Here is a 115,343-nt window from a genome sequence, read left to right on the forward strand (position 1 = left end):
TTAATTAGAAAAAGAATAACAAATAAACTAACCTAATTAAGCAAATTACCGTACAGCATGTTATAAAAACATTTTTACTTGTATGGAGATTGATTACATTATTTTAGACAGTAATTCTGCGGGTGAATTGGAACTGTTATTAGATGAGAAAGCCCTGGATGGTTACAAAGCAGTATCAATGAGTTCGTGTTACGACCCTAATAAAGGAATTGTTTATACGGCTTTAATGGTTAATTACGGATTAAATAGCCAGTTAGAAGATATAATTGCCCAGATTTCGGAAAAGTTAGATTCCATCAGCACATCTTTATTATTAATTGAAACAAATACCGCTGATAACCTTGATTAGTTTTCAATTAAAAAAACCTCTGAATTAATAGCCTGTTTAAATTTATATCCGCAGAATTTATAATGCTTCTTTTATGCCTGTAAATTTTGTTTTTATTGAAGTTGTTTAAACTTTTTTTCTGGCCGATGCTTCTTTTATCAGCTAAAAATTGGTGTTTACATTTAATCTATCAAAAAAACAATGGTTAACATTTTTTAGGTGATAAAAGAAGCATGACCCCAAAAAAAGCGGGCCAGAAAAAAAGTTTAAACAACTTCAACTTCAAAAAGGGTAATTGAAGCGTTTTCTTTTGAAAACAGGTTTAATTTCCAACCGGCATTTCCCGCAGTTGCTGCGGTGTTAATGGAACAAATCCTGTAGGTGTTGCAAATATGGAAGCAGGAACAGGCTCAAACCTGACTTCTTTAACGGTCGTTTTTGTTTTTACGCCGTTTTGATTGATGGTAAATTCTAACGGAACGCCTAAAGCAGGATCCAGCATCAGGGTTAAAGAATTTGGAATGATGGAAATATCTTTCGTAAACCACATTTCTGTTGTTTCGCCGGAAAGTTTATCCTTTACCAAATATTTAACGGCTTTAAAACCTGCAATTGTTTTGGTGTCTTTTTGCTGAGCGATGGTATGCGGCTGCAAATGTCCGGTTTCCAGGGACTGCTCTGCTTTGCTGTAATCTACCACATATTGTTTAGCCGGAGATTTAAGCAATGCACGCATAAAGCCTGTTTTTTTATCTGTAATAATTGTTGTAGATTCTTCATTTGATTTTTGGATGCTTACGGTAGAATCTCCTTTAAAATATACGGTTGCTTCTTTTGGCAGATACATTGCAAATTGTTTCAAGCTATCCGGCAACTGGTATTCTACCTGATAAATAATTGATCCTTCATCTGTACTTTTACGTTTGCATCCACACAGTAAAACCAATAAAGTCAAGGCAGTAAGTATTTTTTTCATTTTCTTCCTTCAATACTAATTATTGGCACAAGTATATTGATAATAGTTGTTGGAAAAAGCAGCATATTCTTGTAATACCTGATAGGTAGGTTTACCTGGCTTAAAAATTTATATCAGCATTATTGATAATGCTTCTTTTATGCCTATATTTTTTTGCTTTTGTTTTAACAGCTTATAGGCAGAAATGACACTGTTTTTTTGTTGCTAAAAGAAGCATCCAAACCAAACGAAACAATTAAAAATAAGACAGGCTGAACGATTGTAAAAGCTTTTTTGAAGTGGCTGCTGTAAGGTTATTGTACAATAAGGTACTATCAGCCAATGTAATAACTTTTATTTTCACTTTTTTTTTGCAAAGATAAATTGCACTTCTATATTTGCAGTCCCAAACGCAAGGGGAGATTAGCTCAGCTGGTTCAGAGCATCTGCCTTACAAGCAGAGGGTCACTGGTTCGAACCCAGTATCTCCCACAATAATTAAAGCCCTTTAGATTCATTTCTAAGGGGTTTTTGTTTTTAAATTACCTTAAAAAAAGAATACTCCTTTTATCAGATAAAAATTGCAAGAGTATATCAACTTCAAACATTTATAGTAACTGTTTTCTCTGGATTGTTTTTGGCAAACTGATAAACCAGATTCTTTATATAATCATTTCCTGAAATAGGGGATAAGCTATCTTTTAATGCTTTTAAATCTACCTGGTTTAAATTTTCTTTCGTATAACCCATACCATAAAACTGGCCTTCTTCCATTAAAATCAGGCTTTGTTCTTCTGCTTCTCTTCCCTCATCATAAATAATAAAAGTAGGCATATTTGCATGCAAATGTTCAACAGCCTTAACAACTCTTAGATTATAATCTGTTGCTGGTTCTTTTCCTTCACAAGCTCCTAAACAATTATAGTGTTCAATGCCTAAACATTCCTGGCCGTTCTGCTGCAAAAAACATAGCTTCGGGCAAAGGTTAAAATCAATCATTAACTTTCGGAGTAAACCATACCCTTCGGGCATCAAACCAAAAGTATAAATTGGTTTATTGTACTTTTTTTTCTTCCCGATTGCTAAACGTAAATATCCGTTCTGATCTTCAAACTGGTATAAAGCAAAAGCATGATCAAAACGTTTTAAAGCACGGTTATGTGCAGGCCATAATCTTTTAATTTCTGCGGCTTCTAAAATTAAAGCCATTAATTCTGTTCCGCAAACTTGCCAGGTAATGTTATAAATACCCTTTAAAAAATTCTGCCTTTGCTTGTTTGGGTTATTGCCGGTAAAATGACTGTTTACTCGTTTTTTAATGTTTTTAGCTTTCCCAACATAAATTACTTTACCTTTCTGATCGTGGAAATAATAAACGCCTGGATTTTTTGGCAGCATATCCATCACATTTTTAAGCAGGTTTGGAGGAAGAAGCTGTTCCTTCGATTTTTGTAATAATGATGCCTGAATGTGGCCGTTCTGATCGTTTTTTAAAAGCATTGAAAACAAAGCGGAAGTTGCAAAAGCATCGCCCATTGCCCGGTGCCTGCTTTCATTCTCGATCCCTAACTGATGGCAAAGTTTTCCTAAACTGTAAGAAGGGTAGCCAGGCAATATTTTTCGGCTTAACCTAACTGTACAAAGCTTTTTACATTGCAAATTAAATCCTGCGGCTTCTAAATGATAGCGCACAAACGAATAATCGAAGTTAACGTTGTGGGCTATAAAAATTTTATCCTGTAATAAATCATAAATTTGGCCGGCAACTTCTGCAAAAGTTGGCGCTTCTTTTACCATATCATTATTAATGCCGGTTAAAGCCTGGATATAAACAGGAATTGGTTGTTGAGGATTAATTAAAGATTGAAACCGATGATAAACCTTTACACCATCGTGCAAAACAATTGCAATATCTGTAATCCCATTCGCGCTGGCATGTCCGCCCGTTGTTTCAATATCAACAATTGCATACATATACTAAAATTTATAAACTGTCCTATTAAAACCAACAGCCAAACAAAGATAAGTAAAACTAAATTTGTTAGTAACATCAGGAAAATTAAATAGTTATGAAACACTAATTTTTAGGTGGTAAAAGAAGCATCGATAACTGGAGGATAAAACTGATTGAACTGAAGTAGAATCAAAACGAAAAGTCTTTTCGGCTTTATCTCAAAATTTCTAACTTCACCCCAAATCATTTTTAAATTACATGAAATTATTAGAAGGAAAAGTAGCACTTGTTACCGGCGCTTCCAAAGGGATTGGACGTAAAATAGCGGAAAAATTTGCGGAACATGGCGCTAACGTTGCTTTTACTTACTTGTCTTCAGTAGAAAAAGGACAGGCTTTAGAGCAGGAACTACAACAATTTGGAACACAAATAAAAGGTTATCAGTCTGATGCTTCCAAATTTGATGAAGCAGAAAAATTAATCAATGATATTGTTGCTGATTTTGGAACGATTAATATTGTAGTAAATAACGCGGGAATTACCAAAGATGGTTTGCTAATGCGGATGACGGAACAACAGTGGGACGAGGTTTTGAACGTTAACTTGAAATCTATTTTTAATGTTACAAAAGCAGCATCAAAAATTATGATGAAAAACCGGAGCGGCGTTTTTATCAACATGAGTTCCGTTGTTGGTGTACAGGGAAATGCTGGTCAGTCTAATTATGCGGCATCAAAAGCCGGAATTATTGGTTTTTCAAAATCGGTAGCAAAAGAATTAGGATCGAGAAATATCCGTACAAATGTTGTTGCTCCAGGATTTATCCGCACGGAAATGACAGAAGTTTTAGATCCGAAAGTGGTACAAGGCTGGGCAGATGCTATTCCATTAAAACGTGCAGGCGAAACAGAAGATGTTGCCAATACTTGTGTTTTTTTAGCTTCCGATATGAGCAGTTATATTACCGGTCAGGTTTTTCCGGTTGATGGCGGTATGCTTTAAATTGATGCTTCTTTTATCGACAAAAAATCTTGAATCACGAAGCAATTGAAAAAGTAATTTTAGCGATGGCAACTGTACGTGGCGCTGATAAAACGATCTGCCCATCAGAAGTAGCCAGGGCAATGTTTGGTGAAAATTGGCGTTCAGAAATGCAAACTGTCCGTGATGCAGCGTTTGATTTATCGGCAAAAAAACAGGTAATTATATTGCAAAAAGGAAAAAAAGTTGGTCTGGCAAATTTAAAAGGTCCAATCCGCATCCAAATCAATACATCAACTGAAAATAATTAAGATAATAAATTTAAACCGTAAATAGTTTTACAACCAAATATGCTGTATTTATTTTCGGTTTCTTGGGGAGCTGTTTCTGGTTGGTGGAGTTTTGGCTGTCTCGTTTTAGCCTTGTTGTACGCTTTTTTGTTGTACCAAAATCCAGCAAATATCAGCAAAAATTGGCGGAATGCTTTGTTTGCAATCCGAACATGTGCTGTTTTTATCCTGTCTTTTTTGTTGCTGGCGCCGTTGGTTAAATCAGTCAGCAAACATCTGCAAAAACCATTGATCCTGGTTTTGCAGGATAATTCTTCTTCGATCAAACAATTTCCCTCCAAAAATTTTAAGGTAACTTCTTTTATCCAGCAATTACATCAGCTTAAAAATAATTTAGGCGATGATTATGATGTGCAGGAATTCAACTTCAGCAAAAACTTAAATAATGGTCTTTCTGATTCTTTAAACGGCAAACAAACTGATATTTCTGCTGCATTTCAAGCTTTAAATAATCGTTTTGGCAATCAAAATATTGGTGCCGTTATCCTGGCTTCCGATGGTTTGTATAATCATGGAAGTTCTCCGCTTAACATCGCTTCTACCTTAAAAACCAATATTTATACGGTTGCTTTGGGTGATACCATTCCGCGTAAAGATATTTTAATCGATCATGTTGATTACAATAAAACAGTTTTTTTAGGGAATGATTTTATAGCTGATGTTTTTGTTGAAGCGCGACAAACGAAAGGCAAAAACCTGCAATTAAAAGTTGCAGAAGATGGAAAGCAAATTCTTTCCAAACAAATAAATGTTCCGGGAAACGATTTTAAAAAAGCCATTCCGTTAAAATTAAATGCTTCTAAAAAAGGTATCCGCAAATATCAAATAAGCTTAGTTCCTGTTGCTGATGAAATTTCTACCGCCAATAATTCGGAAACGATTTATGTAGAAGTGGTGGATAACCGAAAGAAAATCCTGATCCTGTATGAAGCGCCTCATCCGGATGTTGCCGCAATTAGGCAGTCTTTAGAAAGCAATCAGAATTACGAGGTTAAAACAAGTTTATGGAGCGATTTTGACGTTAGTAAACTCAATGATATTAGCCTGCTGATTTTAGAACAGTTGCCTAACAACCACATCAATTTACAACCTTTAATGCAACAGGCCGAACGGTTAAAACTTTCGGTTTGGTTTTTATTAGGCGCGCAAAGCAACCTTGTACAGTTAGCTTCTTTCCAAAAAGTAATCAGCATCAGTAGCAGCAATCAAAATATGCAGGAAGTTTTTGCTGCGCCCGATGCTTCTTTTACCAGCTTTATTTTGTCGGATTCTGCCCGTACAAAAATCAGTAATTTTCCGCCGCTGCTTGCGCCTTTTGGTAATTATAGTTTCGGTGCAGCAACTTCTGTGTTGTTTAAACAAAAAATCGGCAGCGTTTCTACCTCTTACCCTTTGCTTGCTTTTGCAGAAGAAAATGGCCGGCGGACAGCAGTTTTAACCGGAGAAGGTTTATGGCGATGGCGTTTAAATGAATTTCAGCAGTTTGGAAACCATCGTGCGGTAGATGAGCTGCTGTCGCAATCTGTTCAATATTTATCCATCAAAAATAATCAGAAGCGGTTTAATGTTTCTACTTCAAAATCAGTTTTTGATGAAGATGAAAACGTAATGCTCCGGGCAGAACTTTATAACAAAGCATTTGAATTGGTTAACCAGCCTGAGGTTGCTATCACCATCAAAAATAAAGAAGGGAAAACTTATAGTTACCAATTCTCCAGAAACAATCAATCGTATCAATTAGATGCTGGAAGTTTGCCTGCCGGAGAATATGCTTATAACGCACAAACTAAATTAGGAAACGAAAATTTTAAAGCAGCCGGTAACTTCACCATTAAAGCTTTAGTAGCCGAAGCTGCCCAAAGTGCTGCTGACCATCAGTTGTTGTATATGCTGGCAAAGCAAAACGGAGGCGAAATGGTTTTTCCGGAACAGTTAAACCAATTACCGGGGTTAATCCGAAAAAATGAAAACATTAAAACGGTTGCTTATGAAGACAACACTTATCGTGAACTAATTGATGAAAAGTGGATTTTTATATTGCTGCTTTTGCTGTTAAGTATGGAATGGTTTTTTAGAAGAAGAAATGGTGAAATTTAAAATTAACCAATGCTTCTTTTATCGGCTAAAAATTGATTTCTTCTCCTGCTTTTTCTCCGTCACAATCACAAAAACATCTTCGTTCGGTTTCTTCATCAAATACTTTTCGCGGGCAAATTTTTCTAATTTTTCTTTGTTTGAAGTCAGCTCGCTTAATTCCTGCTGTACTTTTGCCGTTTCTTTGGTGTAAAACTCGTGTTCTTCTTTTAATTTGTTTAATTGCTGACGATATTCGTACTGCGAAAGCAAATCGTTACGATCAAAAAAAACCAGCCACACTATAAAAATAGTACTGATCAGGAAATATTTATTTTTAAACAGATCGAGCAGGCGTTGCATCAGAACAAACAATTGAATTTTCATTTTAAAGATAAGCAAGTAGTTTGGTTAATTGCAAGCATTTTAATACGATAAAAATCGGGCTTTGTTGCTTGCAAGTTGGAAACAATAAAACCCGATTTTTATGCCATAAAAGAAGCATTTAAGCAAAAAGCTTTAGTTGGAAGCCCGGGATCGGCTTGAACTGCTGCTGTGTTTACGGCCTCTTAAATTTTCGCCAGAACGGTTTCCTTTTCCACGGTTCTGGCTACTGTTAGTTTTGGGCTGAAGTTTTTGTGCCATTGTTCCTTGTTTTGGCGGATAAGGATGATCTGCAACCGGGATGGTTTTGTTAATCAGTTTATGAATGTCCTGCAAAAATTCGTGTTCTTCGATATCACAAAAAGAAAATGCAATGCCGCTTGCACCGGCGCGGCCGGTACGGCCAATACGGTGTACATAAGTTTCGGGAATGTTAGGCAATTCGTAATTAATTACGTGCGTTAATTCATCTACATCAATTCCACGTGCGGCAATATCGGTAGCCACTAAAATGCGCGTTGTTCTTGCCTTAAAGTTGGTTAAAGCACGTTGCCTTGCATTTTGCGATTTATTTCCGTGGATCGCTTCTGCTGTAATATTCGCTTTTTGCAAATCTTTTACCACTTTATCTGCACCATGTTTGGTTCTGGTAAAAACCAACGCTGTCTCAATTGATTTATCTTTCAGCACATGCAGCAGCAAATCCTTTTTATTGCTTTTTTCTACCATAAAAACAGCTTGCTGAATGGTTTCTGCCGTGGATGAAACCGGCGTAACTTCAACTTTTTCCGGCTGATGTAAAATGGTATCTGCCAGGCTTTGGATTTCTTTTGGCATGGTTGCCGAGAAGAAAAGCGTTTGGCGATTTTGAGGCAGTTTTGCAATTACTTTTTTTACATCGTTTACAAAACCCATGTCCAGCATACGGTCTGCTTCGTCTAAAACTAAAATCTGAACGTGTTGCAGGTTTACAAAACGCTGGTTCATTAAATCCAGTAAACGGCCAGGAGTAGCAACCAAAATATCCACGCCCCTCCTTAATGCTTCTGTTTGTGGATTTTGTGATACACCGCCAAAGATTACCAGATGTTTTAATCCCGTATTTTTTCCGTAAGCTTTAAAGCTTTCTTCGATCTGGATGGCCAGTTCGCGTGTTGGCGTTAAAATTAACGATTTAATCGTTTTTTGTTCTTTGTGCTGCTGTTTTTGCTGATATAAAAGCTGCAAAATAGGAATAGCAAAAGCGGCAGTTTTTCCGGTTCCGGTTTGGGCGCAGCCTAATAAATCTTTTCCTTTTAAAATTAGCGGGATAGATTGTTCCTGAATAGGAGTTGGCTGTGTATAACCCTCGTGTTTTAAAGCCTTGAGGATAGGCTCAATTAAATTTAATTCGTCAAATAACATGAAATGCTGTACTAAAATGTGCTAACACAACTGTATTAGCGGTCAGGTGATGTGCTTAAGATCAAAGCCGGTAATAGAGCGGGTAATAATAGTGCAAAGATACGTTTAATTTCTGTTTAGAAAATGAATGTTCTATTTTCTAATATCGTAGCCATTTTATTTTGATTTTCTATAATTTGAAGTCAAGTCTTTCCCTTAGCTTACAACCAATCAAAGTTGTAGGTATTAAGGCAAATTGTCGCCTTCCAAATACACTCATAACCGTCCCCGCTTTCAATTTCTTTCATTTGCCCATGCTTTGTATTTCTTTGATGCGTTTCAGATTAAATTTAGCTATTATTTTATACCTGTTAAAAGACTTTCAATGTATTTTTCTGTTGCAGGATAAGATGGTAAAGGCCCTGACATCTTTATAATTTTAAAATCTTTATCAATGATAATTGTCCTTGGTAAAGACAGAATTTTATAAGGCAGCATCTGGGATTGTTCAGCAAAAAGTTGTAACCCTTGGGAATTTCTTTTTTTAAGGTTTTCTTTCCATTCAATCCTATTGTCATTTACACACAAAGCAACAAAAGATATGTTAGGATTGTCAGCATATTTTTTCTTTATGTTTTCAAAAAATGGCATTTCTTCCAAACAAGGGCCACACCATGTTGCCCATAAGTCAATAAAAATTATTTTCCCTTTTAAGCTACTTAATTTTACTTCATTGCTATTGATGTCATATGCGATAAAATCTTTAGCAGCGTCACCATTCCAGAATTGAGATTTTAGGTTAAACGTTTCTTTAATAGCATTACGATAATTGCTATCTTTTATGGTGTCTATTTTCCCTTTTAACTTCAATAGCTTTTGTTTGTCTTCTATAGAATTAATCTGTCGAAATAATTCATGCGCATATTGCCAGTCCTTAATTTTGGAAACATCACTATTATTATCTTTAACTGAATCTAAAATTCTATAAGAGTTTTTACGAAAAGATTCTATTTTTAAAAAACTTGCATTTATAAGGCTCCTACAATATTTATTTAGATACTGCCCAGTTAAGCTATCAACCTCACCAAAGATTTTTAATTGATTCTCTTGGGGAATCTTATTTTTATAAATAAAAATACCGGGTAAGAATTTAAAACTGTTAATTATATCAGCATCAATCCGTGCTTTTTCAAAAACAATAAAATCTTTAGACAGTAGCTTCGTTGAACTGAGTGTATCCCTCCTTTCCTGAGCTAATAATAGTATATTATCAATATTTTCTTTTATTGTTTTTTTTAAATTGAAACCTCCATCTAAATAAGACCCGGCCTTTGGTAAAGGAGTTGACCGAAGATAATTATTGGCAACTCTTGCAGAACCGTGAAATTCTGATTTTAGAGGTTCTTTGTAATCTATCGTGACACTAAGTTTATCACCGGGAGAAAGATACATGACATTTCGGCCAAGCAGAAAATAGTTTGGTTGTTTTAAAGCAAACCTTATAGAAAAATATCCATTTTTATCGGGTACTAGTTCTCTTTCGTTATCTGGCAATCTTAAGTCTGCTAATTCTGAAAAATCTACTATAGTTGTTCTGGTGTTAAAATTTATAAGATGTCCAGTAATATAAACCTGCTGGTTATTCTGTGCATTAACTTTAGAAAATATAAATACAAATAAAATTATCGTTGCTTTTAATCTCATAATTACAAAGTTATTTTTAGTCTGATTAAAAAACATGATCGTTACCGAAAACAGTCATCTTCTTTCAAGAAGAAGCTTAGGGCGTAAAATAACTATAATGGTAAAACAAACATATATTAATGATAAATTTACAAACAAAAAGCCGGCTTTCGGCCGGCTTAATACTTCTTTTAGCACTAAAAAATTTACTTCTTCAAAAACTTAAAATCTTTGCCAATGAATTTTGCATTGCTGCCTAATTCTTCTTCGATTCTTAACAATTGATTGTATTTTGCAATCCGGTCTGAACGGGAAATAGAACCGGTTTTAATCTGACCGCAATTTAAAGCAACTGCCAAATCAGCAATGGTAGCATCTTCAGTTTCGCCGGAACGATGGCTCATTACAGAAGTATAGCCGTTAGTTTGGGCTAAAGTAACCGCATTGATAGTTTCGGTTAAAGAACCAATCTGGTTTACTTTAACCAAAATAGAGTTACCGATGTGTTTGTCGATACCTTGTTGTAAACGGGTTACGTTGGTTACAAACAAATCATCTCCTACTAATTGCACTTTAGCGCCTAATTTGTCTGTTAATAATTTCCAGCCATCCCAGTCATCTTCAGACATACCATCTTCAATAGAAATAATAGGATATTTTTCTGCTAACTGCGCTAAATATTCTACTTGTTCTGCGCTGTTACGTACCGCGCCCTTTTCGCCTTCAAATTTGGTGTAATCGTATTTTCCATCTACATAAAACTCAGATGCTGCACAATCTAAAGCTAAAAATACTTCTTCACCAGGTTTGTAGCCTGCTTTTTCAATTGCTTTTAAAATGGTTTCTGCCGCATCTTCAGTACCTTCAAAAGTTGGTGCAAAACCACCTTCGTCACCTACAGCAGTTGAAAGTCCTCTGTCATGCAGAATTTTTTTCAGGTTATGGAAAATTTCAGATCCCCATCTTAATGCTTCCGAAAAAGAAGGAGCACCGGCAGGCATAATCATAAATTCCTGGAACGCAATAGGTGCATCAGAGTGGGAACCGCCGTTAATGATGTTCATCATCGGAATTGGAAGGGTATTGGCATTTACACCGCCAACATACCGGTATAAAGGCTGGCGGCTTTCCTGTGCAGCAGCTTTGGCCACAGCAAGAGAAACGCCCAGAATAGCATTAGCGCCCAAATTGCCTTTGTTTTCGGTGCCATCCATCTCCATCATAAACTTATCAATTGCGTTTTGCTCGAAAACGTCCATGCCTTTTAGTTCAGGCGCCAGTTTATCATTTACATTGGCAACGGCTTTTAAAACACCTTTACCCATGTATTTCGATTTGTCGTTATCACGCAATTCAACTGCTTCGTGGGCACCGGTAGAAGCGCCGGAAGGAACAGCAGCACGCCCCATTGCACCGTTTTCAGTTAAAACATCTACTTCAATAGTAGGATTTCCCCGTGAATCCAGGATCTGGCGGGCATGTACATCAATTATTAAACTCATAATGAAAAAATTTCTGGTTGATCAATCAAACTTAGTGTAAATAATACACCAATGCTTTTAACAAGCCAAATATACTAATTGCAAATATTTATATGGTAAAAGAAGTAGGTTTAAAAGCGTATTGTTAATGGGTAATAGTTAATAGCCATTGTTCCCGCTCATCGCCCTTACCTCATCGCTCATTCCTCTTCACCTCATTCCCATTTAAAAGTTTTTACAGCAATGGCATAAACAATAATTCCCCAGATGGCAAGAATTAAAAGCTGGTGGCCAACATCTGTTAAACCTGCGCCTTCAAAAGCAATTTTACGCATGGCATCATTTAAATAAGTTAAAGGAAGTGCTTTACTGATAGGTTGCAGCCAGGAAGGAAATGCACTGATGGAAAAAAAAGTGCCGGAAAGCAGGAATTGCGGCAACGTAACAATATTAGCAATAGGAGGGACGGAGCTTTCGTTCTTGGCAACTCCGGAAATAATAAACCCAAACCCCATAAAAACAATAACGCCGATTGCTGCCATAACCAGCATGTTAATTACAGTTGTAAAACCATGTATCAGCGTAAAACCAAAAGCGAAATGACCGATGAGGATGATAATTAAAGCACCGATCAAAGCAAAAGTAATTCGCGCCAAAGCTTCACCTAAAACAATACTATAACGTTGCACAGGCGTAGCAAAAAAACGTTTGATAACCAAAGTAAGCCGCAAACTTAAAAACACGAAAGCTGTACCAAAAACGCCAGAACTAAGCAAAGAAAAACCTAATTGTCCGGGTAAAATAAAATCGATGGTTTTGTATTCCCGGCCTTCAACCGTTACTTCCTTTAATTCTGCAACCGGAGGAGGTGAACCTGGGGCATGTAAATTAATCTGGTAAAAAACGTTGTTTAGAAGCGATTTTAAAATATTTCCTTTTTCCAGCGATGCTTTGGTATATTCTACATCAACAACATAAGCAGGAAGTTTGCCAGGATTGGTATGTATATCAATAATTCCATCTAAACGGCCTTTTTCCAATTCAGATCTCATTTCGGCAGCAGTTTCTGTTTCAACTAAATGGATTGCTTTAATTTTTGTTAAAGCCTGATAAATTGGGTTTTGCTGATTGTTATCTTTTGCTACGCCAACATCAACCGTAATCCCTCCGCCTCCGATAAAACCAAAAACCAGAATAAAAATCAGCGGAAAAGCTAAAGTAAATACAACGGAAGACGGACTGCGAAGGATGGAACGAAAGCTGGCTTTTGCCATTGCCAGCGTAGCTTTAAAATTACTGTAAGGTAGAGGTTGGTTCATAGAATTTAAGTTTGAGGTATCAGGTGTGAGCTTCTTTTATGTTACATATTTTATTTGAGAATGCTGTTTTTGCTACAGGCTGATGGCCCATACCTGTTAGCTCTTACCTGCATCCTACACTTCCCGCCAATCTTTCCCTGTCAACTGGATAAACACATCTTCCAGGTTAGCGCTTTTTACTTGTTTTTCACGTTCAAAACCTGATGCTACCAATTCATCAATAAAATGATCGGGTGAATTTATACCAATAATTTTTCCGGTATCAACAAAAGCTACACGGTCGCACAAAACTTCCGCTTCATCCATATAATGTGTGGTGATGACAACGGTAGTCCCGGTATCGCGAATACTGCGGATCAAATCCCATAAATTACGACGGGCCTGCGGATCTAAACCTGTGGTTGGTTCATCCAAAAAAACAATTCTGGGATTATTAATAAGTGTTGTTGCGATAGAAAAACGCTGTTTTTGTCCGCCCGAAAGTTCTTTGTAACGTGCTTTTGCCTTATCAGTTAAAGCCACTTTTGACAGCATTTCTATCGGATCAACAGCTATTCCGTACAAGCCAGAAAACAATTCAATCAGTTCGGTTAAGTTTAAATTTGGATAATACCCTGCTGCCTGTAACTGTACACCGATTCTTTTTTTGATGCTTCCCGAGTCTTTATCTACCGAAAAACCATCTACAAAAACTTCTCCCGAAGTTTTATTGCGCAGGGTTTCTAAAATTTCTAAAGTAGTTGTTTTACCTGCCCCGTTTGGGCCAAGCAAACCAAATATTTCTCCTTCAAAAACTTCAAAACTAATCTGGTCCACCGCAGTAAAATTATCATATTTTTTTACCAGGTTTTTTACGGTGATGATAGGCTTTTTACTCATATTGTAAAGTTGAGCGAAGTAATCGAAAAAATAATCAAATTATAGTAAAATGAATATATTTATTGGGTGTTTTTTAAGGATGAAAATGTTTAGGTCCCTTTAATGCTCCTGATGCTTTTTTATAAAAGGTATATGTAATTTGCTTACCTATTCCTTTTTCTTTTATATTTGTTTTTATGAATGCAAGTCCGTTATTAAAAGGCACGCTGCAAACTATCATTTTGAAGTTATTGGAAGATAATGACCGGATGTATGGTTATGAAATCAGCCAGAAAGTAAAAGAAGTTACTAAAGGCGAAATTGTGCTTACTCAGGGAGCTTTGTATCCGGCTTTACACAAATTGGAAGCGGATGGTTTACTGAAAACTTATACTGAAGTGGTAGATAACCGTGTACGTAAATATTACCACCTGACAGAAGAAGGTGAAAAAGATGTAGTTAACAAAATGAAAGAAGCGCAGGATTTTATTGAGCAATTGCAATCGATCTTAAATTTAAAACCTGATTTATTATGAAACCAAGCTTGCAACAGGAAGAAAATTTAAGAACATACTTGCGAAAAGAATTGCTTTATCGGGAAACATACTAAGAAGTTTACGATCATATTTTGACTGCACTGGAACAAAAGCCTTCTGAAATTTCTTTTCAAGATGCTGTTAATACAATTATAAATAATGACTTCGGCGGAGGAAAAGGTTTGGTAGAGATGGAAAAGAAATGTTATGAATCTGTTGTAGATGAAATGCTTGGCCAACAATGGAATTACCTTAAATCCAACTTCAAATTTCCAAACTTGTTTTATACTTTGATACTGCTTTTAACATTTTATTTTGTTGTTTCCAACATTCCATTTGCTCCTTTTATCATAGCTTTTTTACTTACAACCATAGTGGTGGTTTCTATTCTTACACTTGCAAGGTATTTTTATATCGGGTATTTTACACTTGATACTAAAAATTCTATAAAGGATAAAATCATAGCAAGAATAGCGTCAATACCAGGAATGCTAATTCATCCGGGAATTATTTTTGTTTGGAGTTTTTTTTTAAATAGAAATACGAATAAGCTTAATTTACTGGTAACTAATCATGCTGTTATTGTCGCAATTTTCATATCCATGTTTATCTTGTACATTATTTCTTTTATCAGACTAAACAGACAAGAGTTTAAGGTTTATATGATAAAGTAATTTGTTTTTTTATTCATTTTAATGATTTCTTTTCATCTCTCGCATCATTTCTCCATAACTTAAACCGTTAACGCTGGCATTTAAAGTTGCAGTTAACCGTTTGGTGCGTGTTGCTTCCGTTTTTGCTTCGTTTATCCACTTAAAATAATAATGCTGGTGCGATTTGGGCAAGCGGTTAAAGTTTTGCAAAGCTGCTGGTTCATCAGCAAAACATTCGGCCAAATCGTCCGGCATTTCCATTTTAAAGTCTTTGTCTTCTTCTAATTGCAGCTTTACCATGGCGCCTTTTCGTTTGCCTAAAGCTTTGCGCAATGCTGCTTTTACCGGCAAAATAAAATCGCCTTCACCCATCGGTATCAAAGCCATTCCATTAATCGCTACGCTGTCTAAAAAACCTTTTACCCGAAAGCTTAACTTGTTATCTGCTTTAATTTCGCAAGCAATAGCCGAAGGAATATGAAGATAAGTCCAGCCGGTTTTCTCGCCTTTTTCTGCAAATTGCAGTAGGGTTGCTGCTAATTCAACCATATCTTTTTTAAAAATGCTTTTCTTTTGGTGAATGCTTCTTTTATCAGGTAATTTTTAAGGAAGCTTCCGGGTAGCTAAAATTTATCAGTATTTACTTCAATCCAGTTATTGTCCGGGTCTTGAAAGTAAATTTGTTTTACGCCATCGGGCCTCAATTCCGGCGATTTACTGTTACCGGCCCAGTTGCCATATTTAACCTTCAGTTGATCCAGGTGCGCCGTAAACTCCTCTAAAACCGGAACATTAAAAGCCAGGTGAATATTTATATCGCGTTTTATAATTTCTTTTGCACCTTTTACAATATGCAATTGGGTATGCGGGCCTATGCGCAGCCAAACGTGGCGGCCATCATGAAAAGGTTCCGGTATTTCCTTTAATAACATTACATTTTTATAAAAATCGGTACTCTTTTGTAGGTCAACAACATAAACAGTGATGTGATCGACCGTAGGGCTAATTTGCGCAGTGGCTGTATTTTTTAAGAAAGGCAACAAAGCAAACAGTAAGAAAATGCAAGTAAAAAAAGCTTTTTTCATCAGGTATAAATTGGTTTGATAAAGATAGTTGGAAAATTATCAGCAATCAAAATCCATCTTGGCCAAATCAAAACCATTGCCCCAACGTTCTTCAATTCCTAATCCAAACAACGCAAAATCATATTTCACCGGATCTTGCGGATCAAACTCCCGCAACTTTTCCGTCAGCTCCAAAGCTGTTTGCCAGTCGGTTTGTTTTCTGTTGATGAGTTTCAGTTTCCGGGCTACGCGGTCGACATGCAGATCACAGGGACAAATTAAATTGGCCGGACTTATTTTGTTCCAGATACCGAAATCAACACCTTGATTATCTTTCCGGACCATCCAACGCAAAAACATGTTCAAGCGTTTGCAGGTAGATTTTTGTTGGGGAGAAGAAACATGTTTGATGGTGCGGCGAGGGAAATCGGGCAGTGAAAAAAAGTAAGCACGAAAATGGTCCAGCATCGTTTCAGCATTGATGTCAGGCCGGGCCAAATGCTGTGTATAACAAACCGGAGAAGAATTTTCTATGGTAAAAGAAGCATCCGCCGTTTCATCCATAAAACCTTCCCTGAAAACTGCTGTTTTTTTGATGCTGGTTACAAAAGGTAAAAAAGCATCTTCCAACGTTTCATACTGCTGATAATGCTGTTTAAAAAAAGCAACAAAATACAGCAGGTCAGTATCGTTAAATGTGCGGTGTTTAAACCCCAATAATGCTTTTAAATCCGTTTCCTGATGGTTTAAAATATAGTCAAAAGGGGAACCATCCATTCGTTCTATCAATTCATTACACTTATTAATGATTGTTTTCCTTTGTCCCCAAGCTAATATGGCTGCAAAAAAAGCCATAATCTCCATATCCTGCTTTTTGCGGAACTGATGCGGAATAATGATAGGATCGTTCTCAATAAATTCAGGCCGGTTGTATTGAATTACTTTTTCATCAAGGAAAAGTTTAAGGTTTTGAATCATGAGGATGATTAAGTTTGTACTTTCAATGGATAGTAAATTACTGGCTTATTTAAAATTAAACAGCAAACTTGTTTAAACTTTTTTTTCTGGCCTTCTTTTTTTTGGGTTGATACTTCTTTTATCGCTTAAAAATATTAACCGCTGGTTTTTAATTTCTGTAGTGGATGTTTCTTTTATCACCTCAAAAATGTTAGGGCCTGTTTAAATTTTGTCCTTTTGTTTGATGCCCCTTTTATGCCATGATTTTTTTAAATGTTTGGTGGTTTTGGCTAAAGCCTGTTGCCGGTTATCCTTTGTCCACGGCCTGAAGGCCGTGGAAACGGCCAATTAGAACATGGCCCGGGCGTCCTGTCTGCACAAGGCAATCCAGCATTGGTAAACAAAGGTTGTCGTAAAAGCTACGCTTTAAAATTGCCACGGCCTTCAGGCCGTGGTGGTAGAAACACAGGCGGCGGCTTTAGCCAAAAAAAGGGCATACAAAAAATTACGGAATAAATTTTAAACAGGCCTTAATGCTCAGGTTTTGATTTTTGGGTCGATGCTTCTTTTATCGCCTAAAAATGCTGGCCCTTGGATTTTTGATTTTTTGGCTGATGCTTCTTTTATCACCTAAAAATGTTGACCATTGTTTTTTTGATTATTTAAATGCAGGCAAACACCAATTTTTATCCGGTAAAAGAAGCATGGGCACGGTCCTGAACCTATCGAAGGGCCTTGTAACTATTTAAACGAAGCCTAAAAGTTTAAACAACTTCCTAAGTATAATATTTCTGTATTTTTGTTCATGGCCTATGTTTTTTAAAACATAACCTACAATTTATAGGGCATAAAAAAAGCATGACAAATTAAATACTTGCCATGCTTCTTTTACCAGGTAAATTATTTGCCGTTTGCAGTGCGGGCAACGGTAACTTGTTTTACCGTTATGGCACTGGCCTTATTGCCAAAATTACTGCGTACATAAGTAAGTACATCGGCAATATCCTGATCTTTTAAATAAGCAAAAGATGGCATTACGTTAGAATAATAATCGCCGTTGATCTCTACATCTTCTTTAAAACCGTTTAAAACAATTTTAATCAACCTGGCTTGATCGCCCAAAACCCATGGCGTTTTAATTAGTGGCGGGTTCATTCTTGGTACGCCGCCGCCATCTGCCTGATGGCAGGAAATGCAGGTTTGCGTAAAAACTTTTAAACCGTTTGCTGCGGATGCTTTAGCTGCTGCAGATGGAACAGGCTTTGCTTTAGTTGAAGCAGCTTTTGCTTTTGGCTTTTGTTTTGTTTGTGCCATCAGCAAAAAGCAAAATGGCGAAAGCAGCAAAACAATGATTAGTTTCTTCATGGATTTTTATTTGTTATTGTAACTAATCTTGTAAATCGTGCCTTTAGAATCATCCGAAACATAAAGTGAACCATCTGGCCCTTGTGCCAACCCGCACGGGCGGTGGTCTGCCCGTCCTGATTTTACTTTATCCGGGCTTCCGGCAAAATTATCTGCAAAAACTTCCCATTTGCCTTCTGTATTTGGTCTGCCATTTTCAAACGGAACAAAAACTACAAAATAACCTGCCTGAGGTTCTGGTGCACGGTTCCAGGAGCCATGAAAAGCGATGAAAGCGCCGTTCTTGTACCTGGCAGGAAACTGGTTGCCGGTATAAAACAGCAAGCCGTTTGGCGCAAGGTGGCCAGGAAATGCAATAACGGGACTGATCGCTTTGGCTGATCCTTCTTTTTTGCCATCACCGCCATATTCTGGGGCCAATATTTTTTTCTTCTGGATCTGGTCGTAATATAAATATGGCCAGCCAGCGTCATCACCTTTTTTTATAGCATACATACATTCTGCAGGTAAAATTGCTGATTGTTGTACGGTGTACATATCCGGAAAAATATCGTGCAACTGGTCGCGGCCATGCTGCATTACAAAAAGCTGGTTGTCCTGCTGGTTCCAGTCTAAACCAACTACGTTTCGTAAACCCATCGCGTAATGCGTTCCGTCGCCGTAAGTCTGGTTTAATTTATCCGCTTTGAATTGCCATATCCCACCAGCCGAATCTAAGATCGGACAAGGGTTTCTGCCCATAGAACCTTTTTGACGATCTTCTTTTTGGCAGGAATTAGAATAAGCGCCAACGTTTACATAAATATTACCGGCATTATCTAAAGTAATAGACTTACTTTCGTGTTCATGGCGGGAAAGCAAACCATGAACAATTTCTTCCGGCTTTGTGCCATCAATTACATGCTGCTGGTTATCTAATTTATATCGATACACATTTTCATCCGAAGAAGCATATAAATAGCCATTTTTGATAGCCATTCCCGTACCACCATAAGTGCCGAAACCGGTAATATCATCGGCTTTGCCATCACCATTTTTATCATGCAGCATTAAAATGCCTTTTCCATTCCTTGCGCGGTTAATCTTAACATAAATATCTCCGGAACTGGTAACGGCGATATGCCTGGCCTGGCCTAAATTATCGGCAACAATTAAAGCAGAAAAACCGGAAGGTAGTTTTAAGCCGGATTCATCCGCTGCTTTTACGCTTTTTGCATTTTTCGGCGGTGCTGGTTTTGCTGCAAAAAATAGTGCAGAACCGGCTAAAGCGGCTAACACTACAGACGTTTTTATAGTTGTTTTTTTCATAAAAAAAAGATGCTTGGATATTTATTGCTGAACAGTTTAAAACAAGATTAAGTTTGATGTAAAAGCAACCAATAACTTATGTAATGCTTCTTTTACAAGGTAAAAATTTACAAAGCAAATTAAACTGATTAAATGCTTTTATGCACCATTTCCTTTAGCAAAATTTATTTCCTTCCATAAATTTTCTGCATCTTCGTTTAACAAAATAGAAGAACCAACCATGAAAAAATTATTACTGTGCCTGCTAACAGGCGCCTTGTTTACAACTTATTCTGCAAACGCGCAGGATAAAAACAAACCTCGCCCAAGTTTGCCTGATACCGTTAAAACAACTACCGCAAATGGTGTAAACATTGAAATTGATTACAGTCGCCCTTCTGTTAAAGGCCGTACGATTGGCAAAGATTTAGAGCCGATGGAAGGAAAAGTTTGGCGTGCCGGTGCCAACGAAGCCACTTCTTTTATTGTAAGTAAAGATGTGAAGGTTGAAGGAAAAGCCTTGCCTGCTGGTAAATATGCTTTTTTTACTATTAAAAATGGTAACGAGTGGACTTTGATCTTCAACAAAACCTGGAAAACCTGGGGTGCTTTTGACTATGAAAAAAACAAAGGTGAGGACGCTTTGCAAGTAAAAGTGAAGGAGAAAAAAGCACCGTCATTTGCAGAGAAAGTTACTTACACCATTGACAAAAGTGGTAAAGTATCTCTATCTTGGGGTGATTACTTAGTAAACTTTACTGTAAAATAAATAGTAGTTACGATATTTAATCTATACCTTAGCAGAATTATAAATACAAATTACAATGCAAAAAGAAGGTACAGTTAAATTTTTTAACGAAACAAAAGGCTTCGGATTTATTATTCCGGAAAACGCAGGTGAAGAAGATGTATTCGTTCACTCTTCCGGCCTGATTGATCAGATCCGCGAAAACGACAAAGTAAAATACGATGTTGAACGTGGCAAAAAAGGCCTGAACGCGGTAAATGTACAAGTTATCTAATCCAAGATATAATAATCATTAATCGTTGAGAAAAGCTGCTTCTGTTAAAGAAGCGGCTTTTTTTGTGGGATAAAAATTAAATTGTTTTCTTAAATCGATAAAACGTTTTAATTTAGTCTTAAATAAAATTAGATGAATAAATGAATTTTAACACGTCACTAATTAAGTATAAAAATAAACCAAGATTAAAAGCTATTATTCATGTTTTATTAATGATTGTTATAATCAAAATAACTGGCTCGATTTTAGACTTATGGCCTTTGGCAAAACATTTATTGACGGACTTTTACCAGAAATTTTAAAAGGAGTTATCTTGAGATTGATTTTGAGCAAAAGGATGTAAAAATATAAATCGCCCTAAAAATTGAGTTGGATAATTTGTATTACGAATTCTCAACTAAAACTACTTTTACAACAAAATATATTTGTCTTCGTAGTCCTTAACCAGTATTAACAGTTGCTCCAATTCTTCAAATTCAGGAGTTCCTGGTTCAGCATGAAAAATGCTGATTGTACGTTCAAGGGCTTTCTTATACGCTATTTCGCTTTTGATTACTTTCCAATCGTTCATACTTCTAATTTGTTATTGGTTTCATGGGGATATCAATCCACTTTATAGTAGAATAAATTTCTAACCTTTTGACAAGCGGTCTATTGTTAACTTCTACTATAATTTTTCAAAGTAAAACCCTTTGTAGTAAAAAGAATTCTTAAAATTACAATTGCCCCAAATATTTTGATAGCGATGCTTGTAATTGTACCCATTGTTAACCCTAAATTGTACGCCACAGAATGAACACCAGATAAACTGAAACTTATACCGAAAACCTTCTTTATCAAGTCTATCAAAAACAAAACAACTGCTATTTTCGCAATTGTTAAAGCCGCAGGATTTTTAAAAATTAAGTTTAGTTTTCTCATTGGAAATGATTGTTGAGAAAATAGTTTCTAAATGTATAATTTATTTTGTAACCTTTCAATCTTCCTCCACAACCTCAACCACGCGTCCAACCTGCCCGTCTTCCAAGCGTACTTTTATGCCGCGGGAATGAAAGGTAGAACTTGTCAATAAATCCTTTACAATCCCGCGTGTGCGTTTTCCGCTTCGCTGATCTTTTTTCAGGATAATGTCAACCTCCAGTCCTGCATAAATGTTACTTCTGTTTTGTCCGTTCATTAAATTTACTTTTATTGTTGTAAAATTATTCGGGTTGCCAATCTAAAAGAATGAATTGAAGTTTGATATAAGATAAATCCGGTTGGATAACGGAAAAACTAAAACTTTATTCAGTTAAATTAACAAGTATTGATTTGATCTTTATTTTTAAGGCTTCATCAATTTTGCCAATAATCAACTCAACTAATCCTTTTTCTAATGTTGCAATTTTATGTACACGAACAAATAGAGGGCAGTTTTAGGCCGCATTTCTCCCACTCATTTATTAAAACATCTTGAGGAGTATCATAAATCTTACTGGTTATCCTGCAAACAATAATATCTCCGTCATCGCAATTATTGATAAGGAGAGCAGGCCTTCTTTTGTACGTATGCCCATCGGTAAAAGGAAATTTTAATAACAGAATATCGCCGAAATTCAATTTATCCAATTATTAAATAGAGTTATCGTAAATTGAATCGGAATCAGCGTATCCTTTTAAGAATTGCTCTTGTACCGTTTGTTGTACAATTGGATCATGATGATGGAAAGTATGCGTGCCATTATCTTCTATTAAAACAATAACCCTTATCTCCTTGTCTTTGTTGCTTTCTAAGGCTGATTGTATGTTTGGGGGAACAAGGATTTGATTATCTTTTAATTTTGTTATAAATTCTAGTGCTTCCATCGCCGCTTGTTTTTATAAAGATAGATATATTTTAAACGTCACGAACCGCCTTGGCCTACAAGTGCTGTACAAAAATATACTCGTTGCCTTGTTCGCCCATTAACTTAATAATTGCTGCACCGCCGCATTTACCTTTTTAAACGGAAACTGCTGCAGCACATCCTGCATACATTCTGTTATTTCCTCATTGCATAAATTACCAATGCTTCCTTCGTGTGTATGGTTTACCGTTTTTTGCGGGTTAAAAGAAGCATTCTCAATTGCGGCGCCAATTTGTTTATAAGCTTCGCGGAAAGGGACGCCGCTTAAAACCAAACGGTTTGTTTCTTCTACGCTGAATAAATATTTATAACGCTCATCTTCCAGAATTGCTTCTTTTACCGTGATATTTTCCAGCATAAAAGTTGCCATGTGCAAACATTCTTTTAAATCTGTAAAAGCAGGAAATAAGGTTTCTTTTAACAGTTGCAGATCACGATGATAACCGGAAGGAAGATTTGTCGTCATCAAAGCGATATCATTTGGCAAAGCCTGGATGCGGTTACATTTGCCGCGCATAATTTCCCAAACATCCGGATTTTTTTTATGCGGCATAATGCTTGAACCAGTTGTTAACTGATCGGGATAGCTTACAAAAGAAAAGTTCTGGCTCAAATACAAGCATTGGTCCATTGCCATTTTAGCTAAGGTTGCCGCAATGGCAGACAAAGCCTGAGCGATAATCCGTTCTGTTTTTCCGCGACCCATCAAAGCATAAACTACATTGTAGTTCAGGCTTTCAAAACCTAATAATTTTGTGGTAAGTGTTCGGTTTAAAGGGAAAGAAGAACCATAACCTGCTGCCGCTCCCAAAGGATTTTTATTGCTGATTTTATAAGCTGCCAAAACCATTTCCAGGTCATCCACCAAACTTTCGGCATAAGCGCCAAACCATAAACCGAAAGACGATGGCATGGCAATTTGCAAATGTGTATAACCCGGAAGTAAAATGTCTTTATATTGATCGCTTAGTTTGATAAGTAAGTTAAAAAGCGTTTGGACCTGCTCCACAATTTCCTGTAATTCGTGGCGGAAGAATAATTTCAGATCAACCAGAACCTGGTCATTTCTTGATCGTCCGCTGTGGATTTTCTTTCCTGCTTCGCCGATACGTTGCGTTAGCATCCATTCTACTTGCGAATGTACATCTTCAACTTCTGGTTGAATGGTAAAGTTTCCGGCTTCAATTTCTTTATAAATAGCTTTCAATTCTTTTTGAACTGAAGCTAAATCTGCTGCACTCATCAAACCAATACTTTCCAGCATTTGCGTGTGCGCCAAAGAGCCAAGCACATCAAAAGCTGCTAACTGCAGGTCGAATTCCCGGTCGCGCCCAACAGTAAAGTTTTCTACCAGTTGGTTTACAGAAATATTTTTTTGCCAGATTTTCATTGTTTTCTTTTGAGCGAATGTTAAATTGCAGATACTGTTTTTATCATGTATTTTTTATCATCTATGATCCATGAACTATAAACCATAATCTTTTCATCTCACTAACTGGTCCAGCATTTTAATATACAGTTCAATTCCTTCTCTAATTTCATCTACATAAACAAATTCATCTGCCATGTGCGAGCGCCCGGAATCGCCGGGGCCTAATTTAATGGAAGGAATATCTAAAAGCGATTGATCTGAAGTGGTAGGCGAGCCGTAAGTTGTTCTTCCCAAAGCAATTCCGGCTTGTACAATTGGATGATCTTTTGGAATAGAAGAAGGTTTTAAGCGAATAGAACGCGGTTTTACTTCGCAATCCACCTGTTCTCTAATCATGTCCAAAACTTCTTCGTTCCGGTAAGCATCGGTAACGCGCACATCAACCGTAAACGTACAAGTTGCCGGAACGACATTGTGCTGCGAACCAGCATTAATAATGGTTACCGACATTTTGATCGGCCCGAAAACTTCCGATTCTTTCGGGAAACGATACGTGCGGAACCATTGTATATCTTTCATCGCTTTATAAATCGCATTGTCGCCTTCTTCCCGTGCAGCATGTCCGGCACGGCCGAAACTTGTACAATCTAAAACCATCAAACCTCGTTCGGCAATGGCTAACTGCATTAAAGTTGGTTCGCCTACAATCCCAAAATCTAATTTCCCAAGTTCTGGCACAATCAGTTCCAGTCCGTTATTTCCTGAAATTTCTTCTTCCGCAGTAGTTGCCAGGCAGAAATTATATTTTAAATCAGATTGATTATAATAGTACAAGAACGTGGCGATCAAAGAAACTAAACATCCTCCCGCATCATTACTGCCTAAACCAAACAGCTTTCCCTCTTCTATTTTAGCATCATAAGGATCGCGTGTATAACCGGAATTTGGCTTAACAGTATCATGATGGGAATTTAATAAAATAGTAGGTTTGGCCGGATCAAAATGCTTGTTCCAGGCCCAAATATTATTCAGTTTCCGGTGCGTTTTAACGCCGTAAGCAACCAGAAAACTGTTGATAATTTCTGCAGTAATATTTTCTTCCCGGCTAAAAGAAGGCGTTGCGATCAGCTGCTGTAATAATTGTGTAGCCTGCTGAAATAAAGTATCGGTACTAAGCATATTTAACAAGCCAGACCTAAAATCCGGCAGGCAAAAATAGTGTTTTGTTTAGGAAGATTGTCTAAGCAGCAGGCAGGATTGTTTCCACGATTTTTTAGCCGGTAAAAGAAGCATTCATTTGATCTGCCATTACAACAACTGTTTAAATTAATTTATGCTGATGCTCCTTTTATCAGATATTTTTCGTTGCCGCACTTTTTGTTTGATGTAGAAGTCTTTTCTGATGATTGAATTTCGCCAATTATTAAAAACCATTGATAAAAGAAGTATTGATTCTTAAAAATTGTAACATTTTAAGTAAGAAGTAATAAAATTATCATTATTTTTTATAATTTATTGTATTTTTCGAAAAACTACATGTTTTTATAAATTTAAAAAACGATTAGAAATGTATTTTATTGATTTTTATAACAAAATATTCTGAATGGAAATAGATAAAATTATTTTTTGGAGAATTAAGTATAAAAAAGTTTAAATATTAAATGATGAAATATTATTTACCCTTAACTACAGCCGCAATGCTTACGGTTAGTGCTATCACTTCGGCCCAAAACAGGCCAGTTTCAGCAGAAGGCCGCGGAACAGAAGCCCGGCCAGCCGCAACGCTAACATCTATCACACAAAACCTCAAAAAGTTTGACGGTTTTTATACCTTTTATTATGATGAACGTGCTGGAAAGGTTTATTTGGAGATCAACAGCTTTGATAAAGACTTTTTGTATTTCAGCTCCCTGATTGATGGCGTAGGAAATGGCGGACCGGAACGCGGACAAGCTTCGTCTGTAATTACCCGTTTTATTAAAGTTGGGCCGAAAGTTTTTTTAGTGCAGCCTGTTACCAATTACCGTTCGGTTAATGGTAATGCTGATGAAAAGAAAGCCGTGGAAAATGCTTTTGCCAAATCTGTTGTTTTTGGTTTTTCGCCAGTTGCTGTTGAAGGAAATAAAGTACTGATCGATTTAACGCCTTTTATTATTCGTGACAGTCAGAAAATTGGTGATGTGTTAGGCACTTCCGGTGGAAATCCCGGTGCTGCTATTTCCCGCAGTGCTAACCGCGGCATTACTGGCGGCGCTGCTGGCGGCGGTTACCGTTTGGATGAAACGCGTTCTGCTGTTTTTATGGATAATACCAAAAACTTCCCTAAAAACTCTGAGTTTGAAGCGTTGCTTACCTTTACCGGAAATGCTGGCAGAGGCGGAGGTTTTGGCCGCGGCGGCGGTATTGCTGCTGATCCTTCTGCAGTTACCGTACGGATGCACCAGGCTTTTGTAGAATTGCCTGATAACAACTTTAAACCACGGAAATTTGATCCGCGTTCTGGATTTAACCAGTTTTCTTATTACGATTTTTCTGCTCCAATGACTGAGCCACTTGTTAAACGGTTTACTGCCCGTCATCGCTTAGAAAAGAAAAATCCTAATGCTGCTGTGAGTGAACCGGTAGAACCGATTGTGTATTATATAGACAGAGGCGCGCCGCCGCTGATTAAAAAAGCTTTGATAGAAGGCGGCAGTTGGTGGGACCAGGCTTTTGAAGCAGCAGGCTATAAAAATGCTTTCCAGGTAAAAGAGCTGCCGGAAGGCGCCGACCCAATGGACATTCGTTACAACGTAGTAAACTGGGTAAACCGTTCAGGAAGTCCGGAACGCGCATTTTCTTATGGTTCTTCTTATATCGACCCGCGGACCGGCGAAATCATAAAAGGTGTGGTTACTTTAGGTTCCGATCGCCACCGTCAGGATTATTTAATCGCCGAAGGCTTGCTTCAACCTTATGAAGATGGTAAAAAAGTATCGCCAAAACTGGAGCAAATGGCTTTGGCACGTATCCGTCAGCTTTCTGCTCACGAGATCGGCCATACTTTGGGTTTGTATCACAATTTTACTTCCAGTACGCATGGTAGGGCTTCGGTGATGGATTATCCTTTCCCGCGTTTTACCATGAAAGCTGATGGTTCGATCGATGTTTCTGATGCTTACGCTACCGGGATTGGTTCTTGGGATAAACGTGCCATTATGTGGGGATATTCAGAATTCCCGAAAGGAACAAATGAGAATGTTGAGCTGGATAAGATCATGAAAGAAACCTTAGCGCAAGGACATATCTTTATTCCGGATATTGGCGGCGGAGTCCATCCTTTGGCACATCAGTGGGACGAAGGCGCAAATGCTGTAGATCAGTTAAACAAACTGATGCTTGTTCGTCGTCATGTTCTGGATAATTTTTCTGAAAAAGCTATCAGGCAAGATGCACCGATGGCAACTTTAGAAGAAGTTTTAGTGCCGATGTATTTGTTGCACCGTTACCAGATCGAAGCGGTTTCTAACTCGCTTGGTGGTTTGTATTTTACCCATGCTTTAAAAAATGATGGCGAAATTGTTACCAAAATGGTAGAACCGGCAGAACAATGGCGCGCTTTTGATGCTTTAATGAGTACCATTACGCCCGATGCTTTGGCACTTCCCGAAGCTTTGATTGCAAAAATTCCGCCTCGTCCGGTAGGTTATCCTTCCACCGTCGAAACTTTTGGCGGCCATACCGGCGTTACTTTTGATCCGATTGGCGCTGCTGAAACTGCTACCAATGCTACTTTATCTTATCTGATGAACTCGGAACGTGCCGCACGTTTGATTGAATACAACGCGCGCGACAGCAAACAACCTGGTTTATTAGCAGTGTTGGATAAATTACTAACCCAAACCTGGAAAGCGCCGGCAGTATCAGGGTACAAAGGCGAATTACAGATTTTGGTAGATAACATCACCCTAAAATATTTATTGGGAATGGCTGCCGATAACCGTGCCGGAGAAAATGTGAGGGGAGAAGCGTTGCTAAAAATTAATGAACTGCAGCAATGGATGAACAGTAGTTTAGCCACGGCAGCACCAAAACAAAAAGCTGCCTTGTATTTTGCTTTAGCTCAGATTGAAGATTTCCACAAAAATCCAGATAAATACCAACCAGGTCCATCGCTTGAAATGCCGCCAGGAGCACCTATTGGTATGCCGGATAATGAATTTGAATTTTAAACCTCAGTATATTTTTTGCTGGCAAAAGCAGTAATTTATAAGATTAGGTTTCGTGCTTTTACAATAAAATAAGTGAAATAGTTGTTGTTTAAAGGAAGAGGACAGAAAGGTTTTCTTCCTTTTTCTATAAAGTGTAAAGGATATGAATTATGAGGCCAGACAACAGGAACATTATAATTTAACAAACCGGTTATTAATGAAAGGCTGTTTTTACCGGCAAAAAATTAGCAACAATCAAAATAAGGTTATTTTGTAGTTAAACAAGCAGATTTTTATCCGGTAAAAGAAGCATTGTTATTGTGGCCTGATCATTAAAATAAAATCGAAATGTTGGGCCAGGCTTTACTTTAGATAAAAATGTTTTTAATAATTGCTGTTACGCTAAAACCTGCTAATCGATACATTTCTGTTGTTTAACGGCACATTGCTTTTTTTATAGGGCAAAAATTAGATTTTAGAAGCGTAAAACCTCATTCTTAATAATCTTAAAACTTAATTAACTTATTGCTGCTTAATTCCGTACATTGATTAGTTATCCCTTAAAAAGATGAAAAATAAATACGCTATTGCCCCGCAATTTTTTTATTTGTTGTTTGTAATACTTGTTGCATCATCCTGTAAAAAAGATAGCACAGCATCAAAGCCTGTTTCTGCCACTCCGGTTACGTTAGGCATGTATGAAGCCGGAAGCGGGAGCAACAAAAGAGTATTTATTCCGATTACAGGGATCGGCACACAAAGTGTAACTTATTATGGTATTTTTGATACAGGTTCTTCCGGGATGACGATAGACGCAACAGGTATTTTGCCAGCTTCTATGATTACCAGTTCCGGTATTCAGGTAACCGGTGATTCGGTTGTAAACGGTATTACCGTTACTTCCCAACAAGCTGTTGTTAGTTATGGCGATAAAACAAGTACAACCAAAGAATACGGCAATTTGGCTTATGCTGATGTTACTATTGGCGACCAAAACGGCAATCTCACATTAAAGCGCGTCCCGATTTTTTTATATTACAAAATTGTTGACGGCAGCGGCACGAAGTTAGCAGCTCATTCCAGTGATGTATTTGGCGTAGGGCCGGGTATTAGTTATGCCAACAGTGCTATTGCAAGCCCTTTAAGTTATTATTCGCCGGGTACTAATTTAACAAAGGGTTTTAAACTCGCTACGCTTAATACTTCAAGCTTTACCAGTAACGGAACTTTTGTAGCAGGGTTGCTTTCTATCGGGCTTACTTCGGCGGATTTATCTTCCAACGGGTTTATCATGCATCCGCTTACTTATAGTTCAACTGGCGGGTATTCGCCCAATATTCCTGCTACCATAACTTATAACGGCACAAGCACCGCTGCCCAGGTTTTGTTTGATACCGGTACACCATCTGTCACAATTATTGAAGATCAAAAAGCTACCAGCGGTGTAGGCAGCTTACCTGCAAATTCTGTTGTAACGGTTACTACCAATAAAGGCTTTACTTATCAATATACTACCACAACCACATCAAACCTTACCGCGATACAAAACCCAAACAATACCGCCGATTACCGTACTATTTTTAGCATAGATTTTTTTATTAACAATGAAATTTTGACTGATTATGCCGGCCATCAAATTGGTTTAAAAAACTTTTAGCAGTTGTAAGCTTAAAAATACTTACCTGATCCTTTGCCTGTTAAATCATTTTTAGGATTCATTAAACATAAGTTTTAGGTGATAAAAGAAGCATCCTTGATTAATAAGCCAGCAAATACAAAAAGTTAAGGCTTAGCTTTTTGTACAACTAATAAGTAAAATCCTGTTTAAACCAAATCACAGGATTTTTACAGAATTCAACTTTACTTTAGCCCTAACAATAAGTTTAAATTGCTGCAAAATTAAGTTCTATGTCCGATTCTAAACACGTTCAATAATTACATGCCCTTTTGAAACCTGTAAAAATTTGGTGGCTATGCCACTTCCTGATGCTGTATCCAATAACTTTACTTGCAAAGGAAAAAACCTACTGTTTGGAGAATAGAAGTACTTCCCCTTTAAAAGACACGGTAGTAGCCCAAAAAGATATTATCGATATCATCCGTTCTTTTCGTAAAAAACCTCCGGCCAGAACAGATTCTGTTTCCAAACAGTTTAATTTTTCGCTTGTCCCTTCTGCCGGCTATACCTTGTCAACAGGTTTTGCTGCAGACTTGTCTGGAAACGTTGTTTTTTATACGGATAAAAACAGTACCGAAAAACTTTCTACCGCATTTTCTAACGTCACTTACGATCAGCATAAGCAATTTTTATTTCATACCAACACTAATATCTGGTCTAAAAATCTTAATTATAATTACATTGGCGACTGGCGTTTCCTTAAATATCCTGAAAGCACATTTGGGTTAGGAAGTTTAACTACAGAGGGCGAAACCAACCTGATCAATTATTCCTACTTTCGGTTTTATCAAACTGTTCTTAGAAAAATTTATTCCAGTCTTTATACCGGGTTTGGATATAATTTTGATTATCATTATCACATAACCCAAACCGGAAATGCCGATAAAACTATTTCTGATTTTAAAATCTATGGTTTAAATTCCAAGTCAAGGTCATCAGGCTTAACTTATAATTTGTTGTTTGACAACAGAAAAAATCCTGTTAACCCTTTAAACGGGGTTTACGCCAATGCTATTTACCGCTCTAACTTTCAGTTTTTAGGAAGTGATTCCAACTGGCAATCTTTAACATTCGATTTTAGAAAGTATTTTAAAGTTGGAGAAAAATCTAATAATATACTTGCTTTTTGGATGCTTGACTGGCTTATCTTGAACGGACATCCACCTTATCTTGATTTGCCAAGCACGGGCTGGGACACAAACGGAAATACCGGAAGAGGGTATCCGCAGGGAAGGTTTAGAGGCAACGGTATGTTGTACCTGGAGGGCGAATATCGTTTTAACATTACCAGGAATGGCTTGTTAGGTGGCGTGGTATTTACAAACTTAGAAAGCTTTTCAAGTTATCAGGATAGTAAATTTCAAAGAATATTACCCGGCTATGGGCCAGGGTTAAGAATTAAGTTTAACAAGCACTCTAACACCAACTTGTGTATCGATTACGGCATTGGCAACAGCTCGCAAGGTTTTTTTGTTAATTTAGGTGAGGTATTTTAAGCGATAAAAGAAGTATTAACAATCTGAGGGCTAAAAATTAAACAGCGAAGTTGTTTAAATTTTTTTCTGGCCCGCTTTTTTTTGGGTTGATGCTTCTTTTATCGCTTAAAAATATTAACAGCTGGTTTTTAATTTCTGTAGTTGATGTTTCTTTTATCACCTCAAAAATGTTAGGGCCTGTTTAAATTTTGTCTTTTTGTTTGATGCCCTTTTATGCCATGATTTTTTAAATGTTTTGTGGTTTTGGCTAAAGCCTGTTGCCGCTTATCCTTTGTCCACGGCCTGAAGGCCGTGGCAACCGCAATTAGAACATGGCCCGGGCGTCCTGTCCGCACAGGGCAATCCAGCATTGGTAAACAAAGGTTGTCGTAAAAACTACGCTTTAAAATTGCCACGGCCTTCAGGCCGTGGGTGGTAGAAACACAGGCAGCGGCTTTAGCCAAAAAAAGAAGCATACAAAAAATTGCGGAATAAATTTTAAACAGGCCTTAATGCTCAGGTTTTGATTTTTGGGTCGATGCTTCTTTTATCGCCTAAAAATGCTGGCCCTTGGATTTTTGATTTTTTTAGGCTGATGCTTCTTTTATCACCTAAAAATGTTAACCATTGTTTTTTTGATTATTTAAATGCAGGCAAACACCAGTTTTTATCCGGTAAAAGAAGCATGGGCACGGTCCTGAACATATCGAAGGGCCTTGTACCTATTTAAACGAAGCCTAAAAGTTTAAACAACTTCAGCATTTAAACAAGTACGAAAATTATTTTCGGTTATTTTTTTGTGGGATAAAAGAAGCATAGCGTTGCCTGTATTAAAAGGTAATAATAGTTGTGAAAAAATACATCTATAAAATAAGGTTAATTGTTAAATAAGCAAGGTTAAGTAAAAACGGAAGCTTTTTGCAGAAACTATTCTTTACTGTTTAATGTTAACCCAATATGAATAGGAACGTATTTTTTTTAGTGAAAGATCCTAAGGATGCCTGCCGCGATATTATCCGTTCCAGAGACACTGATCTGAAAATTATGGTTTATTGTTTAAACCAGGTTGATTTCAAGCCGCATCCGGATGAAATACAGTTATATGCAGATGACCATGGAAACCCGCTTGCTTTTGAAACCATCAACATTAAATCGGAAGATGCCCTGGATGTTGCAGCTGCCATCCAATGGTATGCAAAATATATTGGTTATCCCGAAATGGAAATCTTACCTGAAGACCCGCGCTCTGAGTATAACCTGGATTAATGCTTCTTTTACCGGTAGTTTTTAGTTAAACTTAAAGAACAGGGAAACCGTTTTCTATTTCTATAGGGTGTGGAACAGATGGAACGTTTGTAATAGGAAAGTTTTCCCAAAATTCCCCAATTGGTTACTTTTCAAATTTCTTTGCCTTAAAAATCTACACCTTTCAATATTTATTTTCCTTCTTTTTGGGTTGATGGTTTACGGTTAACTTTTCTTCTGTTTTAATAAACCTGCCTTAGCATTTATTTTATTTCTTTTCTTATTGCTTGGTGCTGTCGGGTTTTTCCTGGCACGAAACCTTTTGCTGTTGCCGCTATTAACTCTCTGCTGATTTTTGCCTGGTAAAAGAAGCATGCGGTTTTGCTGTGCCTTCCCCTGGCATTTTTATTGGCTATCCCTCTGCGGGATCAATCAACAAAAAGTTTAAAAAATTAAAAAAGCACCGTCATGAAAAAAGTATTACTCTTCGCCCTTTCTGCCCTGGCATTCGTTTCCTGCAAAAAAGACAAAGGCACTACCCCTCCAACTTCCCTTCCGGTTACCGGAACTTACGCTGCCCTGAACATCAAAACTACCGGCCAGGTTGTTAAAATGTCTGTTACGGCTAATATGCTAAACCTTATTTATAACGAAGACGTGACGCTGCTTTTGGATTCGGACAAACTGGGACAAAGCTGGGCGGTACACTTAAAAGAAGATTTTTCTGGCACACAGCTTTCCAACTTCGATTACCACTCCATGACAAAATATGGTGTGAACGCCACCAATTGGGTCGATGATAACCTGAACAACATTGTAATCCACAGCAGCAAAGACACGCTGATCAACAACAAAATATTTGTAAAAAAACGCATCACCCGTTCTTTCATCTACCAAAAACAATACAATTCATTAGCAGATGCAACAATGGTATTGAACCAGATGCTGAAACAGACCGACATCCTTACCTTCAGCTCTTACTATGCACCAACAGATCCTGAAACTGCTGCTGCCGTAAATACCGCAAAGCTTACTTATGTAAAAATGTAATCCGGGAGAATTGCCCGACAGCTATAACTATTCAATTGTAAAACCAATAATTTCCTATAAAAACCAGACAGTGTTAATTTTTTAAACGATTCCAGAAGGGGACGGAAGTTCCGTCCCCTTTATTAAAAAGCAAATCGTTTAACAAATCCAGGATTTTCTTACCTGTCATTTAAAATCCCCGCCTGGCTGTTTTTTATGCTGATAAAGTTTCCAGTTCGCTTAAATCTTCCTGATTTAGTTCCACCGATAAAGTTTTCATATTTTCCTCCAAATGGTTCACACTTGAAGTGCCAGGGATCAGCAAAATATTGGGGGAATGGTGCAATAACCAACTTAATGCAATCTGTTGTACAGTTGCATTCTTTTTTTGTGCCAAAGCCGTAATTTTTTTCATTCCTTCTTCGTTCCCGCCGTTTAACGGAAACCAGGGAATAAAAGCAATCTGGTTATCTGCACAATATTTTAATTCGGCTTCCCATTTGCGGTTATCCACACTGTACATGTTCTGTACCGAAACGATCTTTACATATTGCTGCGCTTTTTTAATGTCTTCAACACTTACTTCAGATAAGCCGATATGTTTGATTTTACCTTCCTGCTGTGCATTTTTCAAAAACTCCAGCGAATCTTCAAAAGGCACATTCGGATCTATGCGGTGCAATTGGTACAAATCAATTTGCTCTAATTTCAGGCGTTTCAAACTTCCTTCCAGAGCCTCTTTTAAATGCTCCGGGCTTGAATTAATTGGCCATTGGTCTGGCCCTGTTCGTGTTAAACCGCCTTTGGTTGCAATTACCAATCCATCAGCATAAGGATGAAGTGCTTCTGCAATCAGTTCTTCTGATACATGCGGGCCATAGCTATCGGCTGTATCAATAAAATTTACGCCTAATTCGACCGCTTTTTGTAAAACCCGGATAGCTTCTGCTTTATCTTTCGGCGGTCCCCAAATACCTTTTCCGGTGATCCGCATAGCGCCGTAACCTAAACGGTTTACAGTTAAATCGCCACCAATGGTATAAGTTGTTTTGAATGATGTGCTCATTGTTTCTCTATTATTTTAATAGGTTAACAGGAAACAATTTAGATTTGTTCAGTTTTTAAAGATCAGATTAATGTAAGGTTACTGGTTAAAATTGATTGGTATCGTATAAGCTGTCCTTGTTAAAATACCACTTTGACTACCCGGTTGCCATTTCGGACTTGCTTTCAGAACTCTTATGGCTTCCTCATCAGCTTCTTTGCTTAATCCTTTTAAAACTCTGATTTCTGTTAAGGAGCCATCTTTTTCTACCACAAAAGAAGTTATCAATCTTCCTTTTATACCTTTAGGACAATCAAGATTTTTATGCAGATAAGCACCGAAGGCTTCTTCTCCTCCCGGAAACATAGGCAATTTTTCAACAACTCCAAAGCTTACAATATCATTATGTTGATTTGAGGCTGAATCTGACTGAACAACTTTTTGTGCCGATGCTTCTTTTATCCCCATAAAAACAGCAAATATGGCCGCAGCAGAAAGCCAGCGTTTCCAAAAAGTTTTTGGCGGGGAAGGAGCTAATTGAGATTGTTGAAACCTTCCGCAAACTTTAGTTGTACTGCTCATTAAATAAGCGGCAATTTCATCAGGAGTTTTATTGGTAAAATCAATAACTGTTTTCTGGCAGTTGTTGCAAAAACGTCCGTCTTTTACAACTATCATTTCTTCCCAGCTACGGTTACAGGTGAAGGTTAAACGGGCGATTGGCTGATTTTCCATAGCTTCTATATTTTATAAACTCGCTTCCTCAAAAACCTCCTCTAAATTCAGAACAAAACCCGGTAGAACGGGCGTAGTCACTTCATCACCTGAAGTTAAAACTTTAGAAGGAATATATTTTCCTGCTTCATTCAAAGTGTATTTTAAAAACGATTGCGAAACAGGCCAAACAATCCAATATTCCTGAACGCCTGCTTCCTCGTAAATTTCGTATTTGTTCCGGAGTTCTTTTTTGTTATTTCCGGGTGAAAGGATTTCTACAACAATATCCGGTGTGCCGATACAGCCGCGGTCATCCAACTTGCTTAAATCACAAATCACAGAAATATCCGGTTGTAGAACAGTTGTAATGGTTTCATCAGAAGCGTTTTTTCTGGAAAACCGCACATCAAAAGGCGCTGAATAAACATGGCAAGGTTTCCGTTCTAAAAATATAGAGAACTTTTTAAAAAGTATTCCTGATAATCTTTGATGAAATCTGCCCGGCGCCGGTGTCATCTTAAATAATTTACCTTTTAAAATTTCCAGGCGGTCTTCAAATGTCCATTGCAAATAATCCGCGTAGGTATACGTTTTATCAAAATCCAGGTCGCTTAATTGCATGGCAGGTAATTTGTTCAATCAAAAATAACATTAAAATTAGTAAAGTTTTGGTAGCTGATGCTTCTTTTACCACCTAAAAATCAGTGTCTATTTTTGTTTGGGTGAAGCAATTTCAGTAACACGCCTAATAGTGCAGTACTGTTTTGATAGGATAACTAATCTCTCAAAAACTCCACACACTTTTCACAAACTTCCTTCAAAGCAGCAGGAAGCACATCCTCAAAATAAGGATGCGCAGAATTAAAAGTATGGTTAGCTTCCGGCACAATAACCAGTTCTGCATTTGGCTGCTTGTCTTTCAATTCCAAGGCATGGCTGATGTTTACTGTAGGGTCAGTATCTCCATGAACAATAAGCCAGGGTTGTTTAATTTCGGCAGCAGCTAAAAAAATATTTAAGCGTTTTTGATTTTGGCCAAGATCATCCAGCAAGGTTGCTTTTACAGGCAATTGCTGGTTAGTGCGCGAATTGATGAAGTATTGTTTTCCGGTTAACCGCCATTGTGCTTCTGCCTCTTTTGGCCATAAGTTATGAAAATCTGCAACAGAAGCCCAGGTAATTAATTTTTTAACGCGTTCATCTTCAGCAGTTTTAATAATGCTGATGCCGCCGCCCTTGCTGTGCCCAATCAGGAATACTGTTTTTACCGGCAAAAAATTGGAACCGTTCGTTGCAAAATCAATTACCAATTTTAAATCTTCCAGTTGTTTAGAAAAAGTATTGTTGCTAAAGGCTTCCAGGTCAACAAAATCTAAAGGATGTTCTGGTGTTGTTCCGTTGTGTGAGAAGTTGAATTTCAAGAAACGGAAACCATATTCTGCAAAGTACCGGGCCACTAAATTATGCGTTCCCCAGTCTTTAAACCCTTTAAAACCATGTGCAAAAATTACCAATGGTGCTTCCCGGTTGCGTATATCAAAAGTTAGATCGGCAAGCATATTTCTGCCGGAAGCGCCGGGAATTAAAAAAGTTTCTTGTTTGATGTAATCTGTCATGTTGAATGCTTCTTTTATCGGGTAAAAATTTGTTTTTATGTTATTGTCATCCTAAACTTGTTTCAGGATCCCTCATGCTGGACCATACAAAATGCTTTTCACGAGGGATACCGAAACGAGTTTAGTATTACAGAAAAAACAATGCTTCTTTTATCAACCTAAAATTGTTGTTTGATGTTAATCTTTCCGGTGCCAGTAAGCCCAGGCAATTAAAATAGCTTGTAAAGGCAACCGGACCCAAGCACCTGTTTTGGTAACCGCTAAATTTCCAAGCATAAAAGGAGCAAGTTGGACCATGTAAATATGTGCCGGAATAAAAGCAAGGAGCATTAAAATAATACCATAAACGGCGTATTTTCTGGTTGGTTTAAAAATCAGCATCAACCCAAAAAGGATCTCAAAAAAGCCGGCCAATAAATTTAAAACTTTTGGAAGAGGAAGATATGGCGGTATCAGTTTTAAATAAGCTGCGGGATGAACGAAATGATTGCTTCCGGCCACGAGATACAAGGCAATTAAAAGGATTAAACTGATTTTTTTAAAGCTTAACATAGGCAAGCTTATAGATTTTGTGCAATAGGGAAATCAGTTAATTGTAAAAACCTTTATTTTTACTACAATTTAAACCCATTCTAAATACATGTGTTTGACAAAGTGCTGACACATCAGCCACCTGCTGTTGCTTACTTTTGTCAGTCTTTAGAACAGCGGCCTTGAAGTATTTAAAAGTTATTGCCTTTACACACAAACAGATTGAACTGAAAGAACTCGGGAAACTGGTTATTTGTCAGGAAAATCTGACTGCCAAGTTACAAGAAGCTAAAGGGCATTTCCAAATACCGGAAATTTTTTATTTAGCCACCTGCAACCGTGTTGAATTTGTGATGGCTACATCGCAGGTAGTTGATAAAAACTTTGCACGCGAATTTATTGGTTTTCTTAACATTGGCCTTTGTCCGCATTTTCTCGAAACCTTTATTTCCGGCGCTTCTATTTACGAAGAAAAGGAAGCTTTAAACCATTTATTGCGCACTTCCTGCTCGATGGAAAGTTTGGTAGTTGGCGAAAAGGAGATTTTGGCCCAAATGCGTAAAGCTTATGAATGCTGCCGTTCGGCGCACTTAACCGGAGATTATTTGCGATTGGTGATGAACCATGTTGTAAAAGCGGCTAAAGAAGTTTATACCGATACCAATATTTCCCGCAACCCAATCTCTGTGGTTTCTTTGGCTTACCGAAAATTACGGGAACTTGCTTTAACATCGAACGCACGAATACTAATTATTGGCGCAGGCGAAACCAACAAAAATATTTCCAAGTATCTGCAAAAGCACAAGTATTCCAACTTTGCTGTTTTTAACCGTACAAAATCTAAGGCAGAAGCCCTGGCCGCCGAACTGAAGGGAAAAGCTTATGATTTGGCAGATCTGGCCAACTATCAGGAAGGTTTCGATGTGATCATTACCTGTACTTCTTCAGTCGAGCCGATCATCACCAAAGAAATCTATAAAACATTGTTAAACGGCGAAACAAACCGTAAAACAATTGTTGACTTGGCCATTCCGAATGATACTACTGCCGAAGTAATTGAGCAGTTTCCGGTCAATTATATTGAAGTGCATACGCTGAACGAGCTTTCTAAAAGCAATTTGCAGGAACGCTGCCAGGAATTGATCCATGCAGAAAAAATTATCGAACAAAACATCATCGAATTTATTCCGGTTTTAAAACAACGCCGTATAGAACTGGCGATGCGCGCGGTGCCGGAAAAAATTAAGGAAATACGCAAAAGAGCGGTTGATTCTGTTTTTGCAGATGAAATTCGATCTATGGACGATCAATCCCGCGAGGTGCTGGAAAAGATTATCAATTACATGGAGAAAAAATACATCAGCGTACCCATGCGGATGGCCAAAGAAATCATGTTAAGCGACAACTGATTTCGCCCGGCTTTTTGCTGATGCTTCTTTTATCGTCAGAAAATTTCCATTTCTACAGATAAGTCCCCGTAGTTTTTCTTAAAAAACTAACTTTGCGCTATATTCAAAAAGCAAAACCTTGAACAGAAAAATTACTATAGGAACACGCGGTAGCGATTTAGCTTTATGGCAGGCTAACTTTGTTAAAGACCGGTTAGCCGAAATAAACGTTCTGGCAGAGCTTAAAATCATCAAAACACAAGGCGACCGTATTTTAAACCTCAGCTTTGATAAGCTGGAAGGAAAAGGTTTTTTTACCAAAGAGCTGGAAGAAGAACTGCTGGCCGGAACAATCGATCTGGCTGTACATTCGCATAAAGACTTGCCTACCGAAAACCCGTCCGGATTAATTATTGCTGCCGTTTCTAAACGGGAAGACCCATCAGAGCTGTTGCTGATCCTGAAGGATTGCGTGGATGTTAAGCAAAAGCTTTCGGTAAAATTTGGTGCTTTGGTTGGCACTTCTTCCAATCGTCGTAAAGCCCAGTTGTTGGCTGTTCGTCCTGATTTGGAAATTGCAGAATTACGAGGCAATGTGCCAACCCGCATCAACAAACTCCGACATGAAGAATACGATGCGATTATGCTGGCAAAAGCTGGTATTGTAAGGCTTGGTTTGGATATGAGCGAGTTTTATGTAGAAGATTTAGGACCGACAGAATTTATCCCGGCACCGGCACAAGGTGTTTTGGCCATTCAAATCCGCGAAAACGATAAAGAACTTTTTGATGTATTGCAAAACCTGCACCATCCGGAAGTTGCCGAAGCTTTAGCCGTTGAACGTAAAGTTTTGCGTTTATTTGGCGGCGGCTGCCATTTGCCTTTAGGTTGTTACTGCCGAAAGGAAGATGATCAGTTCCAGGTTTTTACCTCTAAAGCTACCGAAGGCGAAAAAATACCTGACCGCTATTTTACACAAGCACCAACAATTGAAGGCTTGCCAGAAAAAGTGGTAGCTAAATTTAATAAGGAGCGAAAGCTTCCGGCTACTGTTTTTATATCCAGGGATTTATCGGCACAAAGTTATTTCCGCAGGGCGATAGAAAAAAATGGTGTACAGATAGAAGCACGTTCTTTAATCCGTACCGTTCCGGTAATTACCAAGCTTGATCCTTATATTTTAAGAAATGTTGACTGGGTATTTTTCACCAGTAAAAACGGTGTCGAATACTTTTTTAACCTGCAACCGCAATTGCCTAAAAAAGTAAAATTCGGTGTGATGGGAAGTGGTTCTGAAAATGCTTTGCGTTCGTTTGGCTACCGGGCAGATTATGTTGGCGAAAGTGTGGACAGCGCAGATGTTGGGGCTGAATTTGCAAAACTGGCTAACGGTTGTACCATCTTGTTTCCGGCAACCGAAGAACCAATGCGAAGCATTCATCAGGCTTTATCTGCAGGAACAAAAAAAATTGATTTGCCTGTTTACGAAACCGTACTGGAAGAAAATGCAGAAGCATCAGCAGCAGAAGTACTGATTTTTACCAGTCCTTCTAACGTTGAAGCTTATTTTGCCGATAATCTATTAGACATTGGACAACAGGTAATTGCCATCGGTAAATCAACCGGAAAAAAACTGGATGAAATTGGCGTAAAGTACACGTTGCCTTTTTCTCCGGATGAAATTGGTTTGGCAGAAGCTGTTTTTGGTTTGGAAGTTTGAGGTATTTCAGGACGACCATTAACAGGCGGTATAACCTTAAACAATAAAAATGATGAAAATAGAAATTCCAAATTGGCTCATAATACTTGGGGCAATTGGACAAATGTTTACAGCAATAATTTATCCTTACATAAGGCACGTAGTGTTTGACTGGTATAACGATATAAAGAAATTAAAACCATTGAATCAAGAAATTGCAAAAACTTACGGTCGCTATATTCAAGGACTAAATTTTTCCTTTGGACTAATTTCAATTTTATTTACAGAGGATTTAAAAAATCATACTGGTTTAGCGGTTGCTTTAACCGGACTTATTGCAGCTTACTGGACAGGAAAAGTAATTACACAATTTTCATATTACCCGATGTATGAGATTCCAAAGAAAGTAATTTTCAAAATTGGGGAAATTTTAATGAATACATTATTCGTTTCGTTTTCATTAATATTCATTTGGCTTTTTGTTTCAAATCTTTTAGGTTATTTAGGCAAGTAATGACAAACAGAAAAATAATTTTAGGAGGTGGTACAGGCTTTGTTGGCAAGTATTTAACAGAAAAGTTTACAGATTTAGGTTATAAAGTAATTATAATTTCACGACAAAAAGATAATATCAAATGGCAAGACACCAAAGCTATTATAGAAGCTATTGACAATTCAGAGTTAGTTATAAACCTTGCGGGAAAATCTGTCGACTGTCGCTACAATGATAAGAACAAAGAAGAAATTTTAATATCGAGAACCGAAACTACCAAAGCACTTGGAGAAGCAATTTTACAATGCAGCAATCCTCCTGAACTTTGGATAAATTCAAGCACAGCAACCATCTATCGACACGCTGAAGACCGGCCAATGACAGAAAGCGAAGGGGAAATTGGAAGCGGATTTTCTGTTAATGTTGCGACAGGTTGGGAAAAGGCATTTTTTGATTTTAAATTACCAAAGACAAGGCAGGTTGCTTTACGAATGGCAATTGTGTTAGGGAAAAACGGTGGAGTAATGACACCATTTATTAATCTTGTTCGTTTTGGTTTAGGCGGACAACAAGGAAATGGAAAGCAAATGTTTAGTTGGATACACATCGCTGACTTGTTCAACATCATAACTTATTTACAAACCCATAAAGAATTGGCTGGAGTTTATAATTGTTCATCACCTAATCCTGTTGACAACAAAACCCTAATGAAAATATTCAGACAGACAATGAATATAAAAATTGGTTTGCCCTCTCCAAAATTATTCCTTGAAATCGGTGCAGTATTTATTAAGACAGAAACAGAACTAATATTAAAAAGCCGTTGGGTACTTCCTGAAAGACTTTTAGATGCTGGTTATAATTTTAAATATGCAACAATTGACAAAGCATTGAAAAATATTTTAGATAAGTAACAGGACTTCTTAAATATACGCAATAATATGAGTAGTTAGCTAATAACAATCAGCTTTCAGTCAATAGCAGACTACTTTTAAAAACTATGGTTTTGTAAATGATTCGTCATAAATATACGAGAACTCTAATAATCAAATGTTGTTGGTTCCAAGCATTCGTTTATAATACCAACTGTTTTTAGCTAATAATTACCAATAAAGATATGTTACAGAGGCCAAGAAGAAACCGGAAATCAGAAGTGATCCGGCAAATGGTTCAGGAAACGGTTTTACAACCGGCTAACCTGATTTTTCCATTATTTATTGTAGATGGAAATGCGCAGAAAACAGAAGTTAATTCGATGCCGGGCATTTTCCGTCATTCTATTGATAATTTGCTGCGCGAAGTAGAAAGTTGCGCTAAATTAGGTTTAAAAGCTTTCGACCTTTTTCCCAATATTGAAGAATCTTTAAAAGATAAATATGCCACAGAAAGTTACCGCGAAAACAGCTTGTATTTAAGGGCGATAAAAGAAGTAAAGCAACATTTCCCTGAAGTATGTGTGGTTACAGATGTTGCGATGGACCCTTACAGTTCTGACGGGCACGACGGTATTGTAGAAAACGGAGAGATTTTAAACGATGAAACACTCGAAGTTTTAGGTAAAATGGCTTTGGCACATGCGCAGGCCGGAGCAGATATTATTGCACCATCGGATATGATGGACGGGCGCGTAGCTTACATTCGCAAAGTGTTGGATGAAAATAAATTTACCAATGTTTCCATCATGTCTTATGCAGCTAAGTACGCAAGCGCCTTTTACGGGCCGTTTCGCGATGCTTTAAAATCTGCCCCAAAACATGGCGATAAAAAGAGCTACCAGATGAACCCGGCCAATCAAAAAGAAGCATTAATTGAAGCGCGTTTGGATGAGGAAGAAGGTGCAGATTTTTTAATGGTAAAACCTGCATTGCCTTATTTGGACGTGATCAAATTATTGCACGATAATTTTGAATTGCCCATTGCGGCTTATAACGTAAGCGGAGAATATGCCATGATCAAAGCAGCAGTACAAAAAGGCTGGCTGGACGAGCGACGGTCTATTATGGAGGTTTTATTAGGTATTCGCCGCGCCGGTGCAACTGCCATTTTAACGTACCACGCTAAAGAAGTGCTGGAAAAAGGGTGGTTGTAGAAGAGGAAAAAGGTGAAAGGATAAAGGAAAAAAGGCTTTCCGGAGACAGAAACTGGCAACGGATAACAGGCAACAGAAAAGAAAATGAATTTAATAAAAGATACAGAAACAGCCGCAGAAGAATTGGCAGCACATCCAACAAGCAAACCGGATATTAGCCGCGAAAAATCTGCTGAATTATACGAGAAAGCTAAAGCATATTTTCCTGGCGGCGTAAACTCGCCGGTCCGGGCTTTTAAATCTGTTTATGGTACGCCTTTGTTTATCCAGAAAGGTGATGGCTGCCGTATTTGGGATGCGGATGGAAACGGGTTTATTGATTTCTGTTGTTCCTGGGGGCCGTTAATTTTAGGTCATAATCATCCTCACGTTCGCGAAAAAGTAACCGAAACGATGCAAAATGGCATGTCTTTCGGTGCACCAACCGCTTTAGAAAATGAACTGGCAGAACTGATTTTAAAGCACAATAAATATATTCAGAAACTGCGTTTTGTAAGTTCCGGAACAGAAGCGGTGATGTCCGCCATTCGGTTAGCGCGCGGTTATACCAAACGCGATAAGATTTTAAAATTTGAAGGCTGCTATCATGGCCATGTAGATTCTTTGCTGGTAAAAGCAGGTTCCGGTTTGGTTACTTTCGGCGAAACTTCCTCCGCAGGTGTTCCAAAATCTTTTGCTGATGAAACCATTGTGGTTCCGTTGAATGACCGCGAAGCTTTGAAATTAGCTTTTGAAGAATTTAAAGATCAGATTGCAGCAGTTATTATCGAACCTGTTCCGGCCAATAACGGTTTGTTGTTGCAGGAAAAGGAGTTTCTGAAATATTTACGAGAAATTTGTACGGTAAACAAAGCATTGCTCATTTTTGATGAGGTAATTTCTGGTTTCCGTTTAGGTTTTGAAGGCGCTTCCGGTTTTTATCAAATCAAGCCTGATATCATTACTTACGGCAAAATTATTGGCGGTGGTTTACCGGTTGGCGCTTATGGTTCTTCCGCAGAAATCATGTCGAACATTTCTCCCGAAGGTTCTGTTTATCAGGCAGGGACATTATCAGGAAACCCGGTTGCCATGTCTGCCGGAATTGCACAATTAAGCGAATTGGCCAAACCAGGTTTTTACGAAGAACTGAATGCCAAAGCAGCAGCGTTTGCAAATGCCATTCAGCAATATGCAACAGAAAAAGGCTTCAAACTAAAAGTTTTTCATGTTGGTTCTATCTTTTGGTTTGCTTTTACAGATCAGGAAAGCATCCGAAGGGCAGATGAAATTGATGCTTCAAGCATGGAAAAGTTCAAGTTGTTCCATCGCGAATTGTTAAACCGGGGCATTTATATCGGCCCTTCCGGTTACGAGGTTGGTTTTGTTTCATCAGTTCATACAAAAGATGATCTGGAAAAAGCAAAACTGGCGATATTTGAAAGTTTGGATTTTGTGTTTAAAAACTAAGATACATGCTTCTTTTATGGCATAAATTATAGTGTATTTAATTAAGATTACGATGCGCAAACCATTTATAATTTTCTACTTCCTAATTTTTTATACGCTTGCCGAATTGATTTGGTGGAGCGTATTACTGGTTCGTTCTCAGCCTGGAAGAATTGGAATGATTTTAGGCGAACTTGCTGTTTTTATCGCTATATTTTCTGTTGGCGCTTACTTTCTGCATAAATCTATTAATAACGAAAGAAGGTTACATCAGCAACAAAAAAACTTCCTGCTTTCCGTTACGCACGAACTTAAATCGCCGTTGGCTTCCATTAAATTATATCTTCAAACCATTCAAAAACGCGATTTAAACCGCGAACAGCAACTTAATTTCATCAGTAAAAGTCTGGTTGATATTGAACGGTTGAATGATATGGTAGAGAACATGCTGATTGCTTCACGGATCGACAACAGTTCTTATACTTTTCCGAAAGAAAAATTTAATCTGTCAGAACTGGTCCAAACGATAGTCAGCCGTTTGCAAATCAATAAATGCGATTGTAACCAGCAGATCATTTCTGCTGATGTTGATCCGGATGTTGAAATTGTTGGCGATAAGTTTGCCCTTTCTTCCATGATCAATAACCTGGTAGAAAATGCCATTAAATATTCTGGCCCGTGCGAAGTGGTAGAAGTAAAGTTGAAACGTAAAGAACAATCGGTACATTTAATGGTTGCAGATCATGGTATCGGTATTGCTGATGTAGAAAAACCCCGCATTTTTGATAAGTTTTACCGTGTTGGCAACGAAGATACCAGAAACACAAAAGGTACAGGCCTTGGTTTATTTATTGTGAAACACGTGTTGGATAAGCATGATGCCACCATAAAAGTACGTGATAATAAACCATCAGGCAGTATATTTGAAGTTGTTTTTGCGTAAACACCAATTTCTTAAACCCACAATAATGAGTAAGAAAAGAATTTTACTGGTAGAAGATGAAGAGCACCTGCTCGAAGCCATTAAATTAAACCTGGAGCTGGAAGGTTACAAGGTTTCGAGCGCCGTTAACGGTAAAAAAGCATTACAGATTTATAAAGAAGAGCGTTTTAATTTGATTATTCTGGATGTGATGCTGCCGGAAATTGATGGTTTTCAGGTAGCTGAAACGATCCGATTGGAAAATTCTGAAGTGCCAATCATGTTTTTAACAGCTAAAAACACCAATGAAGACCGTGTAAACGGTTTGAAAAAAGGTGCAGATGATTACCTGACCAAGCCTTTTAATCTGGAAGAACTGATTTTAAGGGTGAATAACTTAGTTAAAAGAGGTTTAAAAGGTGATGAACTGAAAGAGTTTAACAGTTATAAAATTGGTGATAAAACGATCCATTTCAATTCTTTTGAGCTGATTAATGATGACGGGACCATCACACCACTTACTAAAAAAGAAACCATGCTGCTTAAACTGCTGATTGAACGCCGGAACGAAGCGGTATCGCGTGAGCAAATTTTGGAAACAGTGTGGAATTACGATGTTTATCCATCTACCCGGACAATTGATAATTTTATCCTGACCTTCCGTAAATATTTTGAACCTGATCCTAAAAACCCGGTTTTCTTTCATTCTATCCGTGGCGTAGGCTATAAATTTACTGATAATCACTAATATTAATGTTTACTAACCGGGCACGGCAGCTGGTTATTGCAGTTTTTATCTTGGTCCTGCTGTTTGGTATTTACGAACAGGTATATGAAATAACAGGGGCTGCCCTGCTGGCCATTGGCATTTTGCTTTGGGGATATTTTAAAGAAGGGACAGTAATACTGGCCGCAAAAGATTTTCACGATAAAAACTACGAAAAAACAGAAGCTTTGCTAAACCAGGTTGCCCGGCCACACTGGTTAGCCAAAAAGCGGCGGGGCTATTACGAATATATGATGGGCGGCATCTCTCTCCAAAAACAAGATTTTGAGGCCGCAGAACAACACTACGAAATTGCTGTTCAATTTCCGCTTCGTTCTGTAAATGATCATGTTGCTGCTCTGGTCCATGTAGCCAACATCAGTTTAAGGCAGCATCGTTTTGATAAGGCAGAAGCCTATCTCAGCCTCGCTAAAAAGCAAGACAATCAAATTACTGCCCGTATGCGCGAGGTTATTACAAAACTCGAAAGAGAAATTAAACAACGTAAAATTTAGCTATATGCTTCTTTTATCCTCCTAAAACGTACAACCCGCAACTTATAACTTACAACTTTTTGATGCTTCTTTTATCACATAAAAATTATGATCAATACTTTACTGCTTGATGCAGCCTTTTCTAAACCTACCGAACGTCCTCCAGTTTGGATGATGCGCCAGGCAGGCCGGTTTATGCCGCAATACTGGGAAATCAAGAACAAATATTCTTTTTTGGAGATGTGCAAAACACCGGAAATTGCTGCCGATGTTACTATGCTGCCGGTTGATTTGCTGGATGTAGATGCTGCTATTTTGTTTTCTGATATTCTGGTTACTGCCGAAGCAATGGGTGGCGATTTGAGTTTTACACAAGGCATTGGCCCGAAGTTTGCAAATCCGGTCCGTACCCTTGCTGATATAGAAAAGCTGGAAACCGAAGTAGGGGATAAACTGCAATATGTTGCAGATGCGATAAAAGTAATACAGCAGCGTTTAAACGGTAAAATTCCACTGATTGGTTTTGCCGGTGCCCCTTTTACCGTAATGAGTTATTTAGTGGAAGGCGGTTCGTCAAAAGATTTTAAACTAACCAAACTAATGCTGCATAACGAACCAGGGCTGGCACATCGTTTATTGGCAAAAATTGCAACTGTAACTGCTGATTATTTGAATTTACAAATTGCCGCAGGTGTAAATGCCGTACAAATATTTGATAGCTGGGCACAAGCTTTAAGCTGGGATGATTATACCGAATTTTCTCATCGTTACATTACCGGGATCATCAGTAAATTAAACCGTAAGGATATTCCTGTGATCTCTTTTTGTAAAGGAAGTTCGGTTTTTGCGCCGCTAATGGCCGAAGCAAAACCAGATGTAATTTCGATAGATTGGAACGTTGATTTGCTTGATATTAAAAATAGGTTGCCAAAAGAAGTAGCTGTACAGGGAAACCTGGATCCGCATATTTTGTATGCTGATAAAAAGGTGATCAAAGAACGTATTTACCGTTTGTTTGAAAGGATGCGTGGTGAGAATGGTTTTATATTTAATCTTGGCCATGGTATTATGCCAGATATTCCTTTTGATAATGTAAAGTATGCAGTTGAAGTGGTAAAAGAGTTTCGATATTAATAAATATTATATTCTCCTATTCATCGATTAACATTCGTCGTTTTGTCATTCCAATGATAGGAGGAATCTTCATCAAAGCAGAACAAATAATAGTTCGAAGAAGATTTCTCCCTTTGGCCGAAATGACAGAAGTATAAAAATTCAGGCATAAAAGAAGCATGTACCTCTATCTGAAAGCCATTCATATCATTTTTGTAGTAAGCTGGATGGCCGGGCTTTTTTATCTGGTGCGTTTATTTATTTATCACACAGAAGCAAAACAACGATCTGAAACAGAACAGAAAATACTGTTTGCACAGTTTGAAGTAATGGAGCGAAAGCTATACGGAATTATTACTGTCCCAGCCATGATTTTAACGTTGATGGCAGGCATTGCAATGGCGTATTTGCAACCTTTCTGGCTGCAACAAAGCTGGTTGCAAGTAAAATTAGGTTTTGTATTAGCGATGGTGGTTTACACTTTCATCTGCCAAAAAATGATGAAGCAGTTGCGAAACGGCATTTTTAAATATACTTCTACACAATTACGTATCTGGAATGAAGTTGCTACTATATTGCTTTTTGCCATAGTTTTTCTGGCTGTACTTAAAAATGCTGTTGACTGGATTTATGGTTTGATCGGTTTGTTAGTGTTTGCGATGATTATTATGTCGGCCGTGAAGATTTATAAGTATTATCGGTTGAAGAAGTAGAATAAAACGATAAAAACCAAACAGAAGAAGGTTTTAGGAGTAGTTAAATTAATTTCAAATCACTGTATTTGTAGGCTTCTTCATCTATTTCAATTTTCCCCCATAAGTTTAACAACTTTTCTTGGTTTTTCATTCTGATATACATTTCCAGTGCTTTTTCAACTACCTGTTTCTTGGTTTTGGAGTTACCTGCCTTTAATGCCTTTTCCATTAGCTGGTCGTCATATCTATATTGGTTCTCATGTGCGTAAAATTTTAATGGAGATACACAACGTATATAAAAGCAACGGAAATTAAATGTCTATTACACTTATTGATTACGTAAATAGGCATTATGTTATAACAAGGTTTCTATAGGTTGCAATATTAAGCCAACAATGAAAATTTATAAGTATTTTCAATTGAAAAAGTAGAGCTTTGGAAAAATACTGTCAGCTTACTGCTTTACTTTTTCCTGATATAAATATGTTTAATATTATGTTTGCCCGTATCCCGCTCATCAATTTCAAATCTGTTAATACTTTTTATTAAGGGCAGCATTTTAGCAAAACCGTAATTCCGGGAGTCGAAATCAGGTTTCTTTTTGAGCATTAAATTTCCTAATTCACCTAAAAACGCCCAGCCGTTTTCGTCTGCTAAATCGGTTATACTATCTGTTAACAGTTTGATTACTTCAGGATCAATTTTACTTAATGGTTCAGCTACCGTTTTCTTTGCATTTTTTAAGGTTTTCTTCTTGCCAGTTTCTGGTGGACTTACAATTTCTTTTTTTAGAATTTCAATGTAAATAAACTTATCGCAGGCGGTTATGAACGGCGTTAAAGTTTTCTTTTCGCCAATTCCAATCACTTTCATGCCAGCTTCCCGAAGGCGGGTAGCAAGCCGGGTAAAATCGCTGTCACTGGAAACGATACAAAAGCCATCTACTTTTCCGGTGTATAAAATATCCATCGCATCTATAATCAGCGCACTATCACTTGCATTCTTTCCGGTAGAGTAGCTGTATTGCTGGATAGGCGTAATGGCATTTTCTAACAGAACATTTTTCCAGCCGGAAACAGTTGGTTTTGTCCAATCTGCATAGATCCTTTTAAAAGTAGGTGTTCCATATTTTGCAATTTCCTCAAACATTTCTTTCACATTGGCATAAGGTACATTGTCTGCATCAATCAATACGGCCAGTTTGAGGTCTTTTTTAGTTTCCATTATCAGGTAAATTGTGTAGGATAGGTTGTTTTGGTATGGCTCGTTTTTATACTTTTGCCATCACTTCAGCTACAAAATCCTTCTAACACAGTTAGATTATTTATAAAGATACAAAACCTACCTCACCAACTTCCCATCCTTCCAAACCATCTTTGCTTGTTTCACTGCTTTAATACCTTCCGCCGGATTACCTTCCACTGCCGTAAATATATGTTAGATTTACCCCGGTAATAGAAGCATTAAAAATATCGATCGGAAAAGTTTAAACAAATGCATAGCTTAATTTTAATAGGGTAAAAGAAGCATCAGCAGAATTGCCTGCAATACCAGCTATGGAACAAGGTTAGCAGATGCTTCTTTTATGCACTTAAAATAAGTGGCTAACCAGGATAAATTGAGGTTTAGTTTAATGATGGTTTTTGTTCCAGCCAAACTTAATTTTGCCGTTTTCGCCATCGCTTGCCAGAATGTGTAAAACAATTCCCTTCATCCTTCTTTCCTGTTTTTCCTGCTGATTTGTAATCCCTTCATCTTTTTTAGGGTTGCGTAAAGGAATATCCAAGGCAATATTTGTTCCTTTTGAAAGCGAATAAATGCCGGCAACATTCATATTTAAAACACTCGAATTAATCATCATTGGGTTGATGGTAATTTTATCGCCATGCAAATCAAACTTTCCGTCCAGGTTGTTAAAAGTAATATTGTTAAGGTTACGTAACGGAAATGCAAATTTGCCAACATTTGTAATCGGTTCAAAATCTAATAATGCGCCTTTTTTCAGGTTTAAATTCACTGTTCCGTTTATAGATCTTGGAACAATTTTACCCTGATCGGTAAGGTTACCAGAAATGTTTGATTTTAAAAACAAGAAGCCGCGCAGGTTTTTGTAAGTAAAATCTTTCAGGCCAAAATTATCAAACGAGTAAAAGAAGTTGCTGATATTTACATTGTTAACGCTGGTATTGATTGCAAAATGATTTAAAACGCCATTTTGTGTAATCCTGCCGTTCAGATTAACAGAACCGCCTGAATTTTTTACCTGCACATTTTTCATTTCTATACCCGTTTCCGATAGCAGTAAATCTGCATTTACATCCGTAGCCATAAACTTAAAATAGTAAGCTTTGTCCACATGCAAATGCATATCTGCGCTGCCTTTTTCTAACACTGTATTAAGTTGATCGGCAAAGTTAGTGCTGTTTCTTTTCTTAACCGTTGTGCTTCGTTTACCAGATAAAAAACCTAAAAATTCGCCTAAATATAATTGCGGGCTGCGTATTTGCCAGTTCACCAGAATCTTCTCGGGTGCGGTATAATACAAGTTCAGGAAATTTTTTACGCTTCCTTCCATATAAACAATACTTCTTCCGCTTTGTAAATGAATGTTTTTTAAGTAAAGGTCATCGCCGGTAAAATTGAGCGAGATGGAAGTATTTTTAAAATTAAGCTTGCGCGGCAGGTAATTAACATCTGCATTTTTAATGTTAACCAAGCCATGAACAATTGGTTTAACTAACTTAAAATCAACAATATTTGCGGTATAACTCAAATCAAGATCAGCCGTGCCTTTGGTTAGGTTTAGTGTTTCAGAAAACAAATGGTTTAGCCTTGCTACTGCAAATTTCGATTTTAATTTTCCGGCAGCAATTGGTTTATTGAGGTTACTGATAATGCCGGTATCAACCCTAAAAGGAACCTGCTCATAGTTGCCTGTAAGCTGATAAATTTTAATGGCCGAATTTTCATCCGTCAAACCTTTTCCCTTGATATAATTATTGGTAAAAGCAGCCTGGAAACTACAACTGTCCACCGTGCCTTCGGGTGTGCTGAGTGTATTGTTTTTAACCGTACATTTTACATCAATTGCCGGATCGCCGCCTTTGTTAAAACTACCTGCAATAACGGCATTTACATCAAAGGGATGTTTTAAATCAAACATATTTAAATGCGAGGTAATATTAGGGGCAAGCAGGGCAGATGCACGTTTCCACAAAATTTCGTGCTCGGTAATATCAATGGTAAAATCTCCGGGGTTCTTTATGGTACTGAATTTACCTGAGATAATAAAAGGGTCATCGCCAATATTTAATGTATTTGGAGCTACCGTAATGATGCCATTTGTTGCATTAAAAGCAGCAACTATTGTTCCCTGTAATAGTTTATCTTTGATAAAACTTCCGCGTAAGGTGTTAAAAGCCATGCTTTTAGCAAGTACTTTTAGGTTGAGGTTAGCGTTCCAGTCATCGTTCTTGTAATCAATTTTGCCTTTTAAATTATCAACAGCAAAATGAAAAAGTTTATGTCCTTTTTGATTATCAAGGATGAAATTAACCTGGTTTAGATAAAACTGCCTTACTTCTGCTGTAGAATTATCATTTTTAGCTGCGCTACTTTTTGGTTTTTCCTGCTTCCTTAAAACAAAGGTATTGCTGTAACCTGTACTATCGGTATATAAATAAATGGTAGCCTGGTCAAGCCCCATTTTATTAATTTTAATGGCGCCGTGCATTAATGCAAAAGCATTAACAGAAATATTAAAGTTTTTAGCTTCCAGCAAAGTATGGTGATGGACTTTCCACAAACTATCGCGCAAAACAACATCTTTCAAGGTAACTGAAATGCCGGGGAAACCACTTAAAAAAGAAGGGTTCATGCTGGCTATGGTTAAAGTGCCGCCATGCAGGTTTTTGTTAAGTTCTTTGATAATTGCATTCAGGAAATATTGTTTATGAAAGTTAATATAGGAAGTTGCTGCTACCAAAGCAATCAAAAGTAATCCTACAAGAATGGCAAATATTTTAAATAGAGTTTTTAACCAGCGCGGCATTGTTCAAAAATTTATTAGCTAAGGTTTACAGGTTTACTTTGTTTGTGCAAAAAGCGGAAAAACCAAAATGTTTTACAATATATTTAGAATGATGAATATAAGTAAAAGTATGCTCTTTTGAACAATAATTATTCGGGTGGCTGCCATTTATACACTAATTTTTACCTGGTAAAAACAGTATCTGTAATTTTATTTCTGCAGGTATGCAACCAATTTAAAACATACGTCATCTTGTTTATATAAATGATGCTTTTGGAACACAGGCTAACAGAGTTGATTGAAGGCTGCCGTTTGGGCAACCGGAAAGCGCAGGAAACGCTTTACAAACTTTTTGCTGCTAAAATGTTAGGTGTTTGCCTGCGTTACGCTACCGATAAAATGGAAGCAGAAGATATGCTGCAAAACGGATTTATTAAAGTATTTGGAAAGCTAAAAGACTTTAAAGGAGAGGGTTCTTTTGAAGGCTGGGTAAGGCGGATCATGGTTCATAGTTCTATCGAATATTACCGCAAGCACCATAAAATGATGCAACTGGTAGAAATGGATGCACCAGGCGCAGAACAATCGGTAAATGCTGTTGCAGCAAGCAGTTTGGAAGCAAAAGATTTGCTGGCAATGATACAGACTTTGCCTGCCGGTTACCGGATGGTTTTTAATTTATACGCGATGGAAGGTTTTTCGCACAAAGAGATCGGGGCGATGTTACAAATTAGTGAAGGCGCATCAAAATCGCAACTGTCCAGGGCACGCACAATTTTAAAAGAAATGGTTAACAAAATGGAAGGAGTAAGGTATGAAGATTTCGGATAAAGAACTGGATGATCTGTTTCAATCCAAACTAAACAACCTGGAGACAGAACCTGATGCAAGGGTTTGGAACAATATTTCGGCACAACTCAACATAAAACCAAAAAAGAAAAGCATCATCATGTCAATCTTGCAAATTGCTGCAAGTATGGTAATTGTGTTTTCAGCCGGATGGCTGTTGCTCCGGCAAAATGATCAGCTTGTAAAAAAACCGCTTCCGCAAAAAGTAGTTAAGCTTGAATTGAAACGGCCGCCAACCGCAATTCAGGAAAGTGAAAGCTTGGTTAAGAAAAAGGTGCTTCTTTTATCTGCTAAAAATAAGGTGATAAAAGAAGCATGGACATCTAAAAGAAAACATCATGCAATTGCTTTAAAGCCTGAAATCGGACCAGAACAAGATGATGCTTCAACCCAAACACTGGCACAAAATAAGCAAGAACAGGATTTACAAAAAAGTAATATTACCCAAAGCAGAATTGCTGTTGTGCCCGATATTGCAACAAGTTTGAATGTACAACCCGAAAATGAAACGCCGGTAACAACACCCGTTAAACCACCAGTTTTAGCTGTTAAAAGAAGCATGCCGGTAACCGTTGCCAAACATAAAGGCATCCGTACTGTTGGCGATCTTGTGAATTTAGTAATGGCCAAAGTTGATAAGCGCCAGGACAAGCTGATCGAGTTTACAGATAGTGATGATGGTGAAGAATCAAACATAACCGGCATTAACCTTGGTATTATCAGCCTTAAAAAAGAAAAATAACCTAAATTTTAAATCTATATGAAACGCTTACTTTTTACCATAACTTTTTGTAGTTTACTGGTTCCGGTTTTCGCACAAATCAAAACAGATTCTGCTATCACTCAAACAGATACCTCCCGGGCTAAAAAACATGGCTACAAACTGTTAATTGGTATTAAAACTAAAACTGATACAGTTAAAACTAAAATTGTAAAAAAATCATCAGGCTTTAATTTCGGCCTTACCTTTTCCCGTTTTGATCTTGGTTTTGCCCGCTTGCTTGATAATGGTAGTTTTACCTTATCTTCTAAAAACCAGTTCCTGGATTATAAAGGCGGCAAAACTGCTTATGTAGGTTTTGATGTTTTGCAGATGGGCTATCGTTTTAACCCGTATTTTAAAGTTTATTTAGCCGGTGGTTTTGATTGGACATTGATCCGTTTGCGCCAGAATATCACCATTCAGGAAAATACTTCCACCTTAACTTATACTACAGATAATGTTAATTATAGCAAAAACCGTTTTTCGGCCAGTTATCTGCGTATTCCTTTAGCTTTTGATTTCAGGACGAAAGATGATAAACGCGGCAACAAATTTCATTTTACTGCCGGCCCTGAAATTGGTTTTTTGCTAAATGGAAAAGTGAAACAAATTAGTGACGAGTTCGGCAAGAAGAAGTTTTACGATAATTATCATTTTAACCAGTTTCGTTATGGCGCTTACGCCCGCGTCGGCTATAAAAGCTTGGGCTTATTCGTGAAGTATTACCAAAATGGAATGTTTGAAAATAGTCCAGATCAAAACGGATTGAAAAATATGAACTTTGGATTGACTTTTGGGCTTTAAGCATCTACCGTTTCAGTTTTATACATCAGGAAAAACTTAACTTCCCTGATGTTTAAATATTTCAATCCATTCTCTTAGAAGCTGTTTAAATTATTTTCCATGCTTCTTTTATCGCCTTAAAATCTGTGATCCACTTGCTTTTTTTAATTGCCACGGCCTTCAGGCCGTGGGCGGTAAAAACACAGGAAGCGGCTTTAGCCCAAAAAAGAAACATACAAAAAATTCACTGAATAAATTTTAAACAGCTTCTTAATTCAGGGATATTTGTTTTAACAGTATCATAAGATATATATTCTACGGTTTCTAAAATATTCGGGCCAATATGCTTGCTTAGCGATTGTTCAGTAATAAGGTCAACTTTATTTTCGAACAGATCTTCCAAAAAATAAACAATGCTAAGGTAATTTTGAAAGGTCTTTTTCTCTTGCCTGATGTCAACTAATAAATCTATATCACTTTTTTATGGTTGCTTTATTTTTAACATAAGAACCCAAAGGCCAATCTCCCGAACGCCAAAAGCAGAAAGCTGTGCTTTATTAGCAGACAGTTTTTCTAAAATAATATCTTTTGTAAGCGGAGAACGCATAATCAAAAATACTAAATAAACCGGAAATTCTGTTTTACGTATCTTTACCAAATGACAGAATCTATGCCTTTTTTAGAGGTAAAAAATGTAACCAAATTATTTGCAGGCGAAAAAATATCAGGTGTTAAAAATATAAGTTTAAGTATTGCTGAAGGTAAAATTACAGCGATTATTGGACGGAGCGGAAGCGGAAAATCAACTTTATTAAATTTAATTTATGGATTGATTGATCCTGATGCAGGCAGGATTACATTTTTAGGAGAACGTGTTTGGGGGCCTGCAGAAAAACTGATTCCCGGTCACGATCAAATGAAAATGGTTACCCAGCAATCCGATCATTTGAACCATTATGCAAAAGTTTGGGATAATGTAGCTTCGTTGCTGCCTAACACCAATCTAACTTATAAATCAGCAAAAACAACCGAAGTATTACAGCAATTACGTTTGCTGGATTTAAAAGAAAGGCGTGTTGCAGATTTGAGCGGCGGCGAACGCCAGCGTGTTTCTATTGCACGTGCGTTGGTTGCTAACCCAAAAGTTTTGTTGCTGGACGAGCCTTTTAACCAGGTTGATGCTTCTTTTAGGGACAATTTGCAGCAGGATATACGGGAAATAGTCCGGCAAACAGGATTAACCGTGATCATGGTTTCGCATGATCCGCAAGAAGTTTTATCGCTGGCAGATGAATTAGTTGTTTTAAAAGATGGCGAAGTAGTTGAAGCAGGAAACCCACAGCAATTGTATCAGCAGCCTGAAAATTTATATACAGCTACTTTGCTGGCAAACGGTACTGTTTTTAATGGCATAAAAGCAGCATCCTTAGGAATTGCTACCAAAAAAAAAACAATAATGGTTTATGCAGAAGGATTTTATATCGATAAAAACAGCATTGAAAACCTGTGTACAATTGAAGCGGTTTTATTTAAAGGGTTTTACGAAGAACTGGTTTTGAACAATGGCACAGTAAAATTTAAAACAATTAATTTAAACGTAGGGGCATACCAAACAGGAGATCGGGTTAGTGTTACAATAAAACAGTTTTTAACTTTTGAAGAAGGGCTTGCTTAGATAAAATATTCAAACAAATTATTATCGTTGTTGATCTCTTTGTAATCAAAACGGTTTTCTTTCATGCGGCTGATTAACGAGGCGTAATCTTCTTTATCTTTCAACTCGATACAAACCAATGCCGGCCCGCTTTCCCGTTCTGTTTTTTTCACAAACTCAAAACGGGTAATATCATCGGTTGGCCCTAAAACCTTGTTGGCAAACAAACGCAAAGCGCCCGGGCGTTGCGGGAAACGTACGATAAAGTAATGCTTTAATCCTTCGTATAACAAAGATCGTTCTTTAATTTCCTGCAAACGGTCAATGTCGTTATTGCCGCCGCTGATAACGCAAACTACTTTTTTGCCTGCTATTTTATCTTTGCAGAAATCCAAGGCAGAAACAGATAAAGCGCCAGCAGGTTCGGCAACAATGGCATCCTCGTTGTATAATTTCAGGATAGTGGTACAAACTTTTCCTTCGGGGATCAGCAGCATTTCGTCTAATACTTCATGGCACAACTGGTAAGTGATATAGCCAACCCTTTTTACAGAAGCGCCATCCACAAAACGATTAATCGTATCCAAAGTAACCGGTTCTAAGTGTGCAAAAGCCTGGTACATAGAAGGTGCGCCTTCCGGTTCTGTTCCGATTAAGCTAACATCCGGTTTGTGTTGACGGATAAACTGGCCTAAACCCGCTGCTAATCCGCCACCGCCAACAGGCATAATGATCGTATCCACCTCAGGTAAATCTTCTAGGATTTCTACACCAACAGTTCCCTGTCCTTCTATAATTTGTAAATTATCAAAAGGCGGAATAAAAGTTAAACCGTGCAATTGTGTGTATGCCAATGCTTCTGCCAGGCAATCATCAAAAGTATCTCCAACAAGGATCGTCTCAACCATGCCATTGCCAAACATGCGTGTTTGATTAACCTTTTGCTTGGGTGTAATTTCAGGCATAAAAATAACTCCTTTGGTGCCTAATTTATTACAGGAAAAGGCAACGCCCTGCGCATGGTTGCCGGCGCTTGCGCAAACTACGCCGCGCTGCAATTGCTCTTCGCTTAGCTGGCTGATCATGTTATAAGCGCCGCGGAGTTTATAAGAGCGTACTATTTGTAAATCTTCCCTTTTCAGGTAAACTTCGCAGTTGTATTTAACCGATAAATGGTGGTTGTACTGTAAAGGTGTGCGGTTAACTACGTTTTTTAGCCTGTTATAGGCGGCCAAAAAATCAAGTTGTTGTGTTTCTGTTTCCATGGGCTGAAATGCTGCGGCAACTACCTGGCGCTTGCTACTGTAATTAAGCCAAGTAAGTCGTCATCGTTAAGGTCTAATTTGCTGTCGGCTAAAGTTAAAAAGCGTTTGTAGGTTTCGTCTAATTCGGTTTTGCTAAGCTGATGTCCTAAACGTTCTAAATGAAATCTCAGGGCATGACGCCCGCTGCGTGCGGTCAATACAATACTGGCGCTTGGAAAGCCAACGTCTTCCGGTTTGATGATCTCGTAATTTTCGCGGTTTTTCAGGAACCCATCCTGATGGATACCAGAACTATGCGCAAAAGCATTGCTGCCAACGATCGCTTTATTTGGCTGTACGGGCATCCGCATTTGCGTGCTTACCATCCGGCTTAATTCATAAAAGGCTTTGGTGTTGATGTGATCGATATTAAGGTTGAGGCTTTGATGGGTTTTCAGGATCATCACTACTTCTTCTATCGATGTATTTCCTGCACGTTCGCCAATGCCGTTGATCGTTCCTTCAATTTGTCGTGCGCCATTTTGTAGGCCCGAAACAGAATTAGCAGTGGCTAAACCGAGATCATTATGGCAATGAACAGAAATAATAGCCTGATCGATATTTTTTACGTTTTCTTTTAAAAATCTGATCTTGCTGCCGTACTGGTCCGGCAGGCAATACCCGTTTGTGTCCGGTATATTTACCACCGTGGCGCCCGCCGCAATAACGGCTTCTATCATTTTAGCTAAATACTCAATATCTGCACGCCCGGCATCTTCTGCATAAAACTCAATATCTTCTACAAAACCTTTGGCATATTTTACAGCAGTAACCGCACGTTCCAGTATTTCTTCGCGAGTGCTGTTAAACTTATGCCTGATATGCATATCCGAAGCGCCAATGCCGGTATGGATACGCGGATGTTTGGCATACTGCAACGAAGCAACAGCCGAATCAATATCGCCTTTATGTGCACGGGTTAAAGCACAAACAATAGGGTTTTTAACGGCTTTGGATATTTCTACAACACTTTGGAAATCACCGGGACTGGAAACCGGGAAACCGGCTTCAATTACGTCCACGCCCAGAGCTTCCAGTTCTTTTGCAATTTCAATTTTTTCGCTGGTACTTAACTGGCATCCCGGAACCTGTTCGCCATCGCGAAGTGTGGTGTCAAAAATGTAGATATGGTTTGGGTCGTGTAACATATTTTTGGTTTTTTGGGTTTGAGGTACGAGGTTTGAGGTACGAGGTTGCAAAGCCCTACTACCTCGTGCCTCAAACCTCTTTTATCGCTATAAATCTTAATCTTTTATAATCGGCATACCATTCGCCATCGCGCTGATAATACGGTCCTAATTGTTGTGCGAGTTCCTGCAAAATTTCCTGTTGGTGTGCTTCTTTTATGCCAGTAAAAAAGTCGGAAGCAAACATCGTGGCCCATTTTTTTACGCCTTCGGCCTGGTCCTGCAATAAGGTTTCGCGGTCAAAAAGGGCAGCGTAAGTAACTTTAAAACCGGCTTTTTCCAGCATAGAAGTATATTCTCCAACGGAAGGAAAAAACAGGTATTCCATTTGCGACTGCTGCTTGTATCCGTATCGATCTAAAATATTTTTTAATGCCGAGATCATTTTTTCAACATTGCCTTTGCCGCCCATTTCGGCTACAAATCTTCCGCCCGGTTTTAATGCCTTAAAAACAGCATTCATCATTTTAGGTTGATTTTTAGCTTTGATCCAATGCAAAACAGCATTAGAAAAAACAGCGTTAAAAGAAGCATCGTAACCTAAATCAGTTGCATCTGCAACTTTAAATTCTGTTTGCGGATAACTTTGCTTTGCTTTTTCAATCATTTCTGCCGAACTATCGACGCCCAAAACTATTGCACCTTCTTCGCGGATGACATTGGTAAGATAACCGGAGCCGCAACCTAAATCCAGGATATGTTCTCCAGGTTTTGGTTCCAGCAACTGTAAAAAGTTCTCTCCGTATTTAAATACGAAATCGTGTTTTTGATCGTACAGTTCAGCATTCCATTTCATATTGATACGGCTTGTTGTAGGTGGTCTAATAGTTTTTGTCCCATTTGTTCTGTTCCCAAAACTTTGGTTACGTCATCTTTGGTGTTAGCAATATCGCTTGTGCGATAGCCTTTTTTTAATGTTTGTTCTACAGCCTGAGTTACGGCTTTTGCTTCTTCTTTTAAGCCGAAGCCAATTTCTAACATCAAAGCAACGGATAGGATAGAAGCAAGCGGATTTGCAATATTTTTTCCGGCGATGTCATGTGCTGAACCATGGATTGGTTCAAAAAAACCAGTTCCGTCTCCGATAGAAGCCGAGGCCAGCATTCCCATTGAACCGGCGATCTGCGAAGCTTCATCCGTTAAAATATCTCCGAATAAATTGGCTGTTAAAACCACGTCGAATTTCTTAGGATTTTTTACCAATTGCATGGCTGCATTGTCTATAAACATGTGTTCCGTTTCTACGTCGGGATATTCTTTGGCAATTTCCTGAACTGTTTCACGCCATAATCTCGAAGATTCCAACACATTTGCTTTATCAACCGAACATAATTTATGGCGACGTAAACGGGCAGCTTCGTAAGCTTTGCGCGCAATGCGTTCTACTTCATATCGATGATAAATCATTAAATCAGAAGCTGTATTCCGGTCTTCCGATCTTTTTTTCTCACCAAAATAAACGTCTCCTGTTAATTCACGAAAAAACAAAATATCAGTTCCTTTTAATATTTCCGGTTTTAAGCTGGAAGCATCTAAAAGTTCATCAAATAAAAGAATAGGGCGTAAATTAGCGTACAAGCCAAGTTCTTTGCGTATTTTTAATAAACCTTGCTCCGGGCGTATTTTTAGTGACGGATCATTATCGTATTTAGCATGACCCACCGCTCCAAACAAAATAGCATCGCTTGCTTTAGCTTTTTCCAGCGTTTCATCCGGTAATGGGTTTCCCGTAGCTTCAATTGCTGCATGCCCCATCATAGCAGTATCAAAAGTGAATTCGTGCCCGTACTGAAAAGCAATTTGTTCTAAAACAGCTTTTCCCCAGGTAGTAACTTCCGGGCCAATGCCATCACCAGGGATGATTAATATATGTTTTTTTGCCATTGTATTTTGTTCGTCTTGTATTTATCCGCACTGTCATATCGACCTTAAGGAGAAATCTTATTCAAAATGATATTTTTATCTGCTAAAAGAAGCATTGAAGGCCTGTTATTTCGATGAAGCTTTCTCCTTAAGGTCGAAATGAAAAAACCGAAATAACAAATTATATCACCTTGCTTCTTTCGTAAGTTTCAATCCAGTCCTTGTTGTTCAGCACGTAATCAATATCATCGTAACCGTTTAATAAGCAAGCTTTTTTATAGGGATTGATCTCGAAATTTTCCTGTTCTCCGGTACTGCAAATTTTGATAAACTGCTGTTCCAAGTCAACTTCCACTTCGGTATGGCGGTCTTTGGCTACTTCCGTAAAAATGCGGTCTAAAAAGTAATCGCTTACCTGAACCGGCAGCAGGCCATTGTTCAGCGCATTTCCTTTAAAAATATCTGCAAAAAAACTACTGACCACTACGTCGAAACCATAATCAGCAATGGCCCATGCAGCATGCTCACGACTACTGCCACAACCGAAATTTTTGCCAGCCACTAAAATTTTGCCGGAGTAAAGAGGATTATTTAAAATAAATTCCTGCTTTGGTTGTCCGTTGATATCAAAACGCCAGTCGCAAAATAAATTCTGGCCAAAACCTTCCCGCGTTGTGGCTTTTAAAAAACGCGCTGGAATAATTTGATCAGTATCAATATTTTCAACTTGCAGCGGTACTACACTTGATTGGATATGTTTGAAAATTTTAGTGGACATTGTCTGAACCTGAATTTTTAGAATTAATAAATTTTAGAATTATGGAAAGTTTAGTTTTCTAATAAATTGCTATTGAACTTTTTGTTTAATAACCTTTTGAATTGTAAACTTTTGCTTCCAAAGTTAATGAGCAAACCAGTTTGCATATTATAAGCTTCCAGATAGTTTAGTGCTTGTGCAAGATGAACGTCTTCCAAATTAATGATTGCTTTCAACTCCACCATAATTGAATTTTCTACAAAGAAATCTACACGTCTTGTTCCTATGTGTTCCAATCTGTAATAAATAGCCATTTCCATTTCTCTTTGAAAATTTAGCTTATCCAAACTCATTTCTATTGCTAAAGCTCTTTGATAAATTACTTCCTGAAAGCCGTTTCCTAATGTTGAATGAACACGCATTGAACAACCTATAATCTTTCCTGTGCAATCATTAAACTCTTCGGAAGTTCTTTTTAAGTTATTCATTTTCTCGAAATTTTGCTAATTCTAAAATTCCACAAATTCCGGTTCAGACAGCATTTCCCGAACATCCGTAACCCTACCCGTAACCGCCGCCGCTGCCGCCGTAAGCGGACTGGCCAAAAACGTACGTGCATTAGGCCCTTGTCTTCCTTCAAAGTTTCTGTTTGAGGTTGATACACAATATTTTCCTGCCGGAATTTTATCTTCATTCATTCCTAAACAAGCGCTGCAACCGGGTTCGCGAAGAAAAAATCCTGCAGATTCAAATACTTTGTCCAATCCTTCTGCAATGGCCTGTAATTGCACTTGTTTTGATCCTGGAACAATCCACGCGGTAACATGCGGCGCTTTATGTCTTCCTTTTACAAACTCGGCAACCTGGCGTAAGTCTTCAATACGGGAATTGGTACAACTGCCGATGAAAACGTAATCAATTGGTTTGCCCAGGATTTCGGTATTGTCCTGCAAAGCCATGTAATCGAGCGCTTTCTGATAAGAATTTTGCTCATGCTGTTCCAATGCTTCTTTTGCAGGTATATTTTGGGTGATGCCAATGCCCATTCCCGGATTGGTACCGTAGGTGATCATTGGTTCGATATCTGCTGCATTGAAATATAAAACCTCGTCAAAAACAGCATCCTTGTCAGAGTACAACGTTTTCCACCATGCCAATGCTTTATCCCAAGCTTCGCCTTTTGGTGCAAATTCTTTATCTTTTACATAATCAAAAGTAGTTTGGTCGGGAGCGATCATGCCGCCGCGTGCACCCATTTCGATGCTCATATTACAGATCGTCATCCGGCCTTCCATACTCAAACCTCTGATCGTGTCGCCTGCATATTCCACAAAATAACCCGTGCCGCCGGCAGCAGAAATTTTAGAAATAATGTAGAGGATAATATCTTTTGCGCCTACGCCAAACGGTAACTTTCCGTTCACTTCAATCTTCATTCGTTTTGGTTTAGATTGAAGGAGGCATTGTGTTGCTAAAACCTGTTCTACCTGCGAAGTGCCGATGCCAAAAGCAATCGTTCCGAATGCGCCATGTGTTGAAGTGTGGCTATCACCGCAAACAATGGTTTTTCCCGGAATGGTTATGCCTAATTCTGGCCCGATTACGTGTACAATTCCCTGATATGGATGGCCGAGGCCGTATAGTTCTACACCAAATTCTGCACAGTTTTTGGTCAGCATATCTACTTGCTTGCGCGAAAGTTCTTCGCGTATCGGTTGGTCCTGATGAATGGTTGGAACGTTATGATCTGCCGTTGCAACGGTTTGTTTCGGACGAAAAACCGGAATTCCACGTACACGCAAACCATCAAAAGCCTGCGGACTGGTTACTTCGTGGATAAAATGCGTATCAATATATAAAACATCCGGAAAACCTTCTGAACGGTTGACTATATGCGCATCCCAGATTTTATCAAATAATGTTTGTCCCATTTTCTTTCAGTTTTGTGTTGTCGGTTGCGGGTTCCCAGTTCTGGCTGACTTCAGCGCTATGCTTCTTTTATCACCCTAAAACTTACAACCCGCAACTTACAACCTACAACTTCTTATGCTTCTACTTCCTGATTTTCAGGACGAAGGCTTCTTACTGTTTTACCAGCCTGCCAGATTTCGCTGTCACGTAATTCTGCTAATTCAGCATCAAGTTTTTCGCGGTAATCCGGTTGGCTGTTAGAATCGATAGAACGTTGAGATTCTTTTCCTGTTGCTACGCTTTCATATAATTCTTCGAAAACAGGTTTGGTTGCATCACGGAATTTTTTCCACCAGTCCAGAGCGCCGCGTTGTGCTGTGGTTGAGCAATTGGCGTACATCCAGTCCATGCCATTTTCTGCAACCAATGGCATTAATGATTGGGTTAACTCTTCAACCGTTTCATTAAATGCTTCGGAAGGAGAGTGCCCTTTGCTGCGTAAAACATCATATTGAGCAGCAAAAATTCCCTGGATACAACCCATTAAAGTACCGCGTTCGCCGGTTAAATCGCTGTAAACTTCTTTTTTGAAATCAGTTTCAAACAAGTAACCGCTTCCAACGGCAATTCCTAAGGCAATTACACGCTCAAATGCCTTACCGGTTGCATCCTGGAAAATAGCGTAGCTTGAATTTAAGCCGCGGCCTTGTAAAAACATGCGGCGCAAGGAAGTTCCGGAACCTTTTGGCGCCACTAAAAATACGTCAACATCTTTTGGCGGAACGATGCCGGTTTGCTCATTAAAAGTAATCCCGAAACCATGAGAAAAATATAAGGCTTTGCCTGGTTTTAAATGTTTTTGAACCGTTGGCCACAATTTTATTTGTGCCGCATCACTTAAAAGGTAGCAAATAATGGTCCCTTTTTCTAAGGCTTCTTCAATTTCAAACAAAGTTTCGCCTTCAACAAAACCATCACGAACAGCTTTGTCCCATGATTTTGAATTTTTACGCTGACCAACAATTACGTTAATACCGTTGTCTTTTTGATTGAGCGCCTGACCAGGGCCTTGAACACCGTAACCAATTACCGCTACCGTTTCGTTTTTTAATACTTCCTGTGCTTTAGCTAACGGAAATTCTTCGCGGGTTACTACATTCTCTTCAGTTCCGCCAAAAGTTAATTTTGCCATTTTTTTAATTGTTTGTGATTACACCGATTTTGTTGATTACACCGATGCTTTGATTTATAATGTTTGTTTTAATCTGATTATTATTTTATAAATGCTTCTTTTACCACACTAATTTTAGGTTGATAAAAGAAGTATCGCTATATTTTCTTCTCGTCAAATATCAATTGGTTTCCAAACGGATCGTGAACGGTTACGCTCCATGTTTCGTAAAAAGTTTCTTCCAAACCTGGCCGCCCATATTTGTAATTTTTATTGATCAAACTTTGGTGATACTCTTTCAACCCGGTACAATTAATATGCAGATGTGTTCCCGGAGTTCCATCGCCATGATGTTCACTTAAATGAAGTTTGATCCCTTCCGCAGAAATCTGCATATATAAAGGTGCGTTTTCATCAAACCGGTGTTCCCAGTCAATTTTAAAACCAAGCCAGTTAACATAAAATTCAACTGCTTTGGCATAATCAAAAATCCGGAGAATAGGAGTAATGCTTTGTACCTTCATCATGCTTCTTTTACATGGTAAAAACCTTGTCGCGTTTGCTTAAAAACTCATTTTCACTCACTTCCTGTCCGGGTTCCAGTTGCTCAAATTCACGCAGTTTCCGGTTAAAACCTTCGCTGCTTTTGATAATGGCAATGCGCGCGCTTCTTACAAATTCAATCAAGCCAAAAGGTTGCAACGCGTAAAGCAAATTATCGGTTTCGGTACGATGGCCGGTAGTTTCAAAAACGGTATAATCTTTACGGATCACAACTGCGCGCGCGCCATGTTCGCGCAGCAAGCGTTCTACTAAAACCTTTTCGGCAATAGTATCTGTAGGAACTTTGTACAAAGCCATTTCCTGCCAGATAATTTCGTCATTAGTGTGATAGTAAACCTTTAAAACCTCAACCTGCTTTTCAATCTGGCGCGCCAGTTTGCGCACTACATCTTCTGTTTCAGTTAAAACAATATCAAAACGATGAATGCTGTCGATCTCGGAAGGAGAAGTGTTCAGGCTCTCAATATTGATTTTCCTACGGGTAAAAATGATCGCGATACGGTTAAGCAAACCGATCTGGTTTTCTGTGTAAACCGTTATATTATACTCCTGCTTGGCCTCAGCCCGGCCCTCTCCAAAGGAGAGGGAGCTGGCAGCCTGCGCTTTTTTTATATCCATTTTTTAATGTTTTTAAGCTTTAATTTTAAGAAGTTATCGGCCTTTAACCTTTTTTCCTTTCAGCTTTCCCCTTATTTTAGCCTGATTTCACTAACACTGCAACCTTGCGGCACCATCGGGAACACATTGTTTTCTTTGGTTACCATTACTTCCAGCAGGTAAGAGCCTTTATGTTCCAGCATTTCTTTTAGTGCATTTTGCAGTTCTTCTCTTTCAGAGATACACTTTCCATCGATGCCGTAAGCCGAAGCAACTTTAACAAAATCAGGACTTTGGATATCAACGAAAGAATAACGCCTTTCGTTAAAAAGCTCCTGCCATTGCCTCACCATTCCTAAAAAGCGGTTATTTAGTACAAGAATTTTAACATCAATCCCGCATTGCATAATTGTTCCAAGTTCCTGGATCGTCATCTGGAAACCGCCATCTCCGGCTATCGCAACAACTGTCCGGTCTTGTGCGCCAAATTTAGCACCAATTGCTGCTGGCAAAGCAAATCCCATCGTACCTAAACCGCCGCTGGTAACGTTGCTGCGTGTTTTGTTAAACTTAGCATACCGACATGCAACCATTTGATGCTGACCAACATCTGTTACAATAATTGCTTCTCCCTGGGTTAAGATATTAAGCTGATTGATTACTTCTCCCATAGTCATCTCTCCGGCCGTTGGGTTCAGTTCTGCATCAATTACCGCTTTAACCTCTTTTTGCTGATATTCTTTAAATTTTTGCAGCCATTCAGTATGCTTTTTCTCTTCTATTAATTTGGTTAATAAAGGAAGTGTTTCTTTACAATCGCCCCAAACCGGTACAGTAGTTTGTACGTTTTTATCGATTTCAGCCGGATCAATATCTAAATGAATGATTTTTGCCTGCTTGGCGTATTTATCTAAACGGCCTGTCACGCGGTCATCAAAACGCATTCCGATAGCAATTAAAACATCGCATTCGTTTGTTAATACATTCGGGCCGTAGTTTCCGTGCATTCCTAACATGCCTACGTTTAATTCATGGTCTGTAGGAATTGCACCAACGCCTAAAATAGTCCACGCAGCAGGCAGATTTCCTTTTTCGATGAATGCCTGAAACTCCTTTTCTGCTTTCCCTAAAATTACACCTTGCCCCCAGATTACAAATGGTTTTTTTGCCTGATTGATCAATTCGGCTGCTTGTTCAATATATTCATTACGAACAATTGGTTTTGGCCGATAGCTGCGGATATGGTTTGATTTAACATATCCTTCAAAATTAAACTTCTGTATTTGAGCATTTTTGGTGATGTCGATCAATACCGGTCCCGGACGGCCACTTTTGGCAATATGAAAAGCTTTTGCCATTACTTCCGGAATTTCATTCGCATCAGTTACCTGATAATTCCATTTGGTTACTGGCGTAGTAATATTGATAACATCCGTTTCCTGAAAAGCATCTGTTCCTAATAAATGCGCGAAAACCTGGCCGGTAATGCAAACTAAAGGCGTACTGTCTATCTGCGCATCAGCCAAACCCGTAATCAGGTTCGTTGCGCCCGGTCCGCTGGTTGCAAATACAACACCCACTTTTCCGGATGAACGGGCATAACCTTGTCCGGCATGAATACCACCTTGCTCGTGGCGTACCAAAATATGGTTCAGCTTTTCTTTGTAATCATATAGCGCATCATAAATTGGCATGATGGCACCGCCAGGATAACCAAAGATAGTATCCACACCTTCAGCAACCAGGCCTTCCAGCAATGCTACAGAGCCTGAAACTTCTTTGATTTTCTTTGTTTCAGGTACGATGGTCAATAATTCCTCTTGTGCAATTTCCATAATGGTTTATCTTTTTTAGAGAATTTTTTATGCTTCTTTTATCGGTATATTTCTTATAAATCAGTAACACAACCTTCGGCTGCGGTTGATACTTGCTTAGCGTATTTATACAGGATGCCTTTTGTTGCTTTTAAAGCAGGTTGCTGCCATTTTGCACGGCGGTTTGCTATTTCTTCATCAGAAACCATTAAGCTGATATTTCTGCTGATGGCATCGATTTCAATTCGGTCTTCGTCTTTTACTAAGGCAATCAATCCGCCGTCAAAAGCTTCCGGAGTAATGTGTCCAACCACGAAACCATGTGTACCGCCGCTAAAGCGGCCATCCGTAATTAAGGCAACACTGCTGCCTAAACCAGCGCCAAAAATAGCCGAAGTTGGTTTGAGCATTTCCGGCATTCCGGGTGCTCCTTTTGGCCCAACATTTCTGATCACCACAACATCTCCCGGTTTTACACGGCCGCTTTGAATACCATGGATCAATTCAAATTCACCATCAAAAACACGTGCCGGACCTTCAAAGCGTTCACCTTCTTTTCCTGTGATCTTGGCAACACTTCCGCCTTCTGCCAAATTGCCGTACAGAATTTGCAAGTGCCCCGTTTGTTTAATTGGGTTTTCTACAGGAAGAATAATTTTTTGAGTTTCGAAACTTAGCTTCGGAACTTTTTCCAGGTTTTCGGCAATCGTTTTTCCGGTAACCGTTAAGCAATTGCCATGCAGCCATCCTTTGTTAAGCAGATACTTCATTACTGCAGGCACACCGCCAACGTTATGCAGGTCATCCATCATATATTTTCCACTTGGCTTCATATCTGCCAAAACCGGAATTTTATTGCTGATGGTTTGGAAATCATCTTGTGTTAGAGGTACATCAACACTTTTTGCCATGGCAATTAAGTGCAAAACTGCATTGGTTGATCCGCCTAAAACCATGATCAACACGATAGCATTTTCAAATGCTTCGCGTGTCATGATATCGCTTGGTTTAATATCTTTCTCCAGTAAAATTTTAATTGCTTTTCCGGCAGCTAAACATTCTGCATCTTTTTCCGGGCTGATTGCCGGATTGGAAGAGGAATAAGGCAAGCTCATGCCTAAAGCCTCGATAGCGGCAGCCATGGTATTAGCGGTATAAATACCACCGCAGGCGCCAGCACCCGGACAAGCATTTTTGATCACTTCTTTAAAATCGAAATCATCAATTTGTCCGGCAATCTTTTTACCAAGAGCTTCAAAAGCAGAAACGATGTTTAAATCTTCCCCTTTATAATGGCCGGGTTTAATTGTTCCGCCATAAACCATAATAGAAGGGCGGTTTAAACGGCCCATCGCCATAACAGATCCAGGCATATTTTTATCGCAACCTGGAAGTGCAATTACAGCATCATAATACTGTGCGCCACAAACCGCTTCAATGGAATCTGCAATGATATCGCGGCTGACCAAAGAGTAACGCATACCATCCGTTCCGTTGCTCATGCCATCGCTTACGCCAATCGTGTTAAATACTAAACCAACTAAATCTTCTTCCCAAATACCTTTTTTTACAATTTGTGCCAAATCGTTCAGGTGCATATTACAAGTGTTGCCATCGTAACCCATACTTGCAACACCAACCTGTGCTTTTTGCATATCTTCATCGGTTAAGCCAATGCCATAAAGCATTGCTTGCGCGGCAGGTTGCGTTGGGTCTTGGGTAAAGGTTTTGCTATAACGGTTTAATTCTACTGCTTCTTTTGTTTCTATGTTTTCCATTGGTTTAGATAATGGCTTTATATTTTTATTTTTCTATCAATCTGTTTTCTGCAAAAAATATCCTGATTATTATCTCAACTGAAATAAATTGAAAATTTGCTGTTCAGTTATTTTTATTGACTATTTGTAAGGTAGACACTTGCCGCAGTTTTACCAATACTAAATTAAAAAAAAATGAAAAAATATTTTATTTTTAATTTACACGAAATTTAAGAATAATATACTTAATAATAGAAGCATATATTACTTTTAATTTTAATGCTACTATACCAAAGTTGATTTTGGTATTCGGTATGTTTTTGTAAGGGTAACCTGGCGGGCCTGTTTTTCTGCTTAAAATATGATATTAATCAGAAAAACTGCTCAAAAAATGGCAAAAAAAAACCTGACTGAATGGCCAGGTTTTATACTGATAAAAGAAGTATCAGTGTATTTCTACACCTTCGGCCAAAAGCATTACTTTATTGTTTAACACTTCTATAACACCACCTTTAATAAAAAAAGTTTGGGTTTTAGCGTTGGTACGGATAATGATTTTGCCACGGTCCAACGTAGAAATAATAGGGGCATGGTTATTCAATACTTCAAAAGAACCCATAGAACCGGGAACGGTTACAGAAGTAACTTCTCCATCAAAAAACTTTTTATCCGGGGTGATGATTTCTAATGTCATTTTATAATAGGTATGAGGTATGAGGTATGAGGTTAATTTAGGTTTTTTACCTGATATCCCAAACCTCACGCCTGATTACTAATCGTTTGCTTCAGCTAATAATTTTTTACCTTTTTCAATCGCTTCTTCAATGCTTCCAACTAAGTTAAAGGCAGCTTCCGGATATTCATCCACTTCGCCGTCCATAATCATGTTGAAGCCTTTGATCGTTTCCTTGATATCAACCAATACTCCTTTTAAGCCGGTAAATTGTTCAGCCACATGGAACGGCTGGGATAAGAAACGTTGCACACGGCGGGCGCGTGATACGGTTAATTTATCTTCTTCGGATAACTCATCCATACCTAAAATAGCGATGATATCCTGAAGTTCTTTATAACGCTGCAATGTTTCTTTAACGCGTTGTGCGGTATTGTAATGTTCATCGCCTAAAACCGTTTTGTTTAGGATACGCGAAGCAGAATCCAATGGATCTACAGCCGGATAAATTCCAAGCTCTGCAATTTTACGGGAAAGTACCGTAGTAGCATCTAAGTGGGCAAAAGTTGTTGCCGGCGCCGGATCGGTTAAATCATCTGCAGGAACATAAACAGCCTGAACGGAAGTGATAGAACCGCGTTTGGTAGAAGTGATCCGTTCCTGCATTAAACCCATTTCGGTTGCCAAAGTAGGCTGGTAACCTACGGCTGACGGCATACGGCCTAATAAAGCTGATACTTCTGCACCTGCTTGTGTAAAACGGAAAATATTATCTACGAAGAATAAAATGTCTTTTCCTTGTCCTTCGCCTTCGCCATCACGAAAATATTCTGCAACCGTTAAACCCGATAAAGCTACACGTGCACGTGCGCCCGGAGGCTCGTTCATCTGGCCGAAAACCAAAGTTGCTTTAGATTCTTTTAATTTTTCTTTATCTACAGACGGCAGGTTCCAGTCGCCTTTTTCCATGGAATGAAGAAATTCATCACCATAATTAATTACGCCTGATTCTATAAATTCACGCAGTAAATCGTTTCCTTCACGGGTACGTTCGCCAACACCTGCAAACACAGATAAACCTGCATAAGCTTTTGCAATGTTGTTAACCAGCTCCATAATCAATACCGTTTTACCTACACCGGCACCGCCGAACAAACCGATTTTGCCACCTTTGGTATAAGGTGCTAAAAGGTCGATTACTTTGATACCTGTAAAAAGAATTTCTGTTTCTGTAGATAATTCTTCAAATTTTGGAGGTGCATTGTGAATGGGATAACCCTGAGAGTTATCAATTGTACCAATGCCATCAATAGCTTCGCCAACTACATTGAATAATCGTCCTTTAATCTGATCTCCAACCGGCATTTTTATAGGCGAATTAGTATCAGTTACTGGCATTCCGCGTAACAATCCGTCGGTAGAATCCATTGCAATTGTTCTTACACGATCTTCACCCAAATGCTGCTGAACTTCTAAAACAACCTTTTGGCCGTTATCTTTAATAATTTCCAGTGCATCCAGAATTTTAGGCAAATGCGCATCATCTGCAAAACTTACGTCAACTACGGGGCCGATAATTTGTGCTATTTTTCCAATGTTTGGCATATATGTTTTAATTAATATAAGCTTTATTAGGCTTTTTTTGGATTGCAAAGCTACATTTTAAAGGCTAAAATTGCAAAGCTTTTATAAAGAAATACTCAGTTAACCTATAATTATTTATAAAGTAAAAAGGATACTTAAAACTATGTAATTTCGACAGGGAAAGATGCTTCTTTTAGCACTATAAAATTGTTGTTTGTATGATTAAAAAAGTTTAATGTTTTTTATGGGATAAAAGAAGCATAGGCATAGGTTTATGAAAAGTGCCGGGACCGTCCATCTTATTGTTATTAATGCCGGATAAAGGAATTTTTAAAAAAATTATAAAGGATTGAAAAGATATTCTATTTTTGTATTCCGTTTAAAAAAGCACTTGTAGCTCAATTGGATAGAGCATCTCACTACGGATGAGAAGGTTTGGGGTTCGAATCCCTACAAGTGCACTCTATTAAAGCCTTTCTGGTAATTTGCCAGGAAGGCTTTTTAAATGAAAATTACATGCTTAATTTAGTATTGTTTGGCCCTCCGGGTGCAGGAAAAGGTACACAATCTCAAAATTTGATTGACCATTACCACTTAGTGCATATTTCTACAGGTGATATTTTTCGGGCGCATATTAAAAATCAAACAGCATTAGGACGTGAAGTAAGCCAGTTATTGGCCGACGGCAAACTTGTTCCGGATGATATTACCATTGCGATGCTGGAAGAAGAAGTTAAGAAAAACCCAGGTGCAAAAGGTTTTATTTTTGATGGCTTTCCGCGTACCGTGCCACAAGCAGAAGCATTAGACGTTTTTTTATCCAGCATAAACGAAAAAATTACAGCGGTAATTGCTTTGGATGTGACGCAGGAAGAGTTAACCCGACGAATTGCTGAACGTCATAAAATAACAAATCGACCTGATGATGAGGCCGATAAACTTAAAAAACGTATCGACGAATATTTTACAAAAACGATACAGGTATTGCCTTATTACGAAGCGCAGGGCAAACTGGATAAGGTGAACGGAATCGGTAATATTGATACGATCTTTGCTGATTTACGCAAAGTAATTGACGCCCTATAAGACTGACTTAATTTTATTTGATAAAAGAAGCAGCAAAAATCATCTTTGCTGCTTTTATTGTATATAAAAATACAACATCCCGCAAACTCCAGCAGCTAAGTTTGTTCTACTTTAACCATTAACCATTAACCATTAACCATTAACCATTAACCATTAACCACATGTCCCAGGGTTCTAATTTTGTCGATTACGTAAAAATCTGTTGCCGGTCTGGTAACGGTGGTGCTGGTTCTGCACATTTACATCGGGACAAACATACAGCAACAGGCGGACCAGACGGAGGAGATGGCGGACGTGGCGGACATATTATTGTAAAAGGAAACGCCCAGTTGTGGACAATGCTTCACCTTAAATTCCGAAAACATGTTATTGCTGAAAGCGGCGGATCAGGTGGGAGTTCAACAAGTACCGGCAAAAGCGGGAAAGATGAAATTTTAGAAGTTCCGTTGGGAACTATAGCCAAAAATGCAGAAACAGGTGAAGTTTTATTCGAGATCACCAAAGATGGGGAAACCAAAATATTAACCGAAGGTGGCCGCGGCGGATTAGGAAACTGGCATTTTAAATCGGCCACCCAACAAACGCCACGTTTTGCACAACCCGGCGAACCGGGAAAGGAAGAATGGAACGTTTTGGAGCTGAAAGTATTGGCCGATGTAGGTTTGGTGGGTTTTCCGAATGCCGGAAAATCAACTTTATTATCCGTAGTAAGCGCAGCCAAACCGGAAATTGCTGATTATGCCTTTACTACTTTGGTCCCAAACTTAGGAATTGTGGCTTATCGCGGTAATAAATCTTTTGTGATGGCCGATATTCCCGGAATTATTGAAGGCGCTTCTGCTGGAAAAGGATTGGGTTTCCGTTTCCTTCGGCACATTGAGCGTAATTCTGTATTGCTTTTTATGATTCCTGCGGATACAAATCGCACTTTAACCCAGGAATACGAAATTTTACTGAACGAGCTGCAGGAATACAATCCGGAACTGATGCAGAAACCCCGCGTTCTGGCAGTTACTAAAGCTGATTTGTTGGATGAAGAACTGCAACAGGAGATGAAAAGCGAATTGCCCAAAAATATTCCTGCTGTTTTTATTTCTTCCGTTCAGCAAAAAGGTTTGATGGAGTTGAAGGATTTGCTTTGGAAAGCGATAAACAGTTAAGATGCTGTTTTTATCAACCTAAAAACTCAATCTTCAATTTGTCTTTTTCTAACCTTTACCGCAGGGTTTCCCTGGTAAACAAAATATGCTTCCATGTTTTTGGTAGCGATGCTTCCGGCAGCTAAAACCGCATGTTCATCAGCATAAACATTCGGACAAACTATTGCTTTTGCGCCAATCCAAACACCATTTGCCAAAAAAATCCCACCGGTAATTAGATCAAAGTTTTTTTTAGAATAATTATGATTGCCGGTAAGCAGCACTGCACCTTGCGACAAGCAAACATTTGCACCAAATTTTACCGGAACCAAGTTGTCGATCCAAACTTCTTCCCCAATCCAGCTAAAATCGCCAACGGTTAAAAACCAGGGGAATTTAATATTGAGCCGATGCCTGACTACAACGTTTTTTCCAATTTTCGAACCAAACATCCGCAGTAAAAAAACTTTGAAACCTGAAGATGGGAAAAAAGAAGTTTTAAAAATAATTGCACTGATGTAGAACCACAAAATACGTTTCAACCAATTTGCCCCCGGCTGATAATTGTGGTTTTGATATTCTGCTAAATTTGTTTTTCCAATCATCTTTGCCATGCTTCTTTTATCGTACTTTTTTCTATAAAGAAGTATAATGTTAGGGCAATTAATACATAAATTATCCCGTTAAAAACAGTATGGTGGTTAATCCTGTCCATTTCTTCGCCTTTCCAATATAAAGCAAGCAGCATAAAACGTAAAATGTTAAGTAATTGAAACCCAATTATACAACCAATCCAAAGTTGTATCCTGGATTTGATTTTTGTTGGAAAAGTTAGGGCAAATGCAGTTAAAAAACTCATCACGCCCAAACCCAAACAATCATACGCAAGGTTAATTTTGTTGTAACCAACAGCCATCAGCGAGTAACTATTGATTTTGGTTTGATATCCGAATAATTGCAAACCTGCCGAACTGCTATCGAGCAAAAAGTTGCGGAGCCATTGGATATAGTTAAAATGCTGCGATAAAAAAGCATTGTAATTTCCGCCTGGTTGCATTAAACCGTTATAAAAAAGGTTGGACCCATAGAAAATTGCAAATAAGAACAAAAAATGAAAGGCGAATTTAATTGCTGGTTTCTGAGATGAAATTTGTTTAATTTTTTGATTTGGTTCCTGCTTCTGCATCAATTCATCTATTTTTACATCTACCATCAGCCTGAACCAAAATCCTTGTAAAAAATGAAAGATAATGCCTTTTTTACCGTCCAAAAATCCGCGTTGAATAATTAGCCGGTAAAAGAAGTATATCAGCGGGCGCCAGTAGCGAGGTAATTTCCACCAGATATTTTTTAGCCAGGCTGTTCTTTCATCGGGCGTTCCTCCAAACTTTGGTTTTAAAGTTTGCTGCCTGATTTTTTGCATACGTTCTACTTCTTCAAAAGCTAATAAATCACTGTAATTGTTATGTTTATCGATCCAAAATCTGATCTGGTTTTCTTTTAAATTTTCTTCGCGGAGATAGCCATCTTTCCAAATAACCGTTTTGCCGGGCGCAATAAAACGATGGTCCATATTCTCGTTCAGATCAGAAAAACCAACATCATACCGGAACATTTTTAACTGATAAAACGGATAATAACCGCCATGCTTGATCCAACTTCCCTTAAAATAATTTTTTCGGTTGAAGTAGATGCCATTTACTTCGGAAAATTGCTGCTCCTCAAAATTTTGCAGCCGTAAAAGAAGCTCCGGAGAAACCTGCTGATCGGCATCCAGACAAATTACCCAAGGTGTTTTGATGTCGAAATTTTTAAGTGCAAAGTCCCATTGTTTAGGATGGTTTTTGAAAGGATGAGAAGCGGTAACAATATCAAACTGTTTACAAATAGTTAAAGTTGCATCTGTACTTCCTGAATCCAAAATAAAAACAGGTGCATTTAAAGTTTGGATAGATTGCAGCAAGCGCGGCAAATGTACTTCTTCATTAAAAGTAAGAATGATGAAAGAATACGGCCTCATTTTATAGTGATTAAGCAGTTGCAATTACTGCCTGATATAACTCCAAATACTGTTTAACCAACTGCCCGTCCGCAAAATCCTGTCGGATTTGCTTTGGAGATTGCAAGCGAATTTCATCAAGCCATTGTCGGTTACTGTTAATTTTTATCAATTGCTCCTTAAGCATTTTTGGCTGGTTATCAAACGTCCAACCTAAATAATTACGGTTAACATAAGCTGCCAGCCCGACATTGCTGCTGATTAAAACTGCAGTTCCAACAGCCAAAGATTCGATTACCACATTGCCAAAGTTTTCGTTATACGAAGGAAGGACTAGCAAATCATGTGCTTGCAATACGTTGAATTTATTTTCGTATTCCTGAAATCCAATCCAACTTACAAAAGCTTCCATGCTTCTTTTATGCACTATTTTTTTGAGTGAGTTGATGTATTCCGGTTCGCCGGTCCCGGCAATCGTTAATAAGTAAGGAAAGCTGATTTTATCCAAAGCTTCCAGCAAAATTTCTAAGCCTTTTTTAGCTTCTATCCTCGATAAGAAAAGCAGTTTCAGTAGAGTAGTTTTATCAGTTGAAACTTGTTGGGGAAGTTCTGGAAGACTGATAAAATTAGGGATTATTTTAATCTGTTTTGGATGAACGAGGCTGAGAATTTCCTGTTTTTCCTGCTCACTTGTAACGTGGAAACAGCAGTTGGCAAGTAATTTTTTGCCTGCTAAAAAATGCATCCATTTTTTAACCAGATGATGTTTATTGCCGAAAGAATAACTGCTTAATGTTCCTCTGGGCGATAAAACAACCGGCACTTTTTTAATTTGTGCGATCAGGCAAGCCAAAACAGAAACCAGGTTCCACCAGGCATGAATATGGATAACCAAAGGTTCATCTGTTTTTTTAATTGCTAAAAAAAGATGTTTTAACAAGGCTGGAGAAAAATGAGAATGATCTTTGGTAAGCCGTTTAAAAAAGCGGACTGCCACGCCTTCAATCCAAGTTATTGCTCCCGCAGTAAAAGAAAGTTCTGATTTACCGTTGGCTAATGTGGTTAATACTTCCACTTGCAAACCGCTTTTAACCAGTTCTTCGCTTAGTTTAGAAACAGACATGGTTGGCCCGCCGTAAACTACAGCAGGTTTATAAGATGCACTGATCTGGATAATTTTCAATCGGCTTTTTTAAGGATACGGATGATAAACAAGAACCGGGCAATGAGCAGCATGGTGATGTAACTCCAGAAAACAGAGTTTAGCAAAAATTCAAAACTCAGGCCGCGCCATAAAAACTGGAACAAACCCGAATAAATTAAAGCTGTACCTAAAATATATCCGCCAAAAAGGCTTTCTGCTTTTAACGCAATAAGCTGGGCAACAACGCCATATAGAAATAAAATCAGGAAAATGCCAATTCCGCCTTCAAACAGATAAGCATCGGCAATCAGCGCAGGTTTGGCAGAAACGTTCATTCCTTCAGCAGCGATTCCGGCATTGTAAACACGTTTCATCACCAGATCTTCTGTGTTTGGTTTGTTTGGCCAAAATACACGTGGTATTAAAGATTGAACAGATTGGCTGATCATTTTCATTTCATAAAAATCAACAGTTTTAGGAGTGGTTTGAAGATATTTGATGAGCATATCAATCTCACTCAACCTGAACACCAAAAAGCCCCAGTTGCTGTATTTTACTTCTTCTGAGTTATCAAAAGCAGCGTTTAAAGCAATTTTTGAAGCTGCTTCGGCAGAAAGGTTTCCCGACCAGGCGTTTTGCCTAAAAACCTGGTTGTAGGTTGGCAAAACCATAAAAATAAGCAGGAGCAAGGGCACAAAAATAAAGGTTACGGTACGTTTATAAACCGGATAAAGGAAAATAGCCAGTACCAGCAAGCTTACTATAATAGGTTCTTTATATCCTGATAAAAACGATTTGTAAAAATTAAACAAAAAAAGAACGCCCGAAATAATAATGTTAGGCAATTGCTGAAGCGGAATGGCAAAAGCCAGCGCCAGGGTTGCTGCAATAAAGCTTAAAGCGGTAAATTGTGTAGAAACCTGCTCTAAACCGGGAACAAAAGCAAAAAAAGCCGAAACCAGAACCGTAATAACAGCGATGTAAAGCAGCAGATCGGCAAGGTTAACCGTTTGTAAAATATACTTTTTTTTAACCGGATAATTCATAAAAAGCAAAATACCGGAAACAAAAACAGCATGGCCGAGGCAGTAATAACGCTGACATTGCGCAATCAGGATTAGTTTTTTGGGATCGGGTTTAAATAAGTGGTTTAACAGATGGAAGTTTTCATAACCAATTGTATCCAGGTAATAAAAAATGGTAGAGCAGCACATATAACCGGCAAAAATTAATTGCGTTAAAAATAGTGGCCGCATTAATTGTTCGCCCAAATTCCGGTCGGCTGGTATTGGTTTAACCCATCCGGTCATGGTTATTAAAAAGATAAAAAACGACCCGGACCAGGCAACCAAATAGGAACTTTGAGGAAAAGAGCTTAAAATCCAGGAAAATATCCAGGGAAGATAAAGCACAAAAAATCTTTCAATACGGATTGGATTACGCATATGCTACTATTTTTTCCTGCATGGCCTTTACCGCGTTTATAAAATTCCAGTTTTTAATGATCTGGGCAGAAGCTTGTCCGTATTGCTTCAGTAAAGCTTTATCCTGACATAAAAACTGTAGTTTTTGGGTTAAATCATCTGCATTTCCCGATTGAAAAATTGCGCCGTTTTCCTCTTCCAAAACTAAATCTGCTGCACAGCCAACTTTATCAGAAACTAAAACTGCTTTTCCGCAAGCCATGGCTTCGTTTACGGCCAAGCCCCAGGTTTCGCTGTTCGAAGAAAGGCAAAACAAATCGCAGGATTGATAAATAAATGGCATAGCAGACTGGTTCTGAAAATCCAGAAAATGAATGTTCGATGCTGTTTTTAGCAACCTTTTTTTTGCCTGCAGTTTTTTTTCCAGCGGCCCGTTTCCAACTAACAGCAAATGTGTATTTTGCTGGTTTAATCTTTCTAATCCTTCCAGTAGTAAAGCTGCATTTTTCACAGCTTCGAACTTTCCGGCAAAAAGGATTAAAATACCTTCATCTTCAATTCCAAGTTTTTGTCGAAGTGATGCTGCTTCTGCTGATCGATCTTCTGCAAACCTCTCATTATCAATAGCGTGAGGAGCAAAAGTAAGCTGATATGGCTTCAACCCAAACTTTTTAAAATAATCCTTATTGTTTTTGCCGACAAAAAAAGCATGATCAACCTGTTTATAAACCCATTTTAAAAAAAGGTTTTTTAAAGTAGCTTTCCATCCCGAAGGCCGGTTTAACAAAGTAGAATCACCGCGAAAAAAAACAGGGATTTTTCCTTTAAAATAGCAAATTGCTTTTAAATGGGCAAGATATGCCCAGCCGTAAACCAAAACGGCATCAGCTTTCCAGCTTTTAATTTCTTTGATCAGATCTGGGTTTTTAATCCCCAGGAAACGATCAGAACCAGGATTTTTAGCTGTATTTTTTTGAAACTGGTACGGATAACCTTGCAGCAATGGAATATCCCAGCTAATGCTTCTGCCAAAACCAGGGTCTGTTTGTTTTAATCCGGCTTCTCCCAAAGTATAAAAAACCTTGATCTCTATTTTTTTTTGCTGATGCAGCAGGCTAAAAACAGGCGCATAATATTGAATAGGATGTGTGGTGATGATTGCCAGCCTTTTCATCCTTTAACTATTGCTTCAAAAATTTCTACCTGCTTGCGCACCATTTGCCTTGCCGTAAATTCTTCAAATGTTTTACGGTCAAGAGAATTTTTGGTTGTAGAAAATTTTGCCCAATGGTTTAAAGTTTCTCTGACTTGTTGTTTTGCCTTAACAGGATTGTCCGGGAAAGTAATAACAGAACTGTGCGGGGAACAAGAGCGGATAATTGGAACGGCGCTGCTTTGCTGATGAAAAATAGTCAGCAAAGGTTTTTGCGCCATTAAATAAGGATAAATTTTTGAAGCCGTATATTGAGGATCATTGGAACCGGGAATAAACAAAGCATCGGCAGCAAGCAAAGTATTAATGGTGCTGTAAAAACCGATGCGATCTGTAACTTCTGTAACCTGTTTTTCTACGCCGCATTTTATTGCGAGAGGAAATATAGTCTGTTTCGCTAATTCTTTGGGAGCATAACTCGTTCCGATAAAATAGAGATGAAGTTTGCTGAACACTTCCGCTTCATCCTGCAATGCTTCTTTTAAGGCATAAAAAAGTAGTTGAACTGCGGTTTGCATATCTGCACCTCCGCGGCCAACATAAACCACATTAAAATTATCGGAGTTGAATTGAATTGCCGGCGGACAAGTTGCTATGTTTTTTTCGGCTATCTCAAAATCTTTTTCAAAAGCGCCAAAAGGAATTACCGCAGCAGGTTTGTTTTTGAGCTGCGGATAACGCTGTTGTAAAGTATCGATATAAGCCGGAGAAACGCTGATTAAACCATCGCATTTTTTCATGGCAATTGGTTCCAGATATTTGTGTAAACGATAGGAAAACCAGTATTTTGGCGGACGTTCTTCTTTTGGTTTATCCTGATAATAAGTTGAATGCCACGCATCCTGCATATCAATTACATAAGGAACAGCAAAACGTTTTTTCCAGTAAGCGCCTAAAACGCAAACCGGAAACTCTGTTGTAGAAAAATAAATCAGGTCGTATTTTTTTGCCGGTAAAAGAAGCATCACTTTTTTATGGTAGAACCAGAGCGAGCGTAAAGCCAAGCTTCCCAAACCGAATTTGGAAGTCCACTTTTTAGAAAAAGCTTTAACCTGATGAACGATCACATTTTTCGGAACGCTTTGCAGCAGCAATTCATCTTTCGGTATTTCCGAATATTTTTCATCCACACAAACTACTTCTGCTTCCCAGCCAAAATCTTTAAAAAATGACAAGCTCATTCTAATCCTTTGGCTGTCAGCCAAATTAGAAGGAGGGAAATAAGGTGAAATAATAAGAACGCGTTTCAAATAGCGATTGTTTCTTCTACAACTTTTAAAAATTTCAGGCTTTCGGTTTCCCAGTTTAAATCGTTGCGCGCAGCTTTAAAAGCTTCTTGTTTTGTTTGTAGTAATAAACCTGGTTCGTTAATCAAGCGTTTTAAAATAGCTGTCAATTGTTGTCCGTTTCCTTTTTCGTAACAAAAACCTAACGCTGGATTTTTATTTATAAATTGTTTTTGTGCTGTTGTATCACTTGCAACAACCGTAAGTCCTGCTTGTAAATAAGTGAATATTTTATTGCTGAGGGCAACGTTGTTATTGAGGGAAAAGCCAGGTTCAAGCGCAAGTCCAACATCAAATTGTGCAGCAAAAAGTGGTATTTTATCCGGGTTAATGGGTTGATGAAAAACTATATTAGGCTTATTTGCGAACTGTAATTCCTGAATTATTATATCCAGTTGTTTTCTTGTTTCTTTATCTATAAAACCTAATAAATGCAGTTCAATCTGTTTATCTTCCAGAAATTTTAATGCGGATAAAACATCCTGCAAACCGCGGTTTAAACCAATAGTTTGCGAAAACCAGAAGAGTTTTAAAGGTTCCGCTGCTTTAACAGCAGGTAACGATACTTCTTTTACCACAGGAAAAGCATTAAGCACGGTAACAGCTTTTTTTGAAGGGAAAAGCTGCTGATAAAGTGCTGCAATAGCTGGGCTGCTGGCTGTTAAATAATCAGTCTTAGGAATGTATTTTTCTTCCAGAAAAGTTTTTAACCGAACATCCATGTGGTACGGATTATTTGTGATTTCATTTCGGTGAAAATCCTCCGCATCAAAACCACATTTAGCTTTATTTTTTTTAGCTGCGATGACTGCAACCGGCAAAGCTGCCAGGTTATGTGCTATATATAAATCGGCACGTTGCCGCAATGCATCTTTTAACAGTAAGAAAGTGCACCTGCTTAATGACCTTTCTGCAAGCCAGTATTTAAAACCGACCAGCTTAATTAATATTTTTACTGCTTTATGCCGAACTCTTGTTATCCAGTATAAAGCTTTATGTGTTTCCGGAGTGCCTCCAATACGAATAGCGTTCCATTTTTTTACAGGAAGTATTTGTTGATCTATTTCTGTTCCCCAAGCGTTCCAGTACTGGTAAATTACTGTAACCTTATACCCGGATGTTGTTAAAGCATCGGCTTCTTTTACCAAACGCGGATTAAGTGCTGGCTGGCCGGACGTGACCAAAACGATATGAAAAGTAGCCTGCATCTTTTAATGCGTATTATCAAAAATATTTAAGTATTGCCGGGCAATAACTTTTATATCAAATTTTGCTTCTGCTCGCTTTTTGCAAATGTAACGGTCAATAAAAACAACTTTATCTACAGCATTAATCATTTCATTTATAGTGTTTACGATTAAACCAGTAATACCTTCTTCTATCACTTCAGCAACAGAACCTTTTTTAAAACCAATAACCGGTGTTCCGCAAGCCATTGCTTCAATCATTACCAATCCAAAAGGTTCGTTCCATTCGATTGGAAAAAGCAATGCTTTAGCTTTCCTTAAATACTGATTTTTTTGAACGTTATTTAAGGCACCGAGGTAAATAATCTGTTTGCCATCAATATATGGCTCGATTTCCTGCTTATAATATTGATAGTTATCGAGCGTATCAGGTATATTTCCTCCAATCCATAAAGTATGATTGGTTGCTTTTGCAACTTTAATAGCTGTATGTACGCCTTTAATTTTATCTAATCTTCCCAGAAACATTAGTGGTGCTTCTTTTAGCACCTGTTTTTGTATAAAGTAATCAGAAAAATTGATGGCATTATAAACAGTTCTCCAGTTTCCGGCAACATTTCCGGTAGAAACGCAATAGTTACTACAAGCTGTAAATATTAAGTTTTTTGGGTTGAAGGTTGAAATTTTCTGAATCCCATTAGCAGAAACCCCTCTGCCATAAGTCATGATTTTCTTTACTGGATTTTTTAATACCGGAAGCAAATACAATAAGCGGCCAAAATTATGTATAACATCAAACTGGTTTCTTTTTAAAGTTAAAAGGTACCAGACGTATATTAACTCGCGTATTTTTTGAATTTTTGAACGTTTTAAATCATTCCTGCCAAAAGTATAAACCTTTCCACTGATACTTGATTCTGGTCCGGCAAGCAGAGTAACCTGATGTCCCAAACGCTGGTATTCTTCAGCAAAAAGATAAACCAAGCGCTCATGTCCGCCATAAAATTCTGGTGGCACCGGAATACCTGGATCTGCTATTAACAGAATTTTCATTTATATTTACCTTTAGCTCTACTCGCGCTTAACTCCATCTTTTATCAGCACGAAATTCAGCGCTTTCTTTAATAAATAAAAAATCAGATTGGAACAAAGCTTTATCTAAAGGCCGACGCATTAATGAGCAAATATCATAAAGTACAAATCCTTTCGTTTGCATAAAGGCCATTACTTCTGCTGCTAACGGGCAGTCTTTGTAAATATCTATCATTGATACTTCTAACAGAATAAACTGTGCAAGTTGTATAGTTTGTTCGGCACCTTTTAAAATCTCAAGTTCGAAACCTTGTGTATCAATTTTAATAAAATCTGGTTGTGCAAAAGGTGTATTTGCAATAAGCTTATCCAGTGTTGTAAGCGTTCTTATTTCAATTTTGGCCCCGGTTTCATTATGCTCTTTTAACACAGAACTGGCTGTATCGTAAATGTTAAAATTAATTTCTTTTTCTGCCGAACCTAAAAGCGAGATATTAAAATCAAGCTGCTTGTTGGCAACAGTTTTTTGATTTAATAAGCCCCTTTTGCTTTCCTGGCCTTCAACCATCATTATTTTTGCTTCCGGAAAAACAGTTAAAAAGAGATTTGCCCAGTTGCCTTCATAAGCACCAATATCTAACACCAATTTGGGTTGATAACCTAATTTTTTTAAACGTTTAAAAGTATATTCCTGATCGGGAACGCCAAGCTTTTCTTTTAGTTTGTTTTTTAATGTTACAGGAAACAGGCGTTTTAATAGTTGTAGCATAAAAATTAATTAGCAAAGGGTTATTGTAAGTGCTATTATAAAGATCAAGACAACTTAAAACCCATAACGGATATAACTGATGTAACGCAATATTCGCCAGCCAAAAAACCTGCTTAAAAAAAAACTTATTGGGCCGCCACTGTATTTTCTGCCCGTATAATTGCCTGCTTTTGCTTGTAAAATTGCCCTTGCAGATAATTTTTTAAACCGTGGGTAAGCGGAAAGTGCAAAATCCCAATAATGCCTGGCAAAAATGTTATTAACCAGTTCCTGAGTATCAATTGCTGCAAGATGTTGTTGCTTCAATTCTAAAGCGTTTAATCTGGACTCAAATCCTTCTATGTTTAATTGTGAGGATAAACTAATCTTGTTTTGATATTTGCGGTAATAACATAGGGTTTCATTTGTACACACAATTTTACTTGCTGCTAAAACAACACGGCAAAAATATTCACCATCATCATCAACCGTTAAGCTTTCGTTCCAAAAACCAGCTTTTTTTATTAATTCCGCCGGAGTAAGCCATGCGTGTAAGGCAATCATTCCTCCCTGGTTATTTTCTGCCCCGTAAAGTTTTAGTAAAAATTGGAGAGGGTTGGAATTGCTTTTATAGAAGTTTTTTTCATAGTCTGAAGGTGAAAAGTTTTTGTAAGACTGCCCGTCCGGAAAGTGGATTACCGGACAAATACCCAGTTGACTGTTACTAAAATTAATTGCTTTTAACTGCTGCTCAATTTTAGTTTCTTCCAAAAGGTCATCGGCATCTAAAAACTGGATGTAATCGCCTTTTGCTTCTTTTATCCCCTTATTTCTTGCGGCGCTTGCACCCTGTTTTGCTTGTAAGAAAACTTTTATGGTTTTAGATTCATAAGATTTAGCAATGCTAAAAGAAGCATCTTCAGAGCCATCATCAATAATTAAAATTTCTTTATTTTCCCACGTTTGTTTTATAGCCGAAGTAATTGTTTCAGCAATATACTTCTGTGCATTGTAAACCGGAATAATAATGGAAACTAAGGGTTTAGACATATTTTAATTTGCAGGCAATAGTTGTATTTTAAATGATTTAAACCGAATAATTAAAGTTGCTGAAACTTTTGTGATAAATGTTGCTGCACCTGTTGGTAAATAGCCAAGTACTTTCGGGCACTAATTTCTAAGGATAAGTTTTCTGTAATATAACTTCTGGGTGTAAACTTTTTTTCGGATAGAAGCTTTAAAAATAAATTGAGTTTTGATGGAAATTCTTCAATAGACTTAAATTTTAACCCGCAACGTTTATCCCAATAAGGGGTAGAGCTTACAGGTTCATATTGAACAGTATGTGGATAATAAGAAGGATCCTCCCAAAAGCTGCCTTTGTCCCATGCTAAAATAGGTGTATTTGTAGCTAAAATCTGTTGATAAGCCATTCCCTGCGTTTCGTGCTCGCATAGATAAATCACAGCTTTACTTTGTCTTATTTTTGCACGTAATATTTCATGATTATAAAAACCGTAATTTATTATTTGATAATTAAGCTTCTGTAATTCAAGCGTTTCTAAAATTGGCTTTAATAAAATTTGTGTTTTAATTTCCTTATCCCACATAATTTTATTGTAGATTAAAAAATCGAACTCGTTACTTTTCGGTTCAGGAAACCAGTACTTTGTATCAATTCCGGCTGGCCAAATGCTTACTTTATCACTATAATACGGATCAAACATGTCTTTCATCCAATTGCCAGGAACCAAAATTTTTTGAACAGAAGGATACTTTTTAAAAAAAGATGGTTGGTCTGAGGGATGAGAGAAAATACCTGCACCAAACAGAATGGGATTTTTCCATTGATATTTATCAAGCACTTGAGGTTTGCCGATTATACATGCAATTTCCAAAGGGTTTTTTTTGATAAACTTGTAATCATTAAACCTGTAAGAAACGCCGATTTTATCTAAACCCTTCATTAGCTGCAGTGCAATCATCATTACACCGCCAGGACGGAATTTTCCACGTAAAACTTTTCTGATTATTTTTCTTGGATACCTATCAAAAGGAAACCATCGATCAGGATCTGGTTCTTCGTAAAAAATATTTAGCATGGTTTATTAATTAAGTTATTTGCAGCAATATTTAGTGCGCAAAAAATGGAAATCTGAGTAAAAAACCAAAGGAGGGGATTACTTGGAATTAAATATTTTAATCCATTGGTTTTTGGTTGAAATTACTTCTTTAGCCATGTTATTGTTTAGCCAAGGTTGCACAACATATTGTAAGTATAAATCCTGATTTTTATCCAGTTCGATAATCTTATCAATCAAATCAGAAAAATCAGTTTTATTAAAGCTAAGCTTCATTTTAATATTGCGGCCTCGCATTTTTAAATGTCTTTTAAAACGGTGATAGGGCGAATGATAAAATTCTGGCCTAATGTCTTCAAAATCCTGCTGGCAATTCTTTTCAACCCAATTAATAAAAGGGGTTTGATTAAGCTGCAAATATTCCCTTGCATGAATAAAGCTTTTGGTGTTAAAAATATCACCAATGTATGGATCTCCGAGATAAATTGGGATACTTCCTGCCAACATTGCATCATAAAGTTTTTCTGTTTGATAGCCTGGAAACAAATCATTTTCAAATGCAATAGTAAACTTGTATTGCTGTAAAAAACTTCTTTTAGCAGTCCATTTATCAGTTTGGTTTAACTGATAAATTTCCGGCATATTGTTCATGGATTTTCCAGGGGCATCTACTTTTTTGTATTTATTTAATGCTTTAAAAAAGGCTTCCCGGTATGGAACCGGATTAGAATACAGAAAGTTGCAAAACTTACTTTTATTTTTTAAAATGCCTTCTGCATCTGTTATTATTGGTTTTACAAGTGACTTTGGATCGAAACCATGCCATTGAATGCGTTTATAATTTTCCTGGTTAATAGTTTCTTCTCTTGAAATGCCAAAAGCATATTCGCAACAGTTAAAATCAGGTTTTACATTTTCGCAGAAATAACCAATCCGTGTGTAGTTTCCTTTCTGGGGTATATCATTTCCGTATGGGCCAAAAACAATAAAATCAGGCTGGCTGCTTTCCCTGAAATCAAAAACATCATCTAATTCATTTAAAATTTCTGCTTTGGCAGTTTCAAAATCAAGGCCATTCTGAAATTTTATGTTTACTGTTTTCAGCATATAAAATCAAAGTCGGTTTTCTGGTTTTCATGCTCTAAAATATTATATAATTTGTTGTAAATGCTTTCTAAGTCAGTATATTCATGTAAAGCGCTGCTATTATTGTTATTTTTAAAAGAAGCATTTTTCTGAACCCACTGTAGTTTTAGTCCGAGAGCAATTTTTAGATTCGACCATATAGAGATTTCCGCATCATCTCCAGGATACCCGTATTTTACTTTAGCAATCATTGCTTCATATTTTAAAACTCTCCGGGTTGATAAGCTGGTAATATTACCAGGCGTATCAACTGTTAATGAATTATAACCAGTGTAGTAGCCTATTTTTGCCTTTAGAAAAGAGCAACGCAGGGAAAACTCCCAATCAATCATTCGAAATTGAGTATCATATAAACCGGTAAAACTTAAAGCTTCTTTTCGGATTAGTATATAAACATCACTAAAGGTAAAACACGAAGTTTCGTCTTTTTGCCACTGTAAAAAGTACGATAGCCTGCTTGCTTTATTTATTTGTTCAGAATATTGCAGGTTAGTTTGTAAGGTATTGGAAATACAAATATTAATTTCAGGATGTTCAATCATCCAGTTTTTGCACTTCCTGATGGATGCAAAACAAAAAATATCATCGTCCATAATTTTTTTAATAAACTTTCCGTTTGCAAGTAACATACCTTTATTCCAGGCATGTGCCTGATTTTGGTCGGGTTCGTTTATATAACAATGAATTTTTTTATCTATGTACAATTGTTTCAGATAAGATGATGTTCCATCGTTGCTATTGCCATTAATGACAATTATTTCTTCGTCTGCCAAAAGTTCATTTATCAGCTTTTCTAATGTGATTTTTAGAAAAGGCAGACGGTTGCGTGTTGCAAGTATATAAGAAATATTAAATGTCAAAATGAAAAAAAGGTTGTTAAAAGAAGTATTCTTATTCTAAATAAATAAGTTTCTTGTGAAATTTTTATCTGTTAAATTTAGAAAAAATCCAGTATTTAGATTTATAAGGAATATGGATAAGCAACATAATCAAAACTGTAGCTATTCGGGGATGTACATTTTTAGCTTTTAAATTAAGCAAAAAGTGTTGTGATATATATGGATACTTGTATAAGTTGGCACTTCCAAAATGTACAATTAAAGGTTTCAATTTTCCTTTCGGGTACCAGGAACGATGCAAGGCGGCACCAGGTTCCGGATTGTTGATTTCGCGGTAACCAGTAAGCACATTTAATTTAGAGGTATGTTGGTCTGTGTACAAATCTGTCATCAGGATACTGTTGTCTGCAACGGGGGATTGTTTATGCAATGCCATCGCTATAGAAATCAGGATTTCTTCATTTATCCAATTGTCATGTATCCGCTGAAAACCTAACTGATCATAATCCAATGCAATTTCCCTGACTGTCTCAAAGATTTTTGTTGAGCGGGTTGATTTTAAAATATAATAAACACCACCGTTAAAGCGGGCAAGTTTGGTAATGCCAAATGTTTTATAAATTGTGGAAGCTTGTTCTTCGCCGCACCAGTCTGCGGCTTTAACCAGGTTGCCTACAACAGAAACATTTTTGCCCTTAAATACATCAAACGCTGGTTGTAAAGAACTATAGCACAAACAATCTGCATCTATAAATAAAGTATGTTTGGTTTGAAGGTACTGGTCGATGTATAATTTAATTCCGGTGCCCTGGTCTAAATGTTCTGGTTTGGCTTCAATAATAGAAACACTTTTTTTTAGTGTGGCAGGTAGATCAAATCGCAAATCTGTTACAATATAAAACTTAATTTCATTGGAACGTAAAACAGAGCGGGCACAATTTAAAGCAAATTTAACATAATTAACTTTGCTTGTAGCAAAAGTAATTACCGAATAATCTGCTGTAAAAACTGTTTTCAAAATGTAATTTTATTGAAATGCCTGCTTTAATGTAAAGATCAACTTTTCTGCTTTGTATCTTAAGATACTACGGTGGTGCCATTTATAATTGTAATATAGTTGCGGCAGTAAAGTAAGTTTATCATATAATTTTTGATCTGCACCTTTCAAAGATTCGCTGCCCAAATGCCTGATAAAAGAAGTAGGTACCAAGACATTCTTTATTTTATATTGCAGCAACAATTGTAAGTAATCATTATCACAATACCAGAAAAGAAGTTTTTCATCCAGCTTTCCTATCGTATCGAAAATTGTTCTTTTTACAAAAAAACACCATCCTGTAAAAACGCCAAAATAACCCTCGGCAGGTGTTGTATAAGCTGTATATCCTATAGATTGATGATAGTTTCGGCAATAAGGAGTAGCGCTTAATATAGTATTATCACCTTCCATAGCTGCTAATATTTCAGAAGCCCAATTTTGATAAAATATCAAATCGTTGTTACATAAACATACAAATTTATTATTTGTGCTTTTTAAACCAATATTAAGATATTTATTAAAGCCAAATTTTCCTTCAGGATAAACAGTTCTTGTGTTATTAAATTGAAACGGGAACAAGCTTTTTTCAGATTCGATTACAAGTACATCAAACTTAATTTTCGCCGGATTTTCTGATGCAAGCACGGTTGCAATAGTTTGCTCCGTCAAACTTTTTAAATAACTATTTTTAGCATAACTTAAGATAATAATATCGATATGTACCGGCAATGTCTCCAAATTGTTTGTATGCAGAAATATAATATCGGTAAAAAATTCTGAACTTATGTATTAGCAGCAAAATGCAATGCAAGCAGTTTAGACCAGTGCATTTTATCCTGCAAAAAGCGTTGTGTAAAAGAAGCAACCGCAAGGTTTGTACTCGTATTTAACTTAACTGTAAGCGGATGTTGTTTAAGCCATTTTTGTAAAGGGAAAGAGAAACCCATTTTTTTTCTGTTCCAGATGGTTGCCGGCAATTGTTGCTGATAGCTGCGGACGAGTAAACCTTTAGCTAACTTTTTATCAAACCTTAAATTGCTGCTGATGCTGTTAACTGCAAGCAGAAATTCGGTATCTAAAAAAGGCATCCTTATTTCTATGCCGTGCTGCATGCTCATAGCATCGGTATCGCGCAGCAACTGGTTTTTCATGTAAAAATCCTGCTCTAAATTAGCAGCAAACAGCTCAGGGTTTGTTTCTGTAATTGCAGGGTATTTAAACTCACTAATTTTAGCCCATACTTCTTTTACCGGTATATTTAAGATAGCTGCTATTTGATGCGGTGCAAAATAGCCACGCAAAGCAAGATAGTAGCCAACCTCGGAGCGGAGCGATAAATAGGCCAGTTTTTGATAAGCTTCTTTTGGAGATTGCTGAAACCACTTTAAAACACTTATTGATAATTGGCTTTCCATTTTTTTAAGCAAATGCATTCTTTTAAAAGATGGATAACCGCCAAATAGTTCATCTCCGCCTAAACCTGAAAGCACTGCTTTTAGCCCTTGTTTTTGAGCAAGCTTTGCTACCAGCCAGGTATTTATCCCATCGGCTGATGGTTGGTCCATTGCCTGTAAAATAGCTGTTGCCTGTTCGTTAAAATCTGCTGCTGTAATTTGTTGCTGCTGATGCCGGCTTCCCAGTTTTGTTGCCATGATCTGTTGAAACTTCGATTCATCATATCCTGCTTCTTCAAAAGTAAGCGATAAGGTATGTAAAGCCTTACCTTTTACTGCTGATGCTTCCAGGGCAATAATACCGGAATCAATTCCTCCGCTTAAAAAAACGCCAATCGGTGCATCTGCAATTAAATGCCGGTTTACGGCTTTGTGCAATTTTTGCTGCACCAGTTGTTCTGCTTCCTTCTGGTTGCAAATTAATTGTACTGTTTTGGGTTGAAGATAGCTGCTGGTCCGATAAGTTTCCGCATCAATTTTCCACTCCAAGAAACTTCCTTTTGGCAGCATTAAAACCTGGTCTAAAATTGTGACAGGTTCGGGTATAAAACCAAATGCTAAAAAGAGTATTTTCCAGTCGGGCCGGTTCTGGCTAAAGCCGATTTCACGAAAAGCCCTGATTTCTGAAGCAAAAATCAGTTCTTTATTTTTAATATGATAATACAACGGTTTCATTCCGCTGCCATCCCTTACTAAAAAAACCTTTTGCAAACGTTTATCATATAGGGCAAAAGCAAACATGCCGTTAAAACGATGGAAAGCATTTGTTCCCCAAGAAGCATATGCAACCAGGATAACTTCCGTATCAGATTTTGTTTTGAACTGGTAGCCAAGATTTTGCAACTCAGCTTTAAGTTCCAGGTAATTATAAATTTCGCCGTTAAAGGTAACCGTATAATTTTCCGTAATATCCTGCATGGGCTGAGTGCCATCAGCAGAAAGGTCGATCAAGGCTAAACGGCGATGGCCAAAGCAGATACTGTTTTTATCAGCTAAAAATAATCCTTCGCCATCTGGCCCACCGTGTTGCATAGCAAGGCACATGCGGTTAACAAGTCGGCGTTTTTGATCTGCATGTGTATTTAAAGAAACCTGGCCTGCAATTCTGCACATATAGCTGCTTACTTTATAAAGCTTCGCCCTTTCAGTTACATTTTATTATGCAACTAATTGGTTTTTAAAGAGAAAAAAGGCTACAGCCGATCTACCAGGGCAGAAGAGGCATTAACCAAAATAGATTGTCCCAGGTTCTCTAACCGTACAACCAATTGTTTTTGTGATTTATAACTCACCATCTCGCCCGATAGTCCTTTTAAGGGGCCAGCTTTAATCACTACTTTTTCTCCGGGGGCAATATGTTCTGCTGTAACTTCCAGGTCGATTTCGTTTGATAAAAGCAACTGTATTTCGTTAATCTGCTGGTCTGGCATGGCTGCAATCCTGCCAGCGTGATATAGAAAACGCACGATGCCTTTGGTCATTAAAACTTCTGTTTGCTGTTGCTGTGTAATCCGTACAAATAAATAAGATTGAAAGAGCGGTTCGGTTACCCATTTCTTGCGGTCGCTCCATTGTTTAAGTGTTTTTTGCAAGGGCAAATAAGATTCGACACCTTTTTTTTGCAGCAGTTCAAAAGCTTGTTTTTCGGCCCTCGAACGGGTATAAACGGGATACCATTTAGGTGATGCTTCTTTTAACATGGTTTTTTTTAGAATAGAAGTTTTAGTTAATCCAACGGCTGATTTTCCACCATTTGGGTGCAATATCATCCGAATAATAACCAGAACTTGCATAGCCATTATAATCTGTATAATAATAACTTCCGGACTGGTCTTTTTTACCGGAAGTATAAATTCGGGAATGAAAGTTTTCCTCAGCATAAGCATTCAGGATAATAACGGTATTGTTTAAGCCGTATTTACCAGAAAGCTGTTGTGGGATTTCGGCAGAGTAAAAAGAAGATTTTCCGGCACGGATTACAAAAATATTAATATCGCTCTGGCGGATAACCGGGATAGAATCAGAAACCAAACCAACCGGTGCAGTATCAATCATAATAATATCGTAGCTGGCTTTTAATTTTTCAATCAGCAGGTTCATATTTGGGTGATGCAATAGTTCCGACGGATTAGGCGGTACCGGACCGGAAGGTATAAAATCTATGTTCTCGTATTTGGTTTTAAAAATAATCTGTTCCATACCTATCTGGCCGGCCAAAAAGTTACTCAGACCCAACTGGTTGTCCTGCTGAAAAACATGGTGAAGCCTGGACCTGCGGAGATCTGCTGCAATCAGGATTACTTTTTTATCGATTAGCGCTAATGTACTGGATAAATTAACGGCAATAAAAGATTTGCCTTCGCCTGAAACTTCCGAAGTAATACAAATTACCTTGCTTTGCTTATCGGCAGCCATAAAACTAAGGTTTGTCCGTACGGAACGAACAGATTCTGCAAAAACAGATTTAGGTTTAACCAATGATAAAATCTGGGTGTTGTTCTGGTCAAGCTTGTACGGAAACTTTCTGATCATACCAATTACCGGCACCTGTGTTATACTCTCTATTGTTTCTTTATCAAAAATATACGGATTTAGCATCCGTAACAATAAAATTAAACCAGAACCAATGAACAGGCCAATTAAAATTGATTTTTGATAGATGCTGTTTGCATCAGGTGCAACCGGAATAAAATTAGGTTGTGCCTGTTCGATAATTGTAGCGCCGGCAAGGATAGAAGAGCGGCTGATCTGCGCTTCCAGTTTTTTTTCAGACAAAAAAGAATACACTTTATCGTTAATTTCAAAATCGCGTTTCAGGCTTACAATATCGCGTTCTGCTGTTGGTAATGCCGCCACCTGCTGGTTTGCCAACTGCAACTGGTTGTTTAAATAAGTAGTAGTTAGTTCAATGCGTTTAACAGAAGCATTGATGTTGGCAAGCGCGGCATTACGTACTTCGGCCAACTGTTTATCAATTTCTGTTACCTGCTGCGATGCACTGGTATAAGTTCTAAGCAGGTCTGTTTTTTCTGAAAGCAACAGGTTGAAGCGTGTCAGCAGTCCGTTTAGCAGCGGGTCTACCGTTCCCTGCATATTTAAATTAAGGCTAACGGCATTTTTTTCGTTACTAATTTGTTGTTTCAGTTGGTTAATACCAATCAGTTGTATGTTTAATAAAGATTTTTGTGCTTCGGCATCCTGCACTTTACTGAGCATAAGTGTAGCAGAATTGCTGACATCAAAAACTTTTGAGCTCTTTTTATAAGCTTCCAAGGATTTTTCTGATGATTTTACCTGCTTGGAAAGATAATCGAGCTGGTTATCAATAAAAGTAATGATCTGGGAAGCCGAAAGCATTTTGCGGTTTCTGTCGAAATCCAGATATTCTTTCATAATAGCATTTAAAATATCCGATGCAAACTGTGGGTTAGAATCTGTTTCCTCTATGTTAATTACATTAGAATTTTTGATGGCCTCGCTGGTATTTAATCCGGCAGCTACACGCGGATAAAAATCTTCAGGCGAATTAAACCGGAAGAGGTAAACCGATTTTGGCTCAAAACGAACCTGGGAAGGATGCAGTAAAAAACTTGTTTTACCAATAATAATAGGTTGGTTATAGGTAAAAATTGCCTTTATATCACGGTTATCAATTTTATAGCTGAGGCTGAACTTATCAGGATTTATGGCTTGAAAACTAATGAGTTCTTTGTAAAGTGTAGCACTATCTTCCTGCAAAATCTCGATGTCCAGCGGTTTGTCGGGATAAGTTTCATAGGTGCGGATGCGGCCAGCTATAAAAAAGCTGATTTTATAATCCAGGTCTTTAACCGCATTAATAATCAGGCTTCGGCTTTTTATGACATAGCTTTCGCTTTGTACTTTATTAGTTGCGCGGTCTGCAGTGTTCATTACGCTTACCAGCTCAGAAATTTCCGATTTCTTTTCATCAAACTTCATTATCGCACTTGTAGCGTACGATTTTGGCGTGTACCACAAATACAATCGGCCAAGCAAAAAACAAAGCAGTACCGAAAAAGCAACCAGATACCACCTGCTTAAAATAACACGGAACAAACGCATATAATTAATGCTGTCATTCGGTTTTTGAGGATTGCTTGTATTAATTTCCTGCATCGTATTTTAAGTAAGAATATTAATAGAAAATGCAGTATTTGAACATGCCAAAACAGGCTGTAAATTATCTGAAAGCTTTTTTAAAGAATTAGTTTGTAGGAAACTAACAGGCAGCAGGTTTAAATGCTGCTTTACCAGCTTGTAGCTATTGTTTAATTTGGCCAACCGCACTTTATCAATATATAAAATCTGTATTGCTTTTTCTGTTAATCTGCCTGCTTCTCCAATCATATCCACAGATTTGTTTTATCTTTTAACAATAAGTAATTTCCTTTTCTACGTGCTTTGCCTAAAACGGTTACCTTTTGATTAATAATTTTAAGAGTGATTGCTGTTCTTGCTAATAAAACCTTTTTGCACTGGTTTTTAACTTTTTGTTGCAGCAACCGTATTTGGATTGGCCATGAAACAGACAAACTCTTAGCTGTAGATTTTATATTTTGCAGGTTTTGCGTTAAGCATCTATCTTCCGCAAAAATTTTACAAGCACAATTTAATGTACGTCGTATAGTATTAAATAATTTAAGCTGAAGACAAGCAACTAAAAAAAACAGTGCTAAAAGAAGCATCAAGCTAAAAGGTTAATTAAATTTTACTTTTTATAATAGTTGGTTAAACTATTAGTTAATATTCGGAATGTCAAATATGACAAATAATATTCTTTTTGCATGCATAATATAAGTGATGAAGATTTCTGTTATAACCGTGTGTTACAATGCCGTTTCTACAATAGAATCTTCTATTCTTTCGTTGCTTGAACAGGATTATGAAGATGTTGAATACATTGTAATAGATGGCGGATCTGCTGATGGTACAGTTGGTGTTATCAATCGTTATTTATCGCACATTTCCTATTTCAGTTCGGAACCGGATAATGGAATTTATGATGCCTTAAACAAGGGGATTGAACATGCCACCGGTGATGTAATCGGCATTCTTCATGCTAATGATTGCTTTGCTTCACAAAATGTGTTAAGCACAATTGCACAGGTTTTCCAGTCAAAAGATGTAGATGCTGTTTATAGCGATTTAATTTTCTATAATGATAAAGGCGAGACGGTTAGAAAATGGAAATCAGCAACAAGTAAGCGCCTGCTTTTGGAACTCGGTTGGATGCCACCACACCCTACTTTGTTTATAAAGAAAAAAATTTATGATCAATACGGAAATTATCGGCTTGATTTCGGCACGGCAGCAGATTATGAACTGATACTTAGGTTCTTTTATCGGTATAGAATAAAAACCGGCTATGTTAACCTGGTTTTTGTAAAAATGTTAACTGGCGGATTAAGTAACAAAAGTATTTTAAGCCACGTAAGAGGAAACATCAACGACTTTAAAGCAATGAAAAAGCATGGTTTACATGCTCCTTTTATCGCTGTTTTTTTAAAGCCGTTGCAAAAGTTAATCCAATATTTATAATTTATATTAATTTAAAGTTAAATTTTTATAGCTTTAAATAATATTAAATAAAGTATTATGTTTCCATTTATCTATTATCTTACAGTTACTGGTGTTTCTATTTTGTTGGTACTAATTATTTTACCTTCAGTTATCCACATTGCACGACAAAACAATTTATTTGATGATCATTCTGTTGACCGGAAAGAACACGGATACGGAATTCCACGCTTAGGCGGAGTTGCATTTTACATCAGTATTGTTTTAGCATCATTATTAATAGCCAAAAACGGAACAGGGCTTCCTTTTTATGAACTCTATGCAGCAAGTATTATTTTATTTGCAATCGGTATTAAAGATGATTTATCTGGCGTGCATTGCCATACAAAACTGGCCGTTCAGGCATTGGTTTCTTATATTCTTACTGTTCCCGGTAACATCCGCATCACCAATTTGCATGGTATTTTTAATGTTTATCAACTTGGCTATCTGCCAAGTGTTATTATTTCTATGCTGGTTATTATATTCATCATCAATTCTTTTAACCTGATTGATGGCATCGACGGACTTGCAGGAACGCTGGGCGTAATTGCTTCCTGCGCATTTGGCTTTTACTTTATGGTTGCCGGCCAAACCCAGTTAGCTGCCCTTGCTTTTTCTACTGGCGGTTCGCTTATTGCTTTTTTGGCTTACAACTATTCGCCGGCAAGGATTTTTATGGGCGATGCAGGTTCCTTGTTTATCGGAATGCTCTGTGCTGTTTTTGCCATCAAATTTATATCGATAAACGAAGTATCGACTGTTTACAACCTGCCCGCTGCTCCTGCATTTGCGGCTGCCGTGCTGATTGTTCCTGCATTTGATACTTGCAGTGTAGTTATTACCCGTATTTACAACAAAAAATCTCCTTTTAAGCCAGATCGTAACCACATCCACCACCGGATGCTGCTTTTAGGTTTAACACATCTGCAAACAACATTTATATTAGGCATTGTAACCCTTTTATTTATTGGTTTGGCACTAGTATTTAAACAGGAAGACAATGCTTTGTTACTGCTCCTTTTTGTGGCTATATTACTTTTGATGAATGGCTTATTAAACCACCTGCTGAGCGCAAAAAGCAAACAAGTATTCCAGGTTGGCAATTTAATAGGCTAACGTTTCGTTGCATCTTTTAATAACTTTGTTCTTCAATAATTAAGAACATGAAGATTGCTGTAAACGGTTTTGGCCGTATCGGACGTATTTTTTTAAGAAACATATTACTTCGGCCGGATATAGAAGTTGTTGCTATAAATGATCTGGGAGATACCAAAACCCTTGCCCATTTATTTAAGTATGATTCTGTTCACCGCGGTTTTAAAGGAGAAGTTACTTCGGATGAAAACTATCTCATCATCAACCACAAACCAATTCGTGTTTTCAGGGAAGCAGATCCATCGCAATTGCCCTGGAAAGAACTGGAAATTGATCTGGTAATCGAATCGACCGGAAAGTTTATAACAGAGGCAAAAGCTTCTTTGCATTTAAAAGCAGGGGCAAAACAGGTAATTATATCAGCGCCATCTCCCGATAAAAATATTCCATTCGTAGTTTTAGGCGTTAATGATGATTCGGTGGATTTGAGTTCACCAATCCTGTCCAACGCTTCCTGCACCACCAATAATGTTGCTCCTTTAGTTAAAATTTTGGATGATAATTGGGAAATAGAAGACGGTTATATTACCACCGTACATTCCATGACCAGCGACCAGAACCTGCACGATGCCCCGCACAAAGACCTCCGGCGTGCCCGGGCCGCATCAAGTTCCATCATTCCAACCACAACTGGTGCAGCCAAAGCTATTACCAATGTTTTTCCGCATTTAGAAGGCAGGTTAGGCGGGGCGGGAATCCGTGTGCCTGTACTTAACGGTTCGCTAACAGATTTTACCTGTACCTTAAAACATCCGGCTACGGTAAAAGAAATTAACGAAGTATTTTTAAAAGCGTCGCAAGGTTTCCTTAAAAATATTTTGGAATACACAGAAGACCCGATTGTTTCTGTAGATATTTTGGATAATCCGCACAGTTGCATTTTTGATGCGCAGCTAACTTCGGTTGTAGGCAGTTTGGTTAAAGTAGTTGGCTGGTACGATAACGAAATGGGTTACTCCAGCCGCTTAACAGATCTGGTAGCAAAAATTGCCTTGCTAAAAGAAGTATATTGAGTAAACCTACATCCATAAAAACCAGAAAAGCGGAATTAACCGCTCTCCTGGAATCACCACAAAAAAAAGGACTGTTTGTAAAATTTAGGTTTATAATTGGTTGGGAAGGATAATTTATAACACAAGTTTTAGGGATGTTTGCGGATAGCTTTTAAACCGGAATTCTTGATTTTGCACAGGCGCTTCTTTTTGAATATGCAGTTTGTAATACGCCATTCCTTTGGTAGTAATTGATGCGGTTAAGCTTAAATATTTAGTATCGCTTGCTTTTTTTGCATCGATAAAAAGAGCAACATCTCCGTGCAGTTCGATCAAGCCTTTGTAATACAGTTCCTCTAAAACCACAAATTTAAACCTGCTGAAAAATAAAGAAATACTTAAAATCAGGTATGGCCTTAAAATATCGGTACTGCGGGAAGGGACCGGATTGTTAACAATCATTTTGATGATTTTATGGCGTAAAGAAGTGAAGTTAAACATGACTGTATTGATTATTGATTTGTTAATCTATAGCCAATAAAAATGCCAGGTAAAACTTCTCGCAATTGCAAAAGCCACAATGCTTCTTTTACCGGGTAAAAATTGATACCAATATGCCTTTTCCTGTTCCCAAAGTTTTTCGTTAAAGTAAATAGATGTTAAACCTTATATTTGGATTTTTTAGCTGTAAAAGAAGCATTTTTGAACTTAAACCGAAGCTGAAAATCAAGGAAAATAAACTAACAAAATGATTAAATTTATTCCGGTAGAAGAAATATTAGAAGTGCGTAACCAGGTGCTGCGCGAAGGAAAATTAAAACCAGATGAATGCCGTTTTCCGTCAGATTTAAATGAAGGTGCTTTCCATTTGGGGAATTTTGGGGAAAATCAACTCCTTTCTATCGCATCTTTCCATCCACAAAATATAGAACCCTACACCGGCAAAGGTTACCAGTTGCGCGGAATGGCAACAGTTCCGGGTTTTCAGGGAAAAGGTTACGGCAACCAGATCCTGAATTTCGCTATCGTTTACCTTCGCAGGCAAAAAGTGAATTATTTATGGTGCAATGCCCGCAAAAAAGCGCTTAACTTTTATGCTGGTATTGGCTTTGAAATTATTTCGGATGAATTTGATGTTCCCGGAATTGGCCCGCATCACGTTATGTACCTCAAAATCCAATAACAGCACTGATTTTTATCCGATAAAAACAGCATCTGCTAAAAGGCGTTGTTAATCTGTCGAACCAGGAAAAAGATAAACAGCAAATTTGTACTTTTCCGCCTTAAAACACCTTTATGAAAACAATAGACCAAGCCAGCTTTGCCGGCAAAAAAGTTTTGATCCGCGTAGATTTTAACGTTCCGCTGGATAAAGATTATAATATTACGGATGATAACCGCATTACGGCTGCTTTGCCCACCATCAAAAAGATTTTGCAGGATGGAGGCGCAGTAATTTTAATGTCGCATTTAGGCCGGCCAAAAGATGGGCCGACGGAAAAATATTCCTTAAAACATATCGTTCCGCATCTATCTGACTTATTAGGACAACAAGTAGAATTTGCAGATGATTGCATCGGTCAGGAAGCAACAGATAAGGCAAAAGCACTGCAAAGCGGCGAAGTTTTATTGCTGGAAAACCTGCGTTTTTACAAAGAGGAAGAAAAAGGCGATGTCGGGTTTGCTAAAAAACTGGCTGCCCTTGGAAATATCTATGTAAATGATGCATTTGGGACGGCGCATCGTGCACACGCTTCTACTTCTATTATTGCGCAGTTTTTTCCGGATGCCAAATACTTTGGTTATTTAATGGCTTCTGAATTGGAAAATGCAGAAAAAGTTCTGAACAATCCGGTAAAACCGTTTACAGCAATTATGGGCGGCGCAAAAGTTTCTGATAAAATCCAACTGATTGAACGTTTGCTGGATAAAGTTGATAACCTGATTATTGGCGGCGGCATGACTTACACTTTTTTTAAAGCAGAAGGCGGAAAAATCGGGAAATCTTTAGTTGAAGAAGATAAACTGGATTTAGCAAAAAGCCTCGTTCAAAAAGCAAAAGATAAAGGTGTAAATTTGATTTTACCGGTAGATTCTATCATTGCAGATAATTTTTCTAACGATGCCAATACCGAAATTGCCAAAAACGATAACATTAAAGAAGGCTGGATGGGATTGGATATCGGACCGGAATCAATCGAAGCATTCTCCAAAGTAATTGAAACATCAAAAACCATTTTATGGAACGGGCCAATGGGGGTTTTTGAAATGGATAAGTTTGAAAAAGGGACCAAAGCTGTAGCCGAAGCCATTGTAAAGGCAACAGAAAATGGCGCTTTCTCGTTAATTGGGGGCGGAGATTCTGCAGCGGCAATTTCCAAATTTAATTTAACCGATGAAGTAAGTTACGTTTCTACCGGCGGCGGTGCTTTACTGGAATATATGGAAGGCAAAGAATTGCCAGGCGTAAAAGCAATTAATGATTGATGCTGTTTTTATCGGCATAAAAAGAGTATGAAAGCCTTTGCCTGTTATGGTAAAGGCTTTTTGTTTGATTGCTTCTTTTATTTTGAATAGTAATAGTGAAAGGCATCCCACTACAAAAAATTTAATAGAAAATGGCTATTAGAACAAAAAATGTAATTCTTTCAGTAATTATAAAGTTAATGGCAAGGTTATAGAAGAATCCCCCCATACCAAAAAAAGCCCCGTCATTTTTGATGGGGCTTTACGCTTTAACTTGGTTACGTTATCCGAAGACAAGAGGCTTTACCAAGCATCACGGGACAAAAGCAGTTATATTTGTTGAAATAACAAATATAATATAGTAATGCAATTTCGATATTTTGAACAATACTTTACATTTTGAACAATACTTTTCAGCACCAAGGGTAAATAGATATCTTATTGCGACTGGAAACTTTACAGGAAAAGCAGTCAAATTATATAAAGCAAACCTTAAAATATCTCCAGCAATCCGTTGGGTGCTTTTGAAAGATGTCCAGGGCAAAGGTGGAGCGGCCAACCATCCTTTTTACACATCTGCACAAAACGGCCAGGTTACGCAAATATCCACCACCTAATGGATCAGCTTCCTTACTGAAACTTTAGCCCAGGCAGCCTGATTTGGCTAAAGTCCAGCTAAGTAGTATAACCTAAAATTTTAAGCACTTGCTTACTGTTTTGTTCTTCGCCAAAAACATCAAAGTTGAAAGTTTCGTCGCGGTTTCTGCGGATGATCACATGTTTTGGCGAAGGCAGCAAACAGTGATGGATACCACCGTACCCGCTTAAAACTTCCTGGTAAGCGCCGGTATTAAAGAAACCCAGGTATTGCACTTTACGTGTTTTTGGCATGTAAACGCTGTTCATGTGCGCTTCCTGGTTGTAATAATCCTGACCGTCGCAAGTAATCCCTCCTAAATTTACACGCTCATATTCGGCATCCCAATTGTTAATGGGCAGCAAAATATATTTTTGGTTCAATGCCCAAACATCAGGCAAATTGGTGATGAAAGAACCGTCCAGCATTAACCATTTTTCGCGGTCGTTTTGCTGTTTACGGCCTAAAACCTTGTATAAAATTCCGGAAGCTTCGGCAACCGTATATTTCCCGAATTCGGTAATAATATCCGGTTCTTCTACTTCGTTTTCGGCACAAATTTCTTTGATCCGGCTTACAATTTCGTTCACCATATATTCGTAATCAAAATCAAAAACCAGCGAATCTTTAAAAGGCATTCCGCCGCCAATATCCAAAGTGTCTAAATCAGGATTAATCTTTTTAAACTTGCAGTACAGCGTTACATATTTCTCCAGCTCGTTCCAATAATAAGGCGTGTCCGAAATTCCGGAATTGATAAAAAAGTGCAACAACTTCACCTTAAAATAAGGATTTGCTACAATTTTACTGTTGTAAAAATCAATTACATCTTCCATTCGAACGCCAAGCCGTGAAGTATAAAACTGAGAATTTGGCTGCTCTTCTGAAGCTATCCGAATACCAAGATTGCAAGGTGTTTCCAGTTCAACTTCGTCGTCATACAAGTTAAATTCTTCCTTATTATCCAAAACCGGGATGATGTTTTTAAAACCATCGTGCAGCATATCAATAATATATTGCTTGTACTGGTAGGTTTTAAAACCGTTACAGATTACCGTAATGTCTTTAGTCAGAGCGCCTTTTTTCTCCAGCGCATCAATCATCGGCATATCAAATGCAGATGAAGTTTCGAGGTGGATTTCGTTTTTCAAAGCTTCTTCCACAATATGGCGGAAGTGCGAGCTTTTGGTGCAATAACAGTATTTATAGGAACCGCGATAATTGTTTTTAACAATGGCCGACTGGAATAGCAATTTAGCTTGTTGTATTTTTTTACTGACGATGGGCAGATACGTAAAACGCAGCGGCGTACCGTACGTTTCGATCATTTCCATTAGGTTTAAATCGTGGAAATATAGTTCATCATCAATAATTTCAAAACCTTCCTGCGGGAAACCCACGCTTAGGTCCAGGAATTCTTCGTAGCTCTGCATTAATTAAAATTTTGGCAAATGTGTAGTTTTTATACGGAATTTAGCACCATCCGGCCGTAATTTTTACACTTGGTTTTCAGGCTTTTTGTGATGCTGTTTTTACCGGCAAAAAAACTTCGGCCATCATACAGCGCGCGCTGCCGCCGCCATTGGTTTCAATGGTATTTAAAGGAGAATGAACGAGCTTACAATATTTTTCTAAAGCTTTAATTTGTGCTTCTTTTAAAGATAAAAAAGCAGTTTCGGACATTACCAATAAACTTTCTCCTGATTTTGATTCAAGCTGAAGCATGTTTCCTGCAAAAGCGTTCATCTGCGCAAAAGATATTGCTACAATTTCTTTTCCTGATTTTTGCAATGCTTCTTTTACCAGTGTTTTTTCTGCATAATCAGAAATTGAATCCAAACAGATCACAGCAAAACGATCACCAATGGCCATTAAAACGTTTGTATGATAAATGGCTTTTCCGTTTTCGTCTGTTGCATGAAACGGAACAGTTTTATATCCTGACAATTTACAAAACTCAGCAATTACTTCCAAGTTTGTTCTGGGAGAGATGCAAGCGTAGGCCAACTTGTTTTTCCGGTCTAAAACCAAGCTTCCCGTTCCTTCCAAAAACTGGTTTTGCTGTTCAAAATAACTTAAATCATAAACCTGCTTTGCATCAAATACTTCTTTTATCGTATTAAAAACCTTACGTTCCAACCGCCGGTTTTCGGCCTGCATCGGATATAAAAAAACAGAACCATCTTCATGAAAAGAAATCCAGTTGTTCGGAAAAATCGAATCCGGTGTGTGCGGTTCTGCCGTATCGTTAACCACTGTAACATCTACGCCGTTTGCACGCAGTATTTCTACAAAAGCATCAAACTCCAGCACAGCTTTTTGCTGCACGTTTGTTTGTTCGCCGTTTTTTTGGAAAGCATTGCTTCCCGCTGTTTGTTCGTTAAAACCGAAATTTACCGGCCGGACCATCAGGATGTGAGAAATCATTTTTTCTTTTATCGTAATAAAGTTTTCTTTTATGTGTTAAATAATATGTAGATAGACTGCTACTCTATTTAAAATACCTTTTTAATTAACTATTTCTTAAAAAATAGTGTTTTTAACTAATTGAAGTAATAATAATGACCAAAATCATCATCCAACCTGGTAAATATCGGGGTTTATACCAAATAATTCTTTTGCAATGCCGTCGCTTCCTGATAGTTAAATGGTGGAAAGCAATAAGTATCACGGAACATTTTGAAGAAGAAGCTGTTTTAAAGCTTTGTGAACTTATAAAAAAATATAATATAAAACCATGTTCTATTTATGATTGGAGTGAAGACGGCTCTTATGAGCCTGTAATAAAAAAGCAGTTTGAAAGGCGATCAGATTTAGATGCTGTTGACGTTCACAGTTCATCTCTAAACAGCGGCATGCTCATACAATGAAAGCCGCCGCGCGCCCTTGAAAGTTCTGCGGAAGGAAAAGTGATGACCGTATTGAGGAGGTTTTCGGGTTGCAGTTCGTTATTTTCAAATTGCTGAAGTAAATCTGCTGCTTTTATCACTGTAAAACCTTTGTTTTTAAAAGCTGCTAAAGTTTTATCATTGCGGTCGTAAGCCAAAACCACACCTTCTTTTAAAGCTAATAAGTTGCAGCCATCGGTCCATTGTTCGCGGGAATCGTAAGGGAAAACATTGTTGCCGGAGTAGATAAACTGTGTTTTTTCGGTGCTTCCCAATTCGTTTTCGCTGATATCGCAAAGCAAATCTTCCAGTTTATTAAACCGGCGCGGCGTGTTTATTTTACCTTTTTCAAACTGGATAATTTCGGGCCGATCAGGTTTTTTTGTTTCAATCAGATGGTTGATCGGCAAAAAATCCTGATCTTTTTGCTCTGGATTAAAAAGTGAAGAAAGCAAAACCCATAAGTTCTTTTTTACCTGGGTAAAAACAGTATCCAAATGCATAAAATCTCGTTTATGAGGAATTTTGATAACTGTAACTTTTTGTACCACGTTTTTCTCAAACAAAATCTGGATTACTTCGCTGGCTGCTTGCGGAGTAGTCCGTTCTCCGCAACCAATCAGCAAATGGTTTTTGCTTACCATCATTACATCGCCGCCTTCTAAAGTATTTTGCTGATCGATTTCTCCTTCCGGAATTAAAAAATGCTGATCTGTTTGCGGCACTTCGATAATATTTTGCCGGTAAACTTCAAAAAAAGGATGGTTAAAAAAGATGTATTTGGTTAATAATGCTTCGCGGGAACGGGCTTTTTTGGCTGGTTTATTCAGGAGGACATGATTATTAATAGTTGTACCTAAATCGCGCGTAAAAATTAAATTGGGAACAGGTGCAAAAAAGATTTTTTTGTTGGGCATCGTACCAGAAATAAACAAAGTAGCCAGATCAGCCGAAGGCAAAGCCAGTAACATTTGCTGCTGCTGGTTAGTGCAATGTTCTACTGCACAAACTGCTGCCACCAATTGCTGCCGCACCGCTTGTCCTTCTAAAATATCTGCCAGCAAAGCTTCGAGTTCAATTACTTTGTTCGAGGCATAAAAACCGGGCTGATTAGGTTTGTAAAATTGGCGCGTACTGTTTTTAGCATCAATATTTTTGATTTTACCTTTAACTAAATCCGGGTCTAAAAAATAAAGCAGGACTTTGACGTACAGATCATACTCTTTTTTGCGGACTGTTTCTAAATGGACAATATCTTCAAAAAGCCAGTCTTGTGCTTTGGATGGTATTACTTGTCCTAATCCTCTGTCTGGACTATGGATTAAAATCCGTCGTAAACCGCCAATTTCTGAACTTACCTGTAATTGAAAACCATTTTTTTGAAGCATAAATTTTAATAAGGAATGCAAACTTATCAGAATAAGTTAAAAGCCTCACCCTAAATCCCTCTCCAAAAGAGAGGGACTTCAAAAGTTAGCCGCTTTATCTCCCTCTCCTGTGGAGAGGGTTGGGGTGAGGTTTGTAATTCTTCTTGTCCATTTTCGTAAATTCGCCGCATGGATTTTATTTTAGAAGCTGCCGTTCGCGCCGTAAAAACATTATTTGCAACTGATATTTCTGCTGAAAGTTTAAGCCTGCAACAAACGCGTAAAGAGTTTGAAGGCGATATTACCATCGTAGTTTTTCCGCTGACTAAATTTTCCCAAAAACCACCGGAACAAACCGGAACGGTGCTTGGAGAATTTCTGGTGAACGAAGTTGAAGCTATTGAATCTTTTAATGTGATTAAAGGCTTCTTAAATTTATCCCTTAAAAACAGCTATTGGATTAATGTTTTTTATCAAACCATTAATCAGCCTGATTTTGGTTCTTTTCCTTCCAACGGAAAAAAAGTAATGGTCGAATATTCTTCCCCAAATACCAACAAACCTTTGCATTTAGGCCATGTACGTAACAATTTGCTGGGTTATTCTGTAGCAGAAATTTTAAAAGCAAACGGTTACGAAGTAATTAAAGCCAATTTGGTAAATGATCGTGGAATCCATATTTGTAAATCTATGATTGCATGGGAGAAATTTGGAAATGGAGAAACGCCGGAATCTTCTGGTTTAAAAGGCGATCATTTGGTAGGGAAATATTATGTAATTTTTGATAAGGAATACAAAAAACAGATTGAAGCGTTAAAAAATCAAGGCGAAACCGAAGAACAAGCCAAAAAAAATGCACCATTAATTAAGGAAGCGCAGGAAATGCTGCAAAAATGGGAGCAGGGCGATGAGCATGTCATTGCTTTGTGGAAAAAAATGAATTGCTGGGTTTATGCTGGTTTTGAAGAAACTTATAAAAAGTTGGGTGTTGATTTTGATCAGTATTATTATGAATCGAACACTTATTTATCCGGAAAAGATATTGTAGAAGAAGGATTGGAAAAAGGTGTTTTCTTTAAAAAAGCAGATGGTTCTGTGTGGATTGACTTAACAGCGGAAGGGCTTGATGAAAAATTGGTGCTGCGTGCAGACGGGACTTCGGTTTACATCACGCAAGATTTAGGAACAGCGCAGTTGAAGTATAACCAGTATCATGCCGATAAAGCCATTAATGTTGTGGGAAATGAGCAGGACTATCATTTTAAAGTATTGTTTTTAATCCTTAAAAAGTTAGGCAGAAGTTGGGCGGAAGGTTTGTACCATTTATCTTATGGTATGGTTGATTTGCCATCAGGAAAAATGAAATCGCGCGAAGGCACGGTGGTAGATGCCGATGATTTAATTGCAGAAATGGAAGCTACCGCCAAAGGGCAAACCGATATTTTAGGTAAAGCAACCGATTTTCCGGAAGAAGAAAAGCAAAACTTATACCATATTATAGGTATGGGCGCATTGAAATACTTCCTCCTTAAAGTAGAGCCTAAAAAGCGTTTACTTTTTGACCCAAATGAATCTGTAGATTTCCAAGGGCATACCGGCCCATTTATACAATACACTTATGCACGTATCCGCTCAGTATTAAACAAGGGTGGGTTTAAAAGTGATACTGTTTTTATGCCGGTAAAAACAGTATCAGCAGTAGAAAAAGACCTGATTATTCAGTTAGAACAATTTCCTGCTTTTTTAACCGAAGCAGCAATCAATTACAGTCCCGCTGTAATTGCCAATTATGTTTATGAACTGGCCAAACTTTACAATAAGTTTTATCATGAAGAAAGCATTTTGAAGGCTGAGGAGGAAATGGTAAAAGGGTTTAGGCTACAATTATCTTATGTTGCTGCAAATTCAATCAAAAAAGCAATGCAAATGCTGGGAATCGAAGTACCAGAACGCATGTAAGGTAAATCTTCTGATTTTATCAAAATTTTTGGTAAAAGTACCTCTAAATATATATTAATTTTAAAGAAGTTTTCCTTGAATGGTCTTCTTGTTGGAATTATCGTTTTATAATATTCTTTTTTCAATAATTTATCCTTTTTAATAGAAAAAGGATTACTAAAAATTTAGTTTTATATTGTTTTGTAATTTTTTTATCTGTTTTGTTAATAATTATTTAATTATAGTAATTTTTAATATGTTTGATAATTAAAACTAACTAAAACAAATAAAGCATGAAGCAAAAATTACTTATTTTTTTTCTGTTTGCAGTTTTTTCCTTACAAGCTGCATTTGCACAAAACAGAAAAATCACGGGAACGGTAACGGGTGCCGATGATGGACAGCCACTGCCAGGAGTATCTGTGAAAGTTACTGGGACTAACGTCGGTACTCAGACAGATAATCAAGGGACGTATAGTATTAACGTACCTGCAAATTACAGATCGTTGACTTTTACTTATATAGGATATAGTGTAAGAACAATTCAGATAGGAAATCAATCTATTATGAATATAAGGTTAGCAACTAGCGCAAACGCTCTTAATGAAGTTGTAGTTACAGGATATACAACAACTTCAAGGGATAAATCTACAGGTTCTGTAGGTAAAGTTACAGCTGCAAGTATAACCGATGTACCGAATGGTTCATTTGATCAAACTTTACAAGGCCGTGTTCCAGGTTTATCTATTCTTGCTGGTTCTGGACAACCTGGCGCTAATGCCAATGTATATATTCGTGGTTATACATCAATAAGCGGCAGTACAACACCTTTGTATATAATTGATGGTGTTCCTGTTGAATCATCTGTTTTTGCCACATTAAATCCAAATGAGTTTGAAAGTATTGACGTTCTAAAAGATGCAGCAGCTACCTCCCTCTATGGTTCTCGTGGTGCAAATGGTGTTTTAGTCATTACTACAAAAAGAGGTAAGGCTGGTAAAACAACTTTTACGTACGATGTACAAGGTGGGTTTTCAGACCGTACACGTACAAAATTTGATATGATGTCAACCCAAGAATTACTTGCTTTACAGCAATCTGTTCATTTAGGTCCTGGTTATACCCTGTCAGCTGCAAATACTAATCCGGTTATTGTAACGATGAATGGACAACGTGTTACGCTTACTGCAGCCCAAAAGCAGCATGATCTTGATTCATTGGGTTCTATAAATACCCGATGGGATGATATATTTTTTCGCAGAGGTGCTTTTCAAAGTCATCAGCTAAGTGCTTCTGGCGGAAATGAAAATACCAGGTTTTATACAAGTTTGTCTTACTATTCACAGGATGGAATAGCACAAAGATCAAATTTGAATAGATATAATGCACGTTTTAATTTGGATCATACGTCTGGTAAATTTAAAATGGGATTGCAAAGTGGGTTAGGTTATTCACAATCAAATTTTACAGAGTCTGAAGGAACTGTAACATTGGCTAACCCTTATGCAGCCGCTTATTTGGGTTTACCTTACGAAAATCCGTATCTTGCTAATGGAAGCGTCGCTACGTCTCTTTGGAGTGGTCAACCAACCTATCCTTTTCCTCTTTTTGATAGCCGAACTGCATCAAATGCTTTAGCCCGTTTAAATGCAACTACAAATAGAAACAATCAAATAAAAGAAACTTTAGGATTAAATGCTTCATATGAGTTTTTTAAAGGATTTAGCGTTAAAACAACTTTAGGTATCGATTTTAGAGAAACTGTTTTAGAAAGTTCGATTTACCCTAATACTTATGTTGGTTCTACTGTCTCAAATGGTGGACAAGGAAGTTATTCAACAACTGATCAACGTAACCTTCAGCTAATTCAAACTTCAGGTTTACAATATAATAACACGTTTGGTAAGCATGAAATTTTTGCAACTGCATTAGCTGAAACCATTCATAATTGGTATCAAACATTTAATTATACTGGTTACGGAATAAATGCTGCTTTACTAAATACACCTGCAGGTATAACCGCTGGTACTTCTACAAATGGTGAGATACCAGCAGTTGGAGGTAGTAAAACTCAAAATGGTATCAATTCTTTGATTGGTATTGCCCGCTATACTTATAATGATAGATATACTTTACAAGGATCATTTAGGCGAGACGGATCATCTCAAGTTGTTGCATCTAACCAATATCATAACTTCTTTTCAATAAGTGGTAACTGGAATATAAAGAAAGAAGATTTTTTGTCTGCTATATCATGGATAGATGTATTGCGCTTAAGAGCAAGTTACGGTACTACAGCTACTCCATTCGGTACTACTGGAACTTCTGGGAACTTTGGTTACCTTGCGTTGTATAATGCTCCTTCTTACGCAGGAACCTCTGGTATTGCACCTTCTACTCCGGGTAATCCTAATTACAACTGGGAATTTACTGCCCAGACCAATGTAGGTATTGATTTAAATGTATTAAAGAATCGTTTAAGAATCGTAGCTGATATATATCAAAAAGATACCCACAACTTATTTGTTCAACAAAATTTATCATACACATCTGGTTTCGCATCTCTACAAACCAATGCTGGTAAAATGCGTAATAAAGGTATAGAGGTAAGTTTAGAAGGTGATGTGTTAAGAGGTAGAGATTATGTGGTGACGCTTTTCGGCAACTTTGCATATAATAATAATAAAATTACTAGTTTAGGTCAGGTTAGTCAATTTGAGTCTGGTACTTCCATTATTCGTGTAGGTTTACCTTTAGGTTCTCATTATACTGTTAAATCAGCAGGAGTTGATCCCCAAACTGGTCAATATCTTTATTATAATAGAGATGGAAGCGTTACAAGTGTGTATAGTGCTTCTACCCAGAATGTTGCAGAGTTTGGAACATATTTAGCACCTTATCAAGGTGGATTTGGTTTAAATGCTTCTTATAAAGGAATTTCCTTATCCAGCTTATTCAGTTATGCGCAAGGTTTCAAAAGGTTCAATAATCAGGACTATTTCTTAGATAACCCAGCAAATGCTAGTTCATATAATATGGAAGAAATAGTTAATACAATATGGAGAAAACCGGGAGATATTACTACAATAGGCGCAATTACTTCACAGCGACAGTTTAATTCTAACGATGTACAAGATGCTTCATTTGTACGTTTAAGAAATGTTAGATTGGGTTATTCTTTACCAAAATCATTGATTGACAAAATTAAATATGTGTCAGGTGTGAGAGTTTTTGCACAAGGTGAAAATTTATATACATGGACGAAATGGACAGGATTTGATCCTGAAGACAATAACAATATTGCTTCGTTCGAATATCCCGCAGCAAGAACTTTTACATTTGGTTTAAACGTTACTTTATAAATAATAAAATGAAAAAGAAGTATATAAAAATATATTATATAGCATTTGTTTCAATAGCACTTTTTTCAATTCCCTCTTGTAAAAAGAATATTAACTTAATACCAACTGACAATATTACAAGTGCAAATGCTATAACATCTACCAGTACTGTAGAACTGGCTATTGTTGGGGCATACGCAGGTTTGAGCAATGTAAATACAACAACTTCTATTAATGCAGTTTCTACAACTCCTGGAGCAGCTTACGATAATTCTATTTATGCAAACGCTATAATGAGTGATGAGGTAAGAAGCGGCCTTGATAATAACAGTAGAAATTATGGTGCTGAACAAAAATGGCAATTTGATGCAAGTAATCCAGGTGCATCAGATGTTACTGCTGCTTGGATTAACTTTTATAACGTTATTGATCGTGTTAACCGTGTTTTAGCTGTTATAGATAATATTCCTGGAGATCAGGCAACCAAAGACAGACAAAAAGGAGAGCTATTAGCTCTTAGAGCTTTCTGCCATTTTGAATTACTAAGAAATTATGCACAAGCTTATGATGCAAATGCATTAGGTATACCCATTGTATTACAATCCAGTGTATTCGGATTGCCTGCGAGAAACACATTTGCGGAAGTGATTAGTCAGGTTAAAAAAGATTTAACATCTGCTAAAAGCTTAATTCCTACTACTTTTAGTATAACAGACCCTACCAGAATTGCAAAGCTTGCAGTATCTGCCATGCAGGCACGTGTTGCCTTATATGAAAAAAATTGGACTGATGCTATTACTTATGCTACCGAAGCAATTAATGGTGCTCCTCTTGCTACAAGAAGCCAATTTCCATCCATTTGGACTGATGTTTCAATCGCTGAAGTGATTTTTGAAATTAAAAAATCAAGTAATACTTACTACATAGGTGTACTATTTCGTGATACTAATAATGATGTATTCTTTTCACCATCTTACAAAGAGATTGATTTGTTTGATAAAGTAAACGATATAAGGTACAATTCCTACATTAAACAAGATTTAACTATTGCAGCAACTAAAGAACAATGGTTAGTAAATAAATACCCGGGTTCAGGATCAAATAAATATAATAATACAAAAGTATTCAGAACTGGTGAAATGTATTTAATTAGAGCTGAAGCTTATGAACAAAGTGGTGATTTAGTTAGTTCAGCGGCTGATTTAAATACATTAAGAGCATCTCGTATTACTGGTTACGTAGCACAGACTTTTGCATCAAAAGATATAGCTGAATCCGCAATCCTAACGGAAAGAATGAAAGAATTGTTTTGCGAAGGTCATCGCTTTTTTGATTTAAAAAGAAAAGGATTACCTGTTGTAAGAGATGACAGAGACCTTGTTGTTAATCCAACAATTCCTAAAACACTTAACCCAACAGATAGAAATTATGATTTACCTATTCCCCAAGCGGAAGTTTTTGCTAATCCAAATATCAAAAACAATCCTGGGTACTAACTATTATTAAAAAAGGTTTGTAGGGAATTAATTAAAAACTTATATTTATAAGGAGGCTATTTAAAAAATAGCCTCCTTTTTTGTTAAGAAATAGAATATAAGTAAACTAAACTATAGATAAACATATTTTATATCAGCGTAAAACTATAATTATAGAATAACCAGTTTCTTTTCTATCAATATTTTTTAATGAAGTAAGAATAGTACAGAAAATGGTATAGTATATTTATTATGTGTTAAGAATCTGTTTTAATTTTCTACAGCCTGTTTTACATGCTTTTTTTATTACTTAAAATTTAGCGTGTTCTGTTTTCTTTTATTAGGAAAGTAAAAATGACTTCCCCATACAAATTAAAGGTTTCTGTAATTTTTGTTATCACGTATAAAGGTACAACAGCGGTTTATAGTGCTAAAAGAAATATTACAGTTTTTTGAATTGGTGCAAAAACATTTCGAGTTTTAAGAATAGATACTCCCCCATTCCTGGAATGGCTTTCCAACTGATGCCATAAAAATTATCCCATAAATGCATAGAAAGAAATAAGGTTAAACAGATATTATAAAAATCTATCGTTTATTTATTGACAATTCTAACACTGTAACAAATTTATTATTACTTTCGATAATTATAATAACTAAAAAAATAAAGCATGAAGCAAAAATTACTTATTTTTTTTCTGTTCGGATTGTTCTCATTACAAAATGCGTTTGCGCAAAACAGAAAAATTACAGGGTCTGTAACCGGGAGTGATGACGGGCAGCCTTTACCAGGTGTATCGGTAATAGTTACAGGAACTAACATCGGTACTCAAACAGATGCACAAGGATTATATTCAGTCAATGTTCCATCTAATGCCAGATCATTAACTTTTACTTATATAGGTTTCGGACAAAGGATTGTTCAAGTGGGGGGTCAATCCTTAATCAATGTAAAACTAACTGCTGATAATAAAACCTTAAATGAGGTAGTAGTGGTTGGTTACGGAACACAACAGCGTAAAGATGTAACTGGTGCTGTTGGTAGCCTTAAAGGTTCTGCAGTAACCGATCAGCCTGTGGCTAGTTTTGATCAGGCGTTGGCTGGTAAGGTGTCTGGTGTTCAGGTAACTGTACCAAGCGGTATTTTAGGTCAGCCGCCGCGTATCCGCATACGTGGTACTAACTCTATTTCCAGTGGCGCTGATCCATTATATGTATTGGATGGCGTGCCAATTATTACTGGTAACCAAGGGGCAAATACGTCAAATAACCCATTAGGGGACATTAACCCAAATGATATTCAAAGCATTGATGTGCTGAAAGACGGTTCTGCAACAGCTATTTACGGTTCCCGCGGTTCTAATGGTGTAATTATAATAACTACTAAAAGAGGTATTCTTGGTAAACCAAGGATCAATTATGATTCGTGGTTTGCTTCTGCTCAGCCTTCAAAAAGGTTTAAACTTTTGAATGCTGCAGAATTTATCACAGTAGCAAACGAAAAACTTTTTAATGCCGCTTCTGCTGCCAACCAGGCTTCAGGGGCATACAAAAAGGCCTTTCCAACTCTGGATCCCAATGGCAATCCTTATGATACAGACTGGCAAAGTGTAGTATTTAATAATCACGCATTTCAGCAAAACCATGCTTTATCTATCAGTGGAGCTACAGATCAATCTAATTATTTCTTTTCCTTAGGTTATGCAGACTTACAGGGTATTATCAATTCAAACAGTCAGCGTAAATACCAGGTAAGGGGCAAAATTGAGCAGAAAGCATTTAATAATCATGTAACCTTTGGTGTAAATACTTCGGCATCCTATATTGATAATCATGGATTAAATACAAGTACCACAGGTTTATCCGGCAACGTTTCTACAGCAATCCGTGACCTTCCTAACGTTCCTGTATTTAATGCAGATGGTTCATATAATTTAAGCAATGTTAATAGCTTAGGGGCAGGTGCAAATACGCAAAATATTGATGATAATTATACAAACATTAAGTATATCATTGATCATAATATTTACCGTAACCAGAATGTAACCCTTAATGGCGATGCTTTTGTAAATGTAAATATCATTAAAGGGTTAGACTTTAGAACCCAAATTGGTACAAATGCCCAATTTGGGGAGGATTATTTGTATTGGAACCCTGTGCATGGTGATGGCGGAAGCTCAACAAAAGGTTATGAATCTCAATATTATATTCCTAACTTCAGGTACGATTGGATTAATACATTAACCTATAATAAGTTGATCGGCGATCATAACATTAATGTGGTAGGGGGTATAGAATTTCAAAAATCAAGGTACAGGTACTTTTATGCTAATGGTTCGCAAATATCCAGTGATTTCTTCGGAGGGCAGAATATTATTAGTAACTCTTTAACACAATCTACTTTCGGAATAGGTGGTAACGTTTCTGAACAAGCATACAAGTCCTTTTTTGGCCGTGCTAACTATTCATTTAAAGATAGGTATTTGTTAAGCTTTACTTTCCGTGCCGATGCTATATCTTCTTTACCTGCTGGCCATCAATATGCTTATTTGCCAGGAGGATCTATTGGTTGGCGGATCTCTAAAGAATCATTTTTTACTCAAAGCGAGGGACTTAAGTTTATTAGCGATTTGAAAATAAGAGGAGGTTATGCAAAAACGGGTAATACAGACATTGGTAACTACCCTTTTGCCGGTACATTTGGCGCTGCCACTTATGGCTCACAAAGCGGCTTAGCTTATACACAAGTTGGCAACAGTAACCTTAAATTTGAAACTACCGGTAAATTTGATGTCGGATTGGATGTTTCCTTTTTAAACGACCGGATCAGCCTTACAACAGACTATTTTTATAATAATGATAATAACCTGATCTTAGCTGCCCCTACAGCTCCTTCATTAGGTGTACCGGGGAATTCTATCA

Annotated in this window: 108 protein-coding genes and 2 tRNA genes (1 of these 110 running past the window's edge); 44 read left to right on the forward strand and 66 right to left on the reverse strand. The window is 37.6% G+C overall.

The window, feature by feature from the left end:
• The first annotated feature begins 82 nt into the window (after positions 1-82).
• Positions 83-349, forward strand: a complete 267-nt coding sequence (locus tag GO621_RS03200) for a hypothetical protein (protein ID WP_157564134.1) — start codon at positions 83-85, stop codon at positions 347-349.
• 301 nt (positions 350-650) lie between these two features.
• Here GO621_RS03200 and GO621_RS03205 read toward each other — a convergent pair whose 3' ends face one another.
• On the reverse strand, positions 651-1,304 hold the full coding sequence (locus tag GO621_RS03205; RefSeq protein ID WP_157564136.1) for a DUF4412 domain-containing protein: 654 nt from the start codon (positions 1,302-1,304) through the stop codon (positions 651-653).
• A gap of 396 nt (positions 1,305-1,700) precedes the next feature.
• Here GO621_RS03205 and GO621_RS03210 point away from each other — a divergent pair.
• Positions 1,701-1,775: transfer RNA gene (locus GO621_RS03210), tRNA-Val, on the forward strand.
• A 108-nt stretch (positions 1,776-1,883) separates the two neighbouring features.
• Here the strand turns inward: GO621_RS03210 and GO621_RS03215 are convergent.
• Entirely contained in the window at positions 1,884-3,257 is a 1,374-nt protein-coding gene (locus GO621_RS03215; RefSeq protein WP_157564138.1) for an exonuclease domain-containing protein, read from the reverse strand.
• A gap of 238 nt (positions 3,258-3,495) precedes the next feature.
• On the opposite strand from GO621_RS03215, the gene fabG reads away from it, so the two are divergent.
• Genes fabG through GO621_RS03230 form a run of 3 tightly spaced genes read left to right on the forward strand, consistent with a single transcriptional unit; the run spans position 3,496 to position 6,665 of the window.
• Positions 3,496-4,239 carry a 3-oxoacyl-[acyl-carrier-protein] reductase gene (fabG, locus tag GO621_RS03220; RefSeq protein WP_157564140.1) on the forward strand — a complete coding sequence of 248 codons (744 nt, stop codon included), beginning with the start codon at positions 3,496-3,498 and terminating at the stop codon, positions 4,237-4,239.
• Between the two features lie 29 nt (positions 4,240-4,268).
• Entirely contained in the window at positions 4,269-4,529 is a 261-nt protein-coding gene (locus tag GO621_RS03225) for a DUF3253 domain-containing protein (RefSeq protein WP_198170115.1), read from the forward strand.
• A gap of 39 nt (positions 4,530-4,568) precedes the next feature.
• Positions 4,569-6,665 carry a vWA domain-containing protein gene (locus tag GO621_RS03230; protein WP_157564142.1) on the forward strand — a complete coding sequence of 699 codons (2,097 nt, stop codon included), beginning with the start codon at positions 4,569-4,571 and terminating at the stop codon, positions 6,663-6,665.
• Between the two features lie 18 nt (positions 6,666-6,683).
• Here the strand turns inward: GO621_RS03230 and GO621_RS03235 are convergent, their stop codons facing one another.
• The 6 genes from GO621_RS03235 to GO621_RS03260 form a co-directional block, all read right to left on the reverse strand.
• Positions 6,684-7,028 carry an FtsB family cell division protein gene (locus tag GO621_RS03235; protein ID WP_232335580.1) on the reverse strand — a complete coding sequence of 115 codons (345 nt, stop codon included), beginning with the start codon at positions 7,026-7,028 and terminating at the stop codon, positions 6,684-6,686.
• 132 nt (positions 7,029-7,160) lie between these two features.
• The gene (locus GO621_RS03240; protein WP_157564144.1) at positions 7,161-8,429 is read right to left on the reverse strand and encodes a DEAD/DEAH box helicase; all 1,269 of its coding nucleotides are present in this window, start codon (positions 8,427-8,429) and stop codon (positions 7,161-7,163) included.
• Positions 8,430-8,765: 336 nt separating this feature from the next.
• Positions 8,766-10,112, reverse strand: coding sequence for a TlpA family protein disulfide reductase (locus GO621_RS03245; protein ID WP_198170116.1), 1,347 nt, complete (start codon positions 10,110-10,112; stop codon positions 8,766-8,768).
• A 185-nt stretch (positions 10,113-10,297) separates the two neighbouring features.
• On the reverse strand, positions 10,298-11,593 hold the full coding sequence (eno, locus tag GO621_RS03250; RefSeq protein ID WP_157564148.1) for a phosphopyruvate hydratase: 1,296 nt from the start codon (positions 11,591-11,593) through the stop codon (positions 10,298-10,300).
• 194 nt (positions 11,594-11,787) lie between these two features.
• Entirely contained in the window at positions 11,788-12,891 is a 1,104-nt protein-coding gene (locus GO621_RS03255) for an ABC transporter permease (RefSeq protein ID WP_157564150.1), read from the reverse strand.
• Positions 12,892-13,005: 114 nt separating this feature from the next.
• Positions 13,006-13,770, reverse strand: coding sequence for an ABC transporter ATP-binding protein (locus GO621_RS03260; RefSeq protein ID WP_157564152.1), 765 nt, complete (start codon positions 13,768-13,770; stop codon positions 13,006-13,008).
• A gap of 176 nt (positions 13,771-13,946) precedes the next feature.
• On the opposite strand from GO621_RS03260, the gene GO621_RS03265 reads away from it, so the two are divergent.
• Positions 13,947-14,285 (forward strand): PadR family transcriptional regulator, encoded by a 339-nt coding sequence (locus GO621_RS03265; protein ID WP_157564154.1) that lies wholly within the window; start codon positions 13,947-13,949, stop codon positions 14,283-14,285.
• Positions 14,286-14,377: 92 nt separating this feature from the next.
• A complete protein-coding gene (locus GO621_RS03270; protein WP_157564157.1) occupies positions 14,378-14,959 on the forward strand; it encodes a hypothetical protein in 582 nt (193 codons plus the stop codon).
• Between the two features lie 18 nt (positions 14,960-14,977).
• On the opposite strand, the gene GO621_RS03275 is transcribed toward GO621_RS03270, so the two are convergent.
• The 3 genes from GO621_RS03275 to GO621_RS03285 all read right to left on the reverse strand — a co-directional run bounded on the left by GO621_RS03275 (position 14,978) and on the right by GO621_RS03285 (position 16,980).
• Positions 14,978-15,487 (reverse strand): YdeI/OmpD-associated family protein, encoded by a 510-nt coding sequence (locus GO621_RS03275; protein ID WP_157564159.1) that lies wholly within the window; start codon positions 15,485-15,487, stop codon positions 14,978-14,980.
• A 74-nt stretch (positions 15,488-15,561) separates the two neighbouring features.
• Positions 15,562-16,023, reverse strand: coding sequence for a VOC family protein (locus tag GO621_RS03280; RefSeq protein ID WP_157564161.1), 462 nt, complete (start codon positions 16,021-16,023; stop codon positions 15,562-15,564).
• A 39-nt stretch (positions 16,024-16,062) separates the two neighbouring features.
• Entirely contained in the window at positions 16,063-16,980 is a 918-nt protein-coding gene (locus GO621_RS03285; protein ID WP_157564163.1) for a TIGR02757 family protein, read from the reverse strand.
• A gap of 279 nt (positions 16,981-17,259) precedes the next feature.
• Here GO621_RS03285 and GO621_RS03290 point away from each other — a divergent pair, with 279 nt between their 5' ends.
• Positions 17,260-17,475, forward strand: a complete 216-nt coding sequence (locus GO621_RS03290) for a hypothetical protein (RefSeq protein ID WP_157564165.1) — start codon at positions 17,260-17,262, stop codon at positions 17,473-17,475.
• Positions 17,476-17,859: 384 nt separating this feature from the next.
• Here the strand turns inward: GO621_RS03290 and GO621_RS03295 are convergent, their stop codons facing one another.
• Both GO621_RS03295 and GO621_RS03300 read right to left on the reverse strand, forming a co-directional pair.
• Complete coding sequence (locus tag GO621_RS03295) at positions 17,860-18,324, reverse strand: c-type cytochrome (RefSeq protein ID WP_157564166.1); 465 nt, start codon at positions 18,322-18,324, stop codon at positions 17,860-17,862.
• Between the two features lie 6 nt (positions 18,325-18,330).
• Positions 18,331-19,632 (reverse strand): PQQ-dependent sugar dehydrogenase, encoded by a 1,302-nt coding sequence (locus GO621_RS03300; protein WP_157564168.1) that lies wholly within the window; start codon positions 19,630-19,632, stop codon positions 18,331-18,333.
• 220 nt (positions 19,633-19,852) lie between these two features.
• On the opposite strand from GO621_RS03300, the gene GO621_RS03305 reads away from it, so the two are divergent.
• On the forward strand, positions 19,853-20,380 hold the full coding sequence (locus GO621_RS03305) for a DUF2911 domain-containing protein (protein ID WP_157564170.1): 528 nt from the start codon (positions 19,853-19,855) through the stop codon (positions 20,378-20,380).
• Between the two features lie 55 nt (positions 20,381-20,435).
• The gene (locus GO621_RS03310) at positions 20,436-20,633 is read left to right on the forward strand and encodes a cold-shock protein (RefSeq protein WP_157564174.1); all 198 of its coding nucleotides are present in this window, start codon (positions 20,436-20,438) and stop codon (positions 20,631-20,633) included.
• A gap of 409 nt (positions 20,634-21,042) precedes the next feature.
• Here the strand turns inward: GO621_RS03310 and GO621_RS03315 are convergent, their stop codons facing one another.
• The 7 genes from GO621_RS03315 to GO621_RS03345 form a co-directional block, all read right to left on the reverse strand.
• Positions 21,043-21,204: a transcriptional regulator gene (locus tag GO621_RS03315; protein WP_157564176.1), complete on the reverse strand. Its 162-nt coding sequence runs from the start codon at positions 21,202-21,204 to the stop codon at positions 21,043-21,045.
• A gap of 86 nt (positions 21,205-21,290) precedes the next feature.
• Positions 21,291-21,554 carry a hypothetical protein gene (locus GO621_RS03320; protein ID WP_157564177.1) on the reverse strand — a complete coding sequence of 88 codons (264 nt, stop codon included), beginning with the start codon at positions 21,552-21,554 and terminating at the stop codon, positions 21,291-21,293.
• Positions 21,555-21,609: 55 nt separating this feature from the next.
• Positions 21,610-21,810 carry a YwbE family protein gene (locus tag GO621_RS03325; RefSeq protein ID WP_157564179.1) on the reverse strand — a complete coding sequence of 67 codons (201 nt, stop codon included), beginning with the start codon at positions 21,808-21,810 and terminating at the stop codon, positions 21,610-21,612.
• Positions 21,811-22,019: 209 nt separating this feature from the next.
• Positions 22,020-22,241 (reverse strand): type II toxin-antitoxin system PemK/MazF family toxin, encoded by a 222-nt coding sequence (locus tag GO621_RS19350; RefSeq protein ID WP_157564181.1) that lies wholly within the window; start codon positions 22,239-22,241, stop codon positions 22,020-22,022.
• 3 nt (positions 22,242-22,244) lie between these two features.
• Entirely contained in the window at positions 22,245-22,478 is a 234-nt protein-coding gene (locus GO621_RS03335) for a hypothetical protein (RefSeq protein ID WP_157564183.1), read from the reverse strand.
• A gap of 99 nt (positions 22,479-22,577) precedes the next feature.
• Positions 22,578-23,909 (reverse strand): argininosuccinate lyase, encoded by a 1,332-nt coding sequence (gene argH, locus GO621_RS03340; protein WP_157564185.1) that lies wholly within the window; start codon positions 23,907-23,909, stop codon positions 22,578-22,580.
• A gap of 93 nt (positions 23,910-24,002) precedes the next feature.
• The gene (locus tag GO621_RS03345; protein WP_157564187.1) at positions 24,003-25,070 is read right to left on the reverse strand and encodes a M20 family metallo-hydrolase; all 1,068 of its coding nucleotides are present in this window, start codon (positions 25,068-25,070) and stop codon (positions 24,003-24,005) included.
• 482 nt (positions 25,071-25,552) lie between these two features.
• Here GO621_RS03345 and GO621_RS03350 point away from each other — a divergent pair, with 482 nt between their 5' ends.
• From GO621_RS03350 to GO621_RS03370, 5 genes are all read left to right on the forward strand, one after another.
• On the forward strand, positions 25,553-28,102 hold the full coding sequence (locus GO621_RS03350) for a zinc-dependent metalloprotease (protein WP_198170117.1): 2,550 nt from the start codon (positions 25,553-25,555) through the stop codon (positions 28,100-28,102).
• 547 nt (positions 28,103-28,649) lie between these two features.
• Positions 28,650-29,738 carry a pepsin/retropepsin-like aspartic protease family protein gene (locus GO621_RS03355; protein WP_157564189.1) on the forward strand — a complete coding sequence of 363 codons (1,089 nt, stop codon included), beginning with the start codon at positions 28,650-28,652 and terminating at the stop codon, positions 29,736-29,738.
• Between the two features lie 374 nt (positions 29,739-30,112).
• Positions 30,113-31,255, forward strand: a complete 1,143-nt coding sequence (locus GO621_RS03360; RefSeq protein WP_157564191.1) for a BamA/TamA family outer membrane protein — start codon at positions 30,113-30,115, stop codon at positions 31,253-31,255.
• 960 nt (positions 31,256-32,215) lie between these two features.
• Complete coding sequence (locus GO621_RS03365; RefSeq protein WP_157564193.1) at positions 32,216-32,500, forward strand: hypothetical protein; 285 nt, start codon at positions 32,216-32,218, stop codon at positions 32,498-32,500.
• 447 nt (positions 32,501-32,947) lie between these two features.
• Positions 32,948-33,529, forward strand: coding sequence for a hypothetical protein (locus tag GO621_RS03370; RefSeq protein WP_157564195.1), 582 nt, complete (start codon positions 32,948-32,950; stop codon positions 33,527-33,529).
• Between the two features lie 193 nt (positions 33,530-33,722).
• On the opposite strand, the gene GO621_RS03375 is transcribed toward GO621_RS03370, so the two are convergent.
• From GO621_RS03375 to GO621_RS03395, 5 genes are all read right to left on the reverse strand, one after another.
• Positions 33,723-34,574, reverse strand: a complete 852-nt coding sequence (locus GO621_RS03375) for an aldo/keto reductase (protein WP_157564197.1) — start codon at positions 34,572-34,574, stop codon at positions 33,723-33,725.
• Positions 34,575-34,652: 78 nt separating this feature from the next.
• Positions 34,653-35,288 (reverse strand): energy transducer TonB, encoded by a 636-nt coding sequence (locus GO621_RS03380; RefSeq protein WP_157564198.1) that lies wholly within the window; start codon positions 35,286-35,288, stop codon positions 34,653-34,655.
• Between the two features lie 12 nt (positions 35,289-35,300).
• The gene (locus GO621_RS03385) at positions 35,301-35,909 is read right to left on the reverse strand and encodes a Uma2 family endonuclease (protein WP_232335581.1); all 609 of its coding nucleotides are present in this window, start codon (positions 35,907-35,909) and stop codon (positions 35,301-35,303) included.
• Positions 35,910-36,046: 137 nt separating this feature from the next.
• Positions 36,047-36,886, reverse strand: a complete 840-nt coding sequence (locus GO621_RS03390; protein ID WP_157564200.1) for an alpha/beta hydrolase family protein — start codon at positions 36,884-36,886, stop codon at positions 36,047-36,049.
• A gap of 177 nt (positions 36,887-37,063) precedes the next feature.
• Positions 37,064-37,438, reverse strand: a complete 375-nt coding sequence (locus GO621_RS03395) for a DoxX family protein (RefSeq protein ID WP_157564202.1) — start codon at positions 37,436-37,438, stop codon at positions 37,064-37,066.
• A 161-nt stretch (positions 37,439-37,599) separates the two neighbouring features.
• On the opposite strand from GO621_RS03395, the gene hemA reads away from it, so the two are divergent.
• The 11 genes from hemA to hemJ all read left to right on the forward strand — a co-directional run bounded on the left by hemA (position 37,600) and on the right by hemJ (position 48,522).
• On the forward strand, positions 37,600-38,826 hold the full coding sequence (gene hemA, locus GO621_RS03400; RefSeq protein ID WP_157564204.1) for a glutamyl-tRNA reductase: 1,227 nt from the start codon (positions 37,600-37,602) through the stop codon (positions 38,824-38,826).
• Between the two features lie 118 nt (positions 38,827-38,944).
• Positions 38,945-40,525, forward strand: coding sequence for a hydroxymethylbilane synthase (gene hemC / locus GO621_RS03405; protein ID WP_157564206.1), 1,581 nt, complete (start codon positions 38,945-38,947; stop codon positions 40,523-40,525).
• 49 nt (positions 40,526-40,574) lie between these two features.
• The gene (locus tag GO621_RS03410; RefSeq protein ID WP_157564208.1) at positions 40,575-41,018 is read left to right on the forward strand and encodes a hypothetical protein; all 444 of its coding nucleotides are present in this window, start codon (positions 40,575-40,577) and stop codon (positions 41,016-41,018) included.
• Positions 41,018-41,911 carry a TIGR01777 family oxidoreductase gene (locus GO621_RS03415; protein ID WP_157564210.1) on the forward strand — a complete coding sequence of 298 codons (894 nt, stop codon included), beginning with the start codon at positions 41,018-41,020 and terminating at the stop codon, positions 41,909-41,911. Before GO621_RS03410 ends, GO621_RS03415 begins: the two co-directional genes overlap by 1 nt.
• A gap of 203 nt (positions 41,912-42,114) precedes the next feature.
• On the forward strand, positions 42,115-43,086 hold the full coding sequence (gene hemB / locus GO621_RS03420) for a porphobilinogen synthase (protein WP_157564212.1): 972 nt from the start codon (positions 42,115-42,117) through the stop codon (positions 43,084-43,086).
• A gap of 84 nt (positions 43,087-43,170) precedes the next feature.
• Positions 43,171-44,535, forward strand: a complete 1,365-nt coding sequence (hemL, locus tag GO621_RS03425; protein WP_157564214.1) for a glutamate-1-semialdehyde 2,1-aminomutase — start codon at positions 43,171-43,173, stop codon at positions 44,533-44,535.
• Positions 44,536-44,587: 52 nt separating this feature from the next.
• Entirely contained in the window at positions 44,588-45,457 is an 870-nt protein-coding gene (locus GO621_RS03430) for a sensor histidine kinase (RefSeq protein ID WP_157564216.1), read from the forward strand.
• 22 nt (positions 45,458-45,479) lie between these two features.
• On the forward strand, positions 45,480-46,184 hold the full coding sequence (locus GO621_RS03435; RefSeq protein ID WP_317163388.1) for a response regulator transcription factor: 705 nt from the start codon (positions 45,480-45,482) through the stop codon (positions 46,182-46,184).
• A gap of 5 nt (positions 46,185-46,189) precedes the next feature.
• Entirely contained in the window at positions 46,190-46,717 is a 528-nt protein-coding gene (locus tag GO621_RS03440) for a tetratricopeptide repeat protein (protein WP_157564220.1), read from the forward strand.
• An 87-nt stretch (positions 46,718-46,804) separates the two neighbouring features.
• Entirely contained in the window at positions 46,805-47,830 is a 1,026-nt protein-coding gene (gene hemE, locus GO621_RS03445; protein ID WP_157564222.1) for a uroporphyrinogen decarboxylase, read from the forward strand.
• Positions 47,831-47,988: 158 nt separating this feature from the next.
• Entirely contained in the window at positions 47,989-48,522 is a 534-nt protein-coding gene (hemJ, locus tag GO621_RS03450; protein ID WP_157564224.1) for a protoporphyrinogen oxidase HemJ, read from the forward strand.
• A 43-nt stretch (positions 48,523-48,565) separates the two neighbouring features.
• Here hemJ and GO621_RS03455 read toward each other — a convergent pair whose 3' ends face one another.
• From GO621_RS03455 to GO621_RS03465, 3 genes are all read right to left on the reverse strand, one after another.
• Positions 48,566-48,733, reverse strand: a complete 168-nt coding sequence (locus tag GO621_RS03455; RefSeq protein WP_157564226.1) for a type II toxin-antitoxin system VapB family antitoxin — start codon at positions 48,731-48,733, stop codon at positions 48,566-48,568.
• Between the two features lie 233 nt (positions 48,734-48,966).
• The gene (locus tag GO621_RS03460) at positions 48,967-49,728 is read right to left on the reverse strand and encodes an NYN domain-containing protein (RefSeq protein WP_157564228.1); all 762 of its coding nucleotides are present in this window, start codon (positions 49,726-49,728) and stop codon (positions 48,967-48,969) included.
• Between the two features lie 406 nt (positions 49,729-50,134).
• Entirely contained in the window at positions 50,135-52,555 is a 2,421-nt protein-coding gene (locus tag GO621_RS03465; RefSeq protein WP_157564231.1) for an AsmA family protein, read from the reverse strand.
• A gap of 246 nt (positions 52,556-52,801) precedes the next feature.
• On the opposite strand from GO621_RS03465, the gene GO621_RS03470 reads away from it, so the two are divergent.
• The 3 genes from GO621_RS03470 to GO621_RS03480 are packed head-to-tail and all read left to right on the forward strand — an operon-like array spanning position 52,802 to position 54,950.
• Complete coding sequence (locus GO621_RS03470; RefSeq protein ID WP_157564632.1) at positions 52,802-53,365, forward strand: RNA polymerase sigma factor; 564 nt, start codon at positions 52,802-52,804, stop codon at positions 53,363-53,365.
• Positions 53,349-54,125: a hypothetical protein gene (locus tag GO621_RS03475; RefSeq protein WP_157564232.1), complete on the forward strand. Its 777-nt coding sequence runs from the start codon at positions 53,349-53,351 to the stop codon at positions 54,123-54,125. The genes GO621_RS03470 and GO621_RS03475 overlap by 17 nt, the downstream gene beginning before the upstream one ends.
• Positions 54,126-54,143: 18 nt before the next feature.
• Positions 54,144-54,950, forward strand: coding sequence for an outer membrane beta-barrel protein (locus GO621_RS03480; protein WP_157564234.1), 807 nt, complete (start codon positions 54,144-54,146; stop codon positions 54,948-54,950).
• A 223-nt stretch (positions 54,951-55,173) separates the two neighbouring features.
• Here GO621_RS03480 and GO621_RS19355 read toward each other — a convergent pair whose 3' ends face one another.
• Positions 55,174-55,401, reverse strand: a complete 228-nt coding sequence (locus GO621_RS19355; RefSeq protein WP_394350182.1) for a nucleotidyltransferase family protein — start codon at positions 55,399-55,401, stop codon at positions 55,174-55,176.
• Positions 55,402-55,587: 186 nt separating this feature from the next.
• Here GO621_RS19355 and GO621_RS03490 point away from each other — a divergent pair, with 186 nt between their 5' ends.
• A complete protein-coding gene (locus GO621_RS03490) occupies positions 55,588-56,604 on the forward strand; it encodes an ABC transporter ATP-binding protein (RefSeq protein WP_157564236.1) in 1,017 nt (338 codons plus the stop codon).
• Here GO621_RS03490 and ilvA read toward each other — a convergent pair.
• The 14 genes from ilvA to atpD all read right to left on the reverse strand — a co-directional run bounded on the left by ilvA (position 56,601) and on the right by atpD (position 71,786).
• Entirely contained in the window at positions 56,601-57,848 is a 1,248-nt protein-coding gene (gene ilvA, locus GO621_RS03495) for a threonine ammonia-lyase IlvA (RefSeq protein WP_157564238.1), read from the reverse strand. The two genes, GO621_RS03490 and ilvA, sit on opposite strands and share 4 nt — an antisense overlap.
• 20 nt (positions 57,849-57,868) lie before the next feature.
• Positions 57,869-59,035, reverse strand: a complete 1,167-nt coding sequence (locus tag GO621_RS03500) for a 2-isopropylmalate synthase (RefSeq protein WP_157564239.1) — start codon at positions 59,033-59,035, stop codon at positions 57,869-57,871.
• 70 nt (positions 59,036-59,105) lie between these two features.
• Positions 59,106-59,870 carry a class I SAM-dependent methyltransferase gene (locus tag GO621_RS03505; protein ID WP_157564242.1) on the reverse strand — a complete coding sequence of 255 codons (765 nt, stop codon included), beginning with the start codon at positions 59,868-59,870 and terminating at the stop codon, positions 59,106-59,108.
• A complete protein-coding gene (gene leuB / locus GO621_RS03510) occupies positions 59,867-60,958 on the reverse strand; it encodes a 3-isopropylmalate dehydrogenase (RefSeq protein WP_157564244.1) in 1,092 nt (363 codons plus the stop codon). The genes GO621_RS03505 and leuB overlap by 4 nt, the downstream gene beginning before the upstream one ends.
• A 160-nt stretch (positions 60,959-61,118) precedes the next feature.
• The gene (gene leuD, locus GO621_RS03515; RefSeq protein WP_157564246.1) at positions 61,119-61,715 is read right to left on the reverse strand and encodes a 3-isopropylmalate dehydratase small subunit; all 597 of its coding nucleotides are present in this window, start codon (positions 61,713-61,715) and stop codon (positions 61,119-61,121) included.
• Positions 61,716-61,765: 50 nt separating this feature from the next.
• Complete coding sequence (locus GO621_RS03520) at positions 61,766-62,182, reverse strand: GxxExxY protein (RefSeq protein ID WP_157564248.1); 417 nt, start codon at positions 62,180-62,182, stop codon at positions 61,766-61,768.
• 21 nt (positions 62,183-62,203) lie between these two features.
• A complete protein-coding gene (gene leuC / locus GO621_RS03525) occupies positions 62,204-63,625 on the reverse strand; it encodes a 3-isopropylmalate dehydratase large subunit (protein ID WP_157564250.1) in 1,422 nt (473 codons plus the stop codon).
• 113 nt (positions 63,626-63,738) lie between these two features.
• Positions 63,739-64,797: a ketol-acid reductoisomerase gene (ilvC, locus tag GO621_RS03530; protein ID WP_157564253.1), complete on the reverse strand. Its 1,059-nt coding sequence runs from the start codon at positions 64,795-64,797 to the stop codon at positions 63,739-63,741.
• Positions 64,798-64,934: 137 nt separating this feature from the next.
• Positions 64,935-65,303, reverse strand: a complete 369-nt coding sequence (locus tag GO621_RS03535; protein ID WP_198170118.1) for a glyoxalase superfamily protein — start codon at positions 65,301-65,303, stop codon at positions 64,935-64,937.
• A 7-nt stretch (positions 65,304-65,310) separates the two neighbouring features.
• The gene (gene ilvN / locus GO621_RS03540; protein ID WP_157564255.1) at positions 65,311-65,958 is read right to left on the reverse strand and encodes an acetolactate synthase small subunit; all 648 of its coding nucleotides are present in this window, start codon (positions 65,956-65,958) and stop codon (positions 65,311-65,313) included.
• A gap of 71 nt (positions 65,959-66,029) precedes the next feature.
• Positions 66,030-67,772 carry a biosynthetic-type acetolactate synthase large subunit gene (gene ilvB, locus GO621_RS03545; protein WP_157564257.1) on the reverse strand — a complete coding sequence of 581 codons (1,743 nt, stop codon included), beginning with the start codon at positions 67,770-67,772 and terminating at the stop codon, positions 66,030-66,032.
• 53 nt (positions 67,773-67,825) lie between these two features.
• Positions 67,826-69,529, reverse strand: a complete 1,704-nt coding sequence (ilvD, locus tag GO621_RS03550; protein ID WP_157564259.1) for a dihydroxy-acid dehydratase — start codon at positions 69,527-69,529, stop codon at positions 67,826-67,828.
• A 424-nt stretch (positions 69,530-69,953) separates the two neighbouring features.
• Positions 69,954-70,202 (reverse strand): ATP synthase F1 subunit epsilon, encoded by a 249-nt coding sequence (gene atpC, locus GO621_RS03555; protein WP_157564261.1) that lies wholly within the window; start codon positions 70,200-70,202, stop codon positions 69,954-69,956.
• 78 nt (positions 70,203-70,280) lie between these two features.
• Positions 70,281-71,786 carry a F0F1 ATP synthase subunit beta gene (atpD, locus tag GO621_RS03560; RefSeq protein ID WP_157564263.1) on the reverse strand — a complete coding sequence of 502 codons (1,506 nt, stop codon included), beginning with the start codon at positions 71,784-71,786 and terminating at the stop codon, positions 70,281-70,283.
• Positions 71,787-72,152: 366 nt separating this feature from the next.
• Between atpD and GO621_RS03565 the strand changes: the two genes are divergently transcribed.
• From GO621_RS03565 to obgE, 3 genes are all read left to right on the forward strand, one after another.
• Positions 72,153-72,226, forward strand: a tRNA-Arg gene (locus GO621_RS03565).
• Between the two features lie 55 nt (positions 72,227-72,281).
• Positions 72,282-72,851: an adenylate kinase gene (locus GO621_RS03570; RefSeq protein ID WP_157564265.1), complete on the forward strand. Its 570-nt coding sequence runs from the start codon at positions 72,282-72,284 to the stop codon at positions 72,849-72,851.
• 161 nt (positions 72,852-73,012) lie between these two features.
• Positions 73,013-74,011 carry a GTPase ObgE gene (gene obgE, locus GO621_RS03575; RefSeq protein ID WP_157564267.1) on the forward strand — a complete coding sequence of 333 codons (999 nt, stop codon included), beginning with the start codon at positions 73,013-73,015 and terminating at the stop codon, positions 74,009-74,011.
• Between the two features lie 26 nt (positions 74,012-74,037).
• On the opposite strand, the gene GO621_RS03580 is transcribed toward obgE, so the two are convergent.
• The 19 genes from GO621_RS03580 to GO621_RS03670 all read right to left on the reverse strand — a co-directional run bounded on the left by GO621_RS03580 (position 74,038) and on the right by GO621_RS03670 (position 95,288).
• Complete coding sequence (locus GO621_RS03580) at positions 74,038-74,604, reverse strand: WcaF family extracellular polysaccharide biosynthesis acetyltransferase (protein WP_232335582.1); 567 nt, start codon at positions 74,602-74,604, stop codon at positions 74,038-74,040.
• Positions 74,592-76,010: an exosortase Y gene (gene xrtY, locus GO621_RS03585; RefSeq protein ID WP_157564269.1), complete on the reverse strand. Its 1,419-nt coding sequence runs from the start codon at positions 76,008-76,010 to the stop codon at positions 74,592-74,594. The genes GO621_RS03580 and xrtY overlap by 13 nt, the downstream gene beginning before the upstream one ends.
• 10 nt (positions 76,011-76,020) lie before the next feature.
• Positions 76,021-77,172 carry an XrtY-associated glycosyltransferase XYAG1 gene (locus GO621_RS03590; RefSeq protein ID WP_157564271.1) on the reverse strand — a complete coding sequence of 384 codons (1,152 nt, stop codon included), beginning with the start codon at positions 77,170-77,172 and terminating at the stop codon, positions 76,021-76,023.
• Complete coding sequence (locus GO621_RS03595; RefSeq protein ID WP_157564273.1) at positions 77,169-78,578, reverse strand: exosortase Y-associated Wzy-like protein; 1,410 nt, start codon at positions 78,576-78,578, stop codon at positions 77,169-77,171. Before GO621_RS03595 ends, GO621_RS03590 begins: the two co-directional genes overlap by 4 nt.
• Positions 78,571-79,731 carry a glycosyltransferase family 4 protein gene (locus GO621_RS03600; protein ID WP_157564275.1) on the reverse strand — a complete coding sequence of 387 codons (1,161 nt, stop codon included), beginning with the start codon at positions 79,729-79,731 and terminating at the stop codon, positions 78,571-78,573. Before GO621_RS03600 ends, GO621_RS03595 begins: the two co-directional genes overlap by 8 nt.
• A complete protein-coding gene (locus tag GO621_RS03605; protein WP_157564277.1) occupies positions 79,728-80,951 on the reverse strand; it encodes a glycosyltransferase in 1,224 nt (407 codons plus the stop codon). Before GO621_RS03605 ends, GO621_RS03600 begins: the two co-directional genes overlap by 4 nt.
• Before the next feature lie 65 nt (positions 80,952-81,016).
• A complete protein-coding gene (locus GO621_RS03610; RefSeq protein ID WP_157564279.1) occupies positions 81,017-82,264 on the reverse strand; it encodes a glycosyltransferase family protein in 1,248 nt (415 codons plus the stop codon).
• 3 nt (positions 82,265-82,267) lie between these two features.
• Complete coding sequence (locus tag GO621_RS03615) at positions 82,268-83,296, reverse strand: glycosyltransferase (RefSeq protein ID WP_157564281.1); 1,029 nt, start codon at positions 83,294-83,296, stop codon at positions 82,268-82,270.
• A 28-nt stretch (positions 83,297-83,324) separates the two neighbouring features.
• Positions 83,325-84,044, reverse strand: coding sequence for an FkbM family methyltransferase (locus GO621_RS03620; protein WP_157564283.1), 720 nt, complete (start codon positions 84,042-84,044; stop codon positions 83,325-83,327).
• A 54-nt stretch (positions 84,045-84,098) separates the two neighbouring features.
• The gene (locus tag GO621_RS03625) at positions 84,099-85,073 is read right to left on the reverse strand and encodes a glycosyltransferase family 2 protein (protein ID WP_157564285.1); all 975 of its coding nucleotides are present in this window, start codon (positions 85,071-85,073) and stop codon (positions 84,099-84,101) included.
• 50 nt (positions 85,074-85,123) lie between these two features.
• Positions 85,124-86,125: a glycosyltransferase gene (locus tag GO621_RS03630; RefSeq protein WP_157564287.1), complete on the reverse strand. Its 1,002-nt coding sequence runs from the start codon at positions 86,123-86,125 to the stop codon at positions 85,124-85,126.
• Between the two features lie 78 nt (positions 86,126-86,203).
• Positions 86,204-87,211 carry a glycosyltransferase family 10 domain-containing protein gene (locus tag GO621_RS03635; RefSeq protein ID WP_157564289.1) on the reverse strand — a complete coding sequence of 336 codons (1,008 nt, stop codon included), beginning with the start codon at positions 87,209-87,211 and terminating at the stop codon, positions 86,204-86,206.
• A complete protein-coding gene (locus GO621_RS03640) occupies positions 87,205-88,110 on the reverse strand; it encodes a glycosyltransferase family 2 protein (protein WP_157564291.1) in 906 nt (301 codons plus the stop codon). The genes GO621_RS03635 and GO621_RS03640 overlap by 7 nt, the downstream gene beginning before the upstream one ends.
• Positions 88,111-88,174: 64 nt before the next feature.
• A complete protein-coding gene (locus tag GO621_RS03645; RefSeq protein ID WP_157564293.1) occupies positions 88,175-89,107 on the reverse strand; it encodes a glycosyltransferase family protein in 933 nt (310 codons plus the stop codon).
• A gap of 9 nt (positions 89,108-89,116) precedes the next feature.
• A complete protein-coding gene (locus tag GO621_RS03650) occupies positions 89,117-89,797 on the reverse strand; it encodes a glycosyltransferase family 2 protein (protein ID WP_157564295.1) in 681 nt (226 codons plus the stop codon).
• Between the two features lie 113 nt (positions 89,798-89,910).
• Positions 89,911-91,695 (reverse strand): asparagine synthase (glutamine-hydrolyzing), encoded by a 1,785-nt coding sequence (gene asnB / locus GO621_RS03655; RefSeq protein WP_157564297.1) that lies wholly within the window; start codon positions 91,693-91,695, stop codon positions 89,911-89,913.
• Positions 91,696-91,775: 80 nt separating this feature from the next.
• Positions 91,776-92,381: a UpxY family transcription antiterminator gene (locus GO621_RS03660; RefSeq protein ID WP_232335583.1), complete on the reverse strand. Its 606-nt coding sequence runs from the start codon at positions 92,379-92,381 to the stop codon at positions 91,776-91,778.
• Positions 92,305-94,719 (reverse strand): GumC family protein, encoded by a 2,415-nt coding sequence (locus GO621_RS03665; protein ID WP_157564299.1) that lies wholly within the window; start codon positions 94,717-94,719, stop codon positions 92,305-92,307. Before GO621_RS03665 ends, GO621_RS03660 begins: the two co-directional genes overlap by 77 nt.
• A gap of 227 nt (positions 94,720-94,946) precedes the next feature.
• Positions 94,947-95,288 (reverse strand): hypothetical protein, encoded by a 342-nt coding sequence (locus GO621_RS03670; protein ID WP_157564301.1) that lies wholly within the window; start codon positions 95,286-95,288, stop codon positions 94,947-94,949.
• A 115-nt stretch (positions 95,289-95,403) separates the two neighbouring features.
• On the opposite strand from GO621_RS03670, the gene GO621_RS03675 reads away from it, so the two are divergent.
• Genes GO621_RS03675 through gap form a run of 3 tightly spaced genes read left to right on the forward strand, consistent with a single transcriptional unit; the run spans position 95,404 to position 98,330 of the window.
• The gene (locus GO621_RS03675; protein WP_157564303.1) at positions 95,404-96,141 is read left to right on the forward strand and encodes a glycosyltransferase family 2 protein; all 738 of its coding nucleotides are present in this window, start codon (positions 95,404-95,406) and stop codon (positions 96,139-96,141) included.
• A gap of 57 nt (positions 96,142-96,198) precedes the next feature.
• The gene (locus tag GO621_RS03680) at positions 96,199-97,278 is read left to right on the forward strand and encodes an MraY family glycosyltransferase (protein WP_157564305.1); all 1,080 of its coding nucleotides are present in this window, start codon (positions 96,199-96,201) and stop codon (positions 97,276-97,278) included.
• A gap of 47 nt (positions 97,279-97,325) precedes the next feature.
• Positions 97,326-98,330 carry a type I glyceraldehyde-3-phosphate dehydrogenase gene (gap, locus tag GO621_RS03685; RefSeq protein ID WP_157564307.1) on the forward strand — a complete coding sequence of 335 codons (1,005 nt, stop codon included), beginning with the start codon at positions 97,326-97,328 and terminating at the stop codon, positions 98,328-98,330.
• 114 nt (positions 98,331-98,444) lie between these two features.
• Here gap and GO621_RS03690 read toward each other — a convergent pair whose 3' ends face one another.
• Positions 98,445-98,810 (reverse strand): hypothetical protein, encoded by a 366-nt coding sequence (locus GO621_RS03690; RefSeq protein WP_157564309.1) that lies wholly within the window; start codon positions 98,808-98,810, stop codon positions 98,445-98,447.
• Positions 98,811-99,057: 247 nt separating this feature from the next.
• Here GO621_RS03690 and GO621_RS03695 point away from each other — a divergent pair, with 247 nt between their 5' ends.
• The 3 genes from GO621_RS03695 (at position 99,058) to GO621_RS03705 (ending at position 101,392) form a co-directional block, all read left to right on the forward strand.
• Complete coding sequence (locus GO621_RS03695; protein ID WP_157564311.1) at positions 99,058-99,492, forward strand: GNAT family N-acetyltransferase; 435 nt, start codon at positions 99,058-99,060, stop codon at positions 99,490-99,492.
• A 113-nt stretch (positions 99,493-99,605) separates the two neighbouring features.
• Complete coding sequence (locus GO621_RS03700; RefSeq protein ID WP_157564313.1) at positions 99,606-100,796, forward strand: phosphoglycerate kinase; 1,191 nt, start codon at positions 99,606-99,608, stop codon at positions 100,794-100,796.
• Between the two features lie 359 nt (positions 100,797-101,155).
• Entirely contained in the window at positions 101,156-101,392 is a 237-nt protein-coding gene (locus GO621_RS03705; protein ID WP_157564315.1) for a hypothetical protein, read from the forward strand.
• Positions 101,393-101,450: 58 nt separating this feature from the next.
• Here the strand turns inward: GO621_RS03705 and GO621_RS03710 are convergent, their stop codons facing one another.
• Positions 101,451-102,845, reverse strand: a complete 1,395-nt coding sequence (locus GO621_RS03710) for an arginine decarboxylase (protein ID WP_157564317.1) — start codon at positions 102,843-102,845, stop codon at positions 101,451-101,453.
• 76 nt (positions 102,846-102,921) lie between these two features.
• Positions 102,922-103,839: a citrulline utilization hydrolase CtlX gene (gene ctlX / locus GO621_RS03715; protein WP_232335584.1), complete on the reverse strand. Its 918-nt coding sequence runs from the start codon at positions 103,837-103,839 to the stop codon at positions 102,922-102,924.
• A gap of 134 nt (positions 103,840-103,973) precedes the next feature.
• On the opposite strand from ctlX, the gene GO621_RS03720 reads away from it, so the two are divergent.
• Positions 103,974-104,282, forward strand: coding sequence for a hypothetical protein (locus GO621_RS03720; protein WP_157564318.1), 309 nt, complete (start codon positions 103,974-103,976; stop codon positions 104,280-104,282).
• On the opposite strand, the gene GO621_RS03725 is transcribed toward GO621_RS03720, so the two are convergent.
• Positions 104,243-105,688, reverse strand: a complete 1,446-nt coding sequence (locus tag GO621_RS03725; RefSeq protein WP_157564320.1) for an arginine deiminase family protein — start codon at positions 105,686-105,688, stop codon at positions 104,243-104,245. The genes GO621_RS03720 and GO621_RS03725 overlap by 40 nt on opposite strands.
• A gap of 168 nt (positions 105,689-105,856) precedes the next feature.
• Between GO621_RS03725 and argS the strand changes: the two genes are divergently transcribed.
• The 4 genes from argS to GO621_RS03745 all read left to right on the forward strand — a co-directional run.
• The gene (gene argS / locus GO621_RS03730; protein ID WP_157564322.1) at positions 105,857-107,626 is read left to right on the forward strand and encodes an arginine--tRNA ligase; all 1,770 of its coding nucleotides are present in this window, start codon (positions 105,857-105,859) and stop codon (positions 107,624-107,626) included.
• A 272-nt stretch (positions 107,627-107,898) separates the two neighbouring features.
• Complete coding sequence (locus GO621_RS03735; protein WP_157564324.1) at positions 107,899-110,967, forward strand: SusC/RagA family TonB-linked outer membrane protein; 3,069 nt, start codon at positions 107,899-107,901, stop codon at positions 110,965-110,967.
• A gap of 8 nt (positions 110,968-110,975) precedes the next feature.
• Positions 110,976-112,442: a RagB/SusD family nutrient uptake outer membrane protein gene (locus GO621_RS03740; RefSeq protein WP_157564326.1), complete on the forward strand. Its 1,467-nt coding sequence runs from the start codon at positions 110,976-110,978 to the stop codon at positions 112,440-112,442.
• 650 nt (positions 112,443-113,092) lie between these two features.
• On the forward strand, positions 113,093-115,343 hold the 5' portion of the coding sequence (locus tag GO621_RS03745) for a SusC/RagA family TonB-linked outer membrane protein (RefSeq protein WP_157564328.1). It continues 917 nt past the right edge of the window; only the first 2,251 of its 3,168 coding nucleotides appear in the window; its start codon is at positions 113,093-113,095; the stop codon falls past the right edge of the window.

Origin of the sequence: Mucilaginibacter arboris (assembly GCF_009754915.1) — a bacterium.
Taxonomy (GTDB): domain Bacteria; phylum Bacteroidota; class Bacteroidia; order Sphingobacteriales; family Sphingobacteriaceae; genus Mucilaginibacter_A; species Mucilaginibacter_A arboris.

Bases quoted from the DNA above. Each gene is read 5' to 3' on its own strand.
- GO621_RS03200 (WP_157564134.1), top strand. From the start codon at position 83: ATGGAGATTGATTACATTATTTTAGACAGTAATTCTGCGGGTGAATTG.
- GO621_RS03205 (WP_157564136.1), bottom strand. From the start codon at position 1,304: ATGAAAAAAATACTTACTGCCTTGACTTTATTGGTTTTACTGTGTGGA.
- GO621_RS03215 (WP_157564138.1), bottom strand. From the start codon at position 3,257: ATGTATGCAATTGTTGATATTGAAACAACGGGCGGACATGCCAGCGCG.
- fabG (WP_157564140.1), top strand. From the start codon at position 3,496: ATGAAATTATTAGAAGGAAAAGTAGCACTTGTTACCGGCGCTTCCAAA.
- GO621_RS03230 (WP_157564142.1), top strand. From the start codon at position 4,569: ATGCTGTATTTATTTTCGGTTTCTTGGGGAGCTGTTTCTGGTTGGTGG.
- GO621_RS03235 (WP_232335580.1), bottom strand. From the start codon at position 7,028: ATGAAAATTCAATTGTTTGTTCTGATGCAACGCCTGCTCGATCTGTTT.
- GO621_RS03240 (WP_157564144.1), bottom strand. From the start codon at position 8,429: ATGTTATTTGACGAATTAAATTTAATTGAGCCTATCCTCAAGGCTTTA.
- GO621_RS03245 (WP_198170116.1), bottom strand. From the start codon at position 10,112: ATGAGATTAAAAGCAACGATAATTTTATTTGTATTTATATTTTCTAAA.
- eno (WP_157564148.1), bottom strand. From the start codon at position 11,593: ATGAGTTTAATAATTGATGTACATGCCCGCCAGATCCTGGATTCACGG.
- GO621_RS03255 (WP_157564150.1), bottom strand. From the start codon at position 12,891: ATGAACCAACCTCTACCTTACAGTAATTTTAAAGCTACGCTGGCAATG.
- GO621_RS03260 (WP_157564152.1), bottom strand. From the start codon at position 13,770: ATGAGTAAAAAGCCTATCATCACCGTAAAAAACCTGGTAAAAAAATAT.
- GO621_RS03265 (WP_157564154.1), top strand. From the start codon at position 13,947: ATGAATGCAAGTCCGTTATTAAAAGGCACGCTGCAAACTATCATTTTG.
- GO621_RS03275 (WP_157564159.1), bottom strand. From the start codon at position 15,487: ATGGTTGAATTAGCAGCAACCCTACTGCAATTTGCAGAAAAAGGCGAG.
- GO621_RS03280 (WP_157564161.1), bottom strand. From the start codon at position 16,023: ATGAAAAAAGCTTTTTTTACTTGCATTTTCTTACTGTTTGCTTTGTTG.
- GO621_RS03285 (WP_157564163.1), bottom strand. From the start codon at position 16,980: ATGATTCAAAACCTTAAACTTTTCCTTGATGAAAAAGTAATTCAATAC.
- GO621_RS03295 (WP_157564166.1), bottom strand. From the start codon at position 18,324: ATGAAGAAACTAATCATTGTTTTGCTGCTTTCGCCATTTTGCTTTTTG.
- GO621_RS03300 (WP_157564168.1), bottom strand. From the start codon at position 19,632: ATGAAAAAAACAACTATAAAAACGTCTGTAGTGTTAGCCGCTTTAGCC.
- GO621_RS03305 (WP_157564170.1), top strand. From the start codon at position 19,853: ATGAAAAAATTATTACTGTGCCTGCTAACAGGCGCCTTGTTTACAACT.
- GO621_RS03310 (WP_157564174.1), top strand. From the start codon at position 20,436: ATGCAAAAAGAAGGTACAGTTAAATTTTTTAACGAAACAAAAGGCTTC.
- GO621_RS03315 (WP_157564176.1), bottom strand. From the start codon at position 21,204: ATGAACGATTGGAAAGTAATCAAAAGCGAAATAGCGTATAAGAAAGCC.
- GO621_RS03320 (WP_157564177.1), bottom strand. From the start codon at position 21,554: ATGAGAAAACTAAACTTAATTTTTAAAAATCCTGCGGCTTTAACAATT.
- GO621_RS03325 (WP_157564179.1), bottom strand. From the start codon at position 21,810: ATGAACGGACAAAACAGAAGTAACATTTATGCAGGACTGGAGGTTGAC.
- GO621_RS03335 (WP_157564183.1), bottom strand. From the start codon at position 22,478: ATGGAAGCACTAGAATTTATAACAAAATTAAAAGATAATCAAATCCTT.
- argH (WP_157564185.1), bottom strand. From the start codon at position 23,909: ATGAAAATCTGGCAAAAAAATATTTCTGTAAACCAACTGGTAGAAAAC.
- GO621_RS03345 (WP_157564187.1), bottom strand. From the start codon at position 25,070: ATGCTTAGTACCGATACTTTATTTCAGCAGGCTACACAATTATTACAG.
- GO621_RS03350 (WP_198170117.1), top strand. From the start codon at position 25,553: ATGATGAAATATTATTTACCCTTAACTACAGCCGCAATGCTTACGGTT.
- GO621_RS03355 (WP_157564189.1), top strand. From the start codon at position 28,650: ATGAAAAATAAATACGCTATTGCCCCGCAATTTTTTTATTTGTTGTTT.
- GO621_RS03370 (WP_157564195.1), top strand. From the start codon at position 32,948: ATGAAAAAAGTATTACTCTTCGCCCTTTCTGCCCTGGCATTCGTTTCC.
- GO621_RS03375 (WP_157564197.1), bottom strand. From the start codon at position 34,574: ATGAGCACATCATTCAAAACAACTTATACCATTGGTGGCGATTTAACT.
- GO621_RS03380 (WP_157564198.1), bottom strand. From the start codon at position 35,288: ATGGAAAATCAGCCAATCGCCCGTTTAACCTTCACCTGTAACCGTAGC.
- GO621_RS03390 (WP_157564200.1), bottom strand. From the start codon at position 36,886: ATGACAGATTACATCAAACAAGAAACTTTTTTAATTCCCGGCGCTTCC.
- GO621_RS03395 (WP_157564202.1), bottom strand. From the start codon at position 37,438: ATGTTAAGCTTTAAAAAAATCAGTTTAATCCTTTTAATTGCCTTGTAT.
- GO621_RS03410 (WP_157564208.1), top strand. From the start codon at position 40,575: ATGATGAAAATAGAAATTCCAAATTGGCTCATAATACTTGGGGCAATT.
- GO621_RS03415 (WP_157564210.1), top strand. From the start codon at position 41,018: ATGACAAACAGAAAAATAATTTTAGGAGGTGGTACAGGCTTTGTTGGC.
- hemB (WP_157564212.1), top strand. From the start codon at position 42,115: ATGTTACAGAGGCCAAGAAGAAACCGGAAATCAGAAGTGATCCGGCAA.
- hemL (WP_157564214.1), top strand. From the start codon at position 43,171: ATGAATTTAATAAAAGATACAGAAACAGCCGCAGAAGAATTGGCAGCA.
- GO621_RS03430 (WP_157564216.1), top strand. From the start codon at position 44,588: ATGCGCAAACCATTTATAATTTTCTACTTCCTAATTTTTTATACGCTT.
- GO621_RS03440 (WP_157564220.1), top strand. From the start codon at position 46,190: ATGTTTACTAACCGGGCACGGCAGCTGGTTATTGCAGTTTTTATCTTG.
- hemE (WP_157564222.1), top strand. From the start codon at position 46,805: ATGATCAATACTTTACTGCTTGATGCAGCCTTTTCTAAACCTACCGAA.
- hemJ (WP_157564224.1), top strand. From the start codon at position 47,989: ATGTACCTCTATCTGAAAGCCATTCATATCATTTTTGTAGTAAGCTGG.
- GO621_RS03455 (WP_157564226.1), bottom strand. From the start codon at position 48,733: ATGGAAAAGGCATTAAAGGCAGGTAACTCCAAAACCAAGAAACAGGTA.
- GO621_RS03460 (WP_157564228.1), bottom strand. From the start codon at position 49,728: ATGGAAACTAAAAAAGACCTCAAACTGGCCGTATTGATTGATGCAGAC.
- GO621_RS03465 (WP_157564231.1), bottom strand. From the start codon at position 52,555: ATGCCGCGCTGGTTAAAAACTCTATTTAAAATATTTGCCATTCTTGTA.
- GO621_RS03470 (WP_157564632.1), top strand. From the start codon at position 52,802: ATGCTTTTGGAACACAGGCTAACAGAGTTGATTGAAGGCTGCCGTTTG.
- GO621_RS03475 (WP_157564232.1), top strand. From the start codon at position 53,349: ATGAAGATTTCGGATAAAGAACTGGATGATCTGTTTCAATCCAAACTA.
- GO621_RS03480 (WP_157564234.1), top strand. From the start codon at position 54,144: ATGAAACGCTTACTTTTTACCATAACTTTTTGTAGTTTACTGGTTCCG.
- GO621_RS03490 (WP_157564236.1), top strand. From the start codon at position 55,588: ATGACAGAATCTATGCCTTTTTTAGAGGTAAAAAATGTAACCAAATTA.
- ilvA (WP_157564238.1), bottom strand. From the start codon at position 57,848: ATGGAAACAGAAACACAACAACTTGATTTTTTGGCCGCCTATAACAGG.
- GO621_RS03500 (WP_157564239.1), bottom strand. From the start codon at position 59,035: ATGTTACACGACCCAAACCATATCTACATTTTTGACACCACACTTCGC.
- GO621_RS03505 (WP_157564242.1), bottom strand. From the start codon at position 59,870: ATGAAATGGAATGCTGAACTGTACGATCAAAAACACGATTTCGTATTT.
- leuB (WP_157564244.1), bottom strand. From the start codon at position 60,958: ATGGCAAAAAAACATATATTAATCATCCCTGGTGATGGCATTGGCCCG.
- leuD (WP_157564246.1), bottom strand. From the start codon at position 61,715: ATGTCCACTAAAATTTTCAAACATATCCAATCAAGTGTAGTACCGCTG.
- GO621_RS03520 (WP_157564248.1), bottom strand. From the start codon at position 62,182: ATGAATAACTTAAAAAGAACTTCCGAAGAGTTTAATGATTGCACAGGA.
- leuC (WP_157564250.1), bottom strand. From the start codon at position 63,625: ATGGGACAAACATTATTTGATAAAATCTGGGATGCGCATATAGTCAAC.
- ilvC (WP_157564253.1), bottom strand. From the start codon at position 64,797: ATGGCAAAATTAACTTTTGGCGGAACTGAAGAGAATGTAGTAACCCGC.
- GO621_RS03535 (WP_198170118.1), bottom strand. From the start codon at position 65,303: ATGATGAAGGTACAAAGCATTACTCCTATTCTCCGGATTTTTGATTAT.
- ilvN (WP_157564255.1), bottom strand. From the start codon at position 65,958: ATGGATATAAAAAAAGCGCAGGCTGCCAGCTCCCTCTCCTTTGGAGAG.
- ilvB (WP_157564257.1), bottom strand. From the start codon at position 67,772: ATGGAAATTGCACAAGAGGAATTATTGACCATCGTACCTGAAACAAAG.
- ilvD (WP_157564259.1), bottom strand. From the start codon at position 69,529: ATGGAAAACATAGAAACAAAAGAAGCAGTAGAATTAAACCGTTATAGC.
- atpC (WP_157564261.1), bottom strand. From the start codon at position 70,202: ATGACATTAGAAATCATCACCCCGGATAAAAAGTTTTTTGATGGAGAA.
- atpD (WP_157564263.1), bottom strand. From the start codon at position 71,786: ATGCCAAACATTGGAAAAATAGCACAAATTATCGGCCCCGTAGTTGAC.
- GO621_RS03570 (WP_157564265.1), top strand. From the start codon at position 72,282: ATGCTTAATTTAGTATTGTTTGGCCCTCCGGGTGCAGGAAAAGGTACA.
- obgE (WP_157564267.1), top strand. From the start codon at position 73,013: ATGTCCCAGGGTTCTAATTTTGTCGATTACGTAAAAATCTGTTGCCGG.
- GO621_RS03580 (WP_232335582.1), bottom strand. From the start codon at position 74,604: ATGGCAAAGATGATTGGAAAAACAAATTTAGCAGAATATCAAAACCAC.
- xrtY (WP_157564269.1), bottom strand. From the start codon at position 76,010: ATGAGGCCGTATTCTTTCATCATTCTTACTTTTAATGAAGAAGTACAT.
- GO621_RS03595 (WP_157564273.1), bottom strand. From the start codon at position 78,578: ATGCGTAATCCAATCCGTATTGAAAGATTTTTTGTGCTTTATCTTCCC.
- GO621_RS03600 (WP_157564275.1), bottom strand. From the start codon at position 79,731: ATGAAAAGGCTGGCAATCATCACCACACATCCTATTCAATATTATGCG.
- GO621_RS03605 (WP_157564277.1), bottom strand. From the start codon at position 80,951: ATGAGCTTGTCATTTTTTAAAGATTTTGGCTGGGAAGCAGAAGTAGTT.
- GO621_RS03610 (WP_157564279.1), bottom strand. From the start codon at position 82,264: ATGCAGGCTACTTTTCATATCGTTTTGGTCACGTCCGGCCAGCCAGCA.
- GO621_RS03615 (WP_157564281.1), bottom strand. From the start codon at position 83,296: ATGAAAATTCTGTTAATAGCAGATCCAGGTATTCCGGTGCCACCAGAA.
- GO621_RS03620 (WP_157564283.1), bottom strand. From the start codon at position 84,044: ATGCTACAACTATTAAAACGCCTGTTTCCTGTAACATTAAAAAACAAA.
- GO621_RS03625 (WP_157564285.1), bottom strand. From the start codon at position 85,073: ATGTCTAAACCCTTAGTTTCCATTATTATTCCGGTTTACAATGCACAG.
- GO621_RS03630 (WP_157564287.1), bottom strand. From the start codon at position 86,125: ATGCTAAATATTTTTTACGAAGAACCAGATCCTGATCGATGGTTTCCT.
- GO621_RS03635 (WP_157564289.1), bottom strand. From the start codon at position 87,211: ATGCTGAAAACAGTAAACATAAAATTTCAGAATGGCCTTGATTTTGAA.
- asnB (WP_157564297.1), bottom strand. From the start codon at position 91,695: ATGTGCAGAATTGCAGGCCAGGTTTCTTTAAATACACATGCAGATCAA.
- GO621_RS03660 (WP_232335583.1), bottom strand. From the start codon at position 92,381: ATGGCTATGCAAGTTCTGGTTATTATTCGGATGATATTGCACCCAAAT.
- GO621_RS03665 (WP_157564299.1), bottom strand. From the start codon at position 94,719: ATGCAGGAAATTAATACAAGCAATCCTCAAAAACCGAATGACAGCATT.
- GO621_RS03670 (WP_157564301.1), bottom strand. From the start codon at position 95,288: ATGCTTCTTTTAGCACTGTTTTTTTTAGTTGCTTGTCTTCAGCTTAAA.
- GO621_RS03675 (WP_157564303.1), top strand. From the start codon at position 95,404: ATGAAGATTTCTGTTATAACCGTGTGTTACAATGCCGTTTCTACAATA.
- GO621_RS03680 (WP_157564305.1), top strand. From the start codon at position 96,199: ATGTTTCCATTTATCTATTATCTTACAGTTACTGGTGTTTCTATTTTG.
- gap (WP_157564307.1), top strand. From the start codon at position 97,326: ATGAAGATTGCTGTAAACGGTTTTGGCCGTATCGGACGTATTTTTTTA.
- GO621_RS03690 (WP_157564309.1), bottom strand. From the start codon at position 98,810: ATGTTTAACTTCACTTCTTTACGCCATAAAATCATCAAAATGATTGTT.
- GO621_RS03695 (WP_157564311.1), top strand. From the start codon at position 99,058: ATGATTAAATTTATTCCGGTAGAAGAAATATTAGAAGTGCGTAACCAG.
- GO621_RS03700 (WP_157564313.1), top strand. From the start codon at position 99,606: ATGAAAACAATAGACCAAGCCAGCTTTGCCGGCAAAAAAGTTTTGATC.
- GO621_RS03710 (WP_157564317.1), bottom strand. From the start codon at position 102,845: ATGCAGAGCTACGAAGAATTCCTGGACCTAAGCGTGGGTTTCCCGCAG.
- ctlX (WP_232335584.1), bottom strand. From the start codon at position 103,839: ATGATTTCTCACATCCTGATGGTCCGGCCGGTAAATTTCGGTTTTAAC.
- GO621_RS03720 (WP_157564318.1), top strand. From the start codon at position 103,974: ATGACCAAAATCATCATCCAACCTGGTAAATATCGGGGTTTATACCAA.
- GO621_RS03725 (WP_157564320.1), bottom strand. From the start codon at position 105,688: ATGCTTCAAAAAAATGGTTTTCAATTACAGGTAAGTTCAGAAATTGGC.
- argS (WP_157564322.1), top strand. From the start codon at position 105,857: ATGGATTTTATTTTAGAAGCTGCCGTTCGCGCCGTAAAAACATTATTT.
- GO621_RS03735 (WP_157564324.1), top strand. From the start codon at position 107,899: ATGAAGCAAAAATTACTTATTTTTTTTCTGTTTGCAGTTTTTTCCTTA.
- GO621_RS03740 (WP_157564326.1), top strand. From the start codon at position 110,976: ATGAAAAAGAAGTATATAAAAATATATTATATAGCATTTGTTTCAATA.